This is a genomic window from Rhizobiaceae bacterium, from assembly GCA_023953835.1.
GTDB lineage: Bacteria > Pseudomonadota > Alphaproteobacteria > Rhizobiales > Rhizobiaceae > Mesorhizobium_G.
The window spans coordinates 922,047-1,036,103 of sequence record JAMLJB010000001.1 but is presented as its reverse complement, the minus strand read 5'-3'; the positions used below and the strand labels follow the sequence as shown (position 1 = coordinate 1,036,103).

The window sequence follows — 114,057 nt, the reverse complement described above, 5'->3', positions numbered from 1 at the left end:
CGTTTTGAACTGGATTCCGCTGGGCGATTGCATATCGCGCAGATCATCCTGCATTGATGGTGATGCACTGCCCATTGGCCGCATTGGACTTTTCGTGTTCGCATTGACATCCCGTGAGGTGAATGGGCATATGAAGATAGCCTTGGCGGGGGACTTGTACGAGGGGGCGGTACAGGCAGAGCGAATGGACACGCAGTATTTTGTAAAAGCCGCCTGGGATGACGAGGCCAAGGTCTGGTATGTCGAGGATACCGATGTACCCGGGCTAGCCACTGAAGCCCCCACGATGGATGCTTTGCTGGAAAAGCTGGTCCGCATGGTTCCGGAAATGCTGGAACTGAACGGCGTGGCGGAGCCAGCCAATTCGGATATCCCATTCTCGTTCTCGACGGACGTCAAGGCAATCGCGCATTGCTGAGCGGCGACAAGTGCCTGGATTTACGCCCGACCTCAAGAAGAAGCTGCGTGAGCATGGTTGCGAGTTTTTCCGTCAGGGAAAAGGCGACCATGAAGTCTGGTGGAATCCGACCGCCGGAAAGAAATTCGACGTGGACGGCAACATCAAGTCGCGGCACACGGCAAACGCCGTCCTGAAGCAGGCAGGGATCGACTTCAAGTTTTGAGATATAGCCGCAGGCAAAATGCTGCCGGGAAGCCATGGCGATAAGTCGACGAGTACGCCCATCACGAAAACAATCGCCTTCCGCAAGCTGCTCATGAATACGGAATTGAACAGGGAAACATAATTTCCTAATGTAGAAACACCTCAATTCGGGAGGCGTTTCTTGAACGGTGCCAATTCGGTTCTTTCCGGTCCGGCTGTGGACGACAGCCAGAGCTTCGATCCTCCGCTGGACTGCACGACACCCCTTGTAGAACTCCTGAAGAAGGAGAACTTCGAGCAGGTCGCTTCGGAGGCCGACCTGCTGCTCAATGTGTTTCCGAAATCGGTCACCCTGCTGTCGCTTGGCGTTTCGGCGAATGCCAGGCTCGGCAACAAGGCGAAGGCGGAAGAATATGCGCGCCAGACCGTGCTGCATCATCCGAACCTCGCTTCAGGGTACCTCAATCTCGGCATAGCCTTGCGCTCGCAGGACAAATTCGACGAGGCGCTCGATGCCTTTTCGCGCGCCGCGGAACTCGACGAGCGCCTCGCGTCTGCGCATTTCCATCGCGGCCTTCTGCTGGTCAGAAACGGCGATGTCGACGGCGCAATCGCGTCCTTCGATCGCGCCGTCGCGATCAGGCCGAACTATGCCGCCGCGCACTACAATCGTGCGGGCGCGCTCGTATCGAAGGGCGAGCACAGGGCAGCTCTTGCCGCATATGACGCCTTCCTCCGCTTGAAACCCGAGTCTGCCGAGGCGTGGAACAATAAAGGTGTGGAGCACCTCGCGCTGATGGAAATGAGCCTTGCAGCCGACGCGCTCAGGAAGGCGGTCCAGCTTCAGCCCGATCTCGCCCCTGCCTACGACAATCTCGGAACGGTCCTGTGCGGCATGGAAGATCTGCCGAATGCGGTCGCAGCTTTCGATCAGGCCGTGCGTCTCAACCCTGAATCGCACAGCGCACTGACGCAAAAGCTGTTCGCCGAGGCCCGCATGTGCAGGTTCGTGCCGAACGTCGCCGCCGCCGCGGATCGGGCCGGCGACGACGTCACGCCGTTCTGGCTGATGTCGCTTCAGGACAGCCCGGAGCGCCAGGTAGGGCGCGCCGCCCATCAATGGAAGCGTCGCGCCGGGGCCATCGCACCGCTGCCGCTGCCTGCTCGCCCGGTGTCGCGGCCCGCCCGGCTGCGGATCGGCTATTTTTCATCCGACATCCATGAACATGCCACGCTCTACCTCATGTCCGGCCTCATTCGGGAGCACGACAGGAACCGTTTCGAGATATTCATGTACAGCTACGGGCTGGGCAAGGAAGGCCGCCAGCGCGAAAGGGTCGTCAATAGCGACCTCCGCTTTCACGACATCGAATCGCTTTCCGCACATGACATCGTCAAGCTGGTGCGGTCGCATCGCCTCGACATCGCCATCGACCTCAAGGGCTACACGTCAGGCACACGCTCCGAGTTGTTCGGCTACAGGTTCGCGCCGATCCAGATAAATTATCTGGGCTATCCGGGCACCATGTCCACCGAGGCGATGGATTACATCATTGCCGACAAGACCATCATACCGATGGAGCTTCGGCAATTTTATTCCGAGAAGATTCTGTACATGCCCCACACCTACCAGCCGAACGACGATCAGCGCGAGATCGCGCCGATTTCCACCGGCCGGTCGGATTTCGGCCTGCCCGAAAACGGCTTCGTCTTCTGCTGCTTCAACAATTCCTACAAGATCACCGCCGAGGAATTCAGCATATGGATGCGGCTTCTGGGCAAGCTGAACGGAAGCGTGCTCTGGCTCCTGTCGTCCAACGTCTGGATGGAGCAGAATCTGCGCCAGGAGGCCATCTCTCGCGGCGTCGATCCGGCGCGTCTGGTTTTCAGCAAGAAGGTGCCACATGAGGAGCATCTGGCGCGGCTCCAACACGCAGATCTGGTCGTCGATTGTTTCAACTATAACGCCCATACGACGGCGAGCGATGCGCTGTGGACCGGCCTGCCGATTGTCACGCGGATTGGCCGGCAGTTTTCGGCACGTGTCGCCGCCAGCCTGCTCAATGCGATCGGGCTTAGCGAACTCGTGACACGGACCAGCGAAGAGTACGAGGCCAAGATCCTCGACCTTGCGACACGCCCCGAAGAACTGAACAGGATAAGAAAGCGCCTCGAACGCAACCGCCTTGCGCGGCCGCTGTTCGACACCGTGCGCTATACGCGGAATTTCGAGGCAGGACTGGAGTTGGCTTACGATCGCTATTTTGCCGGCAAGCTGCCTGCGGACATCACCATTCCCGACATCGACGACTCCAAGTTCGGGCGGCTATAGCGGCTCGCCCGCAATGTCGTCGAGGATCGGGCAGTCGGGGCGCTCGTCGCCGTGACAGGCGCTGACGAGGCGCTGAAGCGTCTTTCGCATCGCCTCCAACTCGCCGATCTTTTCCTCGATCTCGGCCACGTGCTCCAGCGCGATCATGCGCACATCCTGGCTGGCGCGGCTGCGGTCCTGATAGAGCGCCATGAGCTGGCGGCAATTGTCGATTGAAAATCCAAGTCCCCGGGCGCGCCTCAGAAAGGCCAGCCGATGGATGTCGTCGCTGGAATAGTCGCGATAGCCGTTCGATGCACGGGCAGGCGCGATCAGGCCGATATCCTCGTAATAGCGGATCGTTTTGGCCGGAAGACCGGATTTTCGGGCGGCTTGACCAACATTCATCGCAAAAACCTCACAAATCCGTGACTCGAATCGCAATCGCCGGCCCTGTACCCTGTGAAAGTCCGGCGCAATCGCGCGCTACCACGCAAGGTTGTTGCCGAAATACCATATTGGCATGGGACCCGACATGGATGAGCGCAAAGATTGGGTTGACGACCTTGGCAAGCAAACGGCAGCCCGCTTAACAATTGCGGCAATGATGTGACCGAATCAACCGGGACCTGGCGGGAGAACGGATGAAATTGAAAGCGGCATTGGCGGCATTGGCGATGAGCACCGCGCTTGCAGGGTGCAGCTTCGACAGCATGCCCACACTCGTGACCGCGAACTATGGCGCGCAACGCGATCTTGGCTATGCGCTGCCTGCAATCCCGATCTACAAGGTGCCCGCGCAGTACCGGCGGCAGGTCGTGCGCTACGACACGAGCGAGCAGCCCGGCACCATCGTTGTCGATACAAACAGAAAGTTTCTCTTTTTCATCCTGCCCAATGGCAAGGCCGTTCGCTACGGCATCGGCGTTGGCCGCGAAGGGTTTGAGTGGAAGGGAACGGCCCGTGTCGCGCTCAAGCGCGAATGGCCGACATGGACCCCTCCGGCTCCGATGATCAAGCGTCAGCCGGAATTGGCGAAATGGGCGGGCGGACAGCCGGGTGGATTGAAGAATCCGCTCGGCGCCCGCGCCCTCTATCTGTTCAACAAGGGCGGCGACACCGGCTACCGGCTGCACGGCACCCCCGAATGGTGGTCGATCGGCAAGGCCATGTCTTCGGGCTGCATCCGCCTGATGAATCAGGACATTATTGATCTGTATGACCGCGCCAGTGTCGGCGCGAAAGTGATTGTGCTGTAAGCGAACCGTCCGGCAACAAGGACCAGCGTACTGAAAAGCCGGGCAAAGCCCGGCTTTTTTGCGTTTGCGAGCCGTTATCTACGGCCTAGGCGACCTGCTCGACCTGCTGAACTTCTGGCACGAAGTGGCGAAGCAGGTTCTGGATGCCGTGCTTGAGCGTTGCGGTGGAGGAGGGGCAGCCGGCGCATGCGCCCTTCATGTTCAGGAACACGGTGCCGTTTTCATAGCCGCGGAAGGTGATGTCGCCGCCGTCCTGCGCCACGGCAGGACGCACGCGCGTGTCGAGCAGTTCCTTGATCGTCAGGACGATTTCCTCGTCCTCCTTGTCGTAGAACTCGTCCGCCTGATCGGTCTCGGACTGGCGCGGCGCGGTGTTGGCCATGACCGGAGCGCCGGTCATGAAGTGCTCCATGATCGCGCCCAGTATGGCCGGCTTCAAATGCTGCCAGTCGGGCCCGTCCTTGCTGACGGTGATGAAATCATAGCCGAAGAAAACGCCGGTCACGCCGGGAATGTCGAACAGACGCCCGGCCAGCGGCGAAGCGGCGGCCGCGATGTCGGCATCGCGAAAATCCGCCGTGCCGTCCACAAGCACCTCGCGGCCCGGGAGAAACTTCAAGGTCGCCGGATTCGGCGTGGCTTCGGTCTGGATGAACATGGCGAAAACTCCGCGCGGTTCGCGCTCAATTCTTAGAACGGTTCTAAAATAAACCGGAACGCCGTCGCGTTCAAGTCCATGTGGCCTGTATATAGAAGGTTCGACGGACGATTGCGAGACCATCGCGCCGGATCAGGTCAGGCTGTCGATTTCCTCATCGGAGAGGTTCATCGGCACGACCGTGACGGGAATGGGGAAGGCCGCGGATTTGCCTGCGATGGAGGCGACCAGCGGCCCTGGGCCCTCCTTGTTGCTGCCTGCCGCCAGGACGAGGATCGCGATGTCCTGGTCGTCCTCGATCAGCTTGTGGATTTCCTCGGTCGCCTTGCCTTCGCGAACCACGAGTTCGGGCTCGATGCCGAGGGTCGTCCTGATCTTCTGCGCGGCCGTGTCCAGAGCCGCATTGGCTGTGGCGGTTGCTTCTTCCCGCATGATGCGCTCGACGCCCAGCCATTGCTGGAAGTCGCTCGGATCGATCACATAGAGCAGCACCACGACGCCGTTCGTGTTGAGCGCGCGCTTCGACGCATAGGCGACGGCGCGCTCGCATTCGGGCGTATCATCGATAATGGCAAGAAATTTGCGCCGATGTCCCGCCTCGCGGCTCAGTCGCTTGGATACCATGAGTGTGGTTTCCGATTTCCCTCTTTTGCCGGCAATCTGCCATTCGGCGGTCCGGTCCGCAAGCAGGCCTAGTCCTGAAGCAGGCCGATGATGGAGCGCACATCCCGCATCGTCGTCTCGGCCAGCGCCCGCGCACGGTCGCCGCCGTCGCGCAACACATCGTCCACATAGGCACGGTCGGCGCTGATGCGGCGCATGTCCTCGGCGATGGGCGCCATCGTCACCACAGCAAGCTCCGCCAGTGCTGGCTTGAAGATCGAGAACTGCTTCCCGCCGAACTCGCGCAGCACCTGCTCCTTGGAAATGTCGGCCAGCCCCGCATAGATGCCGACGAGATTCTCGGCTTCCGGCCGTCCGGCCAGCCCTTCCACCTCGCTCGGCAGCGCGTCGGGATCGGTCTTGGCCTTTTTGATTTTCTTCGAGATCGTGTCCGCATCGTCGGTCAGGTTGATACGCGACAGGTCCGAAGCATCCGACTTCGACATCTTCTTCGAGCCGTCGCGCAGCGACATGATGCGCGCGGCGGGTCCGCCGATCACCGGCTCGGTGATCGGAAAATAGCCGCTCACGGTCTCGTCGCCGACCTTCATCTCGACGCCCAGCCCGCGCGCCTCAATCCGCGCCGAAAAGTCGTTGTTGAATTTCTGCGCGATGTCGCGGGTCAGCTCCAGATGCTGTTTCTGGTCTTCGCCCACCGGCACATGGGTCGCCCGGTAGAGCAATATGTCCGCAGCCATCAGGCTCGGATAGGCCAAAAGGCCGAGCGACGCATTCTCGCGATCCTTGCCGGCCTTGTCCTTGAACTGCGTCATGCGGTTCATCCAGCCAATGCGGGCCACGCAGTTGAATATCCAAGCCAGTTCGGCGTGTTGCAGCACGCGGCTCTGGTTGAACACGATGTGCTTCTTCGGATCGATGCCCGACGCGAGATAGGCCGCCGTGATTGCTCGCGTCTGGTCCTCAAGGTCCTCATGCACGAGTTGCGCGGTCAGCGAATGCAGGTCCACGACGCAATAAATGCAGTCATAGCTGTCCTGCAGCGCGACAAAGCGGCGGATCGCGCCGAGATAGTTTCCCAGATGCAGATTGCCGGTCGGCTGGACGCCCGAAAAGACGAGCGGTTTGAAGGCGGACATGTCAATTCCTCGTGGCTTGTGGAGGGCCGTTTCGCGCGCGGCGAAAATCGCGAGCGGCTTATGACCGATGCGGCGCGCTCAATCAAGCTCCGTATTCGTTTCGTCCGATATGCCAGCCTTGCGACGGATGTTGCGCTGCACCATGCCGATGTCCGTGCCGCCCAGCCCGAAGGCGGCGGCGAAATAGACCAGCGCGCCGCTCCCGGAGAGAATGGCAAGCGCTATCGCTTGCGTGGTGAGCCGCACGCTGCTGTGGAGGTAGGGCGCAAGAAGGCCGTTTCCGTACCAGAGCGCGGCGGCCATCAGTACGGACGCCAGGAACAGGCGCGGAATGCGTTTCAACAGCGGCCCGTCCTGCCCCCAGTGCCCCCGTCGCACCAGCGTCACGAACAGCATCGCCGCATTCAGCCATCCCGACACCACCGACGCCACCGCGATGCCGGGCGCGCCGATGCGCGGCAGCAATGTGATCGCCAGCGCCAGGTTCACGCCGACCGAAATGGCGGCAAAAATCATCGGGGTGCGCGTGTCCTCGCGCGCGAAAAAGCCGGGCGTGAACGCCTTGATCAGCACGAAGGCGGGCAGGCCCAGGCCGAATATGGCGAGGATCGCGGATACGGTCGGCGTGCTGTTGGTGGCGGCGAACTGGCCGCGCTCATAAAGGACGCGCACGATCGGCTCGGAAATCACCACCAGCGCCGCCGCCGCCGGAAGCGTCAGGAACAGCGTGAACTCGACCGAGCGGTTCTGCAAATTGTCCGCCTCCAGCCGGTTGCCTGCTTTCAGTGCGCGCGACAATTCCGGCAACAGCACGATGGCAACCGCGATGCCGACAACGCCAAGCGGCAACTGATAGATCCGGTCGGCATAAGCGAGCGAGGAAACGGCACTGCTGACACTCGACGCGATGGCCGTTCCCACCAGCGTGTTGATCTGCGTGATGCCGCCCGTGATGGCGGCAGGCAGCGCCAGCAGCAGCAGCCGCTTGACGTTTGGCGTCAGGTGCGGACGGCGAAAGCCGATCGAAATGCCCGCATGCCGTACGGCTCCCCACACGATGGCCAGTTGCACGACACCGGCTGCGAGCACGCCCCAGGCCAGCGCATAGCCGATATCCGTGTCCGGCATCCCGTAATACCAGGCATAGGCGAGCACGGCGATCAGGATGATGTTTAGAAAGACCGGCGCGACGGCGGCGGCGAAATATCTCCTGAGAGAATTGAGCATGCCGCTCATCATCGCCGCCAGCGACATGCAGATCAGGTAGGGGAACATGATCGTGGCGAGGCTTACCGCCATGTCGTATTTCTGCGGATAATTCACAAAGCCCGGCGCAACCACAAAGCGAACGATCAGCGGCATCGACAGTTCCATGACGATGGTCAGCGCCAGCAGCGTGGTGAAAAGTACGCCGAACACCTCCTCGGAAAAGCGCTTGGCGCCCTCCGTTCCGTTGGCCTCGATCTCCTTGGCGAAGAGCGGCACGAAGGCCGAGTTGAACGCGCCCTCGGCAAACAGCCTGCGGAAGGTGTTCGGAAACTGGAACGCGGCGTTGAACGCATCGGCGATCGGTCCGGTGCCGAGCGCCGCCGCCATGAACATTTCGCGCGTGAAGCCCAGAATGCGGCTCATCAGCGTGCCCGAGGCGACCGTCGCGAATTTTTTGGCAAGGCTCATGGACGGATTCCGGGCCGTGCGGAAAGGGGGCGGCGAAACCCCTCATCCCGCTGCCGCGACCTTCTCCCGCAAGGGGAGAAGGCGGATTTCGTCCGCGCCCGGTTCAATCGCCGAAAATGCAAAATGAGCGAAGCACTGGCGAAGTCTGCCTTCTCCCCTTGTGGGAGAAGGTGCCGGCAGGCGAATGAGGGGTATGGCGCCGTCACCTGCATCTATTTCGCCGTCGCGGCGGCGCGGTTCTTTTCCGCTGCCTTGTTGCCGCGCAGTATCTGGAGCAGGCGGGCCTGAATGGCCTTTTGCCGCGACGGGTTTTCGATCTTCTGGCCGGTAAGATCGGTCACGTAGAAGGTATCGATTACCTTCTCGCCGAATGTGGTGATATGCGCCGAGGTGATGTCGAGCAGCAGGTCCGACAAGGCGCCGGTGATTTCCGAAAGCAGGCCGGGCCGGTCGAGGCCCTCCACTTCGATCACCGAAAAGCGGTTGGAAAGCGCGTTTCGCACGGCGGCGCGGGGCTCGATGACGAATGCCCTGGTGCGCTTTGCCTTGCGCTTTTCGATGATGTCGGGCAGCCAGCTCTTGCCGCTCAGCACATCCTCGATCAGTTGTCCGACCCGTTGGCCGCGCCTCAACTCGTCCTCGTCGTGGTCGAACTCGCGGCTGATGAGAATCGTATCGAGCGCGCGCCCGTCCGAGGTGGTGAAGATCTGCGCATCGACGATGTTGCCGCCCGCCGCAGCGCAGGCCCCGGTCGTCACCGACAGCAGGCGCGGATGGTCCTGCGCCAGCACGGTGATTTCCGTCACAGCCTCGAAGCGATGGACCTTCACCATGGTCGCCATCTTGCGCCCGCGCGCGTCGGCGTCGCGAATGAATTCTGCGTGGCGTACCTGGTCGGCAAGGTCTACGGTCAGCAAATAGTTGTCGTAGTGCAGCGAGGCGTATTTGGCGCCAAGTCCCTCCGGCCAGTCGGACAGCGCTTCCTCCAGCCGCCGCCGGGCCGCCTGCGTGCGTTCGGCGCGCGACACTTCTGAGAAGCCGCCGGTCAAAAGCAACTCGGTCTCGTAGTAGAGCGTGCGCAGGAGCTGGCCCTTCCAGCCGTTCCAGACGCCGGGGCCGACCCCGCGAATGTCACAGACGGTCAGCACCAGCAGAAGCTTGAGCCTGTCCACCGACTGCACGATCGAGGCGAAATCGTCGATGGTCTTGCGGTCGTTCAGGTCGCGCGTCTGCGCGGTCATCGACATGACGAGATGGTTCTGCACCAGCCACGCAACAAGTTCGGTGTCGGCAGGCGACATGCCCATATGCGGGCAGATGCGCCGGGCGATGCGCGCGCCCACCTCGGAATGATCCTCCGGGCGGCCCTTGGCGACATCGTGCAGCAGCACGGCGACATAGAGCGCCTCGCGATAGCGGCGCAGCCCCGGCATCAGCGTGTGCGTCAGCGGATGGATTTTCTCGCCCTGCCCGTGCTCGATCTGCGACAGCACGCCGATGCAGCGGATCAGATGCTCGTCCACCGTGTAGTGGTGATACATCGAAAACTGCATCATCGCGACGATTCGGCCGAATTCGGGAATGAGCTTGCCGAGCAGGCCAGCCTCGTTCATGCGCCGCAGGTTCAACTCCGGGTTGCGGTCGGAGGTGAGGATGTCGAGGAACAGCCGGTTGGCTTCTTTGTCGCGCCTCAGGTTCTTGTCCACGAGGCTGAGCGAGCGCGTCAAGAGCTTGAGCGCGTCGGGGTGGAATTCGAAACCGTGCCGGTCGGCGAACCAGAACAGGCGAAGGAGGTTGACGGGATCGCGCCTGAACACATCGTCATCCGCGACATTGATGCGGTGATTGTCCACGATGAAATCGGAGGTGCCGGCGATCTTGCGCTTGCGGCGCGAGAAGGTCGCGAAGATGCGGTTGAAGCCGGGCACGTGCTTGGCCTGCTCTTCTTCCAGCGCCGCGCAGAAGATGCGCGTCAGGTCGCCGACATCCTTGGCGACGAGGAAATAGTGCTTCATGAACCGCTCGACGGCCGAAAGCCCGGGATGGTCGGTATAGCCGAGCCGCGCGGCGATCTCGCGCTGCATGTCGAAATGCAGCCGCTCCTCGGCTTTGCCGGCAAAGAAATGCATGTGGCAGCGCACCGCCCAGAGAAAGGCTTCCGCCTTCTTGAACTGCAGATATTCCTGCCGGGTGAACACGCCCTTTTCGACCAGTTCCTCCGGGTCGCGCACGCGGTAGAAATATTTGCCGATCCAGAACAGCGTGTGCAGGTCGCGCAGGCCACCCTTGCCGTCCTTCACATTCGGCTCGACAAGGTAGCGGCTTTCGCCGCCCTTGGAGTGGCGCGCGTCGCGCTCGGCCAGTTTCGACTGCACGAATTCAGGGCCGGTGTTGCGCACGATCTCGTCGTCGAAACGCTGCACAAGCTCATCGAACAGGGACCTCTCGCCCCAGATGTAGCGCGCTTCCAGTATGGACGTTCGGATCGTCATATCCGCCTCGGACTGGCGCAGGCACTCGTCCACGTTGCGCGTGGCGTGGCCAACCTTCAGGCCCATGTCCCACAGCATGTAGAGCATGTATTCGACGACCTGCTCGCCCCACGGCGTCTGCTTGTAGGGCAGCACGAAAAGCAGGTCGATGTCCGAACCCGGCGCCAGCAGCCCGCGACCGTAACCGCCGACAGCGACAATCGCCATGCGCTCCGCGGTCGAGGGGTTCTTGGAGCGGTAGACATGCTGCACGGCGAAATCGTAGATGACGCGAATAAGCTCATCCATGAGCTGGCAAAGCCGCTCGGCGCAGCGCGTGCCGTCGCCGGTGCGCGTCAGCCCGGCCTCGGCCTCGGCTCTGCCGGCGCGCAGTTCCTCCTTCAGGATCGTCAGCACCTGTGCGCGCGTCGCGGAACTGGAACCGTCGCCGTCCGACCTTGCGGTGAGGGCCGTCAGTCCGGAGCGAAGCGCGTCCGGATCGATAAGCGAATCAAGGGTTGCCATTCGTACTCGTTCATTTCAACCGGCGCGGTCTATAAACGGTTTCGTCCGGGGCTGGAAGGGTTAGTGCTTATGCGGCTTCGGCGCGGACCTGATAGTCCTTCACGTCGGTGAAGCGGATCGCCTTCCAGCGTTCGGCCTCGTAGTTCAGCGAAAACGCATGCTGGGCGAGGAACACCGGGTCGCCGTCGAGGTCGCGCGCAATGTCGCCGCGATGCGCGTCGATGAAGCGCTGCACCTCGGCGCGGTCGCCCGCGTCGATCCAGCGGCAGACCGAAAAGCGCGACATCTCGAAATCGACCGGCAGGCCGTATTCGGCGGCGAGGCGCTCCTTCAGCACGTCGAGCTGCAGCGCGCCCACCACGCCGACGATGGCCGGCGAGCCGTCCTCCGGCTGGAAAAGCTGCACGACGCCTTCCTCGGCCATCTGTTGCAACGCTTCCTTGAGCTTCTTCGCCTTCATGGCGTCGCCCAGCCGCACGCGGCGCAGGATTTCCGGCGCGAAGTTCGGCACGCCCCGGAACAGCACGTCCTCGCCTTCGGTCAGCGTATCGCCGATGCGCAGGGTGCCGTGGTTGGGAATGCCCACCACGTCGCCCGGAAAGGCTTCGTCGGCGGTCACGCGGCTGCGCGCGAAGAAAAACTGCGGCGCGGTCAGGCTCAACTGCTTGCCGGTGCGCACCAGCTTGGCCTTCATGCCGCGTTCCAGCGTGCCGGAGCAGACGCGCACGAATGCGATACGGTCGCGATGGTTCGGGTCCATGTTCGCCTGGATCTTGAACACGAAGGAGGTCATCTTGCCTTCCGTCGCGTGCACGGTGCGCGTGTCCGCCTCCTGGTCGCGCGGCGGCGGCGCCCATTCGCCCAGCGCCTCGATCAGGTCGCGCACGCCGAAATTGCGCAGCGCCGAGCCGAAGAAAACCGGCGTCAGATGTCCTTCGAGGAAGGCCGTCCGGTCGAACGGGCGGCACGCCTCGCGCGCAAGCTCCAGTTCCTCGATGAAGGCCTCGCGATCGTTTTCGGGAAGCAGCCCCGCGACGCGATTGGAATCCGGTCCGTTGACCTTCTGCCGCTCGACCTCCTCGTCCCCGCGCCGCACGGCATTCGCGGCAAGGTGGTAGGTGCCGGCAAATGTCTTGCCGCTGCCGATCGGCCAGGTGATCGGCGCGGTGTCGAGCGCGAGCTTCTGCTCGATCTCGTCCAGTATCTCGTACGGGTCGCGGCTTTCGCGGTCCATCTTGTTGACGAAGGTGACGATGGGAATGTCGCGCAGGCGGCACACCTCGAAGAGCTTCAGCGTGCGCGGCTCGATGCCCTTCGCGGCGTCGATCACCATGACCGCGCTGTCGACCGCCGAGAGCGTGCGGTAAGTGTCGTCCGCGAAATCCTCGTGGCCGGGCGTGTCGAGCAGGTTGAAGACATTGTCGCCATACTCGAAGGTCATCACCGACGTGACGACCGAAATGCCGCGCTCGCGCTCGATCTTCATCCAGTCGGACCGCGTGTTCATGCGGTCCTTCTTGGCCTTGACCTCACCCGCAAGCTGGATCGCGCCGCCGAACAGCAGCAGCTTTTCTGTCAGCGTGGTCTTGCCGGCGTCCGGGTGCGCGATGATCGCGAATGTACGGCGGCGGGCGACCGCCTTCTCGATTGTCTCTGCCATATCAGGATTCCGTTCGGGTGAACGGCATATAGCCATCAGGCCGGCTCATGTCGAGCAATCGCGTTCACGCAGCCGCCGGGGCGGCCACATCGGACATGAAGGGTTCGATTGCGATGTCCAGCCGCGTCGCGGTCACGAAACTGTTGGGCGCGACCGCCTGCCACCGGCATGCGTCCTGGTCGAAGGGTTCCGAAACGAGGCATCGCCCGCTTTCGGCGGTGTTGGCGAAATAGAGCGTCGGCGCGAATGCGTCGGTCGCGTAGCGTATGGCGTAGAGCGCCTCGCCGTTCGAAAAGGCGGAGGTCAGCCGCACATGCGGCGCGATGCCCGCCCGCCGCGCGGCATCGATCACCAGCGCCACGGCGCGCCGCGCCGCACCCGCCGGATCGCGGTCGAGGCCGTTCTGCACCATCAGCAGGAACAGCAGTTCGGAATCGGTCGTGCCTTCGAGCCGGTCGTAAAGCTCGTCGGAAATCTCGGCTTCCAGCCTGCGCCGCAGCCTGTCGAAACCGCCGATCTGGCCGTTGTGCATGAAGCTCCATCGGTCGAGCACGAAGGGGTGGCAGTTCATGCGGCTCGTGGCGCCGCCGGTCGAGGCGCGCACATGGGCCAGGAAAAGCGGCGAACTGATCTGGCGGCAAAGGCTCTTCAGGTTGGGATCGGACCATGCGGGCAGGATGTCGCGATAAAGACCCGGCTCGGGGTGCTCGCCATACCACGCCACGCCGAACCCGTCGCCGTTGGTCGGCGTCTTGGCTTCCAGCGCGTGGTGGCTTTGCGCGATGAGCGAGTGGCAGGGCGCGGTTACGATCTGTTCGAGGAAAACCGGTTCGCCCACATAGGCCGCCCACCTGCACATCGTACTATTCCCAATTGCCCCGTCGCCTTCTGGAACGAAAATTATGGCATTGGCAAGGTTAAACTGAGGTTGCCGTGGATATCCCTCTTGCCGGTATCTTTTGCGATTGACCCGGCTTGGCCGGACGCCAATAGCATGTGCCCATGGAACTCGTGCGAGACGGTCGTCCTGAAACCGGCCCCCATGTCGGCCCCCATGTCGGCATCGTGCGCCTGCCGCACGCCGACGGCCTTGCCTTGCCCGCCTATGAAACCGCCGGAGCGGCGGGTATGGACCTGCGCGCCGCGGTTCCCGAGGACAGGCCGCTGCTCATCCTGCCGGGCAAACGCGCGCTGGTTCCGACCGGCCTCGTCATGGAAATACCGGATGGCTTCGAAGGGCAAATCCGGCCGCGCTCGGGCCTCGCGCTCAAGCACGGCATCACCTGCCTCAACACGCCCGGCACCATAGACAGCGACTATCGCGGCGAGGTGAAGGTGCTGCTCGTCAATCTCGGCGACGAAGATTTCGCGGTGACGCGCGGCATGCGCATCGCGCAGATCGTGTTCGCCGCGGTGGCGCGCGCCATTGTTTCCGAGCGCGACCTCGGCATGGCGACCGGGCGCGCCGCCGGAGGGTTCGGTTCCACCGGAACGGCCTGAGCAGGAGAAAACATGTCAGGCCAAACCACATGACGCTTTCCGTGGTGGACATGCACACGGGCGGCGAGCCGGTCCGCATTGTCACGGGCGGATACCCGCAGATTCCGGGCGCGACGATTCTCGAAAAGCGGGCCCATGCGCGCGACCGGCTGGACGGGTTCCGCAAGCTGCTCATCTTTGAACCGCGCGGGCATTTCGACATGTACGGCGTGATTCTGGTCAAGCCGTCGCTGCCTGACGCGCATCTCGCCGTGCTCTTCATGCACAATGAAGGCTATTCGACGATGTGCGGTCACGCCGTCATCGCGCTTGCCAGATATGCGGTGGACCAGGGGATCGTGTCGCCGGTCGAGCCGCTGACCACGGTCAACATCGAATGTCCATGCGGACTGGTGGCCGCGTCCGTTATGGTGGAAAACGGCAAGGCCGGCATGGTGACGTTCGAGAGCGTTCCGGCCTTTCTGCTGGCGCGCGATTGTCGCATCGAACTGCCGGGCATCGGCCCGGTCGAATTCGACATCGCATATGGCGGCGCGTTCTACGCGCTGGCCGATTGCGCGCAATGGGGGCTGGCCTTCGGCGCAAGCCGCGTCCGCGAATTCGTGGACGCCGCAACGGCGCTCACCGAAGCCGTGAAACGCACCCATGCCATCGTCCATCCCGAACATGCAGACCTCGGCTTCCTGTACGGGACGATCCTCACCGATGGCGGTGACGGAAGCGACGGCGTGGCGACGCGCAATGTCTGCGTGTTCGCCGATGCCGAGGTCGACCGCTCGCCGACCGGCTCCGGCGTCACCGCGCGCCTTGCCGCGATGCATGCCAAGGGCGAAATCGCGGAAGGCGAAACCCGGCTGTTCGAGAGCATCACGGGCGCGCATTTTTCCGGCGAGGTGATGCGACGGTCGCGGCTCGGCCATCATGACGCGATCGTTGCGCGGGTGGGTGGGCGAGCGTATTATACGGGACGGGCCGAATACACGCTGGAGGAGGGTGACGAGCTCGGCAAGGGATTCCTGCTGCGATGAAAGCGCCGGTCATCTTGATCCTTCTCGCCGCCGCGATGCCTGCGCCCGCGCTGGCCGCCAAGCTTCCCGACGCCATGCAGATGCAGCTCATCATGCTGTTGCAATCCGAAATCGCTCCCTGCTGGACCATGCCGTCCATCGAGGGAAAGTTGCCGAAGCCCGTCACGATTCAGGTGATGCTCAGGAAGGACGGCTCGCTGGCGCGCAAGCCTCTTGCCGTCGCGCTGCCGCAGGACAAGGCGGCAAGGGCGCTTGCGACCAGCGCCATCAGCGCGGTTGAACGGTGCGCGCCGTTCGACAGCGTTGCCCGGCACCCCAAGGCCTATGACAAATGGCGCGAGTTGCGGATCAACTTCGCTCCGGTCGGCAACTGAATTCCGGCTTTTCTTTGCTCCTGAAAGTCTTTAGACCCGCGCGCGTGGCACTGTTGGGGCGCGCATGAGCAAGTATGACGTTCTTTGTATCGGCAATGCGATTGTCGATATCATTTCGCACGGCGACGAAGCATTCCTGGTCGAGAACGGAATCATCAAGGGCGCGATGAACCTCATCGACGCGGAGCGTGCAGACCTCCTGTACAACCGCATGGGGCCGGCGATCGAGGCGTCGGGCGGCAGCGCCGGAAACACCGCGGCGGGCGTCGCCAGCTTCGGTGCGAGGGCCGCGTTCTTCGGCAAGATCGCGCAGGACCAGCTCGGCGAAATCTACACCCACGACATCCGCGCGCAGGGTGTCGCTTTCGACACGCAGCCGCTTGTCGGCCCGCCGCCCACGGCGCGCTCGATGATCTTCGTCACGCCCGACGGCGAGCGTTCGATGAACACCTATCTCGGCGCCTGCGTGGAACTGGGGCCGGAAGATGTCGAGGAGGACAAGGCACGCGGTTCGAAGGTCACCTATTTCGAGGGCTATCTCTGGGACCCGCCGCGCGCCAAGGAAGCCATCCGCATGACCGCCGACTATGCGCATGCGGCGGGCCGCGAAGTCTCGATGACGCTGTCCGATTCCTTCTGCGTTGCGCGCTATCGCGACGAATTTCTTGACCTCATGCGGTCCGGCACCGTCGACATCGTGTTCGCCAACAGTCACGAAATCAGGTCGCTGTACGAAACCTCATCATTCGAGACAGCCGTAGATCTCATCCGCAAGGATTGCCGTCTGGCCGCGGTCACGCGCTCCGAAAAAGGCTCGCTCATCGTGCGCGGCGACGAGACCTATGAAATCGAGCCGCGCACGGTACGCCAGGTGGTGGATACCACGGGCGCGGGTGACCTCTACGCGGCGGGCGTGCTGTTCGGCTACACGCAGGGCCTGGACCTCAAGCGCTGCGGCGATCTCGGGTCGCTGGCTGCCGGTCTCGTGATCGAGCAGATCGGCCCGCGACCCCGCCAGAGTTTGCGCGAGGAAGCGGTGAAGGCCGGGTTGCTGTAACGCTTGCACGACCCCTCATCCGGCTACCGCCACCTTCTCCCACAAGGGGAGAAGGACGATAATCTTCAACGCGGGTGTTTCCCTCGCCCCGTTTTTACGGGGGTCCGAAGGACGGGCGAGACCCGTGGCTCGCCCCGGAACGGGTAAGGGTGAGGGGCAGTGCTGACCTTGCCGCGCTTGCTCCGCTCCTCATCCGCCTGCCAGCACCTTTTCCCACAAGGGGAGAAGGACGAAGTTCCATCGTCTCGCCCCTTCTGCAACGTTGGAGATTGAAGCCGCCGCGAATGACATCCCCTTCTCCCCTTGTGGGAGAAGGTGCCGGCAGGCGGATGAGGGGCAGCGCCGACCTTCAAATATGCAGAGCGTGTCCGAGTGCCTTGAGCGCGGCTTCCTGAAAAGCCTCGCCTTGGGTGGGATGCGCGTGGATGGTTCCGGCGATGTCCTCGAGACGCGCGCCCATCTCGACCGCCAGTCCGAACGCGGCCGAAAGCTCCGACACACCCTGTCCGACCGCCTGGATGCCGAGCACCAGATGGTTGTCCGCCCGTGCCACGACGCGCACGAAACCGTCCTCGGCGAGCTTGGTCATGGCCCGACCGTTGGCGGCGAATGGAAACAGGCCGATCTTCACCTCGCCCGCTACTGCCTTCGCCTCGTCCGGCGTCAGGCCGACCGAGAGCACTTCGGGATCGGTGAAGCAGATCGCCGGAATGCAGCGCTTGTCCCACACGCGCTTTTGCCCCGCGACGATCTCGGCCACCATCTCGCCCTGCGCCATGGCCCTGTGCGCCAGCATGGGTTCGCCTGTCACGTCGCCAATGGCGTACACGCCGCGCATGGATGTGCGGCACTGGTCGTCGATGCGCAGGAATTTTCCCGCCATGTCGAGGTCGAGCTGATCCAGCCCCCAGCCTTCGGTGAGCGGCTTGCGGCCCACCGTGACCAGCACCTTTTCGGCAGCGATCTTTTCTTCCTTGCCGTCTGCGGTTTCGACCAGCAGCGCATCGCCTTTCTTCGAAAGTCCCTTCGCTTTCGCGCCCGTCATCACGGTCACACCGAGGGCAGCCAGTCGCTTGACGACCGGACGCGTCAGTTCCGCGTCATAGGTCGCAAGCAGGCGCGGCAGCGCCTCCACGATGGTCACTTTCGATCCCATTTTCGCGAATGCCGTGCCAAGTTCGAGGCCGATATAGCCGCCGCCGACCACGGCGAGCGTTTTCGGTACTTCGGCCAGCGAAAGCGCCTCCGTGGAGGAAATGACATTCCCTCCAAAGGGCAGGAAGGGCAGTTCGACCGGCACCGATCCGGTGGCGATCACCACCGTTTCCGCGCGGATCACCTGCGTGCCGATTTCGGTTTCCACCGCCACCGTCTTTCCGTCGCGGAACGTGGCCCATCCGCTGACGACCTTGACTCTTGCCTTCTTCAGCAGCCCGGAAACGCCGCCTGTAAGACGGCTAACGATCCCATCCTTCCATGCAATCGTCCGGGCGAAGTCGAGCTTCGGCGCGGAGGCGCTGATGCCGAGCGGGCTGTCGCCTTCCGCGTAATGCGTGGCCTTTTCGAACTCCTCCGCTGCATGGATCAGCGCCTTGGAGGGAATGCAGCCGATGGTCAGGCAGGTGCCGCCCGGCTTCTTCGCCTCCACGATCACCGTATCGATGCCAAGCTGGCCCGCCCGGATCGCGCAGACATAGCCGCCCGGCCCGGCCCCGATGACCAGCAGCTTGCAGGTGATTTCCTTCATCATGTCAGCCCTCCACGAAAATGAGAGCGGGGGTTTCCATCAGCGCCTTGACGCGCTGCACGAACACCGCGGCATCCCATCCGTCGATCACCCTGTGGTCGAAGGAGGAGGAGAGGTTCATCATCTTGCGCGGCACGAACTGCGTGCCGTCCCACATGGGACGCACCGCCATCTTGTTGACGCCGACAATGGCCACCTCGGGATAGTTGATGACCGGCGTCGTCGCGATGCCTCCCATCGCGCCAAGCGAGGTAATCGTGATCGTCGATCCCGTGAGTTCCTCGCGCGTCGCGGTGCCCGATTTCGCCGCCTCCGAGAGCCGGTTGACCTCCGTCGCGCAGTCCCAGAGGTCGCGCGCCTCCGCGTGTCGGATGACCGGGACCATCAGCCCGCTGGCGGTCTGCGCGGCCATGCCGATATGGATACCACCATGCTGATAGATCACGCCCGCATCGTCGTCGAACAGCGCGTTGAGCTGCGGCTGCTCGCCGATTGCCTTCACCATGGCGCGCATCAGGAAGGGCAGCAATGTCAGCCGGGGCCGGTCGGCGCGCTTGTCCTTGTTGAGCGCGGCGCGCAGGTCCTCCAGCGCCGTCATGTCCACTTCCTCAACATAGGTGATGTGCGGGATGCGCGATTTCGCCAGCCGCATCTTCTCCGCGATCTTGCGGCGCAGCCCGACAACCTTGATTTCCTGCACCGCCATGTTCTGGACCAGCCCGCCGCCCTTCGCGGCAGGCTGCGGCCCGCGCGCGATGAAGCCGTCGAGGTCCTCATGGGTTATCCGCCCGGCCGGGCCGGAGCCCGCCACCTGCCGCAGGTCCACGCCCGCCTCCCGCGCTCTCAGCCGCACGGCGGGCGAGGCGAGAGGCTTTTCGCCTTCCGCGCGCGGCGCGCCGGTCATGGCGCGAACCGCCGCCGGTTTCGGCGCTGCCGGCGGTTCCTCCTGCCGCGGCGGGGCGGGCTGCGCGACCGGCTCCGGCGCTTTCGTCGGCTGTTCTGGGACAGGCGCGGGCGCGTCACCGGCCTTGGCGTTGCCGTCGCCCGCCACTTCCAGCCGGACGATGGGCGAGCCGATGGCCACCGTGTCGCCGATGTCCGCGCCGAGCCAGATCACCTTGCCATCGACGGGCGAGGGGATTTCCACGGTCGCCTTGTCGGTCATCACGGCGGCAAGCACCGCGTCCTCGCGCACGAGGTCGCCGACCTTCACCTGCCATTCGACGAGTTCGGCTTCCGCCACGCCTTCGCCGACATCGGGAAGCTTGATGACATATTCACCCATCGCTCAGGCCTCCATCGCTTCGACGAGCGCGCGCCCGACGCGGGCAGGGCCGGGGAAATAGTCCCATTCCTGCGCATGGGGGTAGGGTGTGTCCCAGCCGGCGACGCGTCCGATCGGTGCTTCCAGCCGATAGAAACAATGTTCCTGCACCAGCGCCACGAGTTCCGCGCCATAGCCGGACGTCGTGGTTGCCTCGTGGATCACCACGCAGCGTCCGGTCTTGTTCACTGAGGCGACAATCGTGTCGAGGTCGAGCGGCACCAGCGTGCGCAGGTCGATCACTTCGGCGTCGATGCCGGTTTCCTCCGCCGCGGCCAGCGCCACATGCACCATGGTGCCGTAAGCCAGCACGGTCACGGCCGCGCCCTCGCGGCGGATCGCCGCCTTGCCGAGCGGCACCACATAATGCCCGTCCGGCACCTCGCCCAGCTCATGCTTGGACCACGATGTGACGGGGCGGTCGTGATGCCCGTCGAACGGGCCGTTGTAGAGCCGCTTCGGCTCCAGCACGATCACCGGATCAGGGTCCTCGATTGCCGCGATAAGCAGGCCCTTCGCATCGACGGGGTTGGACGGCACAACGGTTTTCAGGCCGGAGACGTGGGTGAACAGCGCCTCCGGCGACTGGCTGTGCGTCTGGCCGCCGAAAATGCCGCCGCCGGTCGGCATGCGCACGACGAGCGGGCAGGTGAAGTCGCCTGCCGAGCGATAGCGCAGCCGCGAGGCTTCCTGCGTAAGCTGGTCGTAGGCCGGATACATATAGTCCGCGAACTGGATTTCGACGCAGGGGCGCAGGCCGTAGGCGGCCATGCCGATGGCTGTGCCCACGATGCCGGATTCGTTGATCGGCGCGTCGAAGCAGCGCGTCTTGCCGTATTTCGCCTGCAATCCCGCCGTGCAGCGGAACACGCCGCCGAAATAGCCGACATCCTCGCCATAGACCACGACGCGCTTGTCGCGGTCCATCATCACGTCGAGCCCGTCGCGGATCGCCTCGATCATCGTCTTGCGCGGCATGATGTCAGACTCCTGCCTGCTGGCGCTGGCGACGCAGGTGCGGCGGCATTTCCTCGTAAAGCCCCTCGAAGATGTCGCGCACGGAGGGCTTGCCGCCGGAATGCAGCGTGCCGTGCCGCTCGGCCTCCTTCTGCGCGGCGATCACGCCGTCCATCACCTCGGCCTCGGCCTGCTTGTGGCGCTCCTCGCTCCAGATTCCGCGCACGATCAGATGGTTCTTGAGCCGCAGGATCGGGTCGCCCAGCGGCCAGGCGTCCGATTCCGTCTTGGGACGATAGGCAGACGGGTCGTCGGAGGTGGAATGCGCGCCCGCGCGGTAGGTGACATATTCGACCAGCGTCGGCCCGAGATTGCTGCGCGCTCGCTCCGCCGCCCATTTGGCGACCGCATGCACCGCAAGGTAGTCATTGCCATCCACGCGCAGCGAGGCGATGCCGAAACCCAGCCCGCGCGCCGCGAATGTTCCCGCGCCGCCGCGCGCAATGCCCTGGAAGGTCGAGATGGCCCACTGGTTGTTGACGACGTTCAGGATGACGGGCGCCTTGTAGGTCGAGGCAAAGACCAGCGCGGAATGGAAATCGCTTTCCGCGGTCGAGCCATCGCCGATCCACGCCGCCGCGATGCGCGTATCGCCGCTGATCGCCGAAGCCATCGCCCAGCCCACGGCCTGCACGAATTGCGTCGCCAGATTGCCGGAGATCGTGAAGAAGCCGTGCTCGCGCGACGAATACATGACCGGCAATTGCCGTCCCTTGAGTGGGTCATGGTCGTTGGAGAAGATCTGGTTCATCATGTCGACCATCGGATAGGCATCGGCAATCAGGAGCCCCGCCTGCCGGTAGGTCGGAAAGTTCATGTCGCCCTTTTCGAGCGCCTTGCGGAACGCTGTGGAGACCGCTTCCTCGCCCAGATGCTGCATGTAGAAGGACGTCTTGCCCTGCCGCTGCGCCATCTGCATGCGCGCATCGAAGGCGCGTAGCGTCATCATGTGGCGCAGCCCGTCGGTCAGCTCCGCATCCGTCAGCGCACCCGCCCATGGGCCGACCGCTTCGCCCTTGCGGTTGAGCACGCGGATGATTGAAAAGGCGAGCTTGCGGATCGATTCCGGTTCCGCATCGACCGGCGGCCGTTCCACCGATCCAGCTTCCGGAATCACGACTTTTGAGAAATCGGGCGTGTCGCCGGGTCGCACCTCCGGCTCGGGCACATGAAAGCGTAGCGGCGCGCTGTCGGCCATTGTCATCCTCCCGGTCGACTGGACTTGGTGAGGCTTCACCTTGTCAGTCGGCCACGCTTCTGGGTGCTTTTCAAGGTGTTTTCAATCCGTCGCCGACCGGGTCGCGAAAATAGCAAGAGCGGGCCGCAAACCGGCCCGCTTCGCGCAACATTCGTTCCTTGCGCGGGTTCGCCGCGCAACTATGATTTGTGGTGCACTTTCTGCAATCCGTAGACCGGAGTGGCGATACCCTCCATGCGGGCCTTGAGTTGCAGCGCCAGATAGAGCGAATAGTGCCGCGACTGATGCAGATTGCCGCCGTGGAACCACAATCCCTCCTGCTGCGTCGGCTTCCACATGTTGCGCTGCTCGCCCTCCCAGGGGCCGGGGTCCTTGGTGGTGTCGGAGCCGAGGCCCCAGCACTTGCCCACCTTGTCGGCGACCTCCTGCGAGATCAGGTCTGCCGCCCAGCCATTCATGGAGCCGTAGCCGGTGGCGTAGATCACCAGGTCGGCGGGAAGCCGCGTGCCGTCCTTCAGGATCACGGCGTCTTCCGTCAGCTCCTGCACGTCCGAGCCGCTTTTCAGCTTGATCGAACCGTCGATCACGAGATCGCAGGCGCCGACATCGATGTAGTAGCCCGAGCCGCGCCTCAGATACTTCATGAACAGGCCGGAGCCGTCATCGCCCCAGTCCAACATGAAGCCGGCCTTTTCGAGCTTGTCGTAGAAGTCCTTGTCGCGCTCCTTCATCTGCTCGTAGAGCGGTATCTGGAACTCATGCAGGATCCGGTAGGGGATCGAGGCGAAGATCATGTCGGCTTTTTGCGTGGTGACGCCGCTCTGCACTGCCTTTTCCGAATAGAGCGCACCCAGCCCGATATCCATCAGCGTGTCCGACCTGACGATATGCGTCGAGGAGCGCTGCACCATGGTCACGTCCGCGCCTGCTTCCCACAGCGCCGCGCAGATATCATGCGCGGAGTTGTTCGAGCCGATCACGACAACCTTCTTGCCCTTGTATTTGTCGGGGCCGGGATGGGTGGAGGAATGCTGCTGTTCGCCCCTGAAAATGTCCTGTCCCTTGAATTTCGGCCAGTTGGCCTTGCCCGACATGCCGGTGGCGAGCACAAGCTGCTTCGGCTTGAGCGTGATCTCCTTGCCGTCGCGCTCGACGGTCACTGTCCATTCCTTCGTCTTCGGGTCGTAGGTCGCCTTCTTCGCGGTGGTGGACGCCCAGTAGTTGAGTTCCATCACCTTCGCATACATTTCCAGCCAGTCGCCGATCTTGTCCTTGGGCGCGAAGACCGGCCAGTTCTTCGGAAAATCGATGTAGGGCAGGTGATCGTACCAGACCGGATCATGCAGGCAGAGCGACTTGTAGCGCTTGCGCCAGCTATCGCCAGCCCGCTCGTTCTTCTCGATGACGATGGTCGGCACGCCGAGCTGCTTCAGCCGCGCGGCAAGCGCGATGCCGCCCTGTCCGCCTCCGATGATCAGCACATAGGGCTGCTTGCTGTGGCCAAGCTGCGCGATCTCCTCGTCGCGTTCCTCGCGCCATGTCTTGCGACCCTTGCCGTGGCCATGCTTGGCCCCGAGCGGACGGGTGAAGCCGGCCTTTTCCTCATGGCCTTTCAGTTCCGTCAGCGCCGTGAGCAATGTCCAGATGCGGCCGTCCCTCAGGCGCACCAGCCCGTAGCCGCGCCCGACCGCGGTGTCGAACTGGATCCAGCTTTCGGTGATCCCGTTGGCTTCGGTCGCTTCTTCACCTTCCGCGATGCGCCAGTCGCTCGACTTTGCCGAGCCGAGCTGGGCCTTCAGCATGTCGCGGATCTGATCCTGGCCCTCCAGCGTCTTGATGTTCCATGTGAACGCGATCAGGTCGCGCCAGTAGCAATCCGTCTGGAAGCAGCTCACCGCTGCCTCGATGTCATTGTCGGCGAGCGCCTTCCCGAATTTCTCCAGGAACGCCGCCATCTTTGTGCTGGGCGTTTTCTCTAGCATGCCGTCTCCTCCACGACCTCCCGCACGAGGATCGTGGCGCGGGCGCGCGAAGGCGGCAACTGTACTATCCGGCAATGGCGCTTTGCCGCTCCTCACTCAGCGCGGCGAGGTTTACGCTGCCCCTCATCCGCCTGCCGGCACCTTCTCCCCGTGAAAAACGGGGAGAAGGGCGATAGTCGCAAACGTCGATGACAGCCTCCTTCTCCCCGCGAGCGGGGAGAAGGTCGCGGCAGCGGGATGAGGGGCGGTTCAAGCATGGCAGGATCAAGTGCCGCCCCCACTCTGTCGCGCGGCGACCGCCTATTCCTTGTCGGTGCGCTTCAACTCGTCCAGCGTCGGCATGGAGACGATGTGATAGCCGCTGTCGACATTCAGCACTTCGCCGGTCACGCCGCCGCCGAGGTCCGAAAGCATGTAGAGCGCCGATCCGCCGATCTCATCCAGCGTCACAGGGCGGCGCAGGGGCGAGTTGCGCTGCTGGAAGGAGAACATGTAGCGCGCGTCGGCGATGCCTGCTCCCGCCAGCGTCCGGACAGGCCCCGGCGACAGCGCGTTCACACGGATTCCGCGTGGCCCGTAGTCATTGGCGAGGTAGCGCACGCTGGCTTCGAGCGCCGCCTTGGCCACGCCCATGACATTGTAGTTGGGCATGACGCGCACCGAACCCGCATAGGTCAGCGTCAGCAGCGAGCCGCCGTTCGTCATGAGTTCGGCCGCATGGCGCGCCACTTCCGTGAAGGAAAAGCACGAAATCACCATGGTCCGCACGAAATTGTCGCGGCTGGTGTCGGCATACAGCCCCTTGAGTTCGTTCTTGTCCGAAAAGCCGATGGCGTGGACGAGGAAATCCATGCTTCCCCATTCGGCCTTCAGCGCCTCGAATACCGAGGCGACCGAGGCTCCATCCTCTACGTCACAGGGCAGCAGCAGTTTTGTGCCGACCTTCTCGGCGAGCGGTGCGACGCGGCGCCCGAATGCCTCGCCCTGATAGGTGAAGGCCATTTCCGCCCCATGCGCGGCGAGCGTCTGGGCAATGCCCCAGGCGATCGAATGGTCGTTCGCGATCCCCATGACGAGGCCGCGCTTGCCTTTCATCAGACCGTCCATGTGATACCGACCTATGCGTAACGCTGGAGAACGAGCGTGGCGTTGGTGCCGCCGAAGCCGAAGGAATTGGACAGCGCGACATCGATCTTTGCGTTGTCGATGCGCTTGCGCACGATGGGCATGCCCTCGAATTCGGGGTCCAGTTCCTCGATATGCGCGCTTTCGCCGATGAAATTGCCCTGCATCATCAGCAGCGAATAGATGGCTTCCTGCACACCCGCGCCGCCGAGCGAATGGCCGGTCAGCGATTTGGTGGAGCTGATATGCGGCATTTTCTCGCCGAACACTTCGCGGATGGCGGCCATTTCCCGCGAATCGCCGACAGGCGTCGAAGTGCCGTGCGTGTTGATATAGTCGACCGGGTTGGCGACCGTGGAAAGCGCCTGCTTCATGCAGCGCACCGCGCCTTCGCCGGACGGAGCCACCATGTCGTAGCCGTCCGAGGTCGCGCCGTAGCCGACGATTTCCGCCAGTATGTTCGCGCCGCGCGCCTTGGCGACGTCGAGCGCTTCCAGCACCAGCACGCCCGCGCCGCCCGCGATCACGAAGCCGTCGCGGTTCACGTCATAGGCGCGTGAGGCGACGGATGGCCGGTCGTTGAAGTCGGAGGACATCGCGCCCATCGCGTCGAACAGGTCGGACATGGTCCAGTCGAGGTCCTCGTGACCGCCCGCGAAGATGCGGTCCTGCTTGCCCCACTGGATCAGTTCATAGGCATTGCCGACGCAATGCGCCGAGGTGGAGCAGGCCGAGGAGATGGAATAGTTCACGCCATGGATCTTGAACCAGGTCGCGAGCGTCGCCGATGCGGTGGAGGACATCGCCTTCGGCACCGCGAACGGCCCGATGCGCTTGGGGCTGTTGTTTTTCAGCGTGGTTTCGGCTGCTTCCACGATGACACGCGTCGAGGGACCGCCGGAGCCCATGATGATGCCGGTGCGCTCGTTCGAGATTTCGGATTCTTCAAGTCCCGCCTGCGCAATCGCCTGCTGCATGGCGACGTGGTTCCACGCGCCGCCCTTGTGCAGGAAGCGCATGGCGCGGCGATCCACCAGAGGCGTGGGGTCGAGCGTGGGCGCGCCCCAGACCTGGCATTTGAAGCCGTGGTCCGCGAACTCCTGGCTGAAGGAAATGCCCGATCTGGCGTCGCGCAGCGATGCCTGCACTTCGGCGGCGTCGTTGCCGATGGAAGACACGATGCCAAGGCCCGTGACGACGACACGTCTCATGATATGTACTCCGTTCCTGCCCTCAAAAGCCGCTCAGGCGGCGGCTTCCTGCTTGGCGAGCCCGACGCGCAGGTCGGTCGCCGTATAGATGGTGTCTCCATCGGCTTTCAGCCAGCCGTCGGCAATGCCGAGCACCAGCCGTCCGCGCATGACACGCTTGAAATCGACGCCATATTCCACGAGCTTCACCTTGGGCGTCACCATGCCCTTGAACTTCACCTCGCCGGTCGAAAGCGCCATGCCCTTGCCGGGTTCGCCCAGCCAGCCGAGAAAAAAGCCGGTCAACTGCCACAGCGCGTCGAGGCCGAGGCAGCCCGGCATCACCGGATTGTCGATGAAATGGCACGGGAAGAACCAGAGGTCGCGATGGATGGCGAAATCCGCGCGGATGAAGCCCTTGTCGAATGCGCCGCCGGTCTCGCTGATCTCCGTGATCCGGTCGAACATCAGCATCGGCGGATAGGGCAATTGTGCATTGCCCGGGCCGAACAATTCACCCTTGGCGCAAGACAACAGATCCGCGTATTCGTAACTGGACTTCCGGTCCGCCATAGATCATCCCCGTTGGGCCAGCTTCATTATATCAGTCGGTCGTGGTTTATCACTGGCACGACGCACGGTTAAACTGCCGCCAGCCTGCGGTCAATGTGCCGCTATTGATCGGTTTTGGCGCACGGAATATATGTGTGAAGAACAAGGCGGTCCGGGAAGTGCGGTAACCGGTGCGCCTGACATTATGCTGCAAGCGACCATAAGGGCGATATGACGCACGGCCACGATCACAAATCGCATGCAACTGCCGACCGGCGCGTTCGGGCAGCCGGATTGCGCCCGACCCGCCAGCGCATCGCATTGGCGGACCTGCTGTTTGCCAAGGGCGACCGTCACCTGTCGGCGGAAGAGCTGCACGAAGAGGCGGTCGAGGCGGGCGTACCGGTGTCGCTCGCCACGGTGTACAACACGCTGCACCAGTTCACCGAGGCCGGCATGCTGCGCATTCTGTCGGTCGAAGGCTCCCGAACCTATTTCGACACCAACACCTCCGACCATCATCACTTTTTCGTGGAGGGGGAAAACCGGGTGTTCGACATCGAGAACGAAGACGCGCCGATTGCGATTTCCAATATTCCCGCCCCGCCCGAGGGCATGGAAATCGTCAATGTTGACGTGGTCGTGCGCGTCAGGCCGAAGAGCGTCTAGTTCAACGCTCCTTCCCTTGCCAATTCAGCTTCTGCTCACTATGTTACATGTAACATAGGAAGGAAGGCCATGCCGACGCCTGTAAGCGACAGGGTTCAGAAGAGACGGAACGCGCTGCGCGCCTCCGGGCTGCGACCCGTCCAGATCTGGGTCCCGGACACGCGCCGTCCCGGCTTTGCCGAGGAATGCCGGAGGCAGTCGGGCATCGTCGCCGCAGCCGACGCGGCAGATACCGATCTGAATTCCTTCCTGGACGCAGCCCTTTCCGATCTGGATGAGGAATGAGGCGGGGCGACCTCGTTACCATCGCCTTGCCCGGTGACTTCGGAAAGCCGCGCCCGGCTCTCATCATTCAGGCGGATGCATTCGACCAGACGGGCACGGTTACGCTCCTGTTGCTTTCCGGGACGCTGGTGGACGCGCCGCTCCTTCGCCTGACAGTTGAACCCGGTGCCGAAAATGGCCTGCGCAAGCCGTCGCAGGTCATGGTGGACAAGCTGATGTCGGTCAGGAGGGACAAGGTCGGGGAACGCTTCGGGCGGCTCGACGAGGCGACCATGCTTGCCGTCAGCCGCAGCCTGGTCGTTTTTCTCGGAATCGCTTGAGTCTTGCCTACTCGCCGACCTGTTCGTCGGGATAGGCACCCCAGATCAGCGTCTGCCTGACCCAGCCCGAATTGCCGTCGAAGGTCGCCTCGCACCACAGGCCGTTGCAGGTCTTGATCTTACCGACCACGCCCGGCTCAAGAATCGCGACGACGCTGGATTTCTCGTCCGGCTCGCTGAGCAGGTTGACGTTGATCTCCTTGCCCTTCTGCCACGGCGCGACGATTGCCGTGCGCTTGCCAGAAAGCAGCGACTGGTTGACCCAGCCTTCCGCGCCCTCCGAATCGCGGACACGCCGCCAGTTGTCATATTCCTGGAGGATTTCCATGGGCAGCCCGGCCTTCAGGTACAGCCATTCCACCGCATAGTTGAGGCCGGGGCCGGTGCGCACGTTGACGCGGCCCGACTTCAGGCTGACGAAGCGCGGCAGGGGCAGGCCGCTCGGGCCGCGCTGGATGCTGCCCGTGGCTTCAGGGTCCGCGCCGCCTTCCTCGGCCTGCGCGACGGGTGCGGACATTGCCCAGACGAAGGCAGCCGCCAACAGACCTCGCCAGATCGACCCCGTCACCTTCTTCTCTCCTCGGCTGCTTTGCTTCCCGCGCCGGCCTTGCTAGAACGCATCAGGCCAATCCGGTTTTCAGTTTCGCCGGTCTTGGTTAATTAGGTCTCAACGGGGTCCGATTCGAGGGAATAATGGCGGGCAGAAAAAAGCCACTCGTGGTGATCACGCGCAAGCTCCCGGATCCGGTCGAGACGCGCATGCGCGAGCTTTTCGACGCCCGCCTCAATCTCGACGACCACCCGATGGGCACAGACGAGCTGGCAGAGGCGATGCAGACCGCCGAAGTCCTCGTGCCGACCATCACGGACAAAATCGACGCTGCGCTGATCGAGCGTGCGGGTCCGAGCCTCAAGCTGATCGCCAATTACGGCAACGGCGTCGAGCACATCGATGTTGCGGCGGCGGCGAAGAAGGGCATCGCCGTCACCAACACGCCGAATGTGCTGACTGAGGACACGGCGGACATGACCATGGCGCTGATGCTGGCCGTGCCGCGTCGCGTAACCGTTGGCGCACAGATGCTCATCAAGGACGGCAAATGGCCCGGCTGGTCGCCGACATGGATGCTTGGCCGCCGCATCTGGGGCAAGCGCCTCGGCATTGTCGGCATGGGCCGCATCGGCACGGCGGTGGCGCGCCGCGCCAAGGCGTTCGGCCTGTCGATCCACTACCACAACCGGCACCGAGTCGCGCCGCGCATCGAGGACGAGCTGGAGGCGACCTATTGGGAAAGCCTCGACCAGATGCTGGTGCGCATGGACATCATCTCTGTGAACTGCCCGTCCACGCCTGCGACCTTTCATCTTCTGTCGGCGCGCCGCCTGCAACTCATGCAGCCCACGGCCTATATCGTGAACACCGCGCGCGGCGACATCATCGACGAGGATGCGCTTGTGAAGCTGTTGCAGGAGGACAAGCTGGCAGGCGCCGCGCTCGACGTGTTCGAGCATGAGCCCGCCATCAAGCCCGCGCTGCTCGACCTCGCCGCGAAGGGCAAGATCGTGCTCCTGCCGCATATGGGCTCGGCCACCATCGAAGGCCGCGTCGACATGGGCGAAAAGGTCATCATCAACATCCGCGCCTATGCGGACGGCCATCGCCCGCCGGACCGCGTGCTGCCCAACCGGGTCTAACTCGAAATTACGCCATCCGGCGAAAGGTGCACCTCACGCCCTGCAAATATGCCATGCAACTCGCGGTCCAATTGGACCGCAGGCGGCGTGGTCCATTGCATTTCGCGCGCCACGATGAGGCCGAGCAGCAGGATCGCATCCGGCTCGTGCAGCACCATGGCCGCAGGCGCATGGCCGTTGCGGACCAGTTCCATCAACACGGCGGACGCCGATGAGGAGCCGATCGTGCCGGGCAGGAAAAGCACGGTTCCGGCAATCGCCGCGCCGCATTGGGGATGCCGCACATCGGCGACCGTTCCGCTTTTCGGATCGACGCCGCCCCAGAAGCTGATCGGCTGCGTGAACACGAGCGCAGGCCCCAGCGCCCCGCCGCCTTCCACCAGTATGCGCGCCGCCTGCCTCATTTCCGCGCAAAGTCCGGCCGGCCCGTCACCGCGCTTTCCACGCAGTCGGCCAGCGAGCCGTAAAGCACCGCGTAGCCGGTGTTGCCGGGCGCATATTGCGCGAATTTCCCGGAATTGGTCATCAGCACGCCGCCCGGCAGGTCCGCCATGATCGGCGTCACGACCACGCATGTGTCCGCGACGATGGTGATGCCCTGCGCCTCCAGCGCCTTCCTTGTCCCGCTGCTGTCGAGGCCGGCCAGCACATGCCGCCCCGTACATGCGTAGAAAGGAACGGCGACGCTCCGCCCTGCCAGCAGGGTTTCCAGCCTCGAAAACTCCTCCGCCGAAAGATGCGGGCTGCCGATGGCGACGGCATCGATCCGGTCCGGGCGTCCGGCGGTCGAAAGCCGGGTCTGCGCGTCGCGCACCATGTCGGCGGTCACGGCGATGCGCCCGATACGCTGATCGTCGGCCAGCACCGTGGCAAGGTCCGGCGCTTCTGGCGTCACGCCCGCGATATGGAACAGGCCGACCGCGCCCGAGGACGCCGCCGCCGCGCCGAAAGCCTTCAGCGCATCCTCGCCCGGATGGTGGCGGATGCCCGTTACCACGCCGATTTCGCTCCCTGCCAGCCGCCCGTACAGGCTGCCGAGTACAGGCCATGCGATTTCGGAGGCCAGAAAGGCAGGGTTCAGCGCCGACACGTCGAAAACGAACCGCGCCGCCCGGTTTTCCGACCTGTGCAGCCCGCAATCCGGCGCCTTGCCGCTGATTGCGCAGGCAATGTCGAGAAAATCGCCATAGCGGTTCGTGCGCGCTCCGAGCACCGAATTGCAGAACACCACGGCGTTGGATTCGCCCCACGCCACGTCGCTGCCCGCCGCCGGGCGGTGCCCACCCTGATAGGGCGCGCAGGTCCAGCTCGGCTCGCAGCCGAGGTCGAGATAGGCACTCATCATGCGCCGCGCCATCTCGCGTTCGTGGCCCGCCAGCCGCACGCGCGCACAGCCGGTCAGGTCCAGCGAGCCGACATTCAGCGTTGCGCGCACCGCGGCTTTCGCGCCACCCTCCACCAGTCTTTCCGCAAACAATGTCCCGGAATCGCCGTGATAGAGCGCCCCGTCAATATGCGCCGACGCAATCGGAATGAGGCGCGGCGCGCCGAGCAGCCGCGCGGCATCCGCCACGATGCGCATCGCCATGGCCGCGCCATCCCCCTTCGCGCCTGCCGCGACGGCATGCTCTTGCGGCGACAGCGAAAGGCTCATCGGTGGTAACGCACCGTGTCGAAACGCGCCGCCAGCGCGTCGTAGAGCAGCAAACGTCCCACCAGCGGCTCGCCGATGCCGGTCACGAGCTTGATCACTTCCATGGCCTGCAACGTGCCCATCACGCCGGTCAGCGCGCCAACCACTCCGGCCTCGGCGCATGAGGGCACAAGGCCCGGCGGCGGCGCTTCGGGAAAAAGATCGCGATACCTTGGATTGAGCGCGCCGTCATCGCCTGTTTCATACGGCATCAGCACGGTGATCGATCCATCGAACCGTCCCACCGCGGCATGCACCAGCGGCTTTTTCTCTGCCTCGCAGGCATCGGCAAGGGCATAGCGCGTCTCGAAATTGTCCGAGCCGTCCACCACCAAATCATACAAGGATACCAGGCCCCGCGCATTCCCGGTGGAAAGCCGCATATTATGTAATTCAACGCTTACGTCCGGATTGATCCGCATGATCGCGGACTTTGCACTTTCGCCCTTGTCCAGCCCGACAGCGGCGGTGTCGTGGATCACCTGCCTCTGCAAGTTCGAAAGCGAGACCGTGTCGTCCTCGACGATTCCAAGCGTGCCGACGCCTGCCGCGGCCAGATATTGCAGCACCGGCGCACCGAGGCCGCCTGCACCCACCACCAGCACACGCGCGCGCTTCAACTGCTGTTGGCCCGCGCCGCCGATCTCGGCCAGCACGATATGGCGCGCATAACGCTCAAGTTCGCTGTCGGAAAGTGGAGCGGATCCTGTCATGGCCGGACCATAGCCGCCATTTCTGTCATTGTCAGTCGGGATGCAAAGGGCGTTGTCCGCTCCACTCCGGCATCAATCCGCTGTGGGCGCGACGTTCCCGTGTTCGACGCTGAGAAACCGGGCGCGGCCTTTCAGGCTTGAAAACAACGCGGCCTCGGTCCCGGTCATGAAGCATTGACAGCCGAGATCGTCTAGAATGGCAAACAGCGCGGCGCGCCGACCGGCATCGAGATGCGCGGCGATTTCGTCCAAGAGCAGGATCGGCGTCAGCCCCGACATTTCGCCGCAAAGCCTTGCATGCGACAGCACGATGCCGACGAGCAGCGCCTTCTGCTCACCGGTAGAGCAAAGTTCCGCCGGCATATCCTTCGGGCGGTGACGAACGCGCAAATCCGTGCGGTGCGGGCCTTCGATGGCGCGCCCGGCGGCGCGGTCGCGCTCGCGCCCCTCGGCCAGCATGGCGCGAAACCGCTCCTCGGCCTCCACAGCGGGCATCTCCGGGACGAGGCCCTCCACCGAGCCTTCCAGCACAAGGTCAGCCTGCGGAAAAGGCCCGCTGTCGGGAAGGCGCGCGACCATGCCGACGATCAGTCGAAGCAATTCCACCCTTGCGGCGGCGACCGCCACACCCGCTTCCGCCATCTGGGCCTCGACGGCCTCGAACCAGCCGACATCGCGCACGTTGTCCGTAAGCATGCGATTACGGTCACGCATCGCCTTTTCATAGGCGGAGGTCATCTGGCCGTGTGTCGTGTTCACCGTCAGCACGAGGCGGTCGAGAAACCTGCGGCGCTCCGCCGCCGGGCCGGTGAACAGGCCGTCCATTCCGGGCGTCAGCCACATGACCCGCAGCCATTCCAGAAGCGCGTCCGCGCTGCGGGCATTCGCCCCGTTGATGCGGACCTTCCGCGTCGCTTCTCCGGTCAAAATGTCCTGCGCCGCCGTCCCCGTACCGATCTCGGCGGCCCCATCGGGCCCGTCCAGCAGGGCATGGATGGCGAACGCGCCGCTGCCGCCTTCCCGCGCGACCTCGGCAAGCGTGGCGCGGCGAAAGCCGCGTCCCGGCGCAAGGAAGGAGATCGCTTCGAGCAGATTTGTCTTTCCGGCGCCATTTTCGCCGGTCAGCACCACAGCGCCCGGCGCAAGGCCGAGGCTCAAATGGCCATAATTGCGATAATCAGTAAGCGTTAGCTTACTTATAAAAGGCATCCGGCATCAGACCCGCATCGGCATCAGCACATAGAGCGTATGCTCGTCGGCGGCATCCTGTATCAGCGTCGGCGAACCCGCGTCGGCCAGCATGAAGCGCGCTTCGCTGCCGGTAAGCTGCGCGGCCACATCGAGCAGATATTTGGCGTTGAAGCCGATCTCGATGGGGTCCGATCCATAATCGGCGGCAACTTCTTCCGTCGCGCTTCCCGAATCGGGGTTGTTGACGGCAAGCGTCACCTGCCCGTCACCGATGGACAGCTTCACGGCGCGTCCGCGTTCGGAGGAAATCGTCGACACACGGTCCACCGCCGCCGCGAAGGCCTGCCGGTCGAGCACAAGCTTTTTGTCATTGTTCGCCGGAATAACGCGCTGGTAGTCCGGGAAGGTTCCGTCGATGAGCTTGGAGGTCAGGATGACCGGGCCGATGGTGAACCTGATCTTGCTCTCGGAAACCTCGGTCGTCACCGCGATGTCGGGATTGTCGAGCAGCTTCTGCAATTCGCTGACCGTCTTTCGCGGAATGATGATGCCGGGCATGCCTTCCGAACCTGCCGGAGCATCCATCTCGGCGCGCGCAAGGCGGTGCCCGTCTGTGGCGACGGCGCGCAGCGTCAGCTTGCCGTTGCTTTCATGCGTGTGGAAATAAATGCCGTTGAGATAGTAGCGCGTTTCCTCGGTCGAGATCGCGAATTGCGTCTTGTCGATCAATCCCTTCAGCGCGGTCGATTCCAGCCTGAAGATATGGGGGTAGGAGCCGCTGGAAAGGGCGGGGAAATCCGACGCGGGCAGGCATTGCAGGCGGAACGAGGTCCGGCCCGAAATGACGGCCATGGAACTGCCGCCCTCATCGACCTTGAGCATCACCTCCGCACCGTCCGGTAGCTTGCGAACGATATCGTAGAGCAGATGGGCGGGAACGGTGGTCGAGCCGGCTTGCTCGACACGCGCGGGCGTCGCCTCGTTCATTTCAAGGTCGAGGTCGGTCGCCTTCATTTCGAGGCTCGCGCCTTCCGCCGTCAAAAGCGCGTTCGAGAGTATCGGAATTGTATTGCGCCGCTCCACCACGCGATGAACATGGTTGAGGGATTTCAAAAGGTTGGACCGTTCGATGATGACACGCATTGCAGCTCACTTGGCGGACAGCAGCGGAAGGGAATTTGGCCCCGATTCCGCAGGGAAACTGGCCCAAATGACAGGAAAAGCACCTGAAAGGCAAGTGTAAGGCGGGGTTCCGGCGCGTCCACGCAGGGGATAGGGCGCTTCCTGTTGAAAACTCGCGCCTCACTATACCTTCGCCCAATCGTCCCCGGATGCGTGCCATGCTATGGGCGGGGTCTGTCGGCATGCTGGGAGGGAGGCCTGTGCACGCTTCGTTCCCACAATGCTGATCGGCATATTCTCCGACATTCATGCCAATCGCGAGGCGTTCGACGCGACTTTCGCCGCCGCCGAACGGGCAGGGGTGGAGCGTGTCGTGCTGCTCGGCGACCTTGTCGGCTACGGTCCCGATCCGGCATATATCGTTGATCGCGCAAGGGAACTCGTCGCCGCAGGGGCGCTCTGCGTCAAGGGCAACCACGACGAGGCGGCGGTGACCGGCAATTTCTCCGGCATGAGTGAGAACGCGCGCGACGCGCTTCGCTGGACGGTGGGCCGCCTTTCCGCCGCGCAGCGCGCCTTTCTGGATGAAATGCCGATGGTGCAGCGGCAGGACGACATTCTCTATACTCATGCCGGGGCATGGCGACCCGAAAGCTGGTCCTATGTGAAGGACATCGCGGATGCGCGACGGAGCTTCGAGGCTGTCGATGCGCGGATCGCCGTTTGCGGCCATACGCATGTGCCCGTCGTCTTTTACCGCCTGCCAAATGGCGCGATCACCAGTTTCGTGCCCGTCGCCAACAAGCCGGCACCGCTTTTTCCGTCCCGCCGCAGCGTCATCGTCTGCGGCGCGGTGGGCCAGCCACGAGACGGCAACCCGGCCGCATGCCTGGGCTTGCTGGACACCGGCGCGGCAACTGTCACAATGCTGCGCGTGCCGTATGATTGGGACGAAACGGCACGCAAGATCAGCGATGCCGGCCTGCCGGGCTGGCTCGGCATGCGCTTGAAGATAGGGCGATAGAAGTGAGCCGCAATTTTGAACCCGGAATGGCGATCGATGGCTTCGAGCTTGTGGAGCGCCTGCCCTCCGGGGGCATGGCGTCGGTCTGGAAGGCGCGCAAACCCGGCATCGATGGAATGGTGGTCCTGAAAATCCCCTTCCTCGATCCGGGTCAGGATGCGTCGATCATCGTCGGCTACGAGGTCGAGGACATGATCGCGCGCCGCCTGTCGGGCAAGCATGTGCCGCGCTTCCACGGTTTCGGCGACCTGCGCGACGTGCCCTATGTCGCGATGGAGTTCGTCGAGGGGGAAAGCGTCGCATCGCTCATCGGTAAGGCGCCGCTTCCCTTCGAGGAGGTCAGGCGCATCGGCATCGAGACCGGCGTGGCGCTCGCCGCCCTGCACGAGCAGAAGGTCGCCCATCTCGATCTCAAACCGGAAAACATCATCCTTGCGAAACGTGGCGCGGTGCTGCTCGATTTCGGACTGGCCGCGCATGCCGAGCTACCCGACCTTCTGGGCGCGGAAAGCGACGTGCCGATGGGGACCGCCGCCTATATCTCGCCGGAACAGGTGCTGGGCGTCCGCAACGATCCGGCAAGCGACATATTTGCGCTGGGTTGCATTCTCTACCAGCTCGCCAGCGGGCAGGAGCCGTTCGGCTGGCCGCAGACGACGGCGGGCATGCGCCGCCGCCTGTTCCAGCGGCCCACGGAACTGCGGACGCTCAACCCCGCCATCCCGCGCTGGCTGGAGCAGATCATCGAGAAATGCATGGAGGTGGACCGCGCGCGGCGCTACACGGACGCCGCGCAGCTCGTGCACGATTTGCGCAATCCCGACCAGGTGCGGGTGGTCGAGCGCAAGCAGCAGGCCACTGGAATCAAAGGGTTTTTCGCCGGTCTGTTCGGGGGCGGCGAAAAGCAGGCGGAAATCAGGGTCAAGCGTTCGGCGGACACGGGAGCAGGGCCGCCGGTGGTGCTGGCTGCCGTCGACCTTTCCGAGGGCGTCGATGCGCTGGCCGAGCAGATCCGCGCCGAGACCGGCATTGTGCTTGCCGCGCGTCGCGATTCACGGCTGACCTGTGTCACCGTGCTGAAAACGGAGATCATCGGCGACCAATCCGAAGTCGATGCAGAGGGCCGCTCGCGCTATGTCAACCTGCTCGTCGCGCTCAAGGACTGGGCGCATCCGCTGCATCTGGCGGACGGGCGCGCGAGCTTCCACGTTCTGGAAGCCGTCAGTCCCGCCGATGCCATCCTCGACTTTGCCGAGCGCAACCAGGCCGGCCACATCGTGATGGGGGCGCGGGCGTCATCGGCCATGCGCCGCCATCTCGGCTCCGTTTCGACCAAGGTGGTCGCGGAAGCAAAATGCTCCGTGTCGGTCATCCGGGTCAAAGCCATCGAGACAGCGGCCCGCGCCGAGGAGGAGCAGGAAGCGTAAGCCGTACCTGACCTAGGCTTGATCGACGATCAGCCGGCGCAGCAATTCAAGTTCCTGCGCGAGCGTCTGGTCGCTTGCGGACAAATCCTCGATCTTGCGCACGGCGTGCAGCACGGTCGTATGATCGCGCCCGCCAAAGCGCCTGCCGATTTCCGGCAGGGAGCGCGGCGTCATGGATTTCGATAGGAACATCGCGACCTGGCGCGGCTTGACGATGGTGCGCGTGCGTCGGTTCGACAGGAGTTCCGTCTTGGAAACGTTGTAATGCCGCGCGACGATGCGCTGGATGTCCTCGATGCGCACGCGCTTCGGCTCGCCAGACCGGTAGATGCGGCCAAGAATATCGTCGATGCGGTCGACGGTGATCTGCGGTTCCAGCGTGTGGCGCAGCAGAAGCTGGTTGAACGCGCCTTCGAGGTCGCGGCCGCTGCCGGTGATGGTGCGTGCGACATGCTCCAGCACTTCCGCGGAGATTTCGACGGAGGCGTCTTCCGCCTGCACGCCGTCCAGCCTCTGCTTCAGCATGTCGAGGCGCATCGAATAGTCCGGCGCGGAAATCTCCAGCGCAACCCCGCCGACGAGGCGCGAGCGTACGCGCGGCTCCAGCGATTCCAGGTCCGACGGCGGGCGGTCGGCCGCAACCACGACCTGCTTGGCGCTGTCGAGCAGCATGTTCAAGAGATGGCAGAATTCGTGCTGGATCGACTTACCCTGCAGGAACTGCATGTCGTCGATGATGAGCAGGTCGATGTCGCGGAACTGTTCCTTGAGAACCAGCGCATAATTGTCGCGGATCGCGGTTGCGAAGCGCCACATGAAATATTCGGCGGTCAGGTAGACGACGCGCGCCTTCGGATTCTGCTTCACGGATTCCGCCGCGATTGCCTGCAGAAGATGCGTCTTGCCGAGCCCCACCGAGGCGTGGAGAAAAAGCGGATTGAAGCGCACGGCGCTGGCGTGGGATTCGGCCACGGCGCGCGCCGCCGCAAAGGCGACGCGGTTCGACGGGCCTTCGATGAAGGAGCCGAACGTATAGCGGCTGTCGAGCGGGGAACCCAGCACCGCCGACCGGCCGGGATCGGCGGAAGCGGGCGCGGACGCAGGTTTCTGCGCATAGCTGCGTTCGCTGCGCGTCGATGTCGTGGCCGGCGTGTGCGTGGTAGCGGAGGCGGTCGAAGCGCGCGCGGGCTGCGCCGTGGCGGCTGCTGCGCCTGCGGGCACATGCGATGCGCGGGCTGCCGACCGCACGACGATTTCGAGTTTCAGAAGGTCCGGCTCCTCCTCGCGCCACAACTCGACGATGAGGTCGAGATAGTGACTGTTGATCCAGGAGCGGAGAAACGCCGTCGGAACAGAGATGCGCACGAGGCTCTTCGACGCCTCGGCCAACTTCATGCGCTGGAACCAGCTCGAATAGACCTCGGTCCCGAGCCGGGCCTTCAGTTGCGCCCTCACCCGGTCGAAGGTTTGCGCCGCTGCATCGGCTTTGGCTGCGCCTCCTTCATGATCCGTATCCTGCGCCCCCGTATCCTGCGCCCAATGAGATGGCACCGCGCCCACTCCAATTGACATCCGCCCTTCCTTCTTCCTTCCTGGCAACACAAATCCAGCCGCCGCGCGGAGCGCAGCGGGAAAATGTGCATTCGGTTTGAAAGTGCTTCCGCGAAGAATACCCCTCCGGCTCAAGAAATGGAGCCAGCGCGAAAGACACACAGAACTATACTACGAACCTCGTTCCCCGCCGCGCTAAGACAAACCACACCCGTTCCCGGAATCGCTTCCTGGCCGGATATCGCCGCCGCTTTGGCTAGGTTTGTCGGGCGTGGCCCGTTGTTTGATGAACGAACATTACAGAAATCGCAGAGCGAAGGGCAAGGGCGTAACTAACGATTTTTTAACCCGGAGCGGCCCCAAACGCCTTCCATCGCGGCTTTGCGAGCGACAAGGTATTGTGATTCAATCCTTTTCAGCAGGTGCCGAAACACCGGGCGAAATCTACTTTTTTTTCGCTTGACACGAACCTAGCCGGCTTGGGCCGGCCCACGGTCGCGCGGCTTCTCGATTATGTGCCGTAAGTGACTGGGATATATGGATAAAAGCCGTCAAGGCGCGAACTCAACTCTGGGTGGATTCTGCTTAAAACCGTTTAGCCAATTGATCTTTCGCAATAAATTCCGCGCCGTTCCCGCACAGCGTGCACGAACATGAGCAGGTGCAATATGAGGGGGGTCTGATGCAATAGGAAACTATGCCCGCCCGATCCTCAAGATCATTTGCCGGCAAATAAAAAAAGCGCCCATAAGGCGCTTTTCCAAAAGCTTAATTTTTCAAAGGGTCAGGCTTCGACGGCACGCACGCGCTTTGCGAGGCGGGAAACCTTGCGGGATGCCGTGTTCTTGTGCATCACGCCCCTGGTCGCGGCGCGCATCAATTCGGGCTGTGCGGCGAGGAACGCGGCTTCCGCGCCCGACTTGTCGCCGGCGGCAAGCGCCTCTTCCACCTTGCGCACGAAGGTACGTACGCGCGAACGGCGGTTCTTGTTTATTTCGGTCCGGCGAGCAATCTTGCGCGTCGCCTTCTTGGCCGAAGAGGTATTGGCCATGATGCCTCTCTAGACGTTTTTCGGTGGCTGGCTACCGGAATTCTGTCCGGGCCAAAAACAAAGGGGCAGCCAAAGGCCGCCTCAGTTGGCGCGGCTTATAGTGCAGCTTGCGCGCGCCGTCAACGGTCGTTGAAGCCGATTTCACCTGTTGCGGAAATCGGGTTGACGTTTTTCGACAAAGGCGGCCATGCCTTCCTTCTGGTCCTCGAACGCGAACATGGAATGGAACACGCGGCGTTCGAAGCGCAGGCCCTCCGCCAGCGTCGTTTCGTAGGCGCGGTTCACCGATTCCTTGTTCATAATGACGGCGGGCAGCGACAGCGACGCGATCCGGTCCGCCGCCTTCATCGTTTCGTCCAGCAATTGCTCGAGCGGCACGACGCGCGACACCAGCCCCGAGCGCTCCGCCTCGGCGGCATCCATCATGCGCCCCGTAAGGCACATGTCCATGGCCTTGGACTTGCCCACGAAGCGCGTCAGGCGCTGCGAGCCGCCCATGCCGGGCATCACGCCGAGCGTGATTTCAGGCTGTCCGAACTTCGCATTTTCGGCTGCGATGATGAAATCGCACATCATGGCGAGTTCGCAGCCGCCGCCCAGCGCATAGCCGGCCACCGCCGCAATGACGGGTTTGCGCACGCGGGTCAGGCCTTCCCACTCGACGAAGAAATCGGCGAGATAGGCGTCCACATAGGATTTCGCCTGCATCTCCTTGATGTCCGCCCCGGCGGCGAATGCCTTTTCCGACCCTGTGAGCACCATGCAGCCGATTCCGGGGTCGGCGTCGAACGCCTGCGCGGCCGCGACGACATCCGCCATCACCTGGCTGTTCAGCGCGTTCAGCGCCTTGGGCCGGTTGAGGGTTATCAGGCCCACCTTGCCGCGCGTTTCAACGAGAATGGTTTCATAGGTCAAGGTCAGTCCTCCTCGCGAATGTTCGCCCGTGCTGTACTCAACGTTGGCACACCGGGCAATAAAAAGTCGACCGCCCGGACTGCACGATCCGCTGCACCGTGCCGTCGCAGCCGGGCTTGCGGCAGGGTTCTCCCTCGCGGTCATAGACCGAGAAGCGGTGCTGGAAATAGCCGAGCGAACCGTCGGTCTGCATGTGGTCGCGCAAGGATGACCCGCCGGCCTCGATGGCTTCCGCGATGACGGCGCGGATTGCGTCGGCAAGCCGCTCCGGCCTTGCGCCCGCGCCGTGCCTTTTCGCGACGATGCTGCCTGCCATGCGGCGCGGCGAAAGGCCCGCCCGCCACAGCGCTTCCGACACATAGATGTTGCCGAGCCCGGCGATCAGCCTCTGGTCGAGAAGTGCCGCCTTGAGCGGGGCGGAGCGTCCGCGCAGCAGATCGGCAAGCGTCGCTCCGTCGAAGGCGTTGCCGGTCGGCTCGACGCCCAGTCCTGCCAGCATCGGATGCGTCTCGCGGCTTTCCGCAAACAGCATGAAGCCGAAGCGGCGCGGGTCATTATAGACGATGCGAAAGCGCCGACCGTCCGCATGGCCGATCTCGAACACGACATGGTCGTGCTTTTCGTCCCTTGACCGCGCCTGGTGAAACACGCCCGGCGTCGTCGGTCCGCCGTCGCGTTCGATGCGAAAGGACCCCGACATGCCGAGATGCGCGATCAAAAGCGGCGCATCCTGCGCTTCGATCAGCAGATATTTCGCGCGCCGCCCGACCGAAACGACGGTCTTGCCCGACAGGGTTTCGGCAAATGCAGCGGGCAGGGGAAAGCGCAGGTCGGCGCGCCGCGCCGTCACGGCCATGATGCGCCCGCCTTCCATTGCAGGCGCAAGGCCACGCCTTACCGTTTCGACTTCCGGCAGTTCAGGCACGGATCGCGCCGAGGAAGGATGTTCCGTGTTTTCCGGGCGCGAGGCCCAGATGCTCCGCAACGGTTTCTCCGATATCCGCAAACGACGTGCGCAGACCCGCCGGGCCGCCTGCAAACCCGCGCCCGATGCCGATGACGGGAACGCGCTCGCGCGTGTGGTCGCTTCCCTTCCAGCCCGGATCGCAGCCGTGGTCGGCGGTCAGCACCAGCAGGTCACCCGGCTTCAGCTTCGCGATTGCCTCCGGCAGCCGCCGGTCGAATGCTTCCAGCGCCGCCGCATAGCCCGCAATGTCGCGGCGATGCCCGTAGAGTGTGTCAAAATCGACAAAATTGGCAAAGACCAGATCGCCGTCCCGCGCATCGTCCATCGCTCCCAGCGCCTTGTCGAACAGCGCGTCGTTGGTTGGGCCTTTGCGAACCTCGGACACGCCCTGATGAGCGAAGATGTCGCCGATCTTGCCGATGCCGATGACCTTGCCGCCGCGCGCGGTCAGCCTATCGAGCAGTGTCGGCTCGGCGGGCGGCACGGCGTAGTCCCTCCGGTTTGCGGTGCGCGTGAATTCGCCCCTGCGCTCGCCGACGAAGGGTCGGGCGATCACCCGCCCTATATTGAGAGGGTCGACCAGCTTCCGCACGATTGCGCACAGATCATAAAGGCGCTCCAGCCCAAAATGGGTTTCGTGCGCGGCGATCTGGAACACGGAATCCGCCGATGTGTAGCAGATCGGCTTGCCGGTCCTTATGTGCTCCTCGCCCAATTCGTCGATGATTTCGGTGCCGGAGGCATGGCGGTCGCCCAGAATGCCCGGCAACCCGGCCTGCTCGATGATGCTGGCCGTCAGCTCCGCCGGGAAAGTCGGCTGTGTCAGCGGAAAATAGCCCCATTCGAAGGGAACCGGCACGCCTGCGATTTCCCAATGGCCGGACGGCGTGTCCTTGCCTTTCGAGATTTCCTCGGCGGCTGCGTGAAACGATCCTTCGGCAAGCGGCGTGCCTGCGGCCGCGCTGCCGTTGCCGGCAAGCCGGGCAGCATGGTCGAGACCAAGCGCGCGCAAATTGGGCAGGTCGAGCGGTCCCTTGCGCAGGCCGGCGCGGTCGCCGCGTCCCGCCTCACATGCCTGGGCAATGTGCCCATAGGTGTCGGAGCCTTCGTCGCCATAGGCGGCGGCATCCGGCGCACCGCCGATGCCGAAGGAATCCAGCACGAAAAGGAAAGCGCGCGCCAAGGTCCACCTGTTCGATCAACAGGCGAGAGATAGTGTTCGCCGTGGCCTTTGGCAATCAGGCTTCAGCAGTCGCTGCAGTTGACCGTATCGCCGACGCGGGGCCGGTAATAGGAAACTTTCTTCATCGGAATGCCGCTGAAGAAGCCTGCAACGCCATATCGGGAAGCACTCTGCCCGTCCCAGGCGAGCAGGAGATTGTAGTCCATCGAAGTTTCCACCTTGATGACCACCTGTTCCTTGACCTTGAATGTCGCGGGCACATCGACCACTTCGCCGGAAGCGGGCGCGCTGGAGAAGTTGCCGCCAATGCGATTGCGCTTCCAGAGCACGGTGGCGGTGGGCGATGCGGAGTTCGACATTTTCACGGCAGTGATGCGGATGTCGGGCTCCGATCTGTCGTAGGGCATCAGCGATGCCTCACCGATCTGCATGATGGCGTCGAGCGTGGCTCTCGTCGTGTTGGTCTGCTGCGACGCCAAATCGGCAATCTGGGACGAAACCCGCCCGAGCTTGCGGTTCGCATCGACGGCCTGCATGATTTCGATCGAGCCGAAATACATGCACAGCAGCAGTGGCATGAGGATCGCGAACTCAACTGCGGCAACGCCGCCGCACGCGTTGCGGAAGCGCCTGATCCGGGCAATCGTGCCCGCAATGCCCCATGCGTTCGCGATGCGGCCCATGGCTGAGTTCCTGAAAGGCTCAAATTTGTCTGTATTGGTACCGGTCATGGCGCCCACTCAATAATCTTCGTTCTGCCAGGTCTGCGAAGCCGAAAGCACCCGCTTGCCGGTGCCTCCGGTCGACATTGAGGATTCCAGCATCTTGGTCAGCAGCGGCCAGAAATAATAGGCGCGCAGCGTCTGCTTCGATTTCGGGCCCCCGATCTGTGCCGCCAGCGGCAGGCTGTTGCCGTTGTTGTCCAGGAGCGCCACATTGTTGTTCGTCACACGGACGTTCTGGTCGGCTGCCGCCTGAAACGACGCATAGGACCGCAGGTCCACCCGCAAGCCGGGGCAGCCGTCGCTGACCAGGAGCTCGATGCGGTCGCAGATGAGATTCTTGAGCGCGGTCTGGTTCGTGGAGGTGATCTGGCCGGTGCGGATCTGGCGCGCAACGTCATCGGTCGCGTTGACCAGCATCTGCTGCACCGCCATCGAGATGCCCGTTTCCAGGATTGCGAACAAGGCCATGAGGAACGGAATGGCGAGCAGCCCGAATTCGATAGCCGTCGCGCCGTCCGAATTGCGTACAAATCGGCTCAAACGCAGCCGTATCAACGGCCTTCGCGGCCGCCTGCACCTTTGCGATGTCCCTGTCATACCCGTAACCCTGCTGCTTCCCACCGGCAGCGAGTATGAACGAGAGGCGTTGAATTACAGTTTGAAGGTCACGTTGAAATGTGCCGTCGAACTTTACGCACAGTTAACGACTGGCCGTGGGAGAGATGCGCTATTGCGCACCCATCGAGGCGTCGGAGCGCGCTTCCGAACTGCTCGCATAGGCCGCTTCGCAGAACGGCGTGCACGACAGGGTCTGCACATCCGCACGGCGGTAGACGCGCAGCGTCGATACGGTCTGCCTCGACACGGTGATCTGCTGGTCGACGATCGCGGTGCCCTCGCGGGTCAGCACCACGAGGTTTGTGACACCGAAGCCCTTTCCGGTAATTACGATGGTCCTGTCGTCCTGAACGGCGACATCGGCGATTTCCGGATTGCCGACGATCACGGTGTCGGCGGCCTGCGGCAGCTTCACGATCTTGGCCTGGTTGGTCTCGACCTGGATGCCGTCCGCGGCCAGCCCGGGCGCTGCCGTCAGCAGCAGCTTGCATGCGAGCGCATAGGCGATGCAGCGAATTACCGGGGAAGGGTTCATAAGGAGGCTCCAGCCTTTTCGATTCAATGGAAAGTGAATCAAATTGGTGAACCAACCGTTAAGTGCCGTTTGCCTGCCCGGCGGACGGGCCGCTCGCTCACTATAATATATAGAGCCAGTTGTTCTTATATTGAGTAAAATTTTATCTTATGTATTTTTACGATGGAAGATGAAAGAGTATTAACTACAGCACAGACTTGCAGAAAGAAAGGAATTGGTAAGGGTATTTCTTAAGGCGATTGCAACAGCTCCCGCGTAGTTTCGCAGCATCCGATCTGCAAGAAAAAAGCCGACGGAGAGAGCTGCAAACAAATGGAGTAAGGGAATGTCCAATCTCATCGCACGTTTTGTTAAGGACGAGTCGGGCGCAACCGCTATCGAGTACGGCCTGATCGCCTGCCTCATCGCTGTCGCCATCATCACCGGCGCCAAGGCGCTCGGCACCTCGCTGGATACCACGTTCACCGCCATCTCTGGCGAAATCGACGCGAACCAGCCGTAACAGGCGGTTTGACGGCTGCGGCCGGTCGGTAGTCACCGAACAGAAGGCCGTCCTCAAGGGCGGCCTTTTCTTTTCGACAGAGCGCGTGCAGGACAATTCAACATGGCTGAAGCAATCATCCTCGTCGTTTTTCCATTCTGCATGTTCTTTGCAGCCGTCTCTGACGTGCTGTCCATGAAGATAAACAACATCGTGCCGCTGCTGCTGCTGGGGGCATTCCTCGTGGTCGCGCCGGCGACCGGCATGCCGGCTGGCGTCATCGGCATGCACCTGCTGGCGGGTGCGCTGCTGCTTGCGGTCACATTCGCGCTGTTCGCTTTCGGCGGAATGGGCGGCGGCGACGCCAAGCTCATCGCTGCGAGTGCGGTGTGGATGGGGTTCGGCCCCTCCCTCATTAATTATTTAATGGCGATCACGCTGATCGGCGGCCAGTTGACCTTGATGATCCTGGTGTTCCGCCGCTCGCCCTTGCATCACCTGGCTCATCAAAGCCGCTTCCTGCGCAACTTCGCGGCGGATGCAAAAGGCGTTCCCTACGGCATCGCGCTCGGCGCGGGCGGCGTCATCGCCTACGCGCAATCGCCCCTGATGATCTGGGCGCTGAACCGGCTCGCCGGCTGATCGTCATATTAGCTGGAAGTACATAATTAAGCGCAACCGTAAGCATTCTGTTAACCATAATTTGACGATTGCCGCTGCAATGTCGGGCCACAACAGGTGATCCGCAGGCAGGGAGCCGGTCGCATGGCAGCATCGAGAGTGCTCATACTTGGGGTGGCGGTCGCAGCAGCGATCGGCGCCGGCTATGTTGCAAAGACAATGCTCGTGCCGCAGCGGGTCGTGGTCAAATCCGACACGCCTTCGATCAACCTGAAGGAAGTGCTGGTGCTGACGGGCGACGTGCCGATGGGCTCGCCGCTGGACGGCAAGATCGCGTGGCAATCATGGCCCGCGAGCAATGTCGCGCAAGGTTTCATCACCCGCGAGGCCGAGCCGGACTCGCTTGAGACGCTTGGCAAGTCGCTTGCCCGCGTCGCGCTCTATGCGGGTGAGCCGCTGCGGCGCTCCAAGCTGGTCGGCGAGGGCCAGAGTTTCCTGTCGTCGATCCTTCCGGCGGGCAAGCGCGCGGTCGCGGTGCAGATCGCCGCAGACACCTCGGCGGGCGGCTTCATCCTGCCGAACGATTTCGTGGACGTCATCATGACGCGCCGCGCCGACGCCTCCTCAGGCGGTGCTGCCGGCTTCACGACGGAAACCATCCTCCAGAACATCAAGGTGCTGGCCATAGACCAGACGATCCAGGAGGACGAGGACGGCAAGAAGGTCCGCGTCGGCGACACCGCCACGCTGGAACTCACGTCGCAGCAGGCGGAAATCATCACGGTCGCGCAGCAGATGGCGGACCGGCTGACGCTGGCGCTCCGGTCGGTGGCCGATGCGCAGGAAAAGCCGAGCCGCGAAGCGGACTATCTCGTTTCCGGACAGGGCCGCACAGGGACAGTGCGGCTTATCAAGTCCGGTGAGGTCACAGAGGTTGGGGGCAGGGAATGATCTCGACAATGAAAGCGTCAAAAGCGGCAATCCTTCTGGCGTCAACGGTCGCGGTGCTTGTCGCGACGCCGAAATGGGAGTCCTCGGAAGCGCAGGCGGCCTCGACGCGCGTGACGGCCACGACCGCCAGCCAGCGCATCAAGCTCGGCCTCAACAAATCCATCGTCATCGACCTTCCGAACGACGCCTACGACATTCTGGTGGCGAACCCGGCGGTCGCCGACGCGGTCACGCGCACCTCGCGCCGCATCTACCTGTTCGGCAAGGCGGTGGGCGAAACCAACATCTTCGTGTTCGGGGCCAATGGCGAGCAGATCGCCAGCCTCGACCTCCAGATCGAGCGCGACGTGGCCGGTCTTGAAGCCTACATCAAGAAGATCCTGCCGACCTCGGACGTGAAGGTCGAGCTTCTGAATGACAATGTGGTGCTGACCGGCACCGTCGATACGCCGCTCGACGCGAAGCGTGCCGCCGAACTCGCCCAGATCTTCGTCACGGGCGGCGAAGCGACGACCGGCCAGTATGCCCAGACCGCATCGGCCCCGACCGACGGCGGCGGCGTGTCCATCGACAACCCGGACCAGCAGCGCCAGGTTTCCAAGATCGTGAACCTGCTCCAGATCATCGGAGAGGACCAGGTGATGCTGAAGGTCACGGTCGCCGAAGTCAGCCGCAACGTGATGAAGCAGCTCGGCGTCAACCTGATGGCCAGCAACACCAACAGCGACGGACTGACCTTCGGCACCGTCAGCAACAATGTCTACGGCCTCGGCAAATCGCTGATCGGCAGCGGCGGCTCGACGCTCGGCCTGTTCAAGGCAGGCGCCACGGCGCTCGACATGTCACTCGACGCGATGGAGCAGGCGGGCGTTATGAAGACGCTGGCCGAACCGACGCTCACCGCCGTCTCGGGCGAGCAGGCGACCTTCCGCGTCGGCGGCGAGTTCAACATCGTCACCGGCTATTCCGAAAACAGGTCGGAGGAAAACCTCGACGGCGACCCGACATGGGAGCACGAGAAGATCGAATACGGCATCGGCCTCGAATTCAAGCCGGTCGTGCTCTCTGCGGGCCGCATCAGCCTCAAGGTGCGCACCAGCGTCTCCGAACCCACAAATGAGGGCTCGATCGCAACGGGCGGCAGCACCAGCATCATCTCGCTGCGCAAACGCCTCGCGGATACCACCGTCGAACTGCCCTCGGGCGGCACGATGATGATAGCCGGCCTCGTGCGCGACGATGTGCGCCAGGTCATTAACGGATTGCCGGGGGCCTCGAAGATTCCCGTGCTCGGGACCATGTTCCGCAGCCGCGATTTCGTGCGCAACGAGACCGAGCTGGTCATCCTGATCACGCCTTACCTGACCAAGCCCACCGCACGCGCCGACCAGTCGCTGCCGACCGACAATTTCAATCCGGCGGGCGACCTCGACGGCTACTTCATGGGCAAGGTCAACCGGATTTACGGAACAGCAAGCGCAGCCAAACCGAACGGCCAATATCATGGCGTCGTCGGCTACATCTACAAATGATTTGAGGGGTCAATCATGCTTCGTGTCTCCATGCGGATCGTTACGGTAGCCGCCCCGTTGGCCATGATCGCGCTCGCCGGATGCGCGGATCGCATGAAAACGGCGACCATACCGGATGACTACCGGACCAACCATCCCATCTCCATTTCCGAACAGGAAACCTCCATCGACCTGCCGGTCGGCTCGACCGAACGCGGCGCGACAAGGGCGCAGGTGCAGACGCTTGAAGGGTTCCTCGCGAACTATGACAAGCACGCCGCGCCGGTGTTGATGATCATGCGCCCGAACGGCGCGCTCAACGATGCCGCCGCCGCCCGCGCCGCAAAGGATTTTGCACGCGTGGCGAAGGCCAACGGCGTGCCCGCCGGACGCATCAGCATCGTCACCTATGAGGCTGGCGCCCCCGACGTTTCCGCGCCGGTGCGCGTTGCCTACAACGCGATCCGCGCGACGACGAATGAATGCGGGCTTTGGCCGGAAGACCTCACGCGCACCAGGGACAACACCCACTATGCGAATTTCGGCTGCGCCTACCAGAACAATGTGGCCGCGCAGCTTTCCAACCCGAACGACCTGCTTGGCCCGCGCAAGCAGACCACGATCGACGCCGAAAACCGCAGCGTGGTCATCGACGATTATCGTGTGAACTCGCGGCCATTCGTGCCGACCATCAATTATTAAGCGTATGGCAGTTATGATTTCGCGGAATAGTAGTGGGCAGGGAACCCCGACATGAGCAATCTGGCCCTTGAGGAGCACATCGGCGACGAAGACGGCGATTCCGCCGCGCTTCGCTCGGTGAGGCCCATTCCGCGCATTTCCATCCAGGCCTTCTGCGAGACCGAGGCGGTCGCCAGCCCCATCGAGCGGGCGGGCCAGGACCGCCGCATGATGAAGACGCATCTCAAGGTGCATATGGGCGGCATCTCGACGGCGCTGGAATTTTACCAGTCCGCGCCGACGCCCAACCTCATCATCCTCGAATCGCGCAGCGAGCCGAAGGCATTGATGGACCAGCTCCAGCAGCTTTCGGAACTGTGCGATCCCGCCACCAAGGTCATCATCATCGGCCACTACAACGATGTCGGCCTTTATCGCGAGCTGATGCGCGCGGGCATTTCTGAATACATGGTCGCTCCGGTTGCGATGTCCGACATCGTCGGCGTGGTCGCCGGCATATTCGTCGATCCCGAAGCCGCGCCGATGGGCAATTCCATTGCCTTCGTGGGCGCAAAAGGCGGTGTCGGCTCCTCAACCATTGCGCACAATGTCGCGTGGAGCATCTCGACCCTGTTCAAGTCGGAAGTCGTCGTTGCCGATCTCGACCTTGCCTTCGGCACCGCGAACATCAATTTCGACCAGGACCCGCCGCAGGGCATGGCCGAGGCGGTGTTCGCGCCGGACCGGGTGGACGAAGTCTATCTCGACCGCCTGCTCACGCAATGCGCCGAGCATCTTTCGCTCCTCGCCGCGCCGTCGACGCTCGACCGGACCTATGATTTCGACAGCGACGCCTTCAGCCAGATCATCGACACCGCTCAGCGCAGCGCGCCGGTGCTGATCCTCGACCTGCCGCATGTCTGGACCGGCTGGGCGAAGCAGACGCTGATCCATGCCGATGAAGTGGTCATCACCGCCACGCCCGAGCTTGCCAATCTGCGCAACGCGAAGACGATGATCGACATGCTGATGAAGCTTCGCCCGAACGACGCGGCGCCGAAGCTTATCCTCAACCAGGTCGGTATGCCGAAGCGCCCGGAGATCGCGCCGAAGGAGTTCACCGATCCGCTGGGCATCGAGCCGCTGGCGGTTATTCCCTTCGATCCGCAGCTTTTCGGCAAGGCCGGCAACAGCGGGCGCATGATCGGAGAGACCGACGCGAAGAATCCCGTCACCCAGCAGTTCGCGGAAATCGCCCGCGTGCTGACTGGACGAGGCGAGATCAAGCAGAAGAAGCAGAAATCATTGGGTAGCCTTCTGGGCAGGCTCAAGCGGAAGAAGAAGTGAGGCGCGGGGAGATGGTTTCATACCCCTCATCCGCCTGCCGGCACCTTCTCCCACAAGGGGAGAAGGGGACTTTCCGCGATCTCTCGCGAATTCTGAAACTTCGGAGATTTGAGCCGCCGATGATGGCATCCCCTTCTCCCCTTGTGGGAGAAGGTGCCGGCAGGCGGACGAGGGGTATGGCGCAGGCGCGGCAAGTTGCATGCTGCCCCTCACCCTCTACCCGCATGCGGGGCGAGGGGAACGTCGGCGCTGTGGATTATCGTCCTTCTCCCCTTGTGGGAGAAGGTGCCGGCAGGCGGATGAGGGGTATGACGCAGGCGCGGCAAGCGCCGCTCTGCTCTCCCGGTGGCGCAATGACCATGAGTTCAAGTAAGAGCGGTGCGTAGGAACGATGTTCGGCAGAAGAGGCAATGAAGAGCCAAGGGGCAATGGCCTGAGGCCACCCGTGCCCCCGGCGGCGCCAGCGCGGGAACCCGCTTCGGCTCCGGTTGCGACCGCGCCTCGTCCGGCAGCCCGTGTCGCGCCTGAGCCGGTGCGCGCCCCCGAACCGCCCAAGCCCGCCACCCGCGAACGAAGCGACGCCTATTACGACACCAAGAGCCAGGTGTTTTCCGCGCTGATCGATACGATCGACCTGTCGCAGCTCGCCAAGCTCGAACCGGAAAACGCCAGGGAAGAGATTCGCGATATCGTCAACGACATCATCGCGATCAAGAACTTCGCAATGTCGATTGCCGAGCAGGAGGAACTGCTCGACGACATCTGCAACGACGTTCTCGGCTATGGACCGCTGGAGCCGCTTCTGGCGCGCGACGACATCGCCGACATCATGGTCAACGGCGCGAAGCAGATCTACATCGAAGTGAACGGCAAGGTCGAAAAGACCGGCATCCGCTTTCGTGACAACCAGCAGCTTCTCAATGTGTGCCAGCGCATCGTGAGCCAGGTTGGCCGCCGCGTCGACGAATCTTCGCCGATCTGCGACGCGCGCCTGCCCGACGGTTCCCGCGTCAACGTCATCGCCCCGCCGCTGGCCATCGACGGTGCAGCACTCACCATCCGCAAGTTCAAGAAGGACAAGCTGACGCTCGACCAGCTTGTGCGGTTCGGGGCAATCTCGCCGGAAGGCTCTGAAATTCTGAAGATCATCGGTCGCGTGCGCTGCAACGTCATCATTTCGGGCGGCACCGGCTCCGGCAAGACGACGCTGCTCAACTGCCTGACGAACTATGTCGATCGCGAAGAGCGCGTCATTACCTGCGAAGACTCCGCCGAATTGCAGCTCCAGCAGCCGCATGTGGTTCGCCTCGAAACGCGCCCGCCCAACCTCGAGGGCGAGGGGCAGGTCACCATGCGCGACCTCGTCAAGAACTGCCTGCGCATGCGTCCCGAACGCATCATCGTGGGCGAGGTGCGCGGCCCCGAAGTGTTCGACCTGTTGCAGGCCATGAACACCGGTCACGACGGATCGATGGGCACCATCCACTCCAACAGCCCGCGTGAATGCCTGAACCGCATGGAATCCATGATCGCCATGGGCGGCTATTCGCTGCCGCAGAAAACGGTTCGTGAAATCATCGTCGGTTCGGTGGATGTCATCATCCAGGCCGCCCGCCTGCGCGACGGTTCGCGTCGCATCACCCACATCACCGAGGTGATCGGCATGGAAGGCGATGTCATCATCACCCAGGACATCGTTCTCTATAACATCACGGGCGAGGACCAGAATGGCAGGCTTGCCGGCCATCACGTCTCGACCGGGATTGGCCGCCCGCAATTCTGGGAGCGCGCCCGCTATTTCGGCGAGGAGCAGCGTCTCGCCAATGCCCTCGAAGCCATGGAAGTCCAGAGAGATTGATTTTGTAGTCCGGTCGTCCCGGAGCGTGTGTTCGGCGTAAGGAGTTGGTACAGTGCAGGTGTTCGGGCTCGATGTGACCTTCATCGGCATTCTCGTGCTGTCGGCGGTTTCAGCCGGCGCGCTCGCCTATGCAATCCTCTTCAACACCGTGCGCGAGGAAAAGCACCAGCAGCGGCGCTTCGAAAGCGTCAAGCGCGCCGAGGAGGACCGCACTGCCGCCAAGGTCATGCGCGACCGCCAGGCAGATGTCACCAAGCGCCGCAGGGCGGTTCAGGAATCGCTCAAGGACCTCGAGGACAAGAACAAGGCCCGCGAGCGCAACACGATGCGCCCGCCCCTGAAAATCCAGATCAGGCAGGCGGGTCTCAGCATGTCGATGCAGCGGTTCTACGTGCTTTCCGCCATTTGCGGCGTGGTGCTGACCATTGGCGGATGGATGATCGCCATGCCGTTCTACCTGCTGCCCGCAATTGCCATTGTGGGCGGCGTGGGGCTTCCGCGCTTCATCGTGTCGTTCCTCAGGAAGCGGCGCGTGAAGCAGTTTCTCGAAGAGTTTCCGAACGCGCTCGACATCATCGTGCGCGCTGTGAAATCCGGCCTCCCGCTGAATGACGGCATCCGGCTGATCGCCACCGAATCGCGCGAGCCGGTGCGCACTGAATTCCGCAGAATCGTCGAAGCGCAGGGGGTCGGCATGCCGGTGCCCGAGGCCGCCATGCGCATGACCGAAACCATGCCCTGCGCCGAGGCGGGGTTCTTCGGCATCGTCATCCAGATCCAGTCGCAGGCCGGCGGCAACCTTTCCGAAGCGCTCGGAAATCTGTCGCGCGTGCTGCGCGACCGCAAGAAGATGAAGGCGAAGGTAAACGCCCTGTCGATGGAAGCCAAGGCGTCCGCCGTCATCATCGGCGCGCTGCCCGTGGTGGTGGCGTTTCTCGTCTACCTGACAAGTCCGACCTACATCATGCCGCTGTTCACGACGTCGACCGGCAATCTCATCATCGGCATCGGCTTGTTCTGGATGGGCATCGGCATCTTCATCATGCGCCAGATGATGAATTTCGAGGTATAGACCATGACGAACTATGTTTTCTCCACGCTCACCGACGGATCGTTCCTGATCTCCCTGCTGGTTGCGGTGGCGGTCTTTGCCTCGCTGCTCACCATCATCCCGAGCTTCAGCGGCAACACGCTGGCCTCGCGCATGAAGTCGGTCGCGCTGGAACGCGAGGAACTCAGGAACCGTCAGCGCACGCGTCTGGCCGAAGCCGAGAACCGGCGGCGCGGATTGCGCGTCGAGGAATCCGCCGGCATGCGGTCCATCGTCGAGCGGCTCGACCTGCGGCGCGCCCTGGCCGACGACAATACGGTCGCCAAGCTGCGGGTCGCCGGTTTTCGCGGCAACGATCCGCTGACGCGCCTGCTGTTCTTCCGGCTGGTGCTGCCCTTTGTGTTTTTCGGCGGCGCGCTGTTCTATATCTACGGCCTTGGCGAGTTCGCCGAGCAGGCCGCGCCCATCCGCTTCTTCATCTGCGTGCTGGCCGCCTATGCAGGCTTCTATGCGCCTGTTCTCTATATCAACAATCGCGCCAACAAGCGTAAGGCGTCGATCCAGAAGGCATGGCCCGACGCGCTCGACCTCATGCTGATCTGCGTGGAGTCCGGCATGTCGGTCGAAGCCGCCCTGCGCAAGGTGGCCGAGGAGATCGGGTCCCAGTCGGTCGATCTCGCCGAGGAACTGGTGCTGACCACCGCGGAACTGTCATTCCTCCAGGAAAGGCGGCAGGCATATGAGAACCTTGCCTCGCGCACCGGCGTGGATGCGGTGAAGTCGGTGACGCAGGCCCTCGTCCAGGCCGAGCGCTATGGTACCCCGGTTGGACACGCGTTGCGTGTGCTTGCTCAGGAAAGCCGCGAGGCCCGCCTCATCGCCGCCGAGAAGAAGGCGGCTGCCCTGCCGCCGAAACTGACCGTCCCGATGATCCTGTTTTTCCTGCCGGTCCTGTTCATGGTGATCCTCGGACCTGCCGGCATGCAGATCAGCGCACAGGGAGGCTTCTCGGGAATGATGAGCGGCGGTCGCTAAGCGCAAAACGCAACGCAAAAAACCGGAAAATCCGCGCAAGCGCGGATTTTTACGGTCGCGTTTTCGACTGTTTGGCGATTTTTGCGCGCAGAATGCGCAAATTCGACGCCATTAATTGGTGTTCGTTTCCTGATCCTTGAGCTCGCTCCAGGCGTTTTGCTGGGAGAGCATGCTGCGCAGATAGGCGACGTTCGCTTTGGCCTGATCGGGCGAAAGCTCCTGGCTGGCGATCTGTTCCGCCTCGCCGAAACGCCCCTGCAGGCCGACCACCAGCGCGAGGTTCTGCCTGACCCTGCTATCCGCGCCGGGCTGCTTGACGGCCGTGGACAGATATTTTTCCGCCGTCTGCAGGTCGCCCTGCAACACATAGGACATGCCGAGATTGGACAGCACGCTCGGCTCGTTCGGCTGGATGTCCAGCGCCTTGCGATAGAGCACCCGCGCCTGTTCGCGATTGCCCAGCTGGTCGACGATCGACCCTTCAGCGGAGAGCAGCCGCCAGTCCGGATATTCGGGGGTCTGCGCCCTGCGCACCGCCGAAAGTGCGGGCTCGAATTGCCCTGCGGCGGCAAGCGCCTTGCCGTAGGCGGCCAGCACTTCGCGGTCTTTCGGATGCTCGATGGCGAGCTTGCGCATCACCGCAAGTGATTGATCCGTATTGCCACCTGCCTGCAGCGCATTGGCATATCCGAGCGCCGTCGACTTGCTGGCGGGATTGGCGGCATAGGCGCGCCCGAGCGAACTGGCATCACCCGTGGCCGCGAAGGTTTCCGGCTGCCCGGAACCGTCATTGTTGATCGAACCTGTGGTCATCTTGCTGTTGGCGCATGCCGAAACGCTCGCCGCGAGCGCCAACGCCATTGCGGTCCTGATGATGCGCCTGCCGGTTGACTTTCCGGCATTGTTGGTACTGATCGCCATCTCTTTGCTCCACAGCGGCCCCTTACCGCAACCTCTCGAAGAAATATTCTGTTAACCCTAACGCTTGGTTAACGGGCCGCTGAAAGGACGTTCTATTTCAATACCTTGTTAACCCGATGGAGCATCGCGCTAACGCGCGGCCATGGCCTCGAAAGCAGCCTCGATCGCCCGCGAATACCGTCGCGTGTCGAACAGCGGCGAGGTCTTTCGATTTTCGGCAAGCCGCTCCCTGATCCGGTTGAGTTTCATTGGTTCAAGCGCCATCTGCATTGCCACGGACTCGTAGTCGGCGAGTGTCGTCGTCACCATTTCCGGCAGGCCAATCGCCTTCAACAGGCTTGCGGCCACACGCGCCTGAAAACCGTGTCCCATGCAGGTCAGCACCGGAAGTCCAGCCCACAATGCATCGCTCGCGGTCGTGTGCGCATTGTAGGGGGCGGTGTCGAGGAAGAGGTCCGCTGCCCGCTGGCGTGCCAGATGTTGTTCCATCGGTATGCGCTTTGCAAAGATCAGTCGAGCACCGTCCACGCCCCGTCGCTCCGCCTCGCGCCTGAGATTCATACTTGCCAGCGCATTGTCCTCCAGCAGCCAGAGCACGCTTGCATCGACGCGCGTGAGCAGCCTCATCCACATGTCGAAAACGGGCGGCGTGATCTTCCACGTGTTGTTGAAACAGGAAAAGACGAAGCCGCTTTCCGGCAGATCGAGTTCGGTCCGCGTGGGGGCCCAGTCGGCAATGCGGCGCTTGTCGTCATTGACCTGATAGCAATGGGGCAGGTACACGACTGTCTCGGAATAATGACGCCTGCTCGACGCCGGAATGATCGTCTGGTCCGCGATCAGGTAGTCGAAGCAATTCGCCGCCAGCGTGCCGGGAAAACCCAGATAATTCACCTGGATAGGCGCCGCCCGGGCGGCGAATATTCCCGGGCGGGCATCCTGCGTGTAGCCCTTGAGGTCGATCGCTATGTCGATTTCGAGGTCGCGCGCCATCTTCGCCACCTGAATGTCGGTCATCGACCGCACGTCGATGAACCTGTCGAACGCACGCTCCACCCGATTCCGGGCCTCGTTGTCGGCGGCAGGTCCGAACGAGAAGGCGATGATCTCGAACTTCGTCCGGTCGTGCTGCTCGAACAGCCCGGCCATCAGGTGAACTGTGGCATGGCTGTGGAAGTCGGCCGAGAAATAGCCAACGCGCATTCGCTGGCCGGGCATGCGTATTTTCACCGGGCCAGGCGTCGGACCGGGCGGACAGGCCACGGCGGCGTAGATTTCCGCGACGCGCCTTTGCAGCGCCGGATCGTCGAAGAGCCCGAGCGCGGTGAACGGCATGGTCGCCTTTTCTCCGCGCCCGATCATGCTGCGCATGGTGGCGAGGTCGGCGTCATGGTTCGCCCATTCCGCCGTCTGCAATTTCAGTTGCACGACCGTGCCGAACGTCCAGTTCCGGTTCGGTTGCAGGGCAAACACTTTTTCGTAGCATTCCCGCGCCGCCGGATATTTTCCCACCCGCATCAGTGCAGCGCCGCGTCCTTCCCAACCATCGATGTAGCGGGGGTTCGCTTTCGTTGCCGAGGCGAAGCTTTCCGCCGCTTCCGAGTTGAGTTCGAGCGACAGTTCCGCAAGGCCCTGAAAATACCAGTTCACGGCAGAGGCGTCGCAGGCGGTTGCACGCTTGAAGCCCGCCAGCGCCTCACCGTGCCGTCCCAGTCGCCTGAGGCAATAGCCAAGGCCATGCCATGCTGCGGCGCGGGAAGGCTCCAGCGCAACCACCGCCGTGAAGCTTTCCAGCGCCGCCGCAAATTCGCCCCGGGCGATATGGGTCCCGCCCCGATTTATCAGCGCGTCGAAATGGTCGGGCCTAACTTGAAGTGCGCGATCATAGCTCTCGATGGCCTCCCGGCTCCGGCCCAACTCGTAGAGGATCGCGCCGCGATTGTTCCATGCATCGGCATTGCCGGGATCGAGCGCCGTTGCCATGTCGTAGGACGCAAGGGCCGCTTCTCTGTTGCCTGCCTTGTGGTGATTGCTCGCGGTAAGGAAATGCTGCCTTGCCAGTTGCAGATTTTCATTTGGCGGCGAGGGAACACGGTCAGGGCTATGCAACGGAATGCCTTACTATAAGTTGAATCAAGAGAATTTATTCAACCAATACTTTCAGTTTCAGAGGGATGGATTTGAAGAGAACTAGTGTACATGAATGGAATCTTCAATTCGAAACTCCAATCAAATCGGGCATGGATGACGGCGCGACGCGGCGGGTCTCAGGAGAACTTGAATTGTTGCGGGAATCTGCCATTCGGTTGTGAGGAAAGCGGGCCGCCAAAAGCGCGCAGCATGATGAAGGATCGCCCCATGCAGATCGAATTCCTCGAAGCCGGTGCCGACGCCCGACCCGTCCATCTGATCTCTGCCGGAGAGCTTGAGGACTCGGGTGCGGGCGCGCGTGCATATGCCTGGGCGCAGGCGAACGGATATGCTGGAAAAGCCGGCAGGCTGCTCGTCCTGCCCGGTGCGGACGGCACGCCGGATGGCGCATTCTTCGGCCATGCCGGCAGCGCCGAAACGCTCAGGCTGGCCGCGCTTTCGAAGGAACTCCCCGAAGGCGACTGGCGTCTCGAAGGAGACGTTGCCGACGCTACGCTGGCAACGCTCGCCCTGAAACTCGGCGCGTATGAATACACCCGCTACCGTAAGGAAACCGAGCGCAAGATCCGCTTTGCCGTGCCGGGCGGGGCAGATTTCGCGCGGGCGTCCCGACTGGCCGAAGGCGTGTTTCTCACGCGTGACCTCATCAACACGCCGACCAATGACATGGGGCCGGACCAGCTTGAGGAAGCAGTCCGCACGCTTGGCAAGACGCATGGGGCAGAGGTCTCCGTGATCGCGGGCGATGCGCTGCTCGGCGAGCGGCTTTTCATGATCCACGCCGTGGGGCGCGCCTCGATCCACGCGCCGCGCCTGATCGACCTGCGCTGGGGGCCGAAAGATGCGCCAGCGGTGACACTCGTGGGGAAGGGCGTGTGCTTCGACACGGGCGGCCTCGACATCAAGCCCGCCAGCGGCATGCTGCTGATGAAGAAGGACATGGGCGGCGCGGCGAATGTGCTTGGCCTTGCTTCCATGATCATGGCCGCGAAACTGAAGCTGCGCTTGCGCGTCCTGATACCGGCGGTCGAAAACTCGATTTCCGGCGATGCGTTCCGTCCGGGCGACGTGCTGCAAAGCCGCAAGGGCGTGACGGTGGAAATCGGCAACACCGATGCGGAAGGACGCCTGATACTGGCGGATGCGCTTGCGCTGGCCGACGAGGAGGAGCCATCGCTTCTGGTCGACATGGCAACCTTGACGGGGGCGGCGCGCGTGGCGCTTGGACCGGATCTGCCTCCCTTTTACACTGACGACGACGGCTTCGCGGCAGAGCTTGAGACGGCCTCCGCCGCCGTGTCCGACCCGCTGTGGCGCATGCCGCTCTGGACGCCCTACGCGTCGAAGCTGGATTCGAAGATCGCGGACATGAACAATGTCACGACGGATGGATTTGCAGGCTCGATCACGGCGGCGCTTTTCCTGAGGCGCTTTGTGGAAAAGACGGCAAGCTGGGTTCATTTCGATGTGTTCGGCTGGAATCCGACTGCAAAGCCGTGGTCGCCCGTGGGCGGTGAGGCGCAGTGCATTCGCGCATTGGAGCACGTCCTGACCACCCGGCATGGCGGCTGAATCCTGAAACGGATGCGAAACGATTTGGGGCTATCCTTGCCGGAATGGCGGTTGTTCTGCGTCCGATACAGGCACTGCGGCTATGGCAGCAGGTCGCACTTGCGGAGGTCCATGAAGAGGGGCCTGACCTTTCCACGCGCCAGATCGCCATCCTGCTGTGCATCTATCTCGACCAGCCGCCGCACACCGTGAGGGGTCTTGCCGCAAGGCTGGGCGTCACCAAGCCGGTCATTTCGCGCGCGCTCGACACGATGGGTGCGCTTAACCTCGTCCACCGGCACCGCGATGAAAACGACCGCCGCAACGTTCTGGTGCGTCGCACCGTGGAAGGCGCGCTTTATGTGGAGCGCCTTGGTGATATGATCATTGCGAAGGCGAGGGAGTTGCCACTTTGACGCATTTCGACCGGCGGTTGCACGCAATCCGCGACGACCTCGCGGACGCGCGGCTGAAAGCCGATGTGGCCGCTCCGCGATATGCGGATGGTCGCCGCGCCTTCGTGCGAACGCCGGTGGCCGATCTGCGGCGCAAACCCGCTGACGATGCGGGCCTCGATACGCAACTGGTCTTCGGCGCGGCCGTCACCTTGTTCGACGAAATGGACGGGTGGGCGTGGGTCCAGACGGAGCATGACGGCTATGTCGGCTATGTCGAGGCAAACGTGCTTGCGGAGGCGCAGGAAAAGCCCACGCATCACGTCGCCGTTCCCCGGACTTTCGTCTATCCCGGGCCGGATTTGAGGTTTCCGCGTCGCGCCGTCTTGTCCATGGGGTCGGCGGTATCGATCGTCGGAGCCGCCGAAACAAGGGGCACGCATTATGCCGTGACGGCGGATGGCGAGGCGCTGATTGCGGCCCATCTCCTGCCGGTCGGCGAGGTCGCGCAGGACTTTGTCGCCATGGCGGAATTGTTCCTGAACACGCCCTATCTCTGGGGAGGAACGACCGGCTTCGGCATCGATTGTTCGGGTCTGGTGCAGACTTCAATGAGGATGGCGGGCCGAAGGGTGCTGCGCGACACGGACATGCAGGAAGCGACCATTGGCGCGGAGATAGATCCTGCCGGGGGGCTGCGGCGCGGCGACCTGGTTTTCTGGAAGGGCCATGTCGCGATCATGACGGGGCCAGACATGATGATCCACGCCAATGGCCATACGATGATGGTATCGTCGGAGCCGCTGGCCGACGCGATTGCACGGATCGGCTATCTGTACGGCCAGCCGACGCGCTACAGGCGGCCTTAATAGCCCGTCGATCGGTCTACCAGGTGGCGCAGCGGCTTGCCTTCGTCGGCGGCGCGCATCTGATCAAGCATCGGGCCAACCAGATGCGTCGGGTCCGAAGTTGCGGCGGCATGCGGCGTGATGAAAACCTTATGGTTTGTCCAGAACGGGCTCGTTTTCGGAAGCGGTTCCATTTCGAAAACATCGAGGCTGGCTTCTTTGAGCGTGCCATCGTCGAGCGCGCGCAGGATGTCCGCATCTTTATGGAGCTTGCCGCGCCCGGCACTGATGAGCACCGCGCCGCCAAGGCCGTTGCGCCGCCGCAATTCGCGTAGAAGCTGGTAGTTGACGATCCCGCGCGTCTCGTCCGTCAGCGGCAGGAGCACGACAAGAATATCTGTCGCGTTGAGGAAGGGGACCAGTCCGCTTTCGCCGCCATAGCCGTTCACGCCCGCGACCGTGCGTCCTGTCCGGCTCCATCCATTGACGTGGAAGCCGAGCGAGACGAGCGCGCCGGCTGCCGCTGAGCCGAGCGCGCCAATGCCCATGATGCCTACGGAGATATCGCCTGCGGTGCGTTGCGGGCGATCGTGCCAGACCTTGCGGCCCTGCTGCGCGCGATAGGCCGCGCCCTGGCGGTGGTGGTCGAGCACGCGCCACACAATGTACTCCACCATGTGCTGGGTAAGGTTGGGGTCTATGACGCGCACGATCGGGACATCGGGCAGGGTGGGGTCGGCCAGAACATGGTCAACGCCCGCACCGATGGAGAATATCGCCTTGAGATTTGGCAGGCCGGCGAGAAGCTTCGGCCTCTGCTTCCACACCACCGCATAGCGGATCGATGGATCGTTCGGCCCGTCCGGCTCCAGCACCACCTCGCGCTCCTGCGAAAGCAGTTCGTGCCAGCGATGCGGATTGATGCCCGTGACGGAAAGAAGAACGCGGTTTTCATTCATGCGCGGAATTCATACGCACGAGGCTCGCGGTCTGCAACTACTGGCTGACGACGCCTTCCTTCGCCGTCTCGATGCGGAAGGCTGCGGAGATCAGCGCACGGGTATAGTCCGTCTGCGGGTCCTCGAAAATCTGCCGCGCAGGGCCTTGTTCCACCACCTTGCCGTTGCGCATCACGATCACGTCATTGGCGAGCGCCCGGACCACCTTGAGGTCATGGCTGATGAACAGATAGGCGAGATTGTGCTTCGCCTGCAGGCGGCGCAGCAGGTCCACCACCTGCGCCTGCACGCTCATGTCGAGCGCCGACGTCGGCTCGTCCAGCATGACGAAACGCGGATTGAGCACCATGGCGCGCGCAATGGCCACGCGCTGGCGTTGGCCGCCGGAGAATTCATGCGGATAGCGGAAACGCGTCTCGGGATCGAGGCCGACCTCGTTCAGCACCTCGACCACGCGCTGGTCGCGCGCATCCACGTCGAGCTTCGGCTCGTGAATCTTGAGCCCTTCCTCGATGATTTCGGCGACCGACATGCGCGGGCTGAGCGAGCCGAAAGGGTCCTGAAAAACGATCTGCAATTCGCGCCGCAGCGGGCGCATCTGCGAATAGCTGAGCGTGTCGATCTCGCGACCGTTGAAATCGATGCGGCCCTTCGACGAAATCATTCGCGCCAGCGCGAGGCCGAGCGTGGTCTTGCCCGAACCGGACTCGCCCACCACGCCGAGGGTCTGGCCTGCCCTCACCTGCACGTCGATGCCGTCCACGGCTTTGACATGATCCACGACCTTGCGGAAGAAGCCGCGGCGTATCGGGAACCACACCTTCATGTCGTCGCCGGCCATGACCGTCGGCGCGCCGGGATCGGGCACAGGCGGCATGCCTTTCGGTTCCGCCGCCAGCAGCTTCTGCGTGTATTCATGCTGGGGATGGGAGAAGATGCGCTCGGTCGGACCCTGCTCGACGATCCTGCCATGCGTCATGACGCAGACCCGGTCGGCGATCTTGCGGACAATGCCGAGATCGTGCGTGATGAACAGCATCGACATGCCGTTCATCTTCTTGAGCTTTGCGAGCAATTCGAGGATCTGCGCCTGCACCGTCACATCGAGCGCGGTGGTCGGCTCGTCGGCAATCAGCAGCTTCGGCTCGTTGGCGAGCGCCATGGCGATCATCACGCGCTGGCGCTGGCCGCCCGACAATTGATGCGGATAGGCGTCCAGCCGCTTTTCGGGATCGCGAATGCCGACTTCCCGGAACAGTTCCAGCGTGCGGGCGAGGGCGGCCTTGTCGCCCATGCCTTTGTGCAGCTTCAGCACCTCGATCACCTGGTGGGAGATGGTGTGAAGCGGGTTGAGCGACGTCATCGGCTCCTGGAAGATGATCGTGATGTCGTTGCCGCGCACGCGCCGCAACTCAGGTTCGGAGCATTTCAACAGATCCGTGCCGTTGAACTCGATGGCCCCGCTCGGATGGCTCGCGGGCGGGTAGGGGAGCAGCTTGAGCACCGATAATGCGGACACCGACTTGCCGGAACCGGACTCGCCCACCAGCGCGACCGTCTCGCCTTTGCCGATGTCGAAGTGGATGTGGTCGACGGCCATGGTCGTGCGTCCGCCCTGCGTGAAGGCGACAGACAGGTCGCGGACGGAAAGCAGCGGCGCGGTCATTTGAAGGTCTTCCGCGGATCGAACGCATCGCGGGTGGCTTCGCCAATGAAGATCAGGAGCGACAGCATCAAGGCCATGACCATGAAGCCGGTGAGGCCGAGCCATGGGGCGTTCAAATTGCGTTGGCCCTGCTTGAGCAGTTCGCCGAGCGAGGCCGAACCCGGCGGCAGGCCGAAGCCCAGATAGTCCAGCGAGGTGAGGGTGGTGATGGACGAGTTGAGGATGAAGGGCAGGAAGGTGAGCGTCGCCACCATCGCATTCGGCAAGAGATGGCGGACGATGATCGTGGCGTTCGTCACGCCGAGCGCGCGCGCCGCATTCACATATTCGAAATTGCGTGCGCGCAAGAATTCGGCGCGCACCACCGCGACGAAGGCGACCCACGAAAACAGCATCATCAGGCCGAGCAGGATGAAGAAGCCGGGCGGCAGGATCGCCGCCACGATCATCAGCAGATAGAGCGTCGGCATGGCCGACCATATCTCGATGAAGCGCTGGAAGATGAGATCGGTCCAGCCGCCGAAATAGCCCTGTATGGCGCCCGCCGAGACGCCGATGAGTGCGGAGCCGATGGTCAGCAGCAGGCCGAACAGCACGGAGATGCGGAAGCCGTAGATCACGCGGGCGAGCACGTCGCGCGTCTGGTCGTCGGTGCCCAGCCAGTTCCAGTTGCCGATGGTGCAGTTCGGATCGTCGGCCCCTTGCTGGTAGCGCTGGCAGCGCACATCTATCGGATACATCCATGACGGTTTCGCGGGCGCGGCTTCCGGGATTTCATTGTTCGGCGTGCGATAGGAATAGCGGATCGGCGGCCAGATCATCCAGCCATTGGCGTTGATCTCTTCCTGTATGACCGGGTCGCGATAGTCCGTGACGGCGAGGAAGCCGCCGAACTTCTCCTCGGGATAGTCGACGATGTTCGGGAAGAGGATTTCGCCCTTGTAGAAGGCCAGAACCGGACGGTCGTTGGCAATGAATTCGGCGAACATGGACAGCACAAACAGGACGAGGAAAATCCACAACGACCAGTAGCCGCGCCGGTTCGCCTTGAAGTTCGCCCAGCGCCGCTGGTTGAGCGGGGACAGGAAAGGACGCCGCGGGCGGCGTACGACAGTTTCCGCGACCGCCATCAGACATCCCTCCGCTCGAAGTCGATGCGCGGATCGATCCAGGTGTAGATCATGTCGGACAGGAGGTTGATGATGAGGCCCATCAGCGAGAAGATGTAGAGCGTGGCGAACACGACCGGATAGTCGCGGTTGAGCACCGACTGCCAGCCAAGCAGGCCGAGGCCGTCCAGCGAGAAGATGTTCTCGATCAGCAGCGAGCCGGAGAAAAAGGCCGAGATGAAGGCGCCCGGAAATCCGGCAATGACGATCAGCATGGCGTTGCGGAACACATGGCCGTAGAGCACGCGGTGCTCGGTCAGGCCCTTTGCGCGGGCCGTGACCACATATTGCTTGCGGATTTCGTCCAGAAAGGAATTCTTGGTCAGAAGCGTCGTGACGGCGAAGGCCGAGAGCAGAAGCGCGGTGAGCGGCAGCGTGATGTGCCACAGATAGTCGAGCACTTTTCCGCCGAGCGACAACTGGTCGAAATTGTCCGAGGTCAGGCCTTGCAGCGGGAACCAGTCGAAGAAAGAGCCGCCCGCGAAGAGCACCATCAGCAGGATGCCGAACAGGAAACCCGGAATGGCATAGGCGACAATCACCACGCCGCTTGTCCAGATGTCGAAGCGCGAGCCGTCCTTGACCGCTTTGCGAATGCCGAGCGGAATGGAGATGAGGTTCGACAGGATGGTGATCCACAGCCCGATGGTGATCGAAACGGGCATTTTCTCAAGAATCAGGTCCAGCACCGAAATGTCGCGAAAATAGCTTTCGCCGAAATCGAAGCGCGCATAGTCCCACAGCATCTTTCCGAAGCGTTCCAGCGGCGGCTTGTCGAAGCCGAACTGCTGTTCCAGCTTGGCGATGAATTCGGGATCGAGGCCCTGCGAGCCGCGATATTTGGAGCTTTCGCCGCTTGCATCGAAATTGCCGCCAGCGCCCGCATCGGCTCCGCCACCCGAGAGGCGGTCGTCGCCGCCCTGTCCGCTGATGCGCGCGATGACCTGTTCGACAGGGCCGCCCGGCGCGAACTGGATGACGATGAAGGAGATCGCCATGATCCCGAATATGGTCGGGATCATGAGCAACAGACGGCGAAGGACATAGGCCGCCATTGCGTCAATTCGCCCCGAAGCTTCTCAATCGAGATTGTTCAAGCTTTCCCAATCGCCTTCGCCTTCGCTTCGTCAAACCACCAGAGCGTCTCAACCGGAAAGCCGTAGTCGGGCTTCGGCTCCTTGAAACCGAACATATCCCAAAAGGCGGCGCGGTGATTCGCCAGATAATATGTTGGAATCCAGTCGAGCCGCGCGCGCAAGACCCGGTCGAGCGCATTCAGGGCGGTGACCAGTTCCGCGCGCGAACCTGCCTGCCCGGCCTTGTCGACAAGCGCGTCCACCGCCGCGTCTTCGGTGCCGGGATAATTGCGCGTGCCGGGGCGTCTCGCCGCGCGCGAGTGATAGAGCGACACGAGCGAGTCGACCGTCGGTGTCGCGCCGATGTTGACGGCCAGCATGTTCACGTCAAAATCGAACTCGCTCTGGCGCGCTTCGTATTGCGTCGCGTCCACGAGGCGAATGGTTGCATCGACGCCAATGGCTTTCAGGTTTTCCACCCATGGCGAATAGAGCCGCACGATGCCTTCGTCATTGGCGAGGAATTCGGCGGCAAGCCGTGTTCCCTTCTCATCCTGGACGAAGCTGCCCTGCCGTTTCCAGCCGGCCTCCGCCAGCAGCTTTGCGGCTTGCCCCAGCAGCTTGCGGTCGCGGCCCGATCCGTCCGAAACGGGTTGCAGGACCGCCTCGCCAAACGCCTCCGGCGGCAGTTCAGCGCGCAGCGGTTCGAGCAATGCCATTTCTTCCTGCGAGGGCTTTCCCTCGGCCTTGAAGTCGGAGTTCTCGAATGTCGATTGGGAGCGGTCGTAGGAGCCGAAGAACAGCGCCCGCTTCGACCATTCGAAATCGAAGCACAGCGCGATGGCGCGACGCACCCGTGCGTCGCGAAACTGCGGACGCCGCTGGTTGAGCGCGACGGCCTGCATCTGCGGCCATGCTTCGCCGGGAAATTCGCGCTTGATGACGCGCCCGTCCGTGATCGCGGGAAAATTATACTCGGTCGCCCAGACGCGCGAGGTGAATTCCTGCCGGAAAGTCGTGTCGCCCTTCTTGAACGCCTCGAACGCGGCCTGCCGCTCCTGGTAGAAGTCCATGCGGATGCGGTCGAAATTGCATTGCCCGACGCGGACGGGAATGTCGCGGCCCCAATAGTCCTCGACGCGTTCCAATATGATGTTGCGACCGGCCGTGATCCTGCCCATCCGGTATGGACCGGAGCCGAGCGGCGGCGTGAGCGTCGACGCCTCGAAATCATTTGCGGTGTAGAAAGACTTCGACACGATGGGCATGACCGCGATGTCGAGAATGTTGAGGGCCGACTGCTCGCCATTGAACCTCAGGCGCGCCGTGTGGTCGTCGACGGCGACCGCATCCAGCATGTCGCGTAGCGGCAACAGCAGGTCGGGATGGCCCTTTTCCTTGTAGAGCTTGTAGCTGAAAGCAACGTCGTGCGCCGTGACGGGCGACCCGTCATGCCAGCGCGCCTGCGGACGAAGCTTGAACGTAAACGTGTTGCGGTCGTCCGAAAGGGTCACGTTTTCTGCGAGAAGGCCGTAGACGGCGTCGGGTTCGTCCAGCGCGCGAACCATGAGCTGGTCAAAACAGAGTTCGGTGCGCGGCGGAGATTCACCCTTGAGCACCAGCGAATTGAGCGTGTTGAAGGTGAACGGGGTCTGGTTATAGATCCAGTTGGGCGGCTGGAAATTCATCTGACCGCCCTTCGGCGCATCCGCGTTCACATAGTCGAAATGCGTGAAATCAGCGGGATATTTCAGGTCGCCGAACGCCGACAGGCCATGCAGCGGCGTGTCCGTCGCGGCGGCCGCAAAGAGCCTCGCGGGCAGGAGCGGCCCGGCGGCGACAACCGCAGCAGCCGACAGCAATGTGCGACGCGAGACCCGCCGCATCAATTGACGCTCTTGTATCTGGCGGCGAGAGCCTGCTCCTTCTGGGGGTCGATCCACCATGAATCGAGGTCCGGCCCCAGATAGTCCGGCTGCTTTTCCGGCATTCCGAACTTGTTCCAATAGGCGATCCAGCGTTCGCCGCGATTGTATTGCGGGATCACGTAGTAGTTCCACAAGAGCACTCGATCCAGCGCATGCGTGGCGGCAAGCAGGTCGTCACGGTCCTTCGCGAAGATCACCCGGTCGACCAGCGCGTCCACGACCGGGCTCTTGATGCCCGAGAGATTGCGCGAGCCGGGCGTGTCCGCCGCCTTCGTGGACCAGAAATCGCGTTGTTCATTGCCCGGCGATTCCGATTGCGCGAGCACCGTGCTCACCATGTCGAAGTCGAAATTGTTGATGCGGTTGACGTATTGGCTGGGATCGACGATGCGCAGCGAGGCGTCGATACCGATCTTGCGCAGCGAATTGATGAAGGGAAGCGAAATGATCTCATCGGTCGAATCGTTGCCAAGGATTTCCAGCCTGAACTGCTCGCCGGTCTGCGCATTGATCATTTTGCCGCCCTTGATGTTCCAGCCAGCCTCGCCGAACAGCTTCACGGCGGCCTGAAGGTTTGCTCGCTCTGCCTTCGGTGAATCGTAGACGGGCAGGTCGTAGGGCTTGGTGAAAAGCTCGGGCGGCAACTGATCCCTGAACGGCTCCAGAATTTCGAGTTCGCGGCCTTCGGGAACACCGCTCGACGCCAGTTCGCCGCCCACGAAAAAGCTCTTGGTGCGCACATAGGAATTGAAGAAGGAGGTGCGATTGAGCGTCTCGAAATCGAACGCCTCCGTCAGCGCCTTGCGTACCCTCGCATCCTGGAACTGCGGTTTGCGGGTGTTGATGACGAAGCCCTGGAACTTTGCGCGCGCGGCACTCGGGAAAGCCTTCTTGATGACGTCGCCCGACTGCACGGCGGGAAAATTGTAGGCGGTCGCCCACCGGCGCGACACATTCTCCTCGTGGAAGTCCTCAAGCCCGCCCTTGGTGAAGGCCTGCCACGCAGCATTGTCGTCAAGGAAATAGGTGTAGCGGCGGCGGTCGAAATTCTCCCGGCCAAGCTTGACGGGCAGCTTCGCACCCCAATAGTCGGGCACGCGCTCCCAGATGATCTCCGATCCCGTCTTGAAACTGGAAATCCGGTAGGCGGCGGAGCCGAGCGGCGGCTCCAGCGTCGGTCGCGTTATGTCGCGCTTGTTGCCCTTGGCGTCCGTTCCTTCCCACCAATGTTTCGGCAGCACGACGAGATCGCCCATGATCTTGGGCAATTCGCGGTTGCCTTTCTGGTCGAAGCGGAACTCGACTTCCCGGTCGTTGAGCGCGACGGCTTCGGTGACATTCTCATAGTAGCGCGCATACATCGGGCTGTTTTCCTTCAGCACCTTGAAGGACCAGATCACGTCATCGACCGTGATCGGCTTGCCGTCGTGCCAGCGCGCATCGGGATCGAGCCGATAGGTTGCCGAGGAATAGTCGTCGGGGAATTTGTATGCATCCGCGAGCAGCGCATGGCTCACGCCCGGCTCGTCCGTCGCCTGCTCCATGAGAGTGTCGTAGAGCAGTCCCCCGCCGAATTGCGCCAGCCCGGCTGCCGCCGTGCCGCGCACGATATAGGGATTGAAACTGTCGAACGTGCCGGGAACCGTCTGGTTCAACTGGCCTCCCTTCGGCGCGTCGGGCGTCACGTAGTCATAGTGCTGGAAGTCCTGCCCGTATTTGGATTCGCCCATGAGGGACGAGCTTGCCTGCCAGTCTTGCGCCGACGCGACATGCGTGACCGATGCCAGAGCCACCGCCACGGCAGCCGCCCTGAAATAAGCCGGCAGGTATTTTCCATCCATCACGCGCGTGCCTTTCCCGAAAAGAATGGGAGCCTGTTCCATAACTCAATAGCAAAAAAGCCGGGGCGAACCCGGCTTTTTCGTGATGATTACATGAAATCTTCGTTAGTTCGCAGGCTTGGCTTCGCCTTCCGCGGGAGCCTCTCCCGCCGCGGGTTCCGCCGCCGGCTGCTCGCCGCCCGGAGCCGCTGCCGGTGCTGCGGCCGCCGCGTCGGGCAGCGGAGCGGGGTTGTCGGACAGCGTGCGGAGATAGGCGATCAGGTCGGCCCGCTCCTGCGTCTTCTTCACGCCCGCGAAGCCCATCGCCGTGCCTTTTACGAATGCCTTGGGGCCGGTGAGGAAATGGTCAAGGTTTTCATAAGTCCATTTCTCTTCGCCGCCCTTGGAAAATTCCTTCATCGCGCCCGAATAGGAAAAGCCTTCATGGGTGGCGACGGGGCGGTTCACGATGTCCCAGAGATTGGGGCCAGTCTTGTTCGCGCCGCCTTTTTCCACGGTATGGCAGGCCATGCACTTTTTGTGCACCGCTTCACCGTCCTCGATATTGGCGCTGGCGAGCAGAGGAAGAATGGACTCCACGACAGGTGCAGCGCCCGCTTCGCCGGCGCCTGCCGCGCCTTCTTCGGCAGCCTCGATGGCAAAGCCCGGCTTGTCCGGTATCGGCGAGGCGAAGATCGCATCGGACAGGATGCCGAGCGTCAGCACGACGAACACCGTGGCGAGCATGGCTCCGATGATCTTGTTAAATTCGAAAGAGTTCATCCGCCCTAAGCTCCCTTTGCGGCCGGTCCGTTTCGATTCGAGGACCGCGTAGTGGTGCAAAATCCTTCCGCCACCTAGGCATCCCCTGCTGATGGCGTTCATTTTCCGTCTAGGTCTTTTGACTGGGTGTTGCAACACCTATAAGGGCGCTCGCAGTGAGACTTTTTGACACTTTGCACTGAAGGCCCGCGACGCAATGTCCACCCTCGTTCTGATTCCCGCCCGCATGGCTTCCACCCGGTTGCCCGGCAAGCCGCTGGCCGATATCGCCGGCAGACCGATGATCGTGCATGTCGCGGAGCGCGCCCATGAAAGCGGGCTGGGGCGCGTCGTCGTGGCGACCGACACCGACGCCGTGGCGGATGCCGTTCGCGCGCACGGCTTCGAGGCTGTGATGACCCGCGCCGACCATGAATCGGGCTCCGACCGCATTTTCGAAGCGCTGACGCTCATCGATCCGCGCTGTGAGGTGGAAACGGTCGTCAATGTCCAGGGCGACCTGCCGACCATCGATCCGGCGACGATAAGGGCGGCTTTCAGCCCTTTCGAGGATCCCATGGTGGACATCGCCACGCTCGGCGTCGAGATCGCCGATCCGCAGGAGCGCACCAATCCCAATGTCGTGAAGATCGTCGGCTCGCCGCTGTCGGCGACGCGGCTGAGGGCGCTGTACTTCACGCGGGCGACCGCGCCGTGGGGTGACGGCCCGCTCTACCATCACATCGGCCTCTATGCCTATCGGCGCGAGGCGCTGGAGCGCTTCGTCGCACTGAAGCCGTCGGCACTTGAACGTCGCGAAAAGCTGGAGCAATTGCGGGCGCTGGAGGCTTCGATGCGCATCGATGCGGAGATCGTCGAGACGATACCGCTCGGCGTCGATACGCCCGAGGACCTTGATCGCGCCCGCGAAATTCTATCGAAAGCCTGACCATGAACGCCGCAAAGACCAACCGCATTTCCTTCCAGGGCGACCCCGGTGCGAACTCCGACACGGCCTGCCGCAACATGTTTCCAGACATGGAGCCGCTGCCCTGCGCGACGTTCGAGGATGCCTTCAACGCGGTGGAAACCGGCAAGGCCGACCTCGGGATGATCCCGATCGAGAACACGATCGCCGGGCGTGTCGCCGACATTCATCACCTCTTGCCGGAATCGAAGCTTCACATCGTGGGCGAGTATTTCCTGCCGATCCATTTTCAGCTCATGGTGCTGCCGGGGGTCGAGCGCAAGGAGATCAAGACGGTTCACAGCCACATCCATGCGCTCGGCCAATGCCGCAAATACATTCGAAAAAACGGCTGGAAACCCGTCGTGGCGGGCGACACGGCAGGGGCCGCCAAGCTCGTCGCAGAGCTTGGGGAACGCAGCATGGCCGCCCTTGCGCCGCGCCTTGCAGCCGAACTCTATGGCATGGATATCATTGAGGAAAACGTCGAGGATACCGATTCGAACGTCACCCGCTTCGTGGTCCTGACCAGGAACAAGGCGTGGGTCGAACGGCCGTCGCCCGACACGAAGATGATGACCACGTTCATCTTCCGCGTCCGCAACGTGCCCGCCGCGCTCTACAAGGCGATGGGCGGTTTCGCAACCAACGGCGTCAACATGACGAAGCTCGAAAGCTATCAGCTCGGCGCGTTCACGGCGACGCTGTTCTATGCCGACATCGAGGGCCACCCCGACGATCCGGGCGTGAAGAATGCGCTGGAGGAACTGCGCTTCTTCTCGCGCGAGGTGCGCATCCTCGGTGTTTATCCTGCGAGCGAATCGCGCGAGGAATGGAAGGTCGCCGACTGACGGCGACTATCCGGCATCAGCCCATGTGCGGATGAGATGGTGCGCGATGGCGCCGGCCTGCGGCGTGAAAATGCCGTCGGGATGGCGCTTTTCCAGTGCGGCGCGGACCTCGTCGCGCGTGAACCAGCGGCAGGCCTCGAGTTCGGAAAGATCGGCCACGATGTCCTCGTTGAGCGCTTCGCCGAAGCAGCCGATCATCAGCGAATAGGGAAAGGGCCAGGGTTGGCTGGCGAAATAGTGCACACGCCCGAGCCTTATGCCGCTTTCTTCCAGAGTTTCGCGACGCACCGCGCTCTCGATGGTTTCGCCCGGCTCGATGAAACCCGCGAGCGCGGAAAACATGCCCGGCGTGAAATGGCGGCCCCGGCCAAGCAGGCAATGGTCCTGCCGGACGGCCAGCATGATCGCCACCGGGTCGGTGCGCGGGAAATGCTCCGCGCCGCAACTCGTGCAGACGCGCTTGTATCCACCCGCCCGCATTTCGGTCGGCGCGCCGCAGCGGGAGCAAAACCGGTGGTTCTGGCTCCATGCGAGCAGAGCTGCGGCCTGCGCCAGCGCGCCGAGGGCTTCGGGGTCCAGCAGGCCCTGCATGTTGATGGACCGGAAGTCGATGGCCTTGATTCCGTCTGGCAGCGCTTCCGGGTCGAGCGCGGCGGGAGCGGCGAGCACCGGCCCGCGCCCATCGCGCCCGAGAAGCATCGCTGCGTCGAGATCAGCGTTCAATGCGCGGGCTTCTTGAGGCGGGAACCATGGGTCGAAAGTTTCCCCGGCAAGCTTCATGCACAGCCTGCCCGCGACGATGACCAGCAGCCTGACGGCGGCATCGTCAAGCGCGGTCGTCACGCAATCGTCGCTGCGTTCCTCCGACTGACGCCAGATGCGGTTTCCCGAAAAGCCGATCGCAGCGCTCGGCTCGGGAAAGGGTGCGTCGAAGAGGCGGAATACCATCGCAGGTCCGGTGGGAGTGAATCGAGGAAGGAAGGCAAGCCTATTCGCCTTTGACCTCAAATCGCAATGGCTATAGCGCCCTTTTCAGCCGTTCCTTGAATTCATGCAGCTCGGTGCGGACGTAAGGCTCTCTCTGTCCGTAGCCCCAGACCGGCCCCGGCCAGCCGGGATCGCCCTCGCTGCGGGCTACGACATGAACATGCAACTGCCGCACGATATTGCCCAATGCGCCGACATTCATCTTGGTGCAGCCGGTCACCTGCTTCATCGCCTGCGCAACCAGATTGGTCTCGAAGGTGAGCATGGCCTGGTCCAGCGGCGTGAGTTCGTGCAGTTCCTCGACGCCCGGACGCTGCGGCACGAGGATCGCCCATGGCCAGCGCTTGTCGTTCATCAGCCGCAATTCGCACAGCCCGAGCCAGAACAGAGGTTCGCTGTCCGTCTCAAGGCGACGATCCAGTTCGAATCCTCTCTGCAGGACTGATTGCATGCGGGCTTCCTCCCTTTTTAGCAGGCTATGGCGGCGGCGGGCGGACGGCAAGAGGCACATTGCGCACAGGGCTTGCATTTCGATGCGCGATTGCCGATATGGAGGCCGGGAGGTTGGTGGTGGACGAGCCACTCGCCAACCGGGTCAGGTCCGGAAGGAAGCAGCCCTAACGAGCCACGGCACGGGTCATCGTGCCAGCCTCCCGCCTCATTTCCCGCATGCGTCGACGTTGACGGCCCCATGCCCGGCGGGCGAAACTCGCCCGGAGAAAAATGGAATCGGCAGCCTGTCGCTGCGAGAGGATCGAATTTGCGGCGCAACATCGGAAATTTCGGCACAATAGCGGTCTGCGCGGCATGAGCGGCGAAGCTGAAGGCAGGGATGCGACGCAGCAGGGCGGCTATCGCGTGCTTGCCCGGAAGTATCGTCCGAAGGATTTCACCGGGCTGATCGGCCAGGAGCCGATGGTGCGCACGCTGACCAACGCCTTCGCCACGGGACGCATCGCGCAGGCGTGGATGCTGACCGGCGTTCGCGGCGTCGGCAAGACGACGACGGCGCGCATTCTTGCCCGCGCGCTGAACTACAAGACGCCGGAAGTGGACGCGCCCTCGGTGGACATGCCGATAGAGGGCGAGCATTGCCGCGCGATCATGGAAGGCCGCCATGTCGATGTCATCGAGATGGACGCCGCATCCCATACCGGCATCGATGACATTCGCGACATCATCGACCGGGTGCGCTACGCGCCGGTCTCGGCGCGCTACAAGGTCTATATCATCGACGAGGTGCACATGTTGTCCACGCAGGCCTTCAACGGCCTGCTCAAGACGCTTGAGGAACCACCGCCGCATGTGAAATTCATCTTCGCGACCACCGAAATCCGCAAGGTGCCGATCACTGTGCTGTCGCGTTGCCAGAGGTTCGATTTGCGCCGCATCGATGCTGCGCTGATTACGGAACATCTCGGGCGCATAGCGGGGCTGGAAGGCGTTGCGGTCGAGGACGAGGCGCTCGCCATGGTGGCGCGCGCGGCGGAAGGCTCGATGCGAGACGCCCAGTCGATCCTCGACCAGGCCATCGCGCATGGCGGCGGGTCCGTCACCGCGCCCGCCGTGCGCGACATGCTCGGCCTTGCCGACCGCGCCCGCGTGGTGGACCTGTTCCAGCAGCTGATGAGGGGCGACGTTGCCGCCGCGCTTGCCGGTTTCCGCGCACAATACGACACGGGCGCCGATCCTGCCGCAATCCTCACCGATCTCGCGGAATTCACGCATCTGGTCACGCGGCTCCGCTTCGTTCCCTCGGCGGTGCAGGATGCCTCGCTGACCGAGACCGAACGCAGTCGTGGCGGAGAATTTGCCGAAACGTTGTCGGTGCGGGTGTTGTCGCGCGCATGGCAAATGCTGCTCAAGGCGATCTCTGAGGTTCAGGCGAGCAACCGGCCCGCCATGGCCGCCGAGATGGCCCTGATAAGACTGGCGCATGCAGCCGACCTGCCGACACTGGACGAGGCGCTGAAATCGCTAGACGGCGAGGGTGATGGCGGCAATGCCGCGCGCCCGCCTGCCGCAAGCGCGGCGAGGGGGCCGTCCTCTTCCGGCACGGCCTCGGCCCTCGCTGGCACGGCGATCCCGTCCGCGCCTTCCGGCGGCGCACAGACCATGCGGCTTGTCGAGCCTCGCCCGGAAGAGCGGTTCGAGCCGAACCCCGCGCCTGCGCCGGATGTGGCCGAGGTTACGATCCGGTCATTGTCCGACATCGCCGCGCTTGCCGACGCCAACCGGGACATGAAGCTGAAAGTCGCGATCCGGCGCTATGTGCGACCCGTGCGGCTGGAAGCGGGCAGGCTGGTGATCGGCCTTGCCGAGGGGGCTGAGCGCGACCTGCCGAACGAACTCGCCAGGAAGTTGAAAGCTTGGACAGGCCGCACCTGGATGGTGTCGCTTTCGCAGGAGCCGGGCGGGCAAACGCTTGCCGAGCAGGAAGCCGACAAGCGCGAATCGGCAATTCTCGATGCGCGCGCCGACCCGACCGTGGCAGCCATATTGTCGCGGTTCCCGGGTGCACGCATCATCGACGTGCGCATTCCCGACGCGGCAGAAACGGACAGCGCCGAGAGCATCGATCCGGCGCCCGAAGACGACGACACGAACTGAAGGATCATTGCGATGAAAGACCTTTTGGGCCTGATGAGCAAGGCCAAGGAAATGCAGGCGAAAATGCAGTCCATGCAGGAGGAGATGACCTCCCTCGAGGCGACAGGACAGTCCGGCGGCGGGCTGGTGTCCGTGACACTGTCCGGCAAGTTCGAGATGAAGGCGCTCAAGATCGATCTGTCGCTCGTCAAGGAAGGCGAGGGGGAAATCCTGGAGGACCTGATCGTGGCCGCCTACAACGACGCCAAATCGAAGATCGAGCAGGCAATACAGCAGAAAACACAGGAAATGACGTCCGGGCTAGGGCTTCCGGCGGGGCTTAAACTGCCGTTTTAATTCAACTTTTAGGCGCGACCTACCACAGGTTGTAACTAATTAACCATTTTCGCGCCATGGTTTCGCCAGAAATGTCCGCATTCTGACCGCACTCGCACGCAGCGGCCGGGGGACAATGAGGCGCTTTTCGTGAGACCTGTGATCAAAGCACAAGCGGTTCTGGCCGCATTTGGCGCGTTGGCCCTGGCGGGTTGCAGTCAAAGTGCAAGTGGACTTGGGGATGGGCTTTCATCCTCTTCTGCCTACAATGCCGCGCCGACGACCTCGTCGGGAAAGCGCGCGGCCGCCTATCGCGCAACCGACAAGGATCGCGATTGCCTGGCGCGTGCGATGTTTTTCGAGAGCAACAGGTCCAGCCGCGACGGCCTCGTGGCTGTCGGCTCGGTGGTGATGAACCGCCTTGAGTCACGCCGCTGGGGAGACGATCTCTGCGGCGTCGTTGGCGCAAAGCGCCAGTTTGCGCCGGGCGTGCTGACGCGGCCCATGAATTCGCAGGCGCTGCCGGATGTGATGGCCGCCGCCGACGCTGTGCTGAAAGGCGAACGCCATCCGGAAGTGAAGCAGAGTGTGATGTTCTTCCACACGGCGGGTCTGAAATTCCCCTATAAGAACATGCACTACACAACCGTTGCGGGAGGCAACGCCTTTTACGAGAAGCGCAGCCGCATGCCTTCGCCGGATGCGCTCGCGCCATCCGTGATGGTGGCGTCGAACGACATGCCGCCTGCGCTTGAAGCAGCGGGGCAAATGCACATGGCGAATGTGGCGCCGGCCATGACGTCGCTTGCCGCGGAAGAATCGGTTTCGCCGGCAGGCGAGGTGCTTCTGGCGAGCAGCATCGACACCGTGCCGACCCCGAGGCCCACCGCAGCGGATGCAGCACCTCCGGGCGTCACCGGCCTGCCGATCGACACGCCTTCAAAAGACCGCTTTGGCGGGGCGGCGCCCGTGATGACGGCGGAAATGAAATCCACCTTTGACACATCGGGCACATCCGTCGCCGCATTCGACGCCAGCCCGGAGCAGGCATCGGCCATCGGCGCGATGTTGCTGGCGCAGCGCACCGAATAAGCCCGGCGCGCCGGCGCTGTTCGCCGCGCGGCAATGGTTTTATACAGCTTGAATGTCCAAGCGAATCGCCGGTCCTGAAATTGAGCGCCTGATACAGCTTCTGGCCAAGGTGCCGGGACTGGGACCGCGCTCGGCGCGCCGCGCCGCGCTGCACCTTATCAAGAAAAAGGACCAGCTTCTGGCCCCGCTCGCGGATGCGATGGCCGATGCGCGCGACAAGGTGCGTGTGTGCTCGATCTGCGGGAACGTGGACACCGCCGATCCATGCATGATCTGCACTGACCCGCGCCGCGACGCGGGCACGATCATCGTCGTGGAGGACGTTTCGGATCTCTGGGCGCTGGAACGAGCAGGGGCGATGAACGCGCGCTACCATGTGCTTGGCGGCGTGCTTTCGCCGCTCGACGGCATCGGCCCGGATCAATTGACCATCCGGCAGCTCGTGGACCGCGTGGCCGCGGGCGGCGTCAGCGAAATCGTGCTGGCCGTGAATGCCACCGTGGAGGGGCAGACCACCGCGCACTACCTGACCGACCAGCTTGCGCATATGAGCGTCAAGGTCACGCGGCTGGCGCATGGCGTGCCGGTCGGAGGCGAACTCGACTATCTCGACGAGGGAACATTGGCTGCGGCGTTAAAATCCCGCACCGCATTTTGAGGCGGATCATGGCGCGTGTCCTCGCTTTCCTGTTGTTTCTGTTGGTCGCGGCGGGTGGCGCAGCAGCGCAGTCGAAGATCGACAGCCAGTTTCGCATATGGCTGGAACAGGATCTTTGGCCGCAGGCGCAATCCGAGGGCATTTCGCGCGCCACCTTCGATGCGGCCTTCGAGGGCGTGCGGCCCAACACCAAGCTGCCCGATCTCGTGCTACCGGGCGAGAAACCGTCGACGCCGAAGCGTCAGCACCAGGCGGAGTTCAACGCGCCGTCGAAATATTTCGCCGAAAAGACCTTGGCTGCCGTGACAGGTGGCGGGCGCAGCCGCGCGAACCGTCTGGCCAAGACGCTTGCGGCCCTGGAAAAGCGATACGGCGTGCCGGGCGAGATCGTGCTCGCGATCTGGGGCCGCGAATCCGGCTTCGGCGCAGCAAAGATGCCTTACGATGCGTTTGAGGTGCTGGGAACGAAGGCGTGGCTCGCCACGCGCAAGGACATGTTCCGAACCGAACTGATTGCCGCGTTGCAGGTCGTCCAGTCCGGCATGGCCACGCGGCAGGCGATGCGGTCCTCATGGGCGGGCGCGCTCGGCCAGCCGCAGTTCCTGCCGACTTCGATCCAGAAGCACGGCGTCGATTTCGACGGCGACGGCCGGATCGACATCTGGCGCTCGGATGTCGATACGCTGGCGTCGATTGCGAAATATCTCGCCGATTATGGATGGGAACGCGGACGGGATTGGGGCTTCGAGGTCGTCGTGCCCGCCGATGTTTCTTGCGCTCTTGAGGGACCGGACCAGGGCAAAAAAGTTTCGGCATGGGCCGACATGGGAATCACTCGCGCCAACGGCAAGGCATTCCCCGCTTCGGAGCGCGCCCGCGAAGGCTTCCTGCTGATGCCCGCCGGGCGCGGCGGACCGGCTTTCATCGTCAGCAGGAATTTCTATGTGCTGAAGGAATACAATGAAAGCGATCTCTATGCGCTGTTCATCGGCCACGCGGCGGATCGCATCGCCTATGGCGACAAGTCCTTCACGGGCGCGTGGGGCAAGGTCGACGCGCTGCACCGTTCGGAGATTGCCGCCATGCAGCGCACGCTTGAAGGGCAGGGCTATGATGTCGGCAGTGCGGACGGCCTGCCGGGATTCAAGACACGGCGCTCCATCGGAGCATGGCAGGCGAAGAACGGAATGGCTCCGACCTGCTTTCCCACGAGGAAAATCGTCAGTTCATTAGGCGGCTAAGGACGCGCGCGTTTCGGCCAGAATGCTATAGGAACGCTTGCGCGCCTCGTGGTCGAAAATCTGGGCGGTGACCATCAATTCGTCGGCTCCGGTCCGGGCGATGAAGTCGGCAATGCCGGCGCGCACCTTTTCGCGCGTGCCCACGACCGCGCAGGAAAGCGCGTGGTCGAGCATCGCCTTCGCCTCAGCATCGATTTCCTTTTCGTAATCCGCGCGCGGGGCAGGCAGCTTGCCCGGCCTGCCGCTGCGCAGATTCACGAATGCCTGCTGGAGCGAGGAAAAAAGCAGCCGCGCCTCTTCGTCCGTTTCGGCGGCGCACACGTTCAGGCCCAGCATGACATAGGGCTTGTCGAGCCGCTCCGACGGCTGGAAACGCGAACGGTAGACATCGAGCGCACGGTCGAGGTCGGCGGGGGCGAAATGCGACGCGAAGGCGTATGGCGCACCGATGACCGCAGCCAGATGCGCGCCATAGGTGGATGATCCCAATATCCAGACCGGCACCTCGCGTCCCTCGCCGGGCACGGCGTGGACCCGCTGTCCTTCCTCGGGTGGGCCGAAATAATTGATGAGTTCCACGACGTCGTGGGGGAAATTGTCCACGCCGCCTTCGAGATTGCGCCGCAACGCGCGGGCGGTCAGCATATCGGTGCCGGGCGCGCGCCCGAGGCCAAGGTCGATGCGACCAGGAAACAGAGCGTCCAGCGTGCCGAACTGTTCGGCGATCACCAGAGGCGAGTGATTCGGCAGCATGATGCCGCCCGCGCCGACGCGGATGCGGCTCGTCCCGGCTGCGACATGGCCGATGACCACGGAAGTCGCAGCGCTGGCGATGCCAGGCATGCTGTGGTGTTCGGCCAGCCAGTAACGATTGTAACCGAGGACTTCGGTGTGGCGCGCCAAGTCGAGCGTGTTGGCCAGCGATTGAACGACATCGCCCCCCTCCGGCACGGGTGAGAGATCCAGAACGGAAAAGGGAATCATGGGGACCTGTCGCGATGGTGGTACGAACGCCTGATGTAGGACATGCCGGGCACGATGCAAGCACATGACATGCGTGTCTTTGCCTCAACCCGATGCGGCTTTGGCGCTAAAAAGCTGCTTTGCACCTGCGACATGGCAGGATTGCAATGCCGTTTTGGTCAATTTTGCCCTTGAAGTCTTGCGTCGCATGAGTATGTAAGGCGCGGACTATCTCCTCAGGACAAGACAAAATTGGCAATTTACAGAGACCTCTCGTTTGCCGAGCGGCGCGATGCGGCCAATGCTGCCAAGCAGGCGCTTCTCGATAAATTCAAATCAAAGCCTTCCGCAGACGATCCGGCCGTACAGGCCAGGGCGGCGGAACGACGCGCAATCATCGAAGCCCGCGAAAAGCGCGAGGCCGAAAAGGCAAGGCAGAAAGCCGAGCGCGACGCGCGGGACGCCGAAGAAAGGGCGCTACGTGCAGCCGAGGCCGAAGCCGCCCGGGTGAAGGCTGAACTGGAAGCCGAAGAACTCGCCCGCGTTCAGGCGGAGGAAGAAGAAGAGCGGCTGGCCACCCAGCTTGCACTCGAAGCCGCGCAGAAGGCCAAGCGAGATGCGCGCTATGCGGCACGCAAGTCTCGCACGCGCCGCGCACCGCCCGGTCGCTGATCCCGGGAGCATAGAGTGCAAAGGACCGTCGCGGCATTGCCGCGGCGGCGCTGTTCGATGTCAGCTGGCGAGCTTCAGACCGACAATTCCCGCAACGATCAGTGCGATGCTGCCGACGCGCATTGCGGTTGTCGGCTCTCCGAGCAGAAGAATGCCGAGGATCGCGGTGCCCACCGCACCGATTCCGGTCCATACCGCATAGCCGGTCCCAACGGGTAGCGCTTTGAGCGCAAGGCCAAGCAGTACGATGCTCGCAAGCATGCACCCGACGGTCCAGACCGTCGGCCACAATCTCGAAAAGCCGTCAGTGTATTTGAGACCGATTGCCCAGCCGATTTCGAGCACGCCCGCGATGAACAGGTAAACCCAGGCCATCAAATGACCCTCCATCCACATGGCGGGTCGTCCCGTCCGAAAGCCGATAACGCAGGGCCGTCCCTGCGCTGCTCACATACTGGCTGAGGGCCTGTGTTTCAAGGAACGCGGCGAGCGCAACCGAAATCTGCGTTCAGCCTGCCTTCGGCTTCGCTCCCAAAGCGGGCTTTGCAGCCGCTGCCGGCTTCTTCGCATCCTTCTTGGGTTTGCGAACTTCCTTCTTGGGCTTCGACGCACCTTTGGCCATCGCCAATTCTCCCTGCAACGTTCGAGGTGAGATGATTCTGCACTGATGACCTTTTCAAGGCAAAGCGCGACAATCCGGTGTGCTTACCTCATGTCTCGTCGACAACCCGCAGGCGCAGCGATCCCTGCGGCGTCTCGGCCGGACGGGAAGCGGGCCGCGCGCCCGTTTCGCGCTCAGCCGAATCGCCTTCGCCGGCAAATTCAAGCGCTTCGATCTTCTGGCCGCGCTTGGTGACCTTGTTGGTCGAAACGAGAATATCGTCGATGTCCTTGGCGGCCTGCCCGAAATGGTTCTGGAGCTTGCGCACGCGGTCGTCGAGACGGCTCACGTCTTCCATAAGCCGCACCACTTCGCCCTGAATCAGATGAGCCTGCTCGCGCATGCGGGCATCCTTGAGGATCGCCTGTATCACCTGGATCGAAAGCATCAGCAGTGAAGGCGACACGATGACGATGCGTGCACGATGGGCGCGTTGCACGAGCGATTCGAAATTTTCATGGATCTCAGCGAAGATCGATTCCGACGGCACGAACATGAACGCCGTGTCCTGCGTCTCGCCGCGCAACAGATATTTATCCGCAATATCGCGGATATGGACTTCCACGTCGCGCCGGAAAGCCTGCGCGGCGGAGCGCTGCGCCTCCGGCCCATCCGCGGCACGGATGGCGTTCCACGATTCGAGCGGAAACTTTGCGTCTATGACAAGCGACGGCGTGTCGTTCGGCATCTTCACGAGACAGTCGGGTCGGCTGCCATTGGTGAGCGTCGCCTGAAACTGGTACGCGCCGGAGGGCAGGCCATCCGCGACAATCGCTTCCATCCGCGATTGGCCGAATGCCCCGCGCGTCTGCTTGTTCGAGAGAATCGCCTGCAATTGCACGACCTGTCCGGCCAGTGACTGGATATTGCTCTGCGCGGTGTCGATGACCGCCAGACGCTCCTGAAGCTTTGTCAGATTTTCATGGGTGGCGCGGCTTTGCTCCGCCATGGTCTGGCCGATCCGCCCCGTCATCGCATCGAGCCGCTGGCTGAGCGACTGGGTCAGTTCCGCCTGCCGCGCGCCAAAAACCTCGGCGACGGTGCCGAGCCTTCCCTGAAGCTCAGCCTGCGATTGCAGGATTCCTGCCATCCGGCCTTCCATGTCGCGCGCACGGTCCGCCGCTTCGGCGGCCGCCACGGCGCGCGCCCGCGCCGAACGCCACAGCGCCGCGACAAGCGCGAAGAGCAGCAATGCGAAGAACCCGACACCGATCAGCAGCGCGTCGCCGAGGTCGATCATCGTGGTGCCGACCCGCAGGACGGGCTGGGACAGCAGGCTGGACAGGTCGTTCATGGGGACACCATAACCGATTCGCGGCGCCGCACCAGATCAAAGCATGAACATTTGACAGGAGAAACGGTTGACGCTTGCCTGCCTACGCCTTAGGTGAGGCGAATGTCGATCAAGCCGCTCGTCATTCTTCCCGACCCCTTGCTTCGTCAGGTTTCCGAACCTGTGGCGAGCGTGGATGAGCGCATCAAGACGCTGGCGCGCGATATGTTCGAAACGATGTACGATGCGCCGGGCATCGGCCTTGCCGCGATACAGGTGGGCGTGCCGCTGCGTATGCTGGTCATCGACCTCGCAAAGGAGGACGAGCCGAAAGCGCCTCAGTTGTTCATCAATCCGGAGATCGTGGAATCCTCCGACGAGCGTTCGGTGTATGAGGAAGGGTGCCTTTCCATTCCCGATTATTATGCCGAGGTGGAGCGGCCCGCCTCGGTGCGCGTGCGCTATGTGGACGGCTCCGGCAAGGAGCAGGAGATGCAGGCCGAGGGGCTGCTCGCGACCTGCCTCCAGCATGAAATCGACCATCTCAACGGCGTGCTTTTCATCGACCACATTTCCAAGCTGAAGCGTGATATGGTCGTGAAGAAATTCAAGAAGCTCGCGCGCGACCGCTCCCCGGCGGTGTGAAAACGGGTTCTCCAATGCGTGTCATCTTCATGGGTACGCCGGATTTTTCCGTACCGACGCTACGCGCCATCTGCGATGCGGGCCATGAGGTCGTTGCCGTCTATACGCAGCCGCCGCGACCGGCAGGGCGGCGCGGACTGGAAATGGTGGCTTCGCCGGTTCAGCAGGAAGCCGAGCGGCGCGCAATCGAGGTGCGCACACCGCTGTCGCTGAAAGATGTCGAAGCGCAGGAAGCGTTTCGCGCGCTAAAGGCTGACGTCGCGGTCGTGGTCGCCTATGGCCTGCTGCTGCCCCCCGCGATTCTGGGCGCAACGCGGCTTGGCTGCTACAATGGGCACGCCTCGCTCCTGCCACGCTGGCGGGGAGCCGCGCCGATCCAGCGCGCGATCATGGCGGGCGACGCCGAAACCGGCATGATGGTCATGAAGATGGAAGCGGGGCTGGATACGGGGCCGGTGGCACTGACGGCGCGCATCGCGATCGGCCCGGACATGACGGCGGGCGAATTGCACGACCGATTGATGGATGCGGGCGCGAAACTCATGGTCGAAGCGCTGGCGAAACTCGAACGGGCCGAGCTTCCGCTGGTGCCGCAGGCCGAGATCGGCGTGACCTATGCGCGCAAGATCGAAAAGGCGGAAACACGCATCAAATGGTCGAAGCCGGCTATTGACGTGCATAACCATATTCGCGGCCTGTCGCCGTTCCCCGGGGGCTGGTACGAAATGGCTCCCGGGGCTGAGCGCGTCAAGGTGCTGCGTTCCGCCCTGGCGGAAGGGGCCGGCGAGCCGGGAACCCTTCTGGACGACGGCTTGACCGTCGCGTGTGGGCAGGGCGCCGTGCGTCTGGTCGAGGTGCAGAGGGCAGGCGGCAGGCCGATGGCTGCCCAGGATTTCCTGCGCGGCGTGAAACTGGAAAAAGGAATCAAATTGCTATGAGCATGATGTCGATAAGGATGGCGACCCCGCGCGACCGCGCCGCAATTCGCCAGGTCGAGAAACATGCGTTCGGGCAGGACACCGAGGCTGGATTGGTCGACGCCCTGGTGGACAATGCGGATGTGGTGCTGGAACTGGTCGCCGAAGAAGAAGGCGCGGTGGTGGGCCACATCCTCTTTTCGCGCCTCTATGTGGAAAAGGAAGGTTCCCGCGCGGCTGCTGTGGCGCTTGCGCCGCTTGCTGTCGAGCCCTCCTTTCATGGAACGGGTATCGGCGGCGCGCTCGTCCGCGAAGCGCATCTGCGGCTCAAGGCGCTAGGCGAAACGCTGTCCATCGTGCTGGGCGATCCTGATTATTATGGCCGTTTCGGATACAGCCATCAAAGGGCCGCCGGGTTCGAGAGCGACTACCAGTGCGACGCGCTGCAGGCGCTGGATTGGGGAAGCGCGCCGGAAAGCGGCAGGCTGGTCTATGCCGAGCCGTTCCGGACGCAGCTTGCCGCCTGAGCGACGTGCACCGGTTCCGCCTCGACATCGAATATGACGGAGCGCCCTATGCCGGGTGGCAAAGGCAGGCGGGCCATCACACGGTTCAGGCAGCGATCGAGCAGGCCCTGCTGGCATTCTCCGGCGAAGACGGCAAGCTGCGCGGAGCAGGGCGCACCGATGCCGGCGTTCACGCCACGGGGCAGGTGGCCCATATCGACCTGTCGCGGGAGTGGAAGCCCGACAAGGTGCGCGATGCGCTGAATGCCCATCTGCGGCTGAATGGCGAACGCGTATCGATCCTGGCGGCAAAGCCCGTGGCGAGCGATTTCGACGCGCGCTTTTCCGCGAAGGCGCGCCACTACGTCTACCGTATCCTGAACCGAAGGTCGCCTCCGGCGCTGGAGGCCGGCAAGGTGTGGTGGGTGCCGAAGCGGCTCGACGCCGAAGCGATGCACGAGGCCGCGCAGCCGCTTCTCGGCAAGCACGACTTCACCACGTTCCGCTCGACGCAGTGCCAGGCCACGAGCCCGGTGCGCACGCTGGACAGGCTTGACGTGGTGCGCTCGGGAGATGCGATCGAAATCCACGCCTCTGCGCGATCCTTCCTGCACAACCAGGTGCGGTCCATGGTGGGGTCGCTCAAGCGCGTGGGCGAGGGCGGCTGGCCGCCGGACGCGGTCAAGGCGGCGCTCGACGCGCAAGACCGCGCGGCCTGTGCGGGCATCGCGCCGCCGGAGGGGCTCTATCTCGCGCAAGTGGATTATTAGGCGTCGATGCCGAACAGCCACGCGAAGAGATAAACCGTCATGATCGACGCAACGAACATGGCCGTAAAGACGGCGGTGGCGACTGCCGCACCCTTGCCGATTGCCACATTCGTAAGACGCCAGACGAAAAACATCGTGGCGAGGAAAACCAGGAGCGAGACCGCCGCGATGAGGTCGTCGGAGTCCGGCATGAACAGTCGCAGCAGCGAGATGGGCAGCATGTACCAGGCAATGATGACCGACGCCCAGTTGGTGGCGACGACATAAGGCACGAACCGGTCGGCTATCCCGGCCCTGCGCGCGACCAATCCAAGCGCGACCAGGGGAAGAATCCATGCCGCGATTTCGATGATGCCGTTTGCCGAAATCACGGAAAAGCGTGTTCCATGCGCGCCGGGGGTCGAAAGATAGTCGCTTGCCGAGGCGATCCATCCGACAAGCAGCGGCGGCACCGCAAGCGGGATTGCGGCGAAGGAATCCCAGAAGCCGTCGACGGAAAGGTCCATCCGGCGAAGCCCGTCGGGCTTTCCGAACATCATCCGCGTTGCGCCTGCGAGTGCTTCCTGCACAGATCCGCTCCCGGACATTCTATCCAAACCAGTCCGAAAGAAAGCGCTGGTAGATGCGCGTCAGCGTTTCGAGGTCTGCGAGATCCACGCGTTCGTCCACCATATGCATCGTCTGGCCCACGAGGCCGAACTCGACGACAGGGCAATAGTCCTTGATGAAGCGCGCATCGGATGTACCGCCCGAGGTGGAGAGTTCGGGTTTCCTGCCGGTGACGGCGGCAATAGACTGCGAAAGCGTGTTCACGAGCCTGTCGTCCCGGGTCAGGAAGACATGGCTCACGCGGTTGCGCCAGATGAGGTCGAAGCGCACAGGCCCGGTCTTGCCCTTGCGATATTTTGTGCGCTGCGCCGCACGGTCGAGGCGATTGTTGATCTCGGCCTGAAGGGTTTCCGCGCTCCATGTGTCATTGAAGCGGATGTTGAAGGTGGCGGTGGCCTTGCCGGGCGTCACGTTGACCGCCGGATTTCCGACATCGACCGTGGTGATTTCAAGATTGGTCGCCTGGAAATCCTTCGTGCCCGTGTCGAAGGGCGGAACCAGAAGCGCGTCCAGCAGGCTCATCATGCCGCGCACAGGGTTGTCGGCAAGGTGCGGATAGGCGGAATGGCCCTGCACGCCGTGCACGATTATAGTGCCGGACAGCGAGCCGCGCCGCCCGATCTTGACCATGTCTCCGAGTGCGTTCGGGTTTGTCGGCTCGCCGACGATGGCCGCGTCCCAGCTCTCGCCGCGTTTGGCGGCCCATTTCAGCAGCTTGTCGGTGCCGTTGACGGACGGGCCTTCCTCATCGCCGGTGATGACGAGGGAAACAGACCCTTTCGGTTTGCCGCCCTGCTCGATGTGGCGCGCAAGGGCGGCGACAAAGCAGGCGATGCCGCCCTTCATATCCACCGCGCCGCGCCCGTACATCTGGCCGTTGCTGACGGCGGCGGAAAAGGGTGGATGCGTCCACGCGCTTTCGTCGCCGACCGGGACCACGTCAGTGTGGCCCGCGAACATCAGGTGCGGCCCGTTGCCGGACAGGCGGGCGTAGAGATTCTCGACATCCGGCGTGCCGTCTTCGGAAAACACGGGGCGTTCCGTCGAAAAGCCCATCGGTTCCAGCATCGCCTGCAATGCCATCAGCGCACCGCCTTCCGCAGGCGTCACGGACGGGCATCGGATGAGCGCGGCGAGATTTTCGGCGGGATCGACGGGCAGTTTCATGCGCAGACCGGTAGAGCGTTGTGGCCGGATGTTTCCGTCCGACCATGAAACGCTCTAGTGCAAAGCAGCATGTCTGTCACCGTCCGCAATTGATCCTCAGCGCAAAAGCGGTTGGGATAGTGAACGCGATCGCCGCCGGATCGCCGACCGCTCACGAGGCTCCGGACGCAGGCGGGCGGTTGCGCACGACGCCATATTTGTTCGGTCCGTCCATGCCCGGATAAAGGCTGAGCACAATGTAGGCGATCATCGACACGACCGGCAATGCGATGGCGACTGAAATGATCGGCGGCTTGCCGATGTCCTGAAGGCGCTTGGACGACAGCGCGATCATCGGCCAGAGCGTTGCGAAGAAGAGAACGGTGATCAGTTCCTCAAGCCCCGGCGTCTGCCATGGATCGACGGAATCGGCGGGCAGGTAGGAAAGCACATGGCGATAGACCAGAAAGCTGGAAATCACCGAGATCAGCATGGTCGCGAGGAAATAGGGCAGGCGGGTGAGCCTGCCCGCCGGCTTCAGGAACAACCAGATATAGTCGATGCGGTTCTTCAATCGCGCAGCAATTCATTGATAGAGGTTTTCGAGCGCGTCTTCTCATCGACACGCTTGACGATGACGGCACAATAGAGACTCGGACCAGGGTTGCCGTTAGCGAGCGGCGCGCCGGGCATGGTGCCCGCCACGACGACGGAATGCGCAGGCACCTCGCCGTAGAAGATCTCGCCGGTCGCGCGGTCGACGATCTTCGTGGACTTGCCGATGAACACGCCCATGCCGAGCACGGAGCCTTCGCGGACGATGCAGCCCTCGACCACTTCGGAGCGGGCGCCGATGAAGCAATTGTCCTCGATGATGGTCGGCCCGGCCTGCATCGGCTCCAGCACGCCGCCGATGCCGACACCGCCGGACAGATGCACATTCTTGCCGATCTGGGCGCAGGAGCCGACCGTTACCCAGGTGTCGACCATCGTGCCCGCATCGACATAGGCGCCGAGATTGACGAAGGAGGGCATCAGCACGACGCCGGGCGCGACATATGCGGAGCGCCGCACGACGCAGTTGGGCACGGCGCGGAAGCCGGCCTTCTCGAACTCCATCGCGCCCCAGCCGTCGAACTTCGAAGGAACCTTGTCCCACCAGACCGATTCGCCGGGACCGCCCTTGATGACGTCCATCGGGGTCAGGCGGAAGGACAGCAGCACGGCCTTTTTCAGCCATTGGTTGACCTTCCACTGGCCATCCTGCGCGCGCTCGGCGACGCGCACTATGCCCTTGTCGAGCAGGTCGAGTGCGGTCGCCACCGCCTCGCGCACCTCGCCGCGCGTCGATGTCGAGATCGATTCACGATCGTCGAACGCCTTCTCGAGGGTGCTTTCGAGTGCGGCGAGATCGTGCTTCGGCATGGATTGCTCCGTTACGCGGTGTTAAGGGCTGTTCAGGACAGTGGCTTGGAAAGCGCGGCGGACCCTATGTCAAGCGACGGGGTGGGTCAATCGCGCGTGCGGCACAGTGTGACGCGGTCAGTATTAGGGAATTTGGAATGAATCAGGACAAGGCTGGCTGGACGCCGCTGCCACATTCGGACGAGGATCTCGAACGCGCAAAGAGCGTTCCCGATACGCCGCAGACGCGCTCACCCACCTACAAGCTGGCGTGGACCGACGAGGACTTCATGACCCGGCGCGACCTGCGCCCGGTCCGCCTGCAACTGGAACTTCTGAAGCCCGAACTGACGCTGGCGGAACGCGGCATACGTTCGACGGTGGTGATGTTCGGGGGCGCGAGGCTGCCGGAACCGGGCGGCGAGGCGTGGGCGGCGAAGAACGAGACGCAGCGCGACAATCTGCTGAAGAACTCGAAATACTATGACGAGGCGCGGCTGTTCGCGCAGCTTTGCTCGAAGCATTCGGCGGAGTCGTATTATCGCGAATTCGTCGTTGTCACCGGCGGCGGGCCGGGCGTGATGGAGGCTGGAAACAGGGGGGCGGCCGAAGTCGGCGCGCCCTCGATCGGGCTCAACATCGTATTGCCGCACGAACAGGCGCCCAACATCTACGTGACGCCGGACCTGTGCTTCAACTTCCACTATTTCGCGATCCGAAAGATGCATTTCGTCATGCGCGCCAAGGCTGTCGCGGTGTTTCCCGGCGGCTTCGGCACGATGGACGAGTTCTTCGAGACGCTGACCCTGATCCAGACCGGGCGCATGGAGCGCGTGCCGGTGATCCTGTTCGGCAAGGAGTTCTGGCAGCATGCCTTCAACCTCGACTATCTGGCCGAGCAGGGCACCATTTCTCCGGGCGATCAGGACATCATCGACTATGCGGAAACGGCGGAAGATGCCTGGGGCCACATCAGCAGGTTCTATGAACTGGATGCGTCCTGAGCGGCGGCATCCGGCCCGATGATGCGGTTCAGGAAGCCGGCGAGGTCGTCGGTGACGAAATCCACCGCATCGTCGAATGCGGGGTCGCTTTCCCAGATTTCCGAGAATGTCGGCTCGAAATTGCGCGGCACCACGAGGGTTGTGGTCATGCCCATGGCCTTCGGCTCGACAAGGTTGCGGCCAAGGTCTTCGAACATGGCGGCGCTGGTGCCGTCGATGCGGTGCAGTTCGATGAACTTGTGGTAGGTCTCGCGGGCGGGCTTCGGCGACATGCCCGCGGCGACAATGTCGAATATGTCATCGAAATGATCCAGAATGCCGAGTTGTCGAGCGGTGCGCTCCGCATGGCGGCGGTCGCCATTGGTGAGGATGAACTTGCGCCCCGGCAACTGCCTGATCGCGGCGCCGAGCACCGGGTCCGGCACCAGCCATGAATAGTCGATGTCGTGGACCTTCTCCAGAAAGTCATCCGGATCGATGCTGTGGCGCGCCATCAGCCCGTTAAGCGTGGTGCCATATTCCTTGTAGAGATCCTTCTGGAGCTTGCGCGCCTCGTCGCGCGAGATGCTGAGCAGTTCCGAGACGTAGCCGGTCATCTTCACGTCGATCTGTGAAAACAGGTTCGAGTGATGCGGATAGAGCGTGTTGTCGAGATCGAACACCCAGTCGGTGACATGGGAAAATCTGGAAAGGTTCGGCTTCGTGGTCATGCCCAAACGCATAAGCCATGTTCGCGACAGAATGAAGAGGGGCCGGTTTCATCTGCGCACAAAGCTGGTATGGGACCGGCATGGAACTCTGGATACCCATCACGATCACTGCCGCTTTTCTTCAAAACCTGCGCACGGCGGCGCAGAAGAAATTGCAGGGTTCGCTCGGCACCACGGGCGCAAGCTTCGTGCGGTTCGGCTTCGGCTTTCCGGTGGCGATCCTCTATCTGCTGGTGCTGCACTTCGTTGCCGGCAAGGCGTTTCCGGCCATGTCGCCGGCATTCCACTTGTGGGCGTTGATAGGTGGCGTGGCGCAGATCGCCGCGACCATCGTGCTGGTGCACATGTTCACGCTGCGCAATTTTGCCGTGGGCACCGCCTATTCCAAGACGGAGCCCGTGCAGGCCGCGCTGTTCGGCCTGGTGATCCTCGGCGAAAAGCTGAGTTCGGGAGCGGTTTGGGCGATCATCGTCGGCGTGGTGGGCGTCATGCTGATTTCGGTGGCGCGCACGCCTCTGTCATGGCGCAGCCTGCTGGCGGCGCTGTTTGGCAAGACGGCGCTCACCGGCATCCTGTCCGGCGCGCTGTTCGGCATATCCGCCGTGGCCTACCGTTCGGCGTCGCTCTCGCTCGGCGGCGACGACAGGATGATGCAGGCGGCCATGTCGCTTGCGGTCGCGACCACGCTGCAAACCATCATCATGGTTGTCTGGATGGCGATCCGCGATCCGGGCGAGTTCGGGCGCGTGAGGCGGGCGTGGCGTTCATCCACGGTGGTGGGGTTGGCGAGCGTGGTGGGGTCTGCGTGCTGGTTCACCGCAATGGCGTTGCAGCCCGTGGCCTATGTCCGCGCGCTCGGGCAGATCGAATTGATCTTCACTTTCGCCACCTCCGTGCTGGTCTTCAAGGAGAAGATCAATGCGATGGAAATAGCCGGATGCCTGCTGATCGTCAGCGGCATCCTGCTCCTGCTTTCGCACGCCTGAGGGTCAGGGCACGATCAGCGTGCCTGCGCCATGCTCTGTAAAAAGTTCCAGCAGGACGGCGTGCGCGGTCTTGCCGTTCAGAATGACCACGCCTTCCACGCCTCGCTCGATGGCTTCGATACAAGTCTCCACCTTCGGGATCATCCCGCCGGAAATCGTCCCGTCCCTGATGAGCGCCTTGGCCTGGGAGACGGTCAGCTCGTCGATGAGCTTCTTGTCCTTGTCCAGCACGCCCGGAACATCCGTCAGGAAGAGCAGCCGTGTCGCGTTGAGCGCGCCTGCGATCGCGCCTGCGAAGGTGTCGGCGTTGATGTTGTAGGTGTGGCCGTCGCGCCCCGGCGCAACCGGCGCCAGCACCGGGATCATTTCAGACCGGGCGAGAAGATCGAGCAAGGTACGGTCAACCTCGACCGGCTCGCCGACGAAACCAAGGTCGAGCACCTTTTCGATGTTCGAGTCCGGGTCGATCATGGTCTTCTTGGCTTTTTCGGCGAACACCATGTTGCCGTCCTTGCCGCACAGGCCGATTGCCCATTCGCCCTCGGCATTGATCAGGGCGACGATTTCCTTGTTGATCGAACCCGCGAGCACCATTTCGACGATCTCGACCGTCTTCTGGTCGGTGACGCGCAGACCGCCTTCGAACTTGGATTCGATGCCCATGCGCGTCAGCATCGCGCCGATCTGCGGCCCGCCGCCGTGCACGACGATGGGGTTTACGCCCGACTGCTTGAGCAGCGCGATGTCGCGGGCGAACGCCTTGCCCAGCGTATTGTCGCCCATCGCATGGCCACCATATTTCACCACGACCGTCTTGTTCTCATAGCGCTGCATGTAGGGCAGCGCGCGCGACAGCAGGGCGGCTTGCGCTTCGGCAGTGTTCGGGATTTCGGCGGTCATGGCTGTTCCGTTCGTTTGGCGGGTCGGCGGCTATTACCCCTTGGCCGCGCGCCGTGCAATGCGGGTCCCGCCCTATCTGCCCTCGACCGCGGCTGCGATCGCGTCGCGCAACTCCGGCAGTCCGGCATTCTTTTCGGAGGAGGTGGCCAGGATTTGCGGGTAGGCCGCCGGACGCTTCCTGATCCGCTCGGCGGTTTCCGCAATCAGGCGAGGAACGCCAGCCGCCTTGATCTTGTCCGCCTTGGTCAGCACGACCTGATAGGACACGGCCGCCTTGTCCAGAAGTGAAAGCACTTCCTCGTCATTGGCCTTGATGCCGTGGCGCGCATCGATGAGCACATAGACCCGCTTCAACGTGGCGCGCCCGCGCAGGTAGTCGAAGACGAGCGACGTCCAGCGGTCGACCTGTTCCTTCGGGGCCTTGGCATAGCCGTAGCCGGGCATGTCGATGAGCGCCAATGGCGGCAGGTCGCCCGCAGCACCTGAATAGCCGTCCGGCACGAAATAGTTCAGTTCCTGTGTGCGCCCCGGCGTGTTCGAGGTGCGGGCCAGCCCCTTTTGACCGACCAGCGCATTGATCAGCGACGACTTGCCGACGTTCGAGCGTCCCGCGAAGGCGATTTCCGCAGGGCCCTCGGGCGGAAGATGGCGCATGTCGGGAACGCCCCGGATGAACACCCAGGGGCGTTTGAAATAGTCCTGCGCGGGCAAATTGCCGTCGCTCACGATTTGCGCTCCCGCGACATGCGAAGGCCGAAGCTCAGGCGACGGCTCGCGGATTGGCCATGCTATTCGGCGGGCGATGGTTTCTTGCGGAAAAGGCCGATGAGATTGTCCCACAATTCGATCTTGGCGCCCTGCCGCTTCATGATGACACCCTGCTGGACGATCGACAGGAAGTTGTTCCACGCCCAGTAGATGACGAGGCCCGCCGGGAAGGAAGCCAGCATGAAGGTGAAGATCACCGGCATCCAGTTGAAGATCATGGCCTGCGCCGGGTCCGGCGGGGTCGGGTTCATGCGCATCTGCAGGAACATGGTGATGCCCATGACGATGGGCCACACGCCGATCATCAGGAAGGCGGGAACCGACCAGGGCAGCACGCCGAACAGGTTGAACAGCGAGGTCGGATCGGGCGCGGCAAGGTCGTGAATCCATCCATAGAAGGGTGCGTGACGCATCTCGATGGTGATGTAGAGCACCTTGTAGAGCGCGAAGAACACGGGAATCTGCACCAGCACCGGCCAGCAGCCGGCGAGCGGATTGATCTTCTCCGTCTTGTACAGCTCCATCATCGCCTGCTGCTGCTTCATCTTGTCGTCCGCATATTTCTCGCGGATTTCGAGCATCTTCGGCTGGACGACCTTCATCTTGGCCATCGATTTGTAGGACTTGTTGGCAAGCGGGAAGAAAATCGCCTTCACGATGACGGTTGTCGCCAGTATGGCGAGGCCGAAGTTGCCGAGCAGCTTGTAGAGGAAATCGATGAGCTGGAACATCGGCTTGGTGATGAAATAGAACCAGCCCCAGTCGATCATCAGGTCGAACTGGCGGATGTTGCGGTCCTTTTCATAGGCGTTGATGGTGGCGACCTCCTTCGCCCCGGCAAAGACGAGGTTTTCGATCGTCGCGGATTCGCCCGGCGCGACGACGAAGCCGTCGGTCAGGAAATCCGCCTGGAAGCGGGGACGGCCATCGTCGAAAAAGGAGAAGGTCGGCTGGAACGGCTGCTTGCCGGAAGGCACCAGCGCCACCGCCCAGTATTTGTCGGTTATGCCGAGCCAGCCGTCATTCGATTTGCCGGGCTTGACCTGCTTTTCTTCCTCGATCTTCTTGTAGGTGATTTCCTGAAGACCTTCCTCGCCCGTGACGCCGATCAGCCCTTCATGGAGCACATAGATGGAGGCGTGGTTCGGCTTGTCGAAGCGGGTAACGCGGCCATAGCCGGAAAGGGTCACGGGCTGGCCCGACTCATTCGTCACGGTGTCCGTGACGGTGAACATATATTCCGAATCGACCGAGATGATGCGCTTGAAGGTGAGGCCCTTGTCGTTGACATAGGTCAGCGTGAGCGGGGATGCGGGCGTCAGCGATTCGCCGTCGGCGGTCCAAACCGTGTCCGGTCCGGGCAGCGTTCCGACATTGCCTGCGCCCGTGTAACCGATTTCGGCGAAATAGCCGTTCGGAAGCGCTTGCGGGTTAAGAAGGTCGATGATCGGTGAGTCCGGCTCCACGGTCAGCCGGTAGTGCTTGAGCTTGAGGTCGTCCAGGCGTCCGCCTGTGAGATTGATCGACCCGGAAAGGCTTGGCGTGTCGATCGGGATGCGCTGGCCGGAAGCGGCGAGGCTCTGCGCGCGGTCGGTGGCGGTTGCGCCGTCCGTGCCGGGCGTGCTGCCCGGAATGGTTCCCTGCGGAGCGGCGGCGGGAATGTCGCTGCCGGTTTGCGCGGGCTGCTCCTGGGCCTGGGTGCGCTGCGCTTCGACCTGCTGCTGCTGGCGCTGCTGCTCGATGCGCGGGTTCATATAGAAGACCTGCCACAGCGTCAGGATCAGCACCGACAATGCGATGGTGATGAGGAAGTTGCGGTTGTTTTCCATAAGGAGCCCTTGGGTCGTTGGCTATCTGCGGCGCAGCCGCCGGGACAGTTCGGCCTTGATCGTTTCGAACGGCGCGGCAATCACGTCCTTGCGCGCCACGATCACATAGTCATTGCCCGCCTTCATGTCATCGGCGGCATGAATGCGAACGGCTTCACGCAGGCGCCTGCGGATGCGGTTTCTCTGCGCGGCGTTGCCATTCTTCTTCGTGACGGTGAAGCCGACACGGGCAGGACCGTCATCGCCGCGGGCGATCGTCTCCAACAGGAAAAGCGGCCCACCACGTTTCTGGCCATGCCGCACCCTGAGGAACTCCGCCCGCTTGCGAAGTCGTTTGTAGTTTTTTTCCTCGGCCATGACAGGCCGTGCCCAGCCGCCTTACGCGGACAGGCGCTTGCGGCCGCGATTGCGGCGTGCCGCGACGACCTGACGGCCGCTTTTTGTTGCCATGCGGGCGCGGAATCCGTGCCGACGCTTGCGAACGAGCTTTGAGGGTTGGTAGGTGCGCTTCATTTATTTTGATACCGCGGCGTGCGGCCCTTCTTGGTTCTGTTCGTGAACAGGAGCTGGCTCGGTTACTTCCGGCGCAACGAAAAATGCGCCGGGAGGTCGGCCCGAGCGTGCCGCGGCTTATATGTGCCCCGTCCGCGCGAGTCAACATGAGCCGAAAGCCAACCGGATTTTCCACCGAATCCGGCAATCTTTGCATTTTGACGCGCCTGCACTATTCTTGTCACGGAAGGCAGGGCCATGCGAAATCCTGCGAGAAGTGCTGGCGGGCAAGAGACTCGGGTGCGGGGCAAATGAGCAACGCCGATATGGCGCAGTCGGATGGGGTTGGAAAGGTCGAGCGCACCGTTCCGCCGGGCCGGGGGCTTTCGACGAAGCTGCTGCTCATCACCATAGCCTGCGTGCTTCTGGTCGAAATCCTGATCTTCCTGCCCTCCGTTGCGAATTTCCGCCTGCGCTGGCTTGACGACCGGCTGCATACCGCAGCGGCGATGTCCACGCTGCTCATGGAGGTCGAACCCGACAACCTGCCGCAGGACGTACAGGACGACGTCCTCAAATCCATCGGTGTGAAGGCGATCGCGATGCGCGATGGTGAGGCATCCCGGCTGCTGGCGTCGACACGCATGCCACGCGATGTCGACGAACACGTCGATCTGGCGAATACGGGACAGTTTGCTGCAATCCGCGCCGCCGTCGCGACGCTGTTTGCCGATCGTTTCCATGTCTTGCGCGTGTTCGGTCCGGTTGGCGAGAGCAATCGCGGCTACGAGATCGTCATGACAGACCGGGCGTTGCGCAATGCGATGCTGACCTACGCGCGCAATGTCGCGGGCGTGTCGCTGTTGATCACGCTGATTACGGCCGGCCTCGTCTATGCGCTGATCGACCGTATGATGATCCGGCCGATCCGCAGCATGACACGCTCGATGCTGCGTTTTGCGGAGGAACCAGACGATCCCGCCCGCATCATCCGCCCCGCGCCGCGCTATGACGAGATCGGAGTGGCAGAACGCGAACTATCGGCGATGCAGGAGCGATTGCAGAAGGTGCTCGGCGAGCAGAAGCATCTGGCGGACCTCGGCCTTGCGGTCTCGAAGATCAACCACGACATGCGAAATATCCTCGCCTCCGCGCAGCTTATGTCGGATCGTTTGCGGCAGGTTCGCGACCCCGGCGTGCAGGCGTTCGCTCCAAAGCTCTTGCGCGCGCTGGACCGCGCGGTGTCCTATTCGGAAGGCGTTCTCGCCTATGGAAGGACGCAGGAAGCGCCGCCCTCGCGCCGCCGGGTGCGGCTGCGCCGTCTGGTGGACGAGGTTCATGAGTTGCTTGGCGTGCCGGTCGGCAGCGACATCGATTTCGTCAACGAGATCGACCAGGGCTTCGAGATCGATGCCGACTCCGAACAGCTTTTCCGCATCCTCACCAATCTTTGCCGCAATGCCGTCGAGGCGATGGTTGCGGATCGCGACAGCGCGGTCGTTCGACGGCTCACGCTGAGCGCCGAGAGGCACGGTTCTGTGAGCCGTGTGCTGGTCGAGGACACTGGTCCGGGCCTGCCGCAGAAAGCGCGGCAGAACCTGTTCACTGCCTTCAAGGGATCAGCGCGCAGCGGCGGCACGGGGCTTGGCCTCGCGGTCGCGCATGAACTGGTGCGCGCCCACGGCGGCACGCTCGAACTCGTGGAAAGCGTGGGAGGACGAACGGTATTCGCGGTGACGATACCCGACCAGCCCATCCGCCTTGACGATGCGCGCCGGGGCATACGGCGCCCGGCCTGACGACGCACTCTTGTGAGTGCGGGAAGGGCGGTGGGTGAAATGAGTGAAAACTTTTCCGGCAACCGGCTTGCAATTCTGATGGAGCATCGCTAGTTAGCAGCCCACTCGCGATGGCTTCTTGCCGTCGAGGTCTGCCTTTTTGAGGCATGCGCGCCCGTAGCTCAGCTGGATAGAGCACCAGACTACGAATCTGGGGGTCAGGAGTTCGAATCTCTTCGGGCGCGCCATTTTTCTACAATATTATCAAAGACTTGCATTGTGGCCTTACGCGCGCAATAGTGCTTGCGCCGCGATGAATCGCCACGGAGTAGCCACCGCGAAGCAAATCGCCCATTCGGGTCGCTTCTTGTCGCCACGGCTGCCTTTTGTGGTCAGGTCGGACAGTCGCGCCTAGAGTTTGAAGCGTTCGGGGGCGTCTGCACATGCCTACATTGGATTGGATCGGCAAGAAGGCCGTGGTGAACCATCACCGCGACGTGTCCTACCGTCTGATCCATTGCGACAAGGACAAGAGCGTCGGCGACCCGGATGCGGGCAACCTGCTTGTTCAGGGCGATAACCTTGAAGCACTGAAGGCGCTGCTGCCCTATTACGCCGGTAAGGTGAAGTGCATCTACATCGACCCGCCTTTCAATACTGGTTCGGAAGACTGGATATATAACGACAACGTAAATTCGCCCGAAATTCGAGCGTGGCTTGGGAGCGTTGTTAAGAAGGAAAGCGAAGACCTAACACGTCACGATAAGTGGCTATGCATGATGTATCCTCGCCTCATTTTGCTTCGCGAGTTTATGTCAGAAGGTGGCACCTTGTTTTTCCACATCGACGACAATGAACTCGGCAACTCAATTCTTCTTTGCGATGAGATATTTAGCCGAAAAAACAGAATTAATGTAGTAACTTTTAAGCAAGCTTCAGCTACAGGCCATAAATCAATAAATCCCGGCTTCGTCACCGTCACAAACAATTTAATTGTCTACGCAAAGAACAGGGCGGAGTGGTCGCCAAACAGAGTTTTCACGGGTCGGGAGCGTGACACCCGTTACAATGGTTGGATTTCCAACCGAGATGCGCCGCATGGCGAATGGCGCATAACAACTTTGATGAATGGATTTGCTTCAAATCGCGGGCTCACGCTCAAGGAGGCCAGAACGATCGCAAAAGACGACCCCGCCGAGCTTGATCGGTTCGTTCTAGAAAACGCGTCCTCTGTGATTCAGCCGGCACGCCCAGATTATAACAATGTAGGCCAAGAAACGCGCAACGCCATTGATCGCTCTCGCGAAAACCCAAATGACATCATCAAGGTAGCAAGGGAAGGCTACAGCGACATATATCTGAAGGATGGCCAGCGTATCCTTTTCTATTCCGATAAGATCAAAATGGTTGATGGCCAGGCGGTGTCGGGCGAGCCCCTTACGACGCTGTGGGACGACATACTCTCGAACAATATTCATAAAGAAGGCGGTGTAGACTTCCCCAAAGGGAAGAAACCAGAAGCGCTGATAAAGCGCTGCTTTGAACTGGCGACCGCACCGGGCGATTTGGTGATGGACTCTTTTGCGGGCTCCGGCACTACGGCGGCTGTAGCGATTAAAATGCGTCTACGTTGCGTGACTATTGAAATGGGGGATCACGCAAGTACCCACACCGCCCCCCGCTTGAAAGCGGTTGTAGAGGGCGCTGACACTGGTGGCATCTCGACCGACGTCGGCTGGAGAGGCGGCTCCGGCTTCCGCTTCTGTACCCTCGGCGAACCGCTGTTCGATGCCGACGGCAATGTCAGCCCGGCCGTCACCTATCCAGACCTTGCCGCGCATGTGTTCTTTTGTGAGACGGGCTCGCCAATACCTCGCCGGGCCGACGGCTCTTCGACCTTGATCGGTACCTTTCAAGGGCGCGCCATCTATCTGCTTCACTCGGCCGAAGCCATTGGCGTCGCCAGCGCCAAAGCCGGGAATGTGCTCACGGCTTCCGTGCTCGAAAGCCTGCGCTTGCCGGAGCCGGGCTTTACTGGCGCGCGCGTGGTCTATGCCGAAGGCTGCACCGTGCCCGACGATCGGCTTTCGCGGCTCGGCGTCACCTTCAAACAGGTGCCTTACCAGATAGAGGGGCTTTGAAATGAGCCTGCCCCTCTTCACGCTGAAGGACTACCAGCTACAGACGCTCGCGGCGCTCCGGCGCTTCCTCGAAAAGACCGTGGAATTGAGCGACGCGGACACTGCGTTTTATGCGGTGACGAAGCGGCCGTTCACGTCGCTGCCGAGCCTGCCCGGTCTCCCCTATGTGTGCCTTCGCATTCCGACGGGCGGCGGCAAGACGATCCTCGCGGCGCATTCGATTGGCGTCGCGGCGGACAGCTTCCTTCGCACCGATGCGCCGACCGTGTTGTGGCTCGTGCCGTCGCAAACGATCCGCGACCAGACGCTTGCGACGCTTCAGGATCGCGCGCACCCCAACCGCCGCGCGCTCGCGGATCGCTTCGGCGAGAACGTGCGGATCATGGGCGTGACGGATGCGCTCTACGCCAAGCGCGCTGACTATGACGGCGGGGCGGTTGTGATCGTCGCCACGATCCAAGCCTTTCGTGTCGAAGAGACGGAGGGCCGCAAGGTCTATGAGGCCAACGGCGAACTCATGGACCATTTCAGCGGCCTTGCCGATGGGTTGCGCGGCAAGCTGGAAACCGGGCCGTCGGGCAATCCGCTGCCTTCGCTTGCCAACGTGCTTCGCCTGCATCGACCAATGGTTATCGTGGACGAAGCGCACAACGCCCGCACGAGCCTTTCCTTCGACACGCTGGCGCGTCTCAGCCCGTCCGTGATCGTGGAATTCACTGCGACGCCCGTCACGCCTGACGAAGCCAATCCGGCCAAAGGTGTATACGCTTCCAACGTGCTGCATCACGTCTCGGCTGCCGAACTGAAAGCGGCCGACATGATCAAGCTGCCTGTGATCCTTCGCGGACGGCCGGAGCCGCGCGACACCATCGGCGACGCCATCGCGTGGCTTGACGAACTCGCAGCGACGGCAGGCGCTGAGGAGGCAGAAACCGGCGAGTTCGTGCGGCCGGTCATGCTCGTGCAGGCCGAGCCGAAATCGAAGGACAAGCCGACACTGCACGCTGAAGAAGTGAAGAAGCTTCTTGTCGAAGACTTCCGCGTTCCGGCCGAGCATATCGTCATCGCAACGGGCGACTCCAAAGGGCTTGATGGCGTCGATTTGTTCGACCGGGATTGCAAATTCCGCTTCATCATCACGCAACAGGCGCTTCGCGAGGGCTGGGATTGCTCCTTTGCCTATGTGCTGTGTTCAGTCGCGGAACAGAAATCACCGCGCGCGGTGGAGCAGCTTCTTGGCCGTGTGCTCCGGCTGCCGCGCGCAAAGCGCAAGAGGTGCGAAGACCTGAATCGCGCCTATGCCTTCGCCACGACCACGAGTTTCCAGAACGCGGCAAACACGCTTCGCGACGGGCTTGTGAACAACGGATTTGAGCGGGTTGAAGCCAAGGCGTTGGTGCGGCTCGCGCCGGACTCGCTGCCTGGCATGGAAGAAGGCGGATCGGCCTTCATCTACGAAGAAGCGATACCCGACGGCATTGATGCCGAGACGTTCAAGTTGAACGTGGAAAGCGCCACCGGCGGCCGCGTCGAAGTCGATATGGCGAGCGGCGTTTTTCGGGCGCGCGGTGCGCTTACCGACTATGACCGCACGAGCATGTTGCTGGCGATACCGGAGGCGGCCGCCAAGGCCGTTGAAGCGCTGGTACATAAATCTCGCGGCGCGCGGCTGAAGGCAGTGGAGCCGGAAGCCGAAGCGATCCATTTCGCCATTCCACGTCTTGGCGTGCGCGCCGCAAGCGGGCTTCAGCTTTTCGACCGTGCGCACTTCCTCGACATTCCGTGGAAGCTGGAAGACGACGATCCGGCACCAATCCTCGATTTCTTCGCGCCGCCTCGGCACGCCACGGACGAAGCCCATTTGGACGTGAGCCAGGCCGGGCAAATCACGCTGGCGTTCGTCACCGACCTGCACGAGCAGCTTGCCCTTGCGTTGGGGGAACGCGGCTGGACCAAGAATGCGCTGGTGAACTGGCTTGACCGGCGTTTGCCGTTCTCGGCGCGACGCGACATTACCCGCGTGTCGTCAACGCTGTTTATCGCCAAGGCGCTGGACATGTTGGACGCCAAGACCGGGCTCGGCATTGAGGGCATGGCGCGAGCCAAGTTCCGCCTCGTTGAAGCGCTCGTGAAGGTCATCGCCAAGCATCGCGATACGCGCGAGGCCACCGCTTTCGAGCGTGCCTTGTTGCCGCAAAGCGGTCTCGACTTCGATACGAGTTCGGACCTTGAACTTGTCTTCGATGATAGCCGCTACGCCTATAACCAGCCCTATAAGGGCGGCACCGATTTCAAGAAGCATCTGTTCCGCGTGGTGGGCGATTTGGAGCCGACGGGCGAGGAATACGAGTGCGCCGTTTATCTTGAACGCTCTTCCGCCGTGAAGACGTGGGTGCGCAACACGTCGCGCCAGCCGCATTCCTTCTGGCTGCAAACGTCATCGGACAAGTTCTATCCCGACTTTGTGGCGCAGACGCATGACGGTCGCTCGCTCGTAGTCGAATACAAGGGCGCGCCGTACTTCACAAATGACGACTCCAGAGAGAAGCGCTTGGTCGGCGACCTATGGGCGGATCGCTCGGCCGGAAAGGGCGTCTTCCTGATGATCGAGAACAAGGAGTTCGCCCGGATCGACCGGGCGTTGGCGTAGCGCTGTCATAGCACCGAGTTGCGGTAGGCAATGTGGGCAGCCAAGAGCAGAACGCACGCACCGCCCGCTCAACTTGAACCGGCTGCCGGGCCTTTGGCGTCGTTCATGAGAAACGGCATTCGCAGGCACGGCACTCGACGAGCAGAGCATGGAATGTGAACGCCCCCCCATCGCCGCGCATCGCGCCCGCCAGATCGAAGGGTCCGTTTCGCCGACCCATTACCACGCTTGGCCGCGCGAACTGGCGCCGATTGCCAGTCCGCGAACCGAAATCAGTTGTAGAAATAGGGATCGAGCACCCGCACTTCGGTGATCTTGTCAACAGGCAGGCCGTTGCGCTTGGCGGCGCTGCGGATCGCTTCGGGCGAGCCGGCGTCGTAGATGCAGAAGGTTCGCGTCTTGTCGGGCGAGACATAGGAATGCACCCAGGTCACGCCATCTTCGCCGTTTCGGGAAACAACCAGGCTGCAGGCTTCGACACCAGTGGCATCGACGGGGATTGCGAGACCACCGGGGAACGTTCTTTCGACGAGATAACGGGGCATTTCGGAGCTCCTTGTGTTGAATGACATGCAGAGACTGCGCTACCGGAATGGCGGGCGCATCGGAGAAATTCCCCATACGCGTGCAGTGGATTCCCTATTTTTGGGTCGCCCGATCGACTATGCTTTTCCGGTCACCGGAGTTTGCCTTTGCTTCTGGAGCGCGAGGACCATATCGAACGCATGATGCAGTTGCTTGGCCGTGCCCGGTCGGCGGAGGGGTGTATCGTCGCGCTGGTCGGAGAAGCCGGCGTTGGCAAAACAAGTCTGGTCGATGCTTTCGTTCGCAAGATCGGGGACCGTACGCCCGTCTTGCGCAGTGCCTGCGAGGACCTTTCCATCCCCGAACCGCTGGGACCGCTCTATGATCTGATCCGTACGGCGAGGCTCGATCTGGCCATTGCCGGGCCAGGAGGCTCGCGACTGCATCTCTTTTCCGAATTGCTGCACCGATTGAGCCATGGCGCCCAGCCGACCGTATTGATCATCGAGGATGTGCATTGGGCTGATGACGCAACGCTCGATCTTATCCGATTTCTCGGACGGCGGATTGCTGGCACCAATATTCTCGTCGTGCTCACCGCGCGCAACGAAGCTACCGAGGGCCAGAGACGGCTTCGACAGGCTCTCGGGGAAATCCCCTCGGGAACGATCCGTCGGATTGAAGTTCCGCTGCTGAGCGAGGCAGCCGTGGCGCGGCTTGCGGCAGAGGCCTGCCTCGATGCATCCGCAGTGTTTCGCGCAACCGAAGGCAATGCCTTTTTCACCAGCGAAGTGATTGAAGCGGGGAATGCCGAGGCCCTGCCGGGCAGCGTAAGTGATGCCGTCCTTCGTCGCGCGGAACGGCTTTCGCCCGGTGCGCGGGAGGCGCTCGATACTGCGGCAGTATTTCCGCGCCGGGCGGAGCTTGCAATCCTGATGGACCTGCTTGGAGCAGATGGAGTGCGCCATACCGGCGAGGCCATCGCGGCGGGACTGCTGGTAGAGGCGGGGGATCATCTTCAGTTTCGCCACGAGATTGCTCGCCGCGCCATCGAGGCCGCACTGCCGGAGGGCACCCGTCGTGCGATCAACGGCAAGGTTCTTGCCGCGCTGAGCGATGCAGCCGACGTCCCTGCTGTACGGCTTGTGCACCATGCACGACAAGCCCATGAGTCGGCCATCGTTCGACGCCTCGCGCCTGCCGCTGCTGCGGAAGCTTCTGCTCTCGGGTCGCATCGCGAGGCGTCCGAAATGCTCTCGGCGCTCCTGAGCGACCCTGATGGCGATACCCTCCCCGATTTTGCCGAGTTGTCGATGGCGCTTGGCATCGAGCTCTATCTGCTCGGCCGCATGGACGAGGCTTTGATGAAAGCCGAGGACGCACGTCGCCGGTACGAACAGCAAGGCGACCTGCTCAAGGTGGGCGACTGCCTGCGATGGATTTCGCGTTTCAACTACCTCAACGGCGACCGGGTGGCCGCTGAGTTTCATGCCGCAGCGGCCGTTCGGCTGCTTTCCGCCCAACCGCCGGGCGGGGAGCTGGCGATGGCCCTTTCCAACCAGTCGCAACTCTCCACGCTGGCGGATCGCGTCGAGGAATGCCTGCGCACAGGACAGGCGGCCGTTGCCCTCGCCACCTCGATCGGGCGTCGCGACATCGTCTGCCATGCCCTCAACAATATGGGATATGTGCACCAGTGGCAGGATCTCGACGCCGCACGAAAAGGCCTGACGGAAAGCCTCGACATGGCGCTGGCAGACGATTTGCAGGAGCACGCCGCGCGCGCCTACTGCAATCTCGGCTGCCTGTTGATAAACTGGTTTGCCTATGCCGAGGCCGAGCGGGTCTTGTCGGTCGGCGTGGCCTATTGTGTCGAGCGCGATCTGGATACATGGCGCGACTACATGCGGGCATGGCAGGGTGAACTGGCTCTCCGGCTCGGCCGCTGGGACGAAGCGGCTGCAATCGCGCTTGCGGTTCTCGGCAATCCAGCTGCGACGCCGCTGTCCCGGTTTCCCGCGGGCCTGACCCTTGCGCGCCTCCGCATCCGGCGCGGCGACAACGCCGATGCGCTGCTCCAGCAACTGGACCAGTATCTGGTTCGCGGACGCGAGTTTCAGCGGCTCGCCGCCTATGCCGTGGTACGGGCGGAAGCCGCCTGGATCACCGGCGACGGGAAACGGGAAGCGCTCGCCCTGTTGGAGGAGTCCATTGAGCTCATGCCCAACCGCAAGCTCTATCCGGAGTTGATCTTCTGGCACGCGAAGCTGAACGACATTTTCCCCGACACAAAAGAGATTGCTCCCTTGGCTTCGGCGGACATGCCGTTCGAGCAGGCGTTGCTCTTGCTCGAAGGAACGTCATCGGAGCGCATGGCCGCGCTGTCCGCCTTGCGCAGTCTCGGCGCAACTGCCGTGATCGAAAGGGAAAGCCGCGCGCAGGCTTCGCGCGGGGTTGTTTCCGTGCGCGGACCCGGTCGGAGCACCACGGAAAATCCGCTCGGCCTGACACAACGCGAGATGCAGGTTCTGGCGTTGATTGCGCAAAGCCGCAGCAACAAGGCCATCGCGAGGGAGTTGGCGATCTCGCCGAAAACTGTGGATCATCACGTTTCCGCCGTGCTGGGAAAACTGGCCGCCAGCTCACGGCTGGAGGCTGCAAACAAGGCTCGAGACCTGAGGTTGGTTTAGCATTCCCCTATTCAATTGCCTGGCCGGATGGAGACAAGCTCATGGAAATTCGATTGGCGCTGAAGGAACTATGTGACGCCTTCAACATGCATGATCTCGATCGCATCATGGCGTTCTTTGCCGAAGACTGTGTCCTTGAAATGCCGCGGGGAAACAAGCCATGGGGGGCTCGTTTCGAGGGCAAGCAGAACGTACGACAAGCACTGGCAACTCGCTTCGAAGGACTGCCCGATGTCCACTATGGCAATGACGAGCATTTTGTGGATTCGGCTACGAACACCGGAATTTCGAAGTGGACTTTGACTGGCACGGCCCACGACGGGACAAGGACGGAGGTCCGAGGTTGTGATTTCTATTCGTTTCGAAACGGCAAAGTGATCCGCAAGGATTCCTATTGGAAAATCGTGGAACAAGACGTTTGAAGATGTGACGGTAAAGATGGCAGTTCCGCCATCGCGAAAGACTAGAGCGTTTCACAGTTAGTTTGAATCATTCTGTTTGTCGTTTGGCGAGGCGGGCCACGAGGAAGGTCGCGAAGAACGGGCTGGCTGCCCGGTCGAGCGGCATGACGAAGTGGGTGCCCGCCAAACGCAAACCCGAAGGGCCGGGCCGGTTTGCGCCAAATCCTTCGGTCTTTGTCTTGTCCGGGCCACCAGCCCGACCTGCGACAAACCCCTTGGCCTTGTCGCAAGCCATCGCCGGCAGAATGCTTCAAACTAACTGCGAAACGCTCTAACGGGTAAAGCGCTCTTGCCGGGCAGGCGTAGCTGCCCCGCAAACCAGGGCCGGCTCCAGGCGCAGACCGCACGCCTCGACCATGCGGCGTGAGGCGGTGTTTGTCGCCGAAACAAGCTCGTAAATATGCGTCGCGCCGAGATCGCGAAATGCGCTGATGATCATCCGGGCATTGATGAAATTGCCAAGACCGTTGCCGCGCAGATTTTCCGCGACGGCAACCAGTCCACCCCATGCGTATGATTGAAAAGGACTATACGCGTTATGCGGCATATAGCAGTGCGCGGCAGCCACGACATCCTTCGCACCATTTCCGAGCGCGACTGTCTTTGCCGGTCCGCAAGAACCGGTCAGGAAAGAGCCTGAGAAAGGAACGATGCCGGCAGTTCCCATGAGCGCCTGGGCACGCTTCACAGGCTCGCCGAGCGGATCGGTTGGCAGGACAAGCTCGGCAAGATCATCTGGCAGGCGGCGGGACAGGATCGCCTCGCATGCGGCCGTTGCTGCCTTCTGGTCGGCAACAAACACGTCCCACGTGTCAAGGCGGTAAGCTCGATCTAAGAGTTGCGACTTGATCTCATCGACTTTGCCCGCCTCGATAAGTCGGAAGCCGCAAGCACCGTCACGGTCGAGAAACGCATCGATCCGATCCCAGCCAAGCCGTTCAGGATCGTCGCAGCCCATCATGCGGCCATTTTGGCAAGCGCCGGGCGTACTGGTGATGAAATCTACACTTGCTTCGGCCTGTGCCTGCAGGCGCTGTTGTGCTTCGGTACCGAAATAACCCGCCACGCAATTTTCCTGATTGCAATACTGCCAAGCTAGCAGGCGCGATAGCTTCCGCCAAGCGCTCGAAACCGGGTCCTATATACGGCCAATGCGCACGTTTCGAGCAATCTCATCAAGGTGCGTGGCCTAGGTCCAGCAGCAGCCACCCGAAGATGAATGTGAGGGTACCCACCTGACGATGCAAATCCAGATCGTCGACAGTGCAAGCCGAACCGATCGGTCGTCAAGCGGTTGGTTTTTCTGGAAAACGATGCTATTTTTGCTGCGTTGCAGCAATTTTTGGACAGGTGACACGGGCCGTCCGACAGCGCGGATTGATAGTACCTGATGTGGGCGAAGCGGCACCAACCGCGGTCGTTCGAACGCAAGGTTGAGTTGCATGCGAACGCTTTATTCAATCCAGTACCTGAGAGCTTTTGCGGCACTTGCCGTTGTCGTATTCCACGCCGCTGAGCGCACGGGCCTGCACTTCGTCATCGGCGCCGCCGGGGTCCACGTCTTTTTTGTGATCAGCGGCTTCATCATGGCTGCCATCAGTGCCGACAGGCCGGCAAGCCCGAAAGACTTCTTCCGAAATCGTTTGCTGCGCATAGCGCCGGCATATTGGGCCGCAACGCTTGCAATGCTTCTCGGCGGCGCAGTCGGCTTGTTTCCGAATCTCAAGATCGAACTGGCCCACACCTTGGGATCGTTCCTCTTCGTGCCTGTGCATTCTCCCAGCGGGGACGGCCTCGCGCCCCTGCTCGTACAGGGATGGACGTTGAACTATGAGATGTTTTTCTACGCCGTTTTCGCATTGGTTCTCTTTTTGAAACCTTCTGCGCGCTTCCCGGCGCTTGCATTGGCCTTCAGCGTTTTGGTGTTGTCTGGCTTGTGGTGGCGACCGGAGAATCCGATTGTCGGCTTCTACACCAGCCCACTCATTCTGGAGTTTGTAGCAGGAGCCGCGCTCGCGAAACTTTGGCAAAGGGGCAAGCTCCCTCCGGCATTCATCGGGATACTGCTTGTTTGCCTTTCACTAGCCGGTTTTGCAGCGATCCAGATATTCAGGCTTCGGTTCGACGCCTGGACACTGGGGCCATTGGCGACCCTGTTGGTGTTCGGCGCTCTGGCAATTGAGGTCCGCGGAAAATTGCCGGCAGTCCCCACACTCGGCTATCTCGGTGAAAGCTCCTATTCGATCTATCTTTGGCACACCTTCGCGATTTCGATCGTCGCCAAGGTCGGGCTGGCGCTCGGCGTTCCATCCCTCCTTTTGTTGCTGGTCGCTACGGTGTGCGGCACGTTTGCAGGCATTGTCGGCTATGAATGCCTCGAAAGGCCCGTGCAGCAGTTCTTGAAGGGACACCGTTCGGGGCTTTGGCGAATTCCCATGCGCGGTCGGACAGCGTTGCAGGTAGAGGGGAAATAGCATTTCGTCCGCGTCGCGCACTGACTACAGGACCGGTGCCGACGGCTTTCCATGGCTGGACCCGGTGCGTAGCCGTTCCTCCAGATGCTGGGCCCGTTCGACGGTGCTCTGGCAGCGAACGACCAGCGCTTCACAAACGTCGTGAAACAGATCCTGCTTGCCGGCGTCGAAATACAGCTTGGCCTGATCGACATAGGAATTGTTGTTGCGGATCATCAGCAGCAGAAACAGGGCCTCCTCCGCGGTGTCTTCATCGAAGAGCCGCAGTGTGCTGAGGTCGAAAGTACCGAGGCCGCTGCCGTAGAACCGGCAGGTCTCGATATAGATGGCGTTGAGCCATTCAGTCTGGGTCAGATGTCCGGCAAGCCTGTCGCGCATTGCGGTGTAGTGACGGACCGCATTGGCGGCCTCGGTCCTCAGGTGACGGCTGGCGCGCTGCAATTCGCGCCTCTCAACGATCCAGTCATTGAGTCGCGTAATCATGAAACCTATTGCCGCGCCGAAGAAGGCTGTGACTACGGCCAGGAGTGTGCTGTCCACTGTGATGCTCCCCATCTCTTTCATTCATTGCAAAGACACCACCTGCTTGAACTGACAGGGAAAAGCCCTGCGCGTTCGCCTTATTTCGCCTTTTCCGGAGCGGCTCGATAAGCGCGGAGCCGCACCGGATTGAATATGAAGCGTTTGTATTCCCGACGGATCAGGCCTTGCTGCTCAAGGTGCCTGATCACAGGTCCAGCGCTGTTGCGTGACAAGCCGGCCATTTCACCGAGTTCCTGCTGGCTGCAGTCGATGAAGGTTTCTTCGTCACTTTCCATTCCCGGCCCCGCCAGTCGACAAAGCGTGGAGGCTATCCTTGTTTGCGGATTGTCATCGAAGAGCGTTGCGGCCAGCAACAGGGCGTTGTCCAGATGCGACACCGATATCTCGGCAAGACGTCGCCATATCGTCGGGTCGCTTTGAGCAAGTCGCTCAAGGCGAGCGAGCGGAAGATGGAGCACATCGACATCAGTCCGCGCGAGAAGTTCGACGCGGCGATGGGTTCGAGTTATTGCCGCCGATTCACCCGCCCACCATCCGGGCCGCGCTATGAAGCCAAGAAAGGGCGGGGAGGGTCCGGCGGCAACCAGCACGCTGAGGAATCCGCGCACGAGGCAGAACAGGCCGCCTGGTCCGTCACCCAGAGAGTAAAGCTGCTCACCCCGCCTGTGGCTGCGCAATTCGCATGCGCTCAGCAAAATCCTCCTGAATTCCTCCGGCTGCTTGGAGAGCCAGCCAAGTTCCGAAGCAACCTTCTGCGCGGCCACGACGGGCATGAAAAAATCCTCAGCTTTGCACATTGGTGAGCATCGAGCGCTCCCAACTTGAGCTAGGCTCTTGCCTGAATGCAAGAAGGGACAGTTGGCTATGAGCACAAATCTCCAATCTTCCATTCTCGCCGCACATACGCGTGCAAGCCAGATCGGACGGATCTGTCCATGTTTTTCCTAGCCATGAACAAGCCCGTCGCGTTCGCTGGCGAGACCTGTGTTTCGGAAAGAAGCCTAAGAACCGCAAATGGAGGAAACGATGCCTGCGGATATTCAACCGAGCAATGCGGCTATCGGAAAAACAGCAGAAATTGACGAGCCCGAAGGTCTGACGCGCAGGAACCTTCTGCTCAGTTCGACGGTACTCGCCGCCCTTTCCACCTTGCCCCCGCTCGGTGCAGTCCAGAAAGCCCAGGCGCAACAGAAGGCCACCGGCAAGAGGCCAAACATACTTGTCATCTGGGGCGACGACATTGGTTGGCAGAATGTGTCTGCCTATGGCATGGGCACCATGGGTTACACGACGCCGAACATTGATCGCGTCGGCAGCGAAGGCCTTCGCTTCACCGACCACTATGCCCAACCCAGTTGCACAGCCGGTCGGGCCGCTTTCATTACCGGCCAATACCCGATCCGTTCAGGCATGACGACCGTCGGCCAACCCGGCTCCGCTCTCGGCCTGCAAGCCGGCTCACCCTGCCTCGCAGAAGTCTTGAAGGCAGCCGGCTACCGCACCGGCCAGTTCGGGAAGAACCATCTGGGCGACCGCAACGAGCACTTGCCCACGATGCACGGTTTCGACGAATTCTTCGGGAACCTCTATCATCTGAATACGCAGGAGGAAGCGGAGCAACGCGACTACCAGCGCTTCGGCGCAGCATTCTCCGGCAATATCGAGGACTATGAGAAGCGTTTCGGCACAAGGGGTGTGCTGCACTGCAAGGCCAGCGACAAGGACGATTCGACGGAAGACCCGCGCTTCGGTCGGGTCGGCAAGCAGACCATCGAGGACACGGGCCCGCTTACCCAGGAGCGCATGAAGAACTTCGACGAAGGAGAAGTCATCCCCAAGGCGCTCGATTTCATGGGTAAGGCAAAGCAGGCAAACGAACCCTTCTTTGTCTGGCTCAACACAAGCCGAATGCACCTTTACACCCGCCTGAACGACAAATGGCGGTATGCCGCGGAGGACTATACGTCGGAGGCGGATCTGCATGGATCGGGCATGCTGCAGCATGACCACGACGTGGGGCTCGTGCTGGACTGGCTCGACGCGCAGGGCCTCGCCGACGACACGATCGTCTGGTATTCGACCGATAATGGGCCTGAACACACGTCATGGCCGTATGGCGGCACCACTCCATTCCGCGGCGAGAAAATGACGACCTATGAAGGCGGCGTGCGCGTTATCTCTATGGTGAGGTGGCCTTCAGGCCTTCCGAAGGGCGAAGTACGCAATGGTATTCAGGCGCATCAGGACATGTTCACCACATTTGCCACTGCAGCGGGTGTGGAAGGCATCGGCGACCAGATGATCAAGGAAAAGAAGCAATACATTGATGGTCTGGACAACCTCGCCTACTGGAAAGGCGAGGCCGACATGAGCAAGCGAACCTCCATATTCCATTATTACGAAAGCAAGTTGACGGCTGTTCGCATGGGGCCGTGGAAGTTCCATTTTTCGACAAAGGAGGACTATTACGCCGATGTCCTTCCGAGAACGGTGCCTCTGGTTTTCAACATCCGAATGGACCCGTTCGAGAGTTTCGACTCAGCCGATGCTTATGGCCATCTGATGCAAAAGGTTTCCTGGCTGATTCAGCCCATGGGTGTCCTGATGCAGGAGCATCTGCAAACGCTGGCAGACTATCCGCCGGTGCAGGGCGGATCATCCTTCGATATGTCGAACGTGGTGGAGCAATTCATGAGCAAGGCACAGCAATAGCACCTTGGTACCGGCCCGGCGGGCACTTGCGTGCCTGCCCGGTCAGGGATTGCGAATGGGATCGGCGAGAAGTCGCAGACCGTTCAGAACGACCAGCACCGTGCCGCCCTCATGTCCGATGACCGCCAAGGGAAGCGGCAACTGGAGAAACAGGCTCGAGCAGACAAGCACGATCATCGCACCCATCGCAAATGCGAGATTCTGACGGATGATCAGCCGGGTGCGCCTCGCAAGCCTGTGCGCTGCGGCCAATCGCGCCATGTTTTCCGACAGCAGTGCAACATCCGCCGCCTGCAAGGCCACTTCACTGCCCGCCGCACCCATGGCAATTCCGACGTCCGCCCGGGCAAGCGCAGCGGCGTCGTTCACGCCATCTCCCACGAACGCCACTTTGCCGCGTCTGGCCAGTTCGCCCACCAGCCTGACCTTGTCGCCCGGCAGAAGGTCGGCGTGAATCTCATCCGGCTTGAACCCCAGTTCCTGCCCGATCCGAAGGGCGACAGGCCGCCTGTCCCCGGTCATCATGGCGAGGTGCCGAACACCGCCGAGCTTTAACGCCTGCAGGCCCGGCACCGAGGTCGCGCGAGGCCGGTCCGCAACGCTGATCGCGCCAGCCAGCACATCGCCGCGGCCGACATAGATGACGGATTCCGGCTTGTCCGCAAACGTGGCGACCGCAATGCTCGAATGATTGGCGTTCATTCGCTCCGCAATCCGCTTGTTGCCTGCCCACACGATGTTCGCCCCGCAGCGTCCCCTTATCCCCTCGCTGGGAATCTCCTCGACATCGGTGACGATGGCAGCCTTAACGCCGCAATCGTCAGCGTAGCGCCGAATGGCGGCAGCACTCGGGTGTTCGGAATGGGCTTCCACACCTGCCGCAAGTGAAACCAGATCGTCCTCTGCGGCTTCTGCGATGACCCCGGTCACTTCTGCTTTTCCAGTCGTCAGCGTGCCGGTCTTGTCAAACGCGAAGGTGACGACTTCCGCGAGCGATTCGAGCGCGGAGCCGCCCTTGAAAAGCACCCCGCCCCGGGCCGAGGCGGCAAGTGCGGAGAGGATCGCGGCGGGTACCGAAATCACGATTGCACAGGGGCTCGCGGCCACGAGCAGGGTTGCGGCCCGGTAAAGTGCATCGTCAATGGTCCAGCCGATCAGGACAAAGACACCGAATGCCAGTATCGAACCGATCAACACCGCAATGGTGTAGCGCTGTCCGAACCAGTCACTGAAGCGCTCGGAGGGCGCGCGCGCGGCCTGCGCTTCCGTCACCAGGTCGATCATCCGCGCCACTGTGCTTTCGGCGATGGAGTTGGTGACCTCAACGGTCAACACTGCATTCAAATTGACGGTGGCTTCGAAAACCTTCGAGCCCGGGGCCTTTTCGACAGGCATGGACTCGCCGGTGATCGTCGCCTCGTCCATCGCGCCCAGCCCGGACCTGACGATGCCGTCCGCCGGCACCCTTGCGCCGGGCCGGATGACGACCGTGTCTCCCGGTTGGAGGTCCGCTGCGGCAATTTCTATGACCGTCCCGTCCGGCTGCTGTTTCAGCGCCGTATCGGGCCGAAGCGCCATCAAGGCTTCGACCGCGCGCCGCGCGCGTGACAGGGCGCGGTGTTCAAGCGTTGTCGAAATGCTGAACAGGGTCAGCAGAACCGCGCCCTCAAACGGCGCTCCGACAATGGCGGCGGCCACGGCGGCGATGACCATGAGAAAATCGATGTCGAGTATGCGCTTGTGCCAAAGCTCGGAGAGCGCCGAACGAAGCGGGGGAATACCGCCCGCCAGATACACAAGAGCTATTCCCGCAAGCCCCCATGCGCCCGGAAAGAGAAAAGTGTGGATGGCTGAAAGAACGAGGCCGATGACGGTAAGCAAAGTCAGCGTCGTCATCACGCTGTCGGACGATAGGTCGATTTTCAAGAGTCAATCCTGGCTATGCCGCAATGGCATTGGCTTGAATTTGGCTGGAACAGCACCCTGCCTATAACAGCCTTTGGTGTGTTGGCACAGTTGTGCCAAGGTATTGTCGATTGCCACATGGGAGGAGAAGCCGCTGTGCAGCGTCGGCGACGCTGTGATAGCGTGTCGATGGAGATGGCGAGCGCAGCGGCTCGAGGTGGACTGTCACACGGGTTGCACCACTTTGCAGCATTGATGCTGGCTGAGGATGGACACTATGGCCCAAACGGTTCTTTGGCGTATCGGCGCGTTCGTGGTGGTCGTGGCCGCCCTGATCGGCCTGGGCGTTTCGATTGCGAACTACTTCAACCCCGATAGCGGAATTGCCGGCGAGCCGGGCACATTGCTGGTTATCGCTTCGACAACGCTGCTCGCCATATTCGGCTGGTTGCTGAGCGGTGACGGCTGGCGCGGCACATTGCTGCGCACGTTCATCGTCGTCTGTACTGTGCTCAACATTATCGGCACGGGTTTCGCCGGCTATCTCCTGCATAGCTGGTTCCTTTTGGCGGCAATGCTGCTCGCAGCGCTCGGTTGGATCGCCAGCCAGTTCTTCAAGGTACGTCGGGCCTGAAACAGGTCATCGGTACGAGGGGTGATTTCGATGATAAGCATTCGGTCCACCGCCGCGGTCCTTGTCGCGCTGCTTGCGACCATGCCGCTTGCACATGCGCAGACCGCAAGCTGGGACACGTTCAACGGCGACCTCAAGGCCCAGAAGTTTTCACCGCTGACCCAGATCACCCCGGAGAATGTGGGTGGGCTCGGCCTCGCATGGAAAACAAAGACGGGAGACGTTTCGGCGGGCGGCCCGCCGCCGGCTGGCATGCACATGAGGGCCGACCAGTCGGGCAAGGTTCCGACAGTGCTGCCTCCGACCGTCTGGTCGGCGACGCCGATCTTCGTGAACGATACCCTCTATCTGGGCACTCCGTTCTATCGCATTTTCGCGCTGGAGCCGGACACCGGCAAGGTGAAGTGGAGCTACGACACGCATGCCGTGCTTGAAGCGCTGACGCAGCCTGATCTCAAGAACAGGGGCGTGGCCTATTGGCAGTCGGACGACATCAAGCCCGGCGAACCATGCCAGAAGCGCGTCTATATCGGGACGATGGACGCAAAGCTGCATTCGGTGGACGCCGATACGGGCACGGCCTGCGCCGATTTCGGAACGGCCGGGGTCCTCGATGTCAACCAGTGGAACTATCTGAACGCCAAATGGCCGCTGTCGCTGCTTCAGCCGCCCACGGTCTACAAGGATTTCCTCTTCGTCGGCTGGGCTGGGCGCGACTGGACCGATGCGCTCGATCCGCCCGGAACGGTTTTCGCACTCGATGCCCGCACCGGGGCGCTGCGCTGGACCTTTCATGCGTTGAATGCCGAGGACGCATCCCGAAGCGGCACCGCGAACGTCTGGGCGAGCATGTCCGTCGATCCGGAGCGCAATCTTCTCTATCTGCCGGTCAGTTCTCCGAGCCCCAATTTCTACGGTGGTGACCGCATCGGCTCGTTCGACCTCGCGACGTCCGTTACGGCGCTGAACGCGACGACCGGCGAAGTCGTCTGGAGCCGCCAGCTCGTGCACCACGACATATGGGATTTCGACACCAACGCCGCACCGACCCTTGTCGATATCGAAAAGGACGGTGTCACGGTT

General features: G+C 62.5%; 110 protein-coding genes, 1 tRNA gene and 1 other RNA gene (2 of these 112 running past the window's edge). 52 read left to right on the top strand and 60 right to left on the bottom strand.

From position 1 onward, the window contains the following. The 3 genes from M9924_04860 to M9924_04850 all read left to right on the top strand — a co-directional run. On the top strand, window positions 1-418 hold the 3' portion of the coding sequence (locus tag M9924_04860; protein MCO5063729.1) for a DUF1902 domain-containing protein. 17 nt of this gene lie to the left of the window's left edge; the window shows 418 of its 435 coding nt (coding positions 18-435); its start codon lies beyond the left edge, outside the window; the stop codon is at window positions 416-418. Between the two features lie 10 nt (window positions 419-428). Next, entirely contained in the window at window positions 429-623 is a 195-nt protein-coding gene (locus M9924_04855) for a type II toxin-antitoxin system HicA family toxin (GenBank protein MCO5063728.1), read from the top strand. Between the two features lie 162 nt (window positions 624-785). Next, window positions 786-2,936: a tetratricopeptide repeat protein gene (locus M9924_04850; protein MCO5063727.1), complete on the top strand. Its 2,151-nt coding sequence runs from the start codon at window positions 786-788 to the stop codon at window positions 2,934-2,936. On the opposite strand, the gene cueR is transcribed toward M9924_04850, so the two are convergent. Beyond that, the gene (cueR, locus tag M9924_04845) at window positions 2,931-3,323 is read right to left on the bottom strand and encodes a Cu(I)-responsive transcriptional regulator (protein MCO5063726.1); all 393 of its coding nucleotides are present in this window, start codon (window positions 3,321-3,323) and stop codon (window positions 2,931-2,933) included. The genes M9924_04850 and cueR overlap by 6 nt on opposite strands. Window positions 3,324-3,559: 236 nt before the next feature. Between cueR and M9924_04840 the strand changes: the two genes are divergently transcribed. Beyond that, entirely contained in the window at window positions 3,560-4,174 is a 615-nt protein-coding gene (locus tag M9924_04840) for a L,D-transpeptidase (protein ID MCO5063725.1), read from the top strand. 85 nt (window positions 4,175-4,259) lie between these two features. Here the strand turns inward: M9924_04840 and M9924_04835 are convergent, their stop codons facing one another. From M9924_04835 to M9924_04805, 7 genes are all read right to left on the bottom strand, one after another. Continuing rightward, entirely contained in the window at window positions 4,260-4,832 is a 573-nt protein-coding gene (locus M9924_04835; protein ID MCO5063724.1) for a NifU family protein, read from the bottom strand. Between the two features lie 132 nt (window positions 4,833-4,964). Continuing rightward, window positions 4,965-5,456: a universal stress protein gene (locus M9924_04830; protein ID MCO5063723.1), complete on the bottom strand. Its 492-nt coding sequence runs from the start codon at window positions 5,454-5,456 to the stop codon at window positions 4,965-4,967. A gap of 68 nt (window positions 5,457-5,524) precedes the next feature. Beyond that, entirely contained in the window at window positions 5,525-6,592 is a 1,068-nt protein-coding gene (trpS, locus tag M9924_04825) for a tryptophan--tRNA ligase (protein MCO5063722.1), read from the bottom strand. 78 nt (window positions 6,593-6,670) lie between these two features. After that, the gene (gene murJ / locus M9924_04820; GenBank protein MCO5063721.1) at window positions 6,671-8,269 is read right to left on the bottom strand and encodes a murein biosynthesis integral membrane protein MurJ; all 1,599 of its coding nucleotides are present in this window, start codon (window positions 8,267-8,269) and stop codon (window positions 6,671-6,673) included. Window positions 8,270-8,481: 212 nt separating this feature from the next. Beyond that, window positions 8,482-11,265, bottom strand: a complete 2,784-nt coding sequence (locus M9924_04815; GenBank protein ID MCO5063720.1) for a [protein-PII] uridylyltransferase — start codon at window positions 11,263-11,265, stop codon at window positions 8,482-8,484. A 67-nt stretch (window positions 11,266-11,332) separates the two neighbouring features. Beyond that, complete coding sequence (locus tag M9924_04810) at window positions 11,333-12,925, bottom strand: peptide chain release factor 3 (GenBank protein ID MCO5063719.1); 1,593 nt, start codon at window positions 12,923-12,925, stop codon at window positions 11,333-11,335. Window positions 12,926-12,989: 64 nt separating this feature from the next. Next, on the bottom strand, window positions 12,990-13,784 hold the full coding sequence (locus M9924_04805) for a class II glutamine amidotransferase (GenBank protein ID MCO5063718.1): 795 nt from the start codon (window positions 13,782-13,784) through the stop codon (window positions 12,990-12,992). A 143-nt stretch (window positions 13,785-13,927) separates the two neighbouring features. Here M9924_04805 and dut point away from each other — a divergent pair, with 143 nt between their 5' ends. The 4 genes from dut (at window position 13,928) to M9924_04785 (ending at window position 16,884) form a co-directional block, all read left to right on the top strand. After that, complete coding sequence (gene dut, locus M9924_04800; GenBank protein MCO5063717.1) at window positions 13,928-14,425, top strand: dUTP diphosphatase; 498 nt, start codon at window positions 13,928-13,930, stop codon at window positions 14,423-14,425. A gap of 29 nt (window positions 14,426-14,454) precedes the next feature. Next, window positions 14,455-15,453, top strand: coding sequence for a proline racemase family protein (locus tag M9924_04795; protein MCO5063716.1), 999 nt, complete (start codon window positions 14,455-14,457; stop codon window positions 15,451-15,453). Beyond that, window positions 15,450-15,827 carry a hypothetical protein gene (locus M9924_04790; protein ID MCO5063715.1) on the top strand — a complete coding sequence of 126 codons (378 nt, stop codon included), beginning with the start codon at window positions 15,450-15,452 and terminating at the stop codon, window positions 15,825-15,827. Before M9924_04795 ends, M9924_04790 begins: the two co-directional genes overlap by 4 nt. A gap of 64 nt (window positions 15,828-15,891) precedes the next feature. Further along, the gene (locus M9924_04785; protein MCO5063714.1) at window positions 15,892-16,884 is read left to right on the top strand and encodes an adenosine kinase; all 993 of its coding nucleotides are present in this window, start codon (window positions 15,892-15,894) and stop codon (window positions 16,882-16,884) included. Between the two features lie 349 nt (window positions 16,885-17,233). Here M9924_04785 and lpdA read toward each other — a convergent pair whose 3' ends face one another. From lpdA to fabA, 8 genes are all read right to left on the bottom strand, one after another. Continuing rightward, entirely contained in the window at window positions 17,234-18,631 is a 1,398-nt protein-coding gene (gene lpdA / locus M9924_04780) for a dihydrolipoyl dehydrogenase (protein ID MCO5063713.1), read from the bottom strand. A 4-nt stretch (window positions 18,632-18,635) separates the two neighbouring features. Continuing rightward, the gene (locus tag M9924_04775) at window positions 18,636-19,916 is read right to left on the bottom strand and encodes a 2-oxo acid dehydrogenase subunit E2 (protein ID MCO5063712.1); all 1,281 of its coding nucleotides are present in this window, start codon (window positions 19,914-19,916) and stop codon (window positions 18,636-18,638) included. Between the two features lie 3 nt (window positions 19,917-19,919). Then, complete coding sequence (locus M9924_04770) at window positions 19,920-20,933, bottom strand: alpha-ketoacid dehydrogenase subunit beta (protein MCO5063711.1); 1,014 nt, start codon at window positions 20,931-20,933, stop codon at window positions 19,920-19,922. 4 nt (window positions 20,934-20,937) lie between these two features. After that, on the bottom strand, window positions 20,938-22,170 hold the full coding sequence (locus M9924_04765) for a 3-methyl-2-oxobutanoate dehydrogenase (2-methylpropanoyl-transferring) subunit alpha (protein MCO5063710.1): 1,233 nt from the start codon (window positions 22,168-22,170) through the stop codon (window positions 20,938-20,940). Between the two features lie 179 nt (window positions 22,171-22,349). After that, entirely contained in the window at window positions 22,350-24,152 is a 1,803-nt protein-coding gene (locus M9924_04760) for an NAD(P)/FAD-dependent oxidoreductase (GenBank protein MCO5063709.1), read from the bottom strand. Between the two features lie 300 nt (window positions 24,153-24,452). Continuing rightward, window positions 24,453-25,259: an enoyl-ACP reductase FabI gene (fabI, locus tag M9924_04755; GenBank protein MCO5063708.1), complete on the bottom strand. Its 807-nt coding sequence runs from the start codon at window positions 25,257-25,259 to the stop codon at window positions 24,453-24,455. Window positions 25,260-25,270: 11 nt separating this feature from the next. Next, complete coding sequence (fabB, locus tag M9924_04750) at window positions 25,271-26,488, bottom strand: beta-ketoacyl-ACP synthase I (protein MCO5063707.1); 1,218 nt, start codon at window positions 26,486-26,488, stop codon at window positions 25,271-25,273. A 33-nt stretch (window positions 26,489-26,521) separates the two neighbouring features. Beyond that, on the bottom strand, window positions 26,522-27,040 hold the full coding sequence (gene fabA / locus M9924_04745; protein MCO5063706.1) for a 3-hydroxyacyl-[acyl-carrier-protein] dehydratase FabA: 519 nt from the start codon (window positions 27,038-27,040) through the stop codon (window positions 26,522-26,524). Between the two features lie 210 nt (window positions 27,041-27,250). Here fabA and M9924_04740 point away from each other — a divergent pair, with 210 nt between their 5' ends. The 3 genes from M9924_04740 to M9924_04730 all read left to right on the top strand — a co-directional run bounded on the left by M9924_04740 (window position 27,251) and on the right by M9924_04730 (window position 28,293). Further along, entirely contained in the window at window positions 27,251-27,688 is a 438-nt protein-coding gene (locus M9924_04740; protein MCO5063705.1) for a transcriptional repressor, read from the top strand. Window positions 27,689-27,757: 69 nt separating this feature from the next. After that, a complete protein-coding gene (locus M9924_04735; protein MCO5063704.1) occupies window positions 27,758-27,973 on the top strand; it encodes an antitoxin MazE family protein in 216 nt (71 codons plus the stop codon). Next, window positions 27,970-28,293: a type II toxin-antitoxin system PemK/MazF family toxin gene (locus tag M9924_04730; GenBank protein ID MCO5063703.1), complete on the top strand. Its 324-nt coding sequence runs from the start codon at window positions 27,970-27,972 to the stop codon at window positions 28,291-28,293. Before M9924_04735 ends, M9924_04730 begins: the two co-directional genes overlap by 4 nt. A gap of 7 nt (window positions 28,294-28,300) precedes the next feature. Here M9924_04730 and M9924_04725 read toward each other — a convergent pair whose 3' ends face one another. Beyond that, entirely contained in the window at window positions 28,301-28,861 is a 561-nt protein-coding gene (locus tag M9924_04725; protein ID MCO5063702.1) for an SH3 domain-containing protein, read from the bottom strand. Between the two features lie 125 nt (window positions 28,862-28,986). Here M9924_04725 and M9924_04720 point away from each other — a divergent pair, with 125 nt between their 5' ends. Continuing rightward, on the top strand, window positions 28,987-29,988 hold the full coding sequence (locus M9924_04720) for a D-glycerate dehydrogenase (GenBank protein MCO5063701.1): 1,002 nt from the start codon (window positions 28,987-28,989) through the stop codon (window positions 29,986-29,988). Here the strand turns inward: M9924_04720 and M9924_04715 are convergent. The 5 genes from M9924_04715 to dnaN all read right to left on the bottom strand — a co-directional run bounded on the left by M9924_04715 (window position 29,985) and on the right by dnaN (window position 34,728). Then, complete coding sequence (locus M9924_04715; protein MCO5063700.1) at window positions 29,985-30,392, bottom strand: DUF126 domain-containing protein; 408 nt, start codon at window positions 30,390-30,392, stop codon at window positions 29,985-29,987. The two genes, M9924_04720 and M9924_04715, sit on opposite strands and share 4 nt — an antisense overlap. After that, window positions 30,389-31,642 (bottom strand): aconitase X catalytic domain-containing protein, encoded by a 1,254-nt coding sequence (locus tag M9924_04710; GenBank protein MCO5063699.1) that lies wholly within the window; start codon window positions 31,640-31,642, stop codon window positions 30,389-30,391. Before M9924_04710 ends, M9924_04715 begins: the two co-directional genes overlap by 4 nt. Continuing rightward, window positions 31,639-32,394, bottom strand: coding sequence for a molybdopterin-synthase adenylyltransferase MoeB (locus M9924_04705; protein MCO5063698.1), 756 nt, complete (start codon window positions 32,392-32,394; stop codon window positions 31,639-31,641). Before M9924_04705 ends, M9924_04710 begins: the two co-directional genes overlap by 4 nt. A gap of 72 nt (window positions 32,395-32,466) precedes the next feature. Next, window positions 32,467-33,603: a DNA replication/repair protein RecF gene (gene recF, locus M9924_04700; protein ID MCO5063697.1), complete on the bottom strand. Its 1,137-nt coding sequence runs from the start codon at window positions 33,601-33,603 to the stop codon at window positions 32,467-32,469. A gap of 6 nt (window positions 33,604-33,609) precedes the next feature. Then, the gene (gene dnaN / locus M9924_04695) at window positions 33,610-34,728 is read right to left on the bottom strand and encodes a DNA polymerase III subunit beta (GenBank protein MCO5063696.1); all 1,119 of its coding nucleotides are present in this window, start codon (window positions 34,726-34,728) and stop codon (window positions 33,610-33,612) included. 259 nt (window positions 34,729-34,987) lie between these two features. Between dnaN and M9924_04690 the strand changes: the two genes are divergently transcribed. Beyond that, window positions 34,988-35,731 carry a metallophosphoesterase family protein gene (locus M9924_04690; protein MCO5063695.1) on the top strand — a complete coding sequence of 248 codons (744 nt, stop codon included), beginning with the start codon at window positions 34,988-34,990 and terminating at the stop codon, window positions 35,729-35,731. Window positions 35,732-35,733: 2 nt separating this feature from the next. Continuing rightward, window positions 35,734-37,158 carry a bifunctional serine/threonine-protein kinase/universal stress protein gene (locus M9924_04685; protein ID MCO5063694.1) on the top strand — a complete coding sequence of 475 codons (1,425 nt, stop codon included), beginning with the start codon at window positions 35,734-35,736 and terminating at the stop codon, window positions 37,156-37,158. Between the two features lie 12 nt (window positions 37,159-37,170). Here the strand turns inward: M9924_04685 and dnaA are convergent, their stop codons facing one another. The 8 genes from dnaA to M9924_04645 all read right to left on the bottom strand — a co-directional run bounded on the left by dnaA (window position 37,171) and on the right by M9924_04645 (window position 44,703). Beyond that, a complete protein-coding gene (gene dnaA, locus M9924_04680; GenBank protein ID MCO5063693.1) occupies window positions 37,171-38,730 on the bottom strand; it encodes a chromosomal replication initiator protein DnaA in 1,560 nt (519 codons plus the stop codon). A 763-nt stretch (window positions 38,731-39,493) separates the two neighbouring features. Then, the gene (gene rpsT / locus M9924_04675) at window positions 39,494-39,760 is read right to left on the bottom strand and encodes a 30S ribosomal protein S20 (GenBank protein MCO5063692.1); all 267 of its coding nucleotides are present in this window, start codon (window positions 39,758-39,760) and stop codon (window positions 39,494-39,496) included. 141 nt (window positions 39,761-39,901) lie between these two features. Then, window positions 39,902-40,675 (bottom strand): enoyl-CoA hydratase, encoded by a 774-nt coding sequence (locus M9924_04670; protein MCO5063691.1) that lies wholly within the window; start codon window positions 40,673-40,675, stop codon window positions 39,902-39,904. 37 nt (window positions 40,676-40,712) lie between these two features. Further along, a complete protein-coding gene (gene mutM / locus M9924_04665) occupies window positions 40,713-41,600 on the bottom strand; it encodes a bifunctional DNA-formamidopyrimidine glycosylase/DNA-(apurinic or apyrimidinic site) lyase (GenBank protein MCO5063690.1) in 888 nt (295 codons plus the stop codon). Further along, window positions 41,593-42,825: a phosphopentomutase gene (locus M9924_04660; GenBank protein MCO5063689.1), complete on the bottom strand. Its 1,233-nt coding sequence runs from the start codon at window positions 42,823-42,825 to the stop codon at window positions 41,593-41,595. Before M9924_04660 ends, mutM begins: the two co-directional genes overlap by 8 nt. 62 nt (window positions 42,826-42,887) lie before the next feature. After that, on the bottom strand, window positions 42,888-43,508 hold the full coding sequence (locus M9924_04655; protein ID MCO5063688.1) for a pilus assembly protein: 621 nt from the start codon (window positions 43,506-43,508) through the stop codon (window positions 42,888-42,890). A 57-nt stretch (window positions 43,509-43,565) separates the two neighbouring features. Continuing rightward, on the bottom strand, window positions 43,566-44,090 hold the full coding sequence (locus M9924_04650) for a pilus assembly protein (GenBank protein ID MCO5063687.1): 525 nt from the start codon (window positions 44,088-44,090) through the stop codon (window positions 43,566-43,568). A gap of 187 nt (window positions 44,091-44,277) precedes the next feature. Further along, on the bottom strand, window positions 44,278-44,703 hold the full coding sequence (locus M9924_04645; GenBank protein ID MCO5063686.1) for a pilus assembly protein N-terminal domain-containing protein: 426 nt from the start codon (window positions 44,701-44,703) through the stop codon (window positions 44,278-44,280). A 325-nt stretch (window positions 44,704-45,028) separates the two neighbouring features. Between M9924_04645 and M9924_04640 the strand changes: the two genes are divergently transcribed. The 9 genes from M9924_04640 to M9924_04600 all read left to right on the top strand — a co-directional run bounded on the left by M9924_04640 (window position 45,029) and on the right by M9924_04600 (window position 54,239). Continuing rightward, entirely contained in the window at window positions 45,029-45,205 is a 177-nt protein-coding gene (locus tag M9924_04640) for a Flp family type IVb pilin (GenBank protein MCO5063685.1), read from the top strand. 102 nt (window positions 45,206-45,307) lie between these two features. Continuing rightward, window positions 45,308-45,826 carry a prepilin peptidase gene (locus tag M9924_04635; protein ID MCO5063684.1) on the top strand — a complete coding sequence of 173 codons (519 nt, stop codon included), beginning with the start codon at window positions 45,308-45,310 and terminating at the stop codon, window positions 45,824-45,826. Window positions 45,827-45,949: 123 nt separating this feature from the next. Continuing rightward, window positions 45,950-46,756 (top strand): Flp pilus assembly protein CpaB, encoded by an 807-nt coding sequence (cpaB, locus tag M9924_04630; GenBank protein ID MCO5063683.1) that lies wholly within the window; start codon window positions 45,950-45,952, stop codon window positions 46,754-46,756. Between the two features lie 8 nt (window positions 46,757-46,764). Next, window positions 46,765-48,288 carry a type II and III secretion system protein family protein gene (locus tag M9924_04625; GenBank protein ID MCO5063682.1) on the top strand — a complete coding sequence of 508 codons (1,524 nt, stop codon included), beginning with the start codon at window positions 46,765-46,767 and terminating at the stop codon, window positions 48,286-48,288. Window positions 48,289-48,303: 15 nt separating this feature from the next. After that, window positions 48,304-48,969, top strand: coding sequence for a CpaD family pilus assembly lipoprotein (locus tag M9924_04620; GenBank protein ID MCO5063681.1), 666 nt, complete (start codon window positions 48,304-48,306; stop codon window positions 48,967-48,969). A gap of 51 nt (window positions 48,970-49,020) precedes the next feature. Next, window positions 49,021-50,295 (top strand): AAA family ATPase, encoded by a 1,275-nt coding sequence (locus M9924_04615; GenBank protein MCO5063680.1) that lies wholly within the window; start codon window positions 49,021-49,023, stop codon window positions 50,293-50,295. A gap of 391 nt (window positions 50,296-50,686) precedes the next feature. Further along, on the top strand, window positions 50,687-52,153 hold the full coding sequence (locus tag M9924_04610) for a CpaF family protein (protein ID MCO5063679.1): 1,467 nt from the start codon (window positions 50,687-50,689) through the stop codon (window positions 52,151-52,153). Window positions 52,154-52,211: 58 nt separating this feature from the next. Beyond that, window positions 52,212-53,225 (top strand): type II secretion system F family protein, encoded by a 1,014-nt coding sequence (locus M9924_04605; GenBank protein ID MCO5063678.1) that lies wholly within the window; start codon window positions 52,212-52,214, stop codon window positions 53,223-53,225. Window positions 53,226-53,228: 3 nt separating this feature from the next. Next, a complete protein-coding gene (locus M9924_04600; protein ID MCO5063677.1) occupies window positions 53,229-54,239 on the top strand; it encodes a type II secretion system F family protein in 1,011 nt (336 codons plus the stop codon). A 111-nt stretch (window positions 54,240-54,350) separates the two neighbouring features. Here M9924_04600 and M9924_04595 read toward each other — a convergent pair whose 3' ends face one another. After that, window positions 54,351-55,160, bottom strand: a complete 810-nt coding sequence (locus M9924_04595) for a tetratricopeptide repeat protein (protein MCO5063676.1) — start codon at window positions 55,158-55,160, stop codon at window positions 54,351-54,353. Between the two features lie 129 nt (window positions 55,161-55,289). Further along, window positions 55,290-57,269: a tetratricopeptide repeat protein gene (locus M9924_04590; GenBank protein MCO5063675.1), complete on the bottom strand. Its 1,980-nt coding sequence runs from the start codon at window positions 57,267-57,269 to the stop codon at window positions 55,290-55,292. 249 nt (window positions 57,270-57,518) lie between these two features. On the opposite strand from M9924_04590, the gene M9924_04585 reads away from it, so the two are divergent. The 3 genes from M9924_04585 to M9924_04575 are packed head-to-tail and all read left to right on the top strand — an operon-like array spanning window position 57,519 to window position 60,126. Then, window positions 57,519-58,883: a leucyl aminopeptidase family protein gene (locus M9924_04585; GenBank protein ID MCO5063674.1), complete on the top strand. Its 1,365-nt coding sequence runs from the start codon at window positions 57,519-57,521 to the stop codon at window positions 58,881-58,883. A gap of 44 nt (window positions 58,884-58,927) precedes the next feature. Then, on the top strand, window positions 58,928-59,278 hold the full coding sequence (locus M9924_04580; GenBank protein ID MCO5063673.1) for a MarR family transcriptional regulator: 351 nt from the start codon (window positions 58,928-58,930) through the stop codon (window positions 59,276-59,278). After that, window positions 59,275-60,126 (top strand): NlpC/P60 family protein, encoded by an 852-nt coding sequence (locus M9924_04575; protein ID MCO5063672.1) that lies wholly within the window; start codon window positions 59,275-59,277, stop codon window positions 60,124-60,126. The genes M9924_04580 and M9924_04575 overlap by 4 nt, the downstream gene beginning before the upstream one ends. Here the strand turns inward: M9924_04575 and M9924_04570 are convergent. The 7 genes from M9924_04570 to M9924_04540 all read right to left on the bottom strand — a co-directional run bounded on the left by M9924_04570 (window position 60,123) and on the right by M9924_04540 (window position 69,506). Next, window positions 60,123-61,064, bottom strand: a complete 942-nt coding sequence (locus M9924_04570) for a glyoxylate/hydroxypyruvate reductase A (protein MCO5063671.1) — start codon at window positions 61,062-61,064, stop codon at window positions 60,123-60,125. The two genes, M9924_04575 and M9924_04570, sit on opposite strands and share 4 nt — an antisense overlap. Before the next feature lie 37 nt (window positions 61,065-61,101). Next, window positions 61,102-62,730: an ABC transporter ATP-binding protein gene (locus tag M9924_04565; protein MCO5063670.1), complete on the bottom strand. Its 1,629-nt coding sequence runs from the start codon at window positions 62,728-62,730 to the stop codon at window positions 61,102-61,104. Further along, on the bottom strand, window positions 62,727-63,860 hold the full coding sequence (locus tag M9924_04560; GenBank protein ID MCO5063669.1) for an ABC transporter permease: 1,134 nt from the start codon (window positions 63,858-63,860) through the stop codon (window positions 62,727-62,729). The genes M9924_04565 and M9924_04560 overlap by 4 nt, the downstream gene beginning before the upstream one ends. After that, window positions 63,860-64,954 (bottom strand): microcin C ABC transporter permease YejB, encoded by a 1,095-nt coding sequence (locus M9924_04555; GenBank protein MCO5063668.1) that lies wholly within the window; start codon window positions 64,952-64,954, stop codon window positions 63,860-63,862. Before M9924_04555 ends, M9924_04560 begins: the two co-directional genes overlap by 1 nt. Before the next feature lie 38 nt (window positions 64,955-64,992). Continuing rightward, on the bottom strand, window positions 64,993-66,861 hold the full coding sequence (locus M9924_04550) for an extracellular solute-binding protein (GenBank protein ID MCO5063667.1): 1,869 nt from the start codon (window positions 66,859-66,861) through the stop codon (window positions 64,993-64,995). Further along, a complete protein-coding gene (locus M9924_04545) occupies window positions 66,861-68,744 on the bottom strand; it encodes an extracellular solute-binding protein (GenBank protein MCO5063666.1) in 1,884 nt (627 codons plus the stop codon). The genes M9924_04550 and M9924_04545 overlap by 1 nt, the downstream gene beginning before the upstream one ends. 105 nt (window positions 68,745-68,849) lie before the next feature. Continuing rightward, entirely contained in the window at window positions 68,850-69,506 is a 657-nt protein-coding gene (locus tag M9924_04540) for a cytochrome c family protein (GenBank protein ID MCO5063665.1), read from the bottom strand. Between the two features lie 196 nt (window positions 69,507-69,702). Between M9924_04540 and M9924_04535 the strand changes: the two genes are divergently transcribed. Beyond that, the gene (locus M9924_04535; GenBank protein ID MCO5063664.1) at window positions 69,703-70,434 is read left to right on the top strand and encodes a 3-deoxy-manno-octulosonate cytidylyltransferase; all 732 of its coding nucleotides are present in this window, start codon (window positions 69,703-69,705) and stop codon (window positions 70,432-70,434) included. A gap of 2 nt (window positions 70,435-70,436) precedes the next feature. Next, the gene (locus M9924_04530; GenBank protein ID MCO5063663.1) at window positions 70,437-71,303 is read left to right on the top strand and encodes a prephenate dehydratase; all 867 of its coding nucleotides are present in this window, start codon (window positions 70,437-70,439) and stop codon (window positions 71,301-71,303) included. Window positions 71,304-71,309: 6 nt separating this feature from the next. Here M9924_04530 and nudC read toward each other — a convergent pair whose 3' ends face one another. Continuing rightward, window positions 71,310-72,251, bottom strand: a complete 942-nt coding sequence (gene nudC / locus M9924_04525; GenBank protein ID MCO5063662.1) for an NAD(+) diphosphatase — start codon at window positions 72,249-72,251, stop codon at window positions 71,310-71,312. 70 nt (window positions 72,252-72,321) lie between these two features. Then, window positions 72,322-72,741: an HIT family protein gene (locus M9924_04520; protein ID MCO5063661.1), complete on the bottom strand. Its 420-nt coding sequence runs from the start codon at window positions 72,739-72,741 to the stop codon at window positions 72,322-72,324. A 108-nt stretch (window positions 72,742-72,849) separates the two neighbouring features. On the opposite strand from M9924_04520, the gene ffs reads away from it, so the two are divergent. From ffs to M9924_04490, 6 genes are all read left to right on the top strand, one after another. Further along, window positions 72,850-72,947: signal recognition particle sRNA small type (ffs, locus tag M9924_04515), an RNA gene on the top strand. Window positions 72,948-73,097: 150 nt separating this feature from the next. Next, complete coding sequence (locus M9924_04510; GenBank protein ID MCO5063660.1) at window positions 73,098-74,900, top strand: DNA polymerase III subunit gamma/tau; 1,803 nt, start codon at window positions 73,098-73,100, stop codon at window positions 74,898-74,900. A gap of 12 nt (window positions 74,901-74,912) precedes the next feature. Further along, complete coding sequence (locus tag M9924_04505) at window positions 74,913-75,236, top strand: YbaB/EbfC family nucleoid-associated protein (GenBank protein MCO5063659.1); 324 nt, start codon at window positions 74,913-74,915, stop codon at window positions 75,234-75,236. Window positions 75,237-75,374: 138 nt separating this feature from the next. Beyond that, complete coding sequence (locus M9924_04500; GenBank protein MCO5063658.1) at window positions 75,375-76,307, top strand: cell wall hydrolase; 933 nt, start codon at window positions 75,375-75,377, stop codon at window positions 76,305-76,307. A gap of 52 nt (window positions 76,308-76,359) precedes the next feature. Next, entirely contained in the window at window positions 76,360-76,965 is a 606-nt protein-coding gene (recR, locus tag M9924_04495; protein ID MCO5063657.1) for a recombination mediator RecR, read from the top strand. A gap of 8 nt (window positions 76,966-76,973) precedes the next feature. Then, on the top strand, window positions 76,974-78,206 hold the full coding sequence (locus tag M9924_04490; protein MCO5063656.1) for a lytic murein transglycosylase: 1,233 nt from the start codon (window positions 76,974-76,976) through the stop codon (window positions 78,204-78,206). On the opposite strand, the gene M9924_04485 is transcribed toward M9924_04490, so the two are convergent. Beyond that, window positions 78,195-79,190 (bottom strand): LLM class flavin-dependent oxidoreductase, encoded by a 996-nt coding sequence (locus tag M9924_04485; GenBank protein ID MCO5063655.1) that lies wholly within the window; start codon window positions 79,188-79,190, stop codon window positions 78,195-78,197. The two genes, M9924_04490 and M9924_04485, sit on opposite strands and share 12 nt — an antisense overlap. Window positions 79,191-79,421: 231 nt before the next feature. Between M9924_04485 and M9924_04480 the strand changes: the two genes are divergently transcribed. After that, window positions 79,422-79,841, top strand: coding sequence for a DUF6481 family protein (locus tag M9924_04480; protein MCO5063654.1), 420 nt, complete (start codon window positions 79,422-79,424; stop codon window positions 79,839-79,841). Between the two features lie 60 nt (window positions 79,842-79,901). On the opposite strand, the gene sugE is transcribed toward M9924_04480, so the two are convergent. Next, entirely contained in the window at window positions 79,902-80,216 is a 315-nt protein-coding gene (sugE, locus tag M9924_04475; GenBank protein MCO5063653.1) for a quaternary ammonium compound efflux SMR transporter SugE, read from the bottom strand. A gap of 335 nt (window positions 80,217-80,551) precedes the next feature. Continuing rightward, window positions 80,552-81,796 carry a DNA recombination protein RmuC gene (locus M9924_04470; GenBank protein ID MCO5063652.1) on the bottom strand — a complete coding sequence of 415 codons (1,245 nt, stop codon included), beginning with the start codon at window positions 81,794-81,796 and terminating at the stop codon, window positions 80,552-80,554. 102 nt (window positions 81,797-81,898) lie between these two features. On the opposite strand from M9924_04470, the gene def reads away from it, so the two are divergent. Genes def through truA form a run of 4 tightly spaced genes read left to right on the top strand, consistent with a single transcriptional unit; the run spans window position 81,899 to window position 84,613 of the window. Beyond that, window positions 81,899-82,420 (top strand): peptide deformylase, encoded by a 522-nt coding sequence (gene def, locus M9924_04465; protein ID MCO5063651.1) that lies wholly within the window; start codon window positions 81,899-81,901, stop codon window positions 82,418-82,420. Between the two features lie 14 nt (window positions 82,421-82,434). Then, a complete protein-coding gene (gene fmt, locus M9924_04460; GenBank protein ID MCO5063650.1) occupies window positions 82,435-83,358 on the top strand; it encodes a methionyl-tRNA formyltransferase in 924 nt (307 codons plus the stop codon). Further along, window positions 83,355-83,864 (top strand): N-acetyltransferase, encoded by a 510-nt coding sequence (locus tag M9924_04455; GenBank protein ID MCO5063649.1) that lies wholly within the window; start codon window positions 83,355-83,357, stop codon window positions 83,862-83,864. The genes fmt and M9924_04455 overlap by 4 nt, the downstream gene beginning before the upstream one ends. Window positions 83,865-83,869: 5 nt before the next feature. Then, entirely contained in the window at window positions 83,870-84,613 is a 744-nt protein-coding gene (gene truA, locus M9924_04450) for a tRNA pseudouridine(38-40) synthase TruA (GenBank protein ID MCO5063648.1), read from the top strand. Here truA and M9924_04445 read toward each other — a convergent pair. The 4 genes from M9924_04445 to dapD all read right to left on the bottom strand — a co-directional run bounded on the left by M9924_04445 (window position 84,610) and on the right by dapD (window position 87,793). Further along, entirely contained in the window at window positions 84,610-85,182 is a 573-nt protein-coding gene (locus tag M9924_04445; protein MCO5063647.1) for a transporter, read from the bottom strand. The genes truA and M9924_04445 overlap by 4 nt on opposite strands. A 19-nt stretch (window positions 85,183-85,201) precedes the next feature. Next, window positions 85,202-86,389: a succinyl-diaminopimelate desuccinylase gene (dapE, locus tag M9924_04440; GenBank protein ID MCO5063646.1), complete on the bottom strand. Its 1,188-nt coding sequence runs from the start codon at window positions 86,387-86,389 to the stop codon at window positions 85,202-85,204. A gap of 151 nt (window positions 86,390-86,540) precedes the next feature. Then, the gene (locus M9924_04435) at window positions 86,541-86,942 is read right to left on the bottom strand and encodes a DUF805 domain-containing protein (GenBank protein ID MCO5063645.1); all 402 of its coding nucleotides are present in this window, start codon (window positions 86,940-86,942) and stop codon (window positions 86,541-86,543) included. Continuing rightward, on the bottom strand, window positions 86,939-87,793 hold the full coding sequence (gene dapD, locus M9924_04430; protein ID MCO5063644.1) for a 2,3,4,5-tetrahydropyridine-2,6-dicarboxylate N-succinyltransferase: 855 nt from the start codon (window positions 87,791-87,793) through the stop codon (window positions 86,939-86,941). The genes M9924_04435 and dapD overlap by 4 nt, the downstream gene beginning before the upstream one ends. A gap of 137 nt (window positions 87,794-87,930) precedes the next feature. Between dapD and M9924_04425 the strand changes: the two genes are divergently transcribed. After that, the gene (locus M9924_04425) at window positions 87,931-88,776 is read left to right on the top strand and encodes an LOG family protein (GenBank protein ID MCO5063643.1); all 846 of its coding nucleotides are present in this window, start codon (window positions 87,931-87,933) and stop codon (window positions 88,774-88,776) included. Here the strand turns inward: M9924_04425 and M9924_04420 are convergent. After that, window positions 88,755-89,486, bottom strand: a complete 732-nt coding sequence (locus M9924_04420; GenBank protein MCO5063642.1) for a pyrimidine 5'-nucleotidase — start codon at window positions 89,484-89,486, stop codon at window positions 88,755-88,757. The genes M9924_04425 and M9924_04420 overlap by 22 nt on opposite strands. An 80-nt stretch (window positions 89,487-89,566) precedes the next feature. Between M9924_04420 and M9924_04415 the strand changes: the two genes are divergently transcribed. Beyond that, a complete protein-coding gene (locus M9924_04415; GenBank protein MCO5063641.1) occupies window positions 89,567-90,472 on the top strand; it encodes a DMT family transporter in 906 nt (301 codons plus the stop codon). A gap of 3 nt (window positions 90,473-90,475) precedes the next feature. Here the strand turns inward: M9924_04415 and argB are convergent, their stop codons facing one another. The 5 genes from argB to rpmH form a co-directional block, all read right to left on the bottom strand. Then, window positions 90,476-91,372, bottom strand: a complete 897-nt coding sequence (argB, locus tag M9924_04410) for an acetylglutamate kinase (GenBank protein ID MCO5063640.1) — start codon at window positions 91,370-91,372, stop codon at window positions 90,476-90,478. A 72-nt stretch (window positions 91,373-91,444) separates the two neighbouring features. Further along, window positions 91,445-92,098, bottom strand: coding sequence for a ribosome biogenesis GTP-binding protein YihA/YsxC (gene yihA / locus M9924_04405; GenBank protein ID MCO5063639.1), 654 nt, complete (start codon window positions 92,096-92,098; stop codon window positions 91,445-91,447). Window positions 92,099-92,160: 62 nt separating this feature from the next. Further along, window positions 92,161-93,969: a membrane protein insertase YidC gene (gene yidC / locus M9924_04400; protein ID MCO5063638.1), complete on the bottom strand. Its 1,809-nt coding sequence runs from the start codon at window positions 93,967-93,969 to the stop codon at window positions 92,161-92,163. A 21-nt stretch (window positions 93,970-93,990) separates the two neighbouring features. Further along, window positions 93,991-94,326 (bottom strand): ribonuclease P protein component, encoded by a 336-nt coding sequence (gene rnpA / locus M9924_04395; GenBank protein MCO5063637.1) that lies wholly within the window; start codon window positions 94,324-94,326, stop codon window positions 93,991-93,993. Between the two features lie 21 nt (window positions 94,327-94,347). Then, entirely contained in the window at window positions 94,348-94,482 is a 135-nt protein-coding gene (gene rpmH, locus M9924_04390) for a 50S ribosomal protein L34 (GenBank protein MCO5063636.1), read from the bottom strand. A gap of 290 nt (window positions 94,483-94,772) precedes the next feature. On the opposite strand from rpmH, the gene M9924_04385 reads away from it, so the two are divergent. The 4 genes from M9924_04385 (at window position 94,773) to M9924_04370 (ending at window position 101,030) form a co-directional block, all read left to right on the top strand. Further along, window positions 94,773-96,260, top strand: a complete 1,488-nt coding sequence (locus M9924_04385) for a HAMP domain-containing histidine kinase (GenBank protein MCO5063635.1) — start codon at window positions 94,773-94,775, stop codon at window positions 96,258-96,260. A 150-nt stretch (window positions 96,261-96,410) separates the two neighbouring features. Then, window positions 96,411-96,487, top strand: a tRNA-Arg gene (locus M9924_04380). 195 nt (window positions 96,488-96,682) lie between these two features. After that, entirely contained in the window at window positions 96,683-98,380 is a 1,698-nt protein-coding gene (locus M9924_04375; GenBank protein MCO5063634.1) for a site-specific DNA-methyltransferase, read from the top strand. A 1-nt stretch (window position 98,381) separates the two neighbouring features. After that, window positions 98,382-101,030: a DEAD/DEAH box helicase family protein gene (locus M9924_04370; protein MCO5063633.1), complete on the top strand. Its 2,649-nt coding sequence runs from the start codon at window positions 98,382-98,384 to the stop codon at window positions 101,028-101,030. A 272-nt stretch (window positions 101,031-101,302) separates the two neighbouring features. On the opposite strand, the gene M9924_04365 is transcribed toward M9924_04370, so the two are convergent. Continuing rightward, window positions 101,303-101,575 (bottom strand): DUF4242 domain-containing protein, encoded by a 273-nt coding sequence (locus tag M9924_04365; GenBank protein MCO5063632.1) that lies wholly within the window; start codon window positions 101,573-101,575, stop codon window positions 101,303-101,305. Window positions 101,576-101,722: 147 nt separating this feature from the next. On the opposite strand from M9924_04365, the gene M9924_04360 reads away from it, so the two are divergent. Together M9924_04360 and M9924_04355 are read left to right on the top strand one after the other, a co-directional pair. Next, the gene (locus M9924_04360; GenBank protein MCO5063631.1) at window positions 101,723-104,245 is read left to right on the top strand and encodes an AAA family ATPase; all 2,523 of its coding nucleotides are present in this window, start codon (window positions 101,723-101,725) and stop codon (window positions 104,243-104,245) included. A 41-nt stretch (window positions 104,246-104,286) separates the two neighbouring features. Continuing rightward, the gene (locus M9924_04355; protein ID MCO5063630.1) at window positions 104,287-104,667 is read left to right on the top strand and encodes a nuclear transport factor 2 family protein; all 381 of its coding nucleotides are present in this window, start codon (window positions 104,287-104,289) and stop codon (window positions 104,665-104,667) included. A gap of 67 nt (window positions 104,668-104,734) precedes the next feature. Here M9924_04355 and M9924_04350 read toward each other — a convergent pair whose 3' ends face one another. Continuing rightward, complete coding sequence (locus tag M9924_04350; GenBank protein ID MCO5063629.1) at window positions 104,735-104,941, bottom strand: hypothetical protein; 207 nt, start codon at window positions 104,939-104,941, stop codon at window positions 104,735-104,737. A 36-nt stretch (window positions 104,942-104,977) separates the two neighbouring features. After that, the gene (locus M9924_04345) at window positions 104,978-105,772 is read right to left on the bottom strand and encodes a GNAT family N-acetyltransferase (GenBank protein MCO5063628.1); all 795 of its coding nucleotides are present in this window, start codon (window positions 105,770-105,772) and stop codon (window positions 104,978-104,980) included. A gap of 376 nt (window positions 105,773-106,148) precedes the next feature. On the opposite strand from M9924_04345, the gene M9924_04340 reads away from it, so the two are divergent. Continuing rightward, window positions 106,149-107,180 (top strand): acyltransferase, encoded by a 1,032-nt coding sequence (locus M9924_04340; GenBank protein MCO5063627.1) that lies wholly within the window; start codon window positions 106,149-106,151, stop codon window positions 107,178-107,180. Window positions 107,181-107,204: 24 nt separating this feature from the next. Here M9924_04340 and M9924_04335 read toward each other — a convergent pair whose 3' ends face one another. Then, the gene (locus M9924_04335) at window positions 107,205-107,720 is read right to left on the bottom strand and encodes a hypothetical protein (protein MCO5063626.1); all 516 of its coding nucleotides are present in this window, start codon (window positions 107,718-107,720) and stop codon (window positions 107,205-107,207) included. A gap of 80 nt (window positions 107,721-107,800) precedes the next feature. Beyond that, window positions 107,801-108,100, bottom strand: a complete 300-nt coding sequence (locus M9924_04330; protein MCO5063625.1) for a helix-turn-helix domain-containing protein — start codon at window positions 108,098-108,100, stop codon at window positions 107,801-107,803. A 72-nt stretch (window positions 108,101-108,172) separates the two neighbouring features. Here M9924_04330 and M9924_04325 point away from each other — a divergent pair, with 72 nt between their 5' ends. Next, window positions 108,173-108,526 (top strand): hypothetical protein, encoded by a 354-nt coding sequence (locus tag M9924_04325; protein MCO5063624.1) that lies wholly within the window; start codon window positions 108,173-108,175, stop codon window positions 108,524-108,526. Window positions 108,527-108,749: 223 nt separating this feature from the next. After that, the gene (locus M9924_04320; protein ID MCO5063623.1) at window positions 108,750-110,435 is read left to right on the top strand and encodes an arylsulfatase; all 1,686 of its coding nucleotides are present in this window, start codon (window positions 108,750-108,752) and stop codon (window positions 110,433-110,435) included. Between the two features lie 42 nt (window positions 110,436-110,477). Here the strand turns inward: M9924_04320 and cadA are convergent, their stop codons facing one another. Further along, window positions 110,478-112,361, bottom strand: a complete 1,884-nt coding sequence (cadA, locus tag M9924_04315) for a cadmium-translocating P-type ATPase (protein ID MCO5063622.1) — start codon at window positions 112,359-112,361, stop codon at window positions 110,478-110,480. Between the two features lie 256 nt (window positions 112,362-112,617). Here cadA and M9924_04310 point away from each other — a divergent pair, with 256 nt between their 5' ends. Next, complete coding sequence (locus M9924_04310; GenBank protein MCO5063621.1) at window positions 112,618-112,974, top strand: hypothetical protein; 357 nt, start codon at window positions 112,618-112,620, stop codon at window positions 112,972-112,974. A 30-nt stretch (window positions 112,975-113,004) separates the two neighbouring features. Beyond that, window positions 113,005-114,057: the 5' portion of a pyrroloquinoline quinone-dependent dehydrogenase gene (locus M9924_04305; GenBank protein MCO5063620.1), read on the top strand. It continues 897 nt past the right edge of the window; the window shows 1,053 of its 1,950 coding nt (coding positions 1-1,053); its start codon is at window positions 113,005-113,007; its stop codon lies beyond the right edge, outside the window.

Bases quoted from the DNA above. Each gene is read 5' to 3' on its own strand.
- cueR (MCO5063726.1), bottom strand. From the start codon at position 3,323: ATGAATGTTGGTCAAGCCGCCCGAAAATCCGGTCTTCCGGCCAAAACG.
- M9924_04840 (MCO5063725.1), top strand. From the start codon at position 3,560: ATGAAATTGAAAGCGGCATTGGCGGCATTGGCGATGAGCACCGCGCTT.
- M9924_04835 (MCO5063724.1), bottom strand. From the start codon at position 4,832: ATGTTCATCCAGACCGAAGCCACGCCGAATCCGGCGACCTTGAAGTTT.
- M9924_04830 (MCO5063723.1), bottom strand. From the start codon at position 5,456: ATGGTATCCAAGCGACTGAGCCGCGAGGCGGGACATCGGCGCAAATTT.
- trpS (MCO5063722.1), bottom strand. From the start codon at position 6,592: ATGTCCGCCTTCAAACCGCTCGTCTTTTCGGGCGTCCAGCCGACCGGC.
- murJ (MCO5063721.1), bottom strand. From the start codon at position 8,269: ATGAGCCTTGCCAAAAAATTCGCGACGGTCGCCTCGGGCACGCTGATG.
- M9924_04815 (MCO5063720.1), bottom strand. From the start codon at position 11,265: ATGGCAACCCTTGATTCGCTTATCGATCCGGACGCGCTTCGCTCCGGA.
- M9924_04810 (MCO5063719.1), bottom strand. From the start codon at position 12,925: ATGGCAGAGACAATCGAGAAGGCGGTCGCCCGCCGCCGTACATTCGCG.
- M9924_04805 (MCO5063718.1), bottom strand. From the start codon at position 13,784: ATGTGCAGGTGGGCGGCCTATGTGGGCGAACCGGTTTTCCTCGAACAG.
- dut (MCO5063717.1), top strand. From the start codon at position 13,928: ATGGAACTCGTGCGAGACGGTCGTCCTGAAACCGGCCCCCATGTCGGC.
- M9924_04795 (MCO5063716.1), top strand. From the start codon at position 14,455: ATGACGCTTTCCGTGGTGGACATGCACACGGGCGGCGAGCCGGTCCGC.
- M9924_04790 (MCO5063715.1), top strand. From the start codon at position 15,450: ATGAAAGCGCCGGTCATCTTGATCCTTCTCGCCGCCGCGATGCCTGCG.
- M9924_04785 (MCO5063714.1), top strand. From the start codon at position 15,892: ATGAGCAAGTATGACGTTCTTTGTATCGGCAATGCGATTGTCGATATC.
- lpdA (MCO5063713.1), bottom strand. From the start codon at position 18,631: ATGAAGGAAATCACCTGCAAGCTGCTGGTCATCGGGGCCGGGCCGGGC.
- M9924_04775 (MCO5063712.1), bottom strand. From the start codon at position 19,916: ATGGGTGAATATGTCATCAAGCTTCCCGATGTCGGCGAAGGCGTGGCG.
- M9924_04770 (MCO5063711.1), bottom strand. From the start codon at position 20,933: ATGCCGCGCAAGACGATGATCGAGGCGATCCGCGACGGGCTCGACGTG.
- M9924_04765 (MCO5063710.1), bottom strand. From the start codon at position 22,170: ATGGCCGACAGCGCGCCGCTACGCTTTCATGTGCCCGAGCCGGAGGTG.
- M9924_04760 (MCO5063709.1), bottom strand. From the start codon at position 24,152: ATGCTAGAGAAAACGCCCAGCACAAAGATGGCGGCGTTCCTGGAGAAA.
- fabI (MCO5063708.1), bottom strand. From the start codon at position 25,259: ATGGACGGTCTGATGAAAGGCAAGCGCGGCCTCGTCATGGGGATCGCG.
- fabB (MCO5063707.1), bottom strand. From the start codon at position 26,488: ATGAGACGTGTCGTCGTCACGGGCCTTGGCATCGTGTCTTCCATCGGC.
- fabA (MCO5063706.1), bottom strand. From the start codon at position 27,040: ATGGCGGACCGGAAGTCCAGTTACGAATACGCGGATCTGTTGTCTTGC.
- M9924_04740 (MCO5063705.1), top strand. From the start codon at position 27,251: ATGACGCACGGCCACGATCACAAATCGCATGCAACTGCCGACCGGCGC.
- M9924_04735 (MCO5063704.1), top strand. From the start codon at position 27,758: ATGCCGACGCCTGTAAGCGACAGGGTTCAGAAGAGACGGAACGCGCTG.
- M9924_04730 (MCO5063703.1), top strand. From the start codon at position 27,970: ATGAGGCGGGGCGACCTCGTTACCATCGCCTTGCCCGGTGACTTCGGA.
- M9924_04720 (MCO5063701.1), top strand. From the start codon at position 28,987: ATGGCGGGCAGAAAAAAGCCACTCGTGGTGATCACGCGCAAGCTCCCG.
- M9924_04715 (MCO5063700.1), bottom strand. From the start codon at position 30,392: ATGAGGCAGGCGGCGCGCATACTGGTGGAAGGCGGCGGGGCGCTGGGG.
- M9924_04710 (MCO5063699.1), bottom strand. From the start codon at position 31,642: ATGAGCCTTTCGCTGTCGCCGCAAGAGCATGCCGTCGCGGCAGGCGCG.
- M9924_04705 (MCO5063698.1), bottom strand. From the start codon at position 32,394: ATGACAGGATCCGCTCCACTTTCCGACAGCGAACTTGAGCGTTATGCG.
- recF (MCO5063697.1), bottom strand. From the start codon at position 33,603: ATGCCTTTTATAAGTAAGCTAACGCTTACTGATTATCGCAATTATGGC.
- dnaN (MCO5063696.1), bottom strand. From the start codon at position 34,728: ATGCGTGTCATCATCGAACGGTCCAACCTTTTGAAATCCCTCAACCAT.
- M9924_04690 (MCO5063695.1), top strand. From the start codon at position 34,988: ATGCTGATCGGCATATTCTCCGACATTCATGCCAATCGCGAGGCGTTC.
- dnaA (MCO5063693.1), bottom strand. From the start codon at position 38,730: ATGTCAATTGGAGTGGGCGCGGTGCCATCTCATTGGGCGCAGGATACG.
- rpsT (MCO5063692.1), bottom strand. From the start codon at position 39,760: ATGGCCAATACCTCTTCGGCCAAGAAGGCGACGCGCAAGATTGCTCGC.
- M9924_04655 (MCO5063688.1), bottom strand. From the start codon at position 43,508: ATGGGCCGCATCGCGAACGCATGGGGCATTGCGGGCACGATTGCCCGG.
- M9924_04645 (MCO5063686.1), bottom strand. From the start codon at position 44,703: ATGAACCCTTCCCCGGTAATTCGCTGCATCGCCTATGCGCTCGCATGC.
- M9924_04640 (MCO5063685.1), top strand. From the start codon at position 45,029: ATGTCCAATCTCATCGCACGTTTTGTTAAGGACGAGTCGGGCGCAACC.
- M9924_04635 (MCO5063684.1), top strand. From the start codon at position 45,308: ATGGCTGAAGCAATCATCCTCGTCGTTTTTCCATTCTGCATGTTCTTT.
- cpaB (MCO5063683.1), top strand. From the start codon at position 45,950: ATGGCAGCATCGAGAGTGCTCATACTTGGGGTGGCGGTCGCAGCAGCG.
- M9924_04625 (MCO5063682.1), top strand. From the start codon at position 46,765: ATGAAAGCGTCAAAAGCGGCAATCCTTCTGGCGTCAACGGTCGCGGTG.
- M9924_04620 (MCO5063681.1), top strand. From the start codon at position 48,304: ATGCTTCGTGTCTCCATGCGGATCGTTACGGTAGCCGCCCCGTTGGCC.
- M9924_04615 (MCO5063680.1), top strand. From the start codon at position 49,021: ATGAGCAATCTGGCCCTTGAGGAGCACATCGGCGACGAAGACGGCGAT.
- M9924_04610 (MCO5063679.1), top strand. From the start codon at position 50,687: ATGTTCGGCAGAAGAGGCAATGAAGAGCCAAGGGGCAATGGCCTGAGG.
- M9924_04600 (MCO5063677.1), top strand. From the start codon at position 53,229: ATGACGAACTATGTTTTCTCCACGCTCACCGACGGATCGTTCCTGATC.
- M9924_04595 (MCO5063676.1), bottom strand. From the start codon at position 55,160: ATGGCGATCAGTACCAACAATGCCGGAAAGTCAACCGGCAGGCGCATC.
- M9924_04585 (MCO5063674.1), top strand. From the start codon at position 57,519: ATGCAGATCGAATTCCTCGAAGCCGGTGCCGACGCCCGACCCGTCCAT.
- M9924_04580 (MCO5063673.1), top strand. From the start codon at position 58,928: ATGGCGGTTGTTCTGCGTCCGATACAGGCACTGCGGCTATGGCAGCAG.
- M9924_04570 (MCO5063671.1), bottom strand. From the start codon at position 61,064: ATGAATGAAAACCGCGTTCTTCTTTCCGTCACGGGCATCAATCCGCAT.
- M9924_04565 (MCO5063670.1), bottom strand. From the start codon at position 62,730: ATGACCGCGCCGCTGCTTTCCGTCCGCGACCTGTCTGTCGCCTTCACG.
- M9924_04560 (MCO5063669.1), bottom strand. From the start codon at position 63,860: ATGGCGGTCGCGGAAACTGTCGTACGCCGCCCGCGGCGTCCTTTCCTG.
- M9924_04555 (MCO5063668.1), bottom strand. From the start codon at position 64,954: ATGGCGGCCTATGTCCTTCGCCGTCTGTTGCTCATGATCCCGACCATA.
- M9924_04550 (MCO5063667.1), bottom strand. From the start codon at position 66,861: ATGCGGCGGGTCTCGCGTCGCACATTGCTGTCGGCTGCTGCGGTTGTC.
- M9924_04545 (MCO5063666.1), bottom strand. From the start codon at position 68,744: ATGGATGGAAAATACCTGCCGGCTTATTTCAGGGCGGCTGCCGTGGCG.
- M9924_04540 (MCO5063665.1), bottom strand. From the start codon at position 69,506: ATGAACTCTTTCGAATTTAACAAGATCATCGGAGCCATGCTCGCCACG.
- M9924_04535 (MCO5063664.1), top strand. From the start codon at position 69,703: ATGTCCACCCTCGTTCTGATTCCCGCCCGCATGGCTTCCACCCGGTTG.
- M9924_04530 (MCO5063663.1), top strand. From the start codon at position 70,437: ATGAACGCCGCAAAGACCAACCGCATTTCCTTCCAGGGCGACCCCGGT.
- nudC (MCO5063662.1), bottom strand. From the start codon at position 72,251: ATGGTATTCCGCCTCTTCGACGCACCCTTTCCCGAGCCGAGCGCTGCG.
- M9924_04520 (MCO5063661.1), bottom strand. From the start codon at position 72,741: ATGCAATCAGTCCTGCAGAGAGGATTCGAACTGGATCGTCGCCTTGAG.
- M9924_04510 (MCO5063660.1), top strand. From the start codon at position 73,098: ATGAGCGGCGAAGCTGAAGGCAGGGATGCGACGCAGCAGGGCGGCTAT.
- M9924_04505 (MCO5063659.1), top strand. From the start codon at position 74,913: ATGAAAGACCTTTTGGGCCTGATGAGCAAGGCCAAGGAAATGCAGGCG.
- recR (MCO5063657.1), top strand. From the start codon at position 76,360: ATGTCCAAGCGAATCGCCGGTCCTGAAATTGAGCGCCTGATACAGCTT.
- M9924_04490 (MCO5063656.1), top strand. From the start codon at position 76,974: ATGGCGCGTGTCCTCGCTTTCCTGTTGTTTCTGTTGGTCGCGGCGGGT.
- M9924_04485 (MCO5063655.1), bottom strand. From the start codon at position 79,190: ATGATTCCCTTTTCCGTTCTGGATCTCTCACCCGTGCCGGAGGGGGGC.
- sugE (MCO5063653.1), bottom strand. From the start codon at position 80,216: ATGGCCTGGGTTTACCTGTTCATCGCGGGCGTGCTCGAAATCGGCTGG.
- M9924_04470 (MCO5063652.1), bottom strand. From the start codon at position 81,796: ATGAACGACCTGTCCAGCCTGCTGTCCCAGCCCGTCCTGCGGGTCGGC.
- def (MCO5063651.1), top strand. From the start codon at position 81,899: ATGTCGATCAAGCCGCTCGTCATTCTTCCCGACCCCTTGCTTCGTCAG.
- fmt (MCO5063650.1), top strand. From the start codon at position 82,435: ATGCGTGTCATCTTCATGGGTACGCCGGATTTTTCCGTACCGACGCTA.
- M9924_04455 (MCO5063649.1), top strand. From the start codon at position 83,355: ATGAGCATGATGTCGATAAGGATGGCGACCCCGCGCGACCGCGCCGCA.
- dapE (MCO5063646.1), bottom strand. From the start codon at position 86,389: ATGAAACTGCCCGTCGATCCCGCCGAAAATCTCGCCGCGCTCATCCGA.
- dapD (MCO5063644.1), bottom strand. From the start codon at position 87,793: ATGCCGAAGCACGATCTCGCCGCACTCGAAAGCACCCTCGAGAAGGCG.
- M9924_04425 (MCO5063643.1), top strand. From the start codon at position 87,931: ATGAATCAGGACAAGGCTGGCTGGACGCCGCTGCCACATTCGGACGAG.
- M9924_04420 (MCO5063642.1), bottom strand. From the start codon at position 89,486: ATGACCACGAAGCCGAACCTTTCCAGATTTTCCCATGTCACCGACTGG.
- M9924_04415 (MCO5063641.1), top strand. From the start codon at position 89,567: ATGGAACTCTGGATACCCATCACGATCACTGCCGCTTTTCTTCAAAAC.
- argB (MCO5063640.1), bottom strand. From the start codon at position 91,372: ATGACCGCCGAAATCCCGAACACTGCCGAAGCGCAAGCCGCCCTGCTG.
- yidC (MCO5063638.1), bottom strand. From the start codon at position 93,969: ATGGAAAACAACCGCAACTTCCTCATCACCATCGCATTGTCGGTGCTG.
- rnpA (MCO5063637.1), bottom strand. From the start codon at position 94,326: ATGGCCGAGGAAAAAAACTACAAACGACTTCGCAAGCGGGCGGAGTTC.
- rpmH (MCO5063636.1), bottom strand. From the start codon at position 94,482: ATGAAGCGCACCTACCAACCCTCAAAGCTCGTTCGCAAGCGTCGGCAC.
- M9924_04385 (MCO5063635.1), top strand. From the start codon at position 94,773: ATGAGCAACGCCGATATGGCGCAGTCGGATGGGGTTGGAAAGGTCGAG.
- M9924_04375 (MCO5063634.1), top strand. From the start codon at position 96,683: ATGCCTACATTGGATTGGATCGGCAAGAAGGCCGTGGTGAACCATCAC.
- M9924_04370 (MCO5063633.1), top strand. From the start codon at position 98,382: ATGAGCCTGCCCCTCTTCACGCTGAAGGACTACCAGCTACAGACGCTC.
- M9924_04365 (MCO5063632.1), bottom strand. From the start codon at position 101,575: ATGCCCCGTTATCTCGTCGAAAGAACGTTCCCCGGTGGTCTCGCAATC.
- M9924_04355 (MCO5063630.1), top strand. From the start codon at position 104,287: ATGGAAATTCGATTGGCGCTGAAGGAACTATGTGACGCCTTCAACATG.
- M9924_04350 (MCO5063629.1), bottom strand. From the start codon at position 104,941: ATGGCTTGCGACAAGGCCAAGGGGTTTGTCGCAGGTCGGGCTGGTGGC.
- M9924_04340 (MCO5063627.1), top strand. From the start codon at position 106,149: ATGCGAACGCTTTATTCAATCCAGTACCTGAGAGCTTTTGCGGCACTT.
- M9924_04325 (MCO5063624.1), top strand. From the start codon at position 108,173: ATGGAGCACATCGACATCAGTCCGCGCGAGAAGTTCGACGCGGCGATG.
- M9924_04320 (MCO5063623.1), top strand. From the start codon at position 108,750: ATGCCTGCGGATATTCAACCGAGCAATGCGGCTATCGGAAAAACAGCA.
- M9924_04310 (MCO5063621.1), top strand. From the start codon at position 112,618: ATGGCCCAAACGGTTCTTTGGCGTATCGGCGCGTTCGTGGTGGTCGTG.